Genomic DNA, 88,292 nt, shown 5'->3' with positions numbered 1-88,292 from the left:
CTGATGGAGCCCATCGGCAACATCCCGCCTGCCGAAGCCGAAGATCAATATTATGCTGCCGCGGACAACATCGATATGGCAGCGTGACTCACAACCCACGGCCTCCGGCAGACCCGGCGCGGTTCAACTTGCTAGATTTGCTTGGTTTGAGGGACGGTGTATTCCCTGGTGTGGTTTTGTTATCGCGGCGGCGCTGATCCGGTTTCCCTGTTGATTTCGCTATCGGCTTTGGCCCTGGTTTAAGTGCCATGATCGCTCTCCTTTTTCAGTTTAAAAAATTCGACCGTGCGCGCAACTTCTGCCTTGGCTTCAAAGCAAAGCGGTATTGCGTAATAGTCCGCACGAGTTCTGATTGAAGTCAAGGCCCAACGATATTCGTACAGTACCAATAACCCACGCAAATCAACAGGCGGGCCTGGAGGCACTTCGCTTTACGGTGCCTCTGAACGGCGGTGCGAGCGATCGGGTAGCTACGTCCGGGCGAAGATTCTGAGCGCCTGCTGTCGGCCTAAATTGGCCTCAGCTTCGGGCGCCCGGTAGTCATTCCGCCCGCCTGCACGGCGAGGCTCTTCTGTGGCCGACCAATGTCGGACAGTCGCAATTCTGCAGCGAACGGCGGCTGTTAGCAAAAGCGGGCCTTCGCGCTTCACGCATTTGATGGTCGGCATCTGCGGCTTTCTAGGCCGTCAATAACGGACCTTTGATTGTCCATCGGTGCCGCTTGTCCTTTTCTGGCGCCATTCGGCGCAACGCGTTCAGACCTGATTGAATTTCCGTAACGAGATGACGAACTGGGAAAGCTCTTCGTCGCTCCATCCCTCGATGCGCGCGAAATATGCATCGGACTTGACCAAATTGGCTACCCGAACCCTGTCCGCACCCTCATCCGTCAGGCTGTACAGAACGCCCCGGCCGTCTTCGGGATCGGGTGAGGCAGCGGCCAGTCCGGCCCCGCAGAGGGATTTCGCCAGACGACTGACGGCACTTTTATCCATCCCGAGTTTTTCGGCCAAAGTGCCTGCCTTTGACGCGCCGCGCGCGGCGAGCGTCACGGCGATCTGATAGGCCGCGGGCTGGAGATCGGCATGAAACTGTGCCGCAGAACCGGCCATGATGGCGCGAAAGGCTGCCAGCAGGGCATTCAACTCCCCGCCAAGCGCGGCAATGACGTCTGAGCGGTTGGGGTCCATGTTTCCTCCGACACCATTCTTCCAATTTTGTGGACATATAGCAACCAATATGGTTGATGGACATATATCCACTACATGGTGAGGCGCTCGTGGCCGACAGACCTACTATCCTCATTACGGGGGCAACCGATGGCATCGGCTATCTGGCGGCGCTGGAACTCGCCCGGCGCGGCGCCGATCTGATCCTAACCGCGCGCAATGAAGCCAAAGCCGACAGGACGCAAAAGGCGATCGCGGCTGCCGCCCCTTCCGCCTCGATCGCCATATATTATGTGGACTTCACCGACCTGTCGGCTGTGGCCGTGACCGGCCGGGCAATTGCCGCGCGGCATCCCCATATCGACGTGCTCATCAACAATGCCGGCCTTCACGCCTTTCGACAGCGCATCACTAAGGATGGCTTTGCCGAGATGATCGCAGTCAACTATCTCGCGCCCTGGCTGTTGACGGATATTCTGCGGGATACGCTGATACGCTCTGCTCCCTCGCGCATCGTCACTGTGGGCTCGGAAGCGTCCTGCCAGAGTCGCAGTCGCGACATCACCAGTGATCTGTTCGACATCGCACCTTTCGCCGCCCGAGGATCGTCGAAAATCTACGGCTTCTCCAAGCTGCTGGACATCATGTTCTCTCTCGAACTGGCGCGGCAACTTGAGGGCAGCGGCGTTGCCGTCAATTGCCTGTGTCCCGGGTTCAACGTCACAAGCCTTGGCCGCGAACTGGGCTTTGCTCGTCCGCTTGCCTGGGCACTGAAAAGGCTGGGCATCGGCAACCCCGAACATGGGGCGGGAATCATCGTCCGCCTTGCCACCGATCCCGTATTCGGCGAGCGAACCGGGGAGTATGTCTCGGTAAAGGGCGCCCATCGCCTGATGCCTGCCTCTCCCGCGAACAGCGATGAGGCACGACGGCAGTTGTGGAGCGCTACCAGCCAATCGGTTTGGCGATTCCGAGATGTCCCGTCGACGTATTCGTCCGCTTCCGCCGGATAACGGCCGTTCGCCGCTGCCGCTTTAAAGGGCAGGAATGTCCCACTTCTCGCCGTTCCGCCTAGCTGTCGTCGCCCGCATTGCGAGTCATCGGCCCATGTGAACAAGAGTCCGAAGTTGGGGAGCGAGCTGGGCGGCCCGGACGGCAGAAATTGGGTCGTTGCCGCCTGCGCAACGCGGACGTTCGCTTGGACCCTTGGGTCGGCAGCGATGCGCCCATGAGCGGCCATTCATTGAACTACGCGCCGTTCCCGAAAGCGGACTCGGTCAAGTGATGCGCACACGGGCGGCGACCTGTTGACGCTCGAGCTGCTTGCTGAACTCTTCCAGGATGGCGCTCGAAGCCAACTCACGGATCGACATTCCACCCTTGGCACTCAAGTAGCGCTCCAAGTCTCCAGGTTAGCGAACTACCCCGCGAACCGGGGATTGAAATCAGACAGCTGGGTGAAAAGGTAGCGGTACGGTGTATTGATCAGTGCACAATGGCCCGGCAGACCGATTGCGGGACAGGGGAGTGGGAGAAGTGAAGGCGAACGTCGTCATTGTCGAGGATGATCCGCTTGTCTCCGCTCATGTTGGACGCGGTGTGGTGGCGCACGCCGGCTTATCGCTAGTGGCCACGACAGACACGCTGGCAGGCGCGCGGGCCCTGCTCGATCGGAAGGTAGATCTTTTTATTCTTGATCTTGGCCTTCCCGATGGAAGCGGGATCGAACTGATCGAAGAAATCCGTGCACGAGGTGGCCTCGAACCGAAAATACTCGTCCTATCAGTGCTCGGAGATCAGGAAACCGTTCTGGCGGCTGTGCTGGCGGGGGCGGACGGCTATCTGCTGAAGGATCTCGACAGCCTCGACATCGGTCAGCAAGCCGCCGATGCATTGACTGGCGGCGCGCCGTTGTCGCCGAGTATCGCCGCTTATGTGTTGCGTCATCTGCGTCGGCAACGGGACAATTCGAAAACGGATGATGCCGATCCGCCATTGTCGCCGCGCGAAATCGAACTGCTTCAGCTTCTGGCGCGGGGCTACAGCAACCGGCAGGCGGCGGCGGCGCTTGAGATATCGCCGCACACAATTGGTGATCATGTGAAATCGATCTACCGGAAGCTTCGGGTGAGCAACCGGGGCGAGGCCATGGTGCGCGCCTTTCGCAGTGGGTTGCTGCGCCCGTGAACATCGTGTCCCGGCTGACGGGATGGCGTCGCGCGGTGGCGATCATCGTCGGCGCGCAATTGCTGTTCTGGGGCGCCTACGCGCTCATCGTCGCTGGCTTGCGACCGGTCGGCACGCTTGAAGAGTACCGGTTGCCGGTAGCGCGTGCGCTGCTCGCATCCGAACCGGGAAAGATAGGCGGCTATGCCCTCGGGCTTTCCGGGCCGGCCGTGCTGCGTATTCCGGGCTGGCAGCCCGTGGTCCTGTATCCGGCGCAGGCGAGTCTATTGTCGCGCGCAGAAACGACAGTAGGGAATGAGTGGTCGCTTACCTGCCTGACGTCTCCCTGCCCGAAGGCGGCGATAGCCTATGCAGGATCTTTCGACCGCCTGAGCGAGGCGGCCGCTCGGGAACGGTTCCAGCGTTTCGACATGGTATGGCTGGTCGTTGCGACGGAACTGATGATGGGAGCGGCTTTGCTCGTCCTGTTGCCGGTCAACCGGTTTTCGCGTCTCCAGTGCGTTACCGGCTTGCTGCTCATTTTGGTGGGCATCGACGCATGGCTCACCACCTTCGGGGTGGAAAACCTGCCCTATGCCTGGTTTCCGTTACTGCGCTACGGCACCGAATATCTAATGCTGACGGTGGCGGCGCTTGCCGTGAACGCTTTTGCCGACTGGCGGTCGCGCGAGGCGTGGGCGACCTGCGGCTGCTTTATCGTCACCTTCGCCATATTGCTTGTTATGATGATTGCAGGCGCCGATTTCGCGACGATTGTGCCCTGGTTCGATGCGATCGCGCTAACCCTGCTGCTCGGATATGGCGTTGTAACCTTGCTGCGAATGGGGCGGACAGCGCCGGGGCCGGCGATCCGGGTTCTGGCGATATTGCTTGTCGCTCTTGCCTCGATCGGTTTCGACCTGTTTCTCCTGCCGCCACCCACCGGTTTCGCATTGCAGGCATCGGTCCTCGCGCCGCCGCTGACGATGCTTGGCATCTTGTTCGAGATCGGGCTGCAAGGGCACCGGCTCAATCAGGAGGCGGAGGGGGAGCGCAGCGATCTGGAACGTCAGGTGCTGGAACAGGACGCGAGCCTGCTGCGCTCCTCGCAACTGCTGCGCCATCAGGAACGGGTGATCGCGATCGACGCCGAGCGCCAGCGTCTGCTGCGCGACATGCATGACGGGGTGGGCGGCGTATTGACGCACATGCTCCTCGACGTTCGCGGGAATCGGCTGAATTCGCTGGAAATCGAGCAGGGGCTGCAGTCGGCGGTCGATGACCTGCGCAACATGGCCAGTGCGATCGACGCGGGCAATGAACCGATCGATGAGGCGCTGGCGCTGTTTCGGGAGCGCATGGCGGGCCGTCTCGCCCGATCCGGCATCACTCTGGACTATCGTTGTACGCTTCCGATCCCCGCACCGAGCCTCGACGTGCGGCGGCTGCTCAGCCTCTATCGGCTGTTGCAGGAGGGTATCTCCAATAGTGTGCGGCATGCTGCCGCCACAACGATCGAACTCGCGGTGAAGCCGGGTGAAGATGGCACCATTCTCGTTATGCTGTCGGACGATGGCATGGGGTTTGAGCCGGAGAGCGCGTCAGGCGCAGCCGGCGAAGGGCGCGGCCTTGCAAACATGCGCCGCCGGGCGGATCAGATGGGCGGACGAATAGAAATCGAAAGTGTGCCTGGACGGGGCACGCAACTGATCCTGACCATCCCGATCATCGCTGCCACGACACGAAAAGCCTGAACCGACCACATTATCGTGCCCTCATCCCCTGAACGCGGGATTGTTGTGGCGGCCCCAAGGTGGGAAATTTCATCGCTCACGTATTAAGCGCTGGCCCTGGCGGGGCTGTCGCACGCGGCGTGGATTGCGAGGGGGAAGGTCGAGGTGCCGGACAAAGCATGGACAAACACCGCGATCATTGCGGACGCCCTGCTCCTGACAGGTTGCGGGAAGACGCCCGACAATGAACAGGGATCGAGCAACCCCTTCGTCCCCACCAAAGCCCAGCTCGAGAAGGTGCGGGACGAGGGCCCGTTGCAGACCGCGCGGGGCCGTCTCGAAGCTGGAATTCTGGCTGCACGACAAGATCATGCAAGCCAATGGCATGGAAGCGGCGCTGGGCGGCGAGGACAAGCACACCGAGCCATTGCACGACGGCACACGGCAGGTAATGGGTGCGATGGCCGAGTTGATGCTGAACGGCACGCTGGCAAGGCGATCGGCGGCGACGCGCCGTGGGGAATCGGGCCGCTGCGTGGATCTGCGCGTGCGCAGCGATCTCGCAAAACGCGTCGCTGCCAAACCGAACACTGCCTGTACGTTGTTCGCCGACCGGGCCCTTCTGCCGCTGAGATCGAGCAACCCAAAGCGATGGCCACCGAGTTCAGCCGCAGGCTCACGAATCCGAGCCTCCGATACTCGCGCGGCGATGGCAATGAGCCTGCGTATCGCTTCAATGGGCCTCACTGATCTTCGGTGGGAGCGCGGTTTGCGGACTTGAAAATCAGGGCAGTTGGACAATGGTATCTCGACGCATTGTATTGGGCACGGTGGTGGGTGCCGCCACGATCGCTTCGCTTCCATTGTTCGCTGCGCAGAATCCGGCCAGCGGTCCGGTTGCGCGTTACGACGTGAAAGCGGGGACGGTTTCCGGCACGGCCGCGATGGGCACCGGCTCGATGATGGGGATGATGTTCGGTGGACGAGCGGGAAATAATGTCCAGCACGAGTTGCTGCTTCGGCTGGGATCGACGGAAGCTGCGACGAAGGGCGATCCGAGGGCGGAGCATTTCATGCCCGCCGGCGCCAGGCTCGGCAAATCGGTGCTTCTGGGTACGGCTAGGGTCGAGCGCGCGGAGGGCGATCAACTGCCGCAAAAGCCCAAAGGCCGGCTGCTGATTTTCTGGGGGTGCGGAGCGAATGCGCCCAAAGGGCAACCCGTGATCATCGACTTCGCCAAGGTTGCCGGCGGCCAGATGCCGGCAGGCATCTGGTCGACCACGATCCCGCGCGACGGAGGCCCCAGCTTGCAGAACAGCCGGACATTCGGCCATTGGCCGTATGAGGACGGCAAGTCCGCAAAGCCGGACAGCTCGCTGATCGGCGCGCATCGTATCGTCAGCAATTATGCCCCGGAGATAAGCTTCACGGCCGCCAGGGATTTCATGCAGCCGCTGCAGGTTACCAACCGTCAGCAGGCCGCGGGTGCAACCATGCTGAGCTGGACCGGCATCCTTGACGCCACCGGATATCTGGCGTTCGTCACCGGCGGCAAGATGGGGCCGAACGGCGAGATGGGCGACATGGTTATCTGGACCAGCAGCGCCACCCGCCAGTTCGGCGGCGGGCTGTCGGACTGGCTTTCGCCGGCTCAGGTGACCAGGCTGGTGAAGGACAGGACCGTTCTGCCCCCGACGGTCACGAGTTGCGTGATACCGGTCGAAGTGCGGCAGGCGATGCCCGACTTCAGCACCGGCACGTTGACCGCTTTCGGGCCGGAAGAAGATTTCTCCTATCCGCCACGCCCGGTTTCGGATGCCATCCCCTGGCGGCTCGAATGGAACGCCCGCATCCGGCACCGTTCCGTGACAAGCTGGATGGAGGCGCAGGGCATGCCGATGGGGCGCATAAGGGCGCAGAGCGGCCAGGAGCAGCAGGGCCAGGACCAGCAGAACCAGGAACAGAAGAAGCGGTGCAAGCCCAAGGGCCTTGGTGGAATGCTGGGCGGTATCGTGCGCGGCGCCGGGGGGTGCTAATCTGCGGCTCACTGCGCCGCGCGGCGGCAAGCAACAACTGAGGACCGGGAGCGCGCGGACCCTTTCGGCGCCAGACCAATCCCCGACAAGGGGAAAACCCTGAATTTACCAACATTATCGCACCGACACCCCCTGAACGCGGGATTGATGTGCCGCTGTCGGCGCAGCAAAAGTGCGGCCGGATCTCTCCAGCGGGAATGGAGAGCAATCAAACGATTACGGTCCCGCCGATGGTGGCGTGGGGTGGATGCCCGTGCGCGCCGCCTTGCACACTCGCGCGGCCGGTCGTCGCAAGGGGACAGGAACGATGACTGCAAGAAATTCCGGCAACAGCAATCGTTCGGGAACTATCTCCCTCAAGACATTGTCTGTCACGACCTCGACACTCGCGCTCCTTGCGATCGCCATCTCGCCCCAGTCGGCGCATGCCCAGACCTATACCGGCAACGACACGACCAACGGCCCGTTCAACTCCCCGGGCCTCGCGCAATTCAGAGATTCCAGCACGCTAAACGCGGCGGCGGCCGATACGGTTACCGACGGGACGCAGATGTTCTACGACACCAGCATGCTGGACGCGTCGGTAGCGCATGCGGTGAACGGCGGGCTGCAATATTTCAAACAAACCAGCGTTCTCACTGCGCGGGCGATTAACAGCATCCACGGCGGACAGCAGGATTTCAGCGGCGATAGCACTTTGAACGTGAATGTTTCACGCGCGATCGGCGGTGGAACACAGTATTTCAGGGAGCGCAGCAGCCTCAACCTCAATGTCGCAAACGCGATCGGTGGCGGAACCCAGACATTTTTCGAATACGCCACCCTCAACATACGGGCCGCCAATGCCCTGGACAACGCCAATGCTCTGATTTTCAGCAATCAGGTCGGCGGCGGCATCGGGGGTTTCATGTACCTGAATGGTATCGATACCGTCATTGGCCGTATCACCAGCGCCGCCAATAACAGCGGCTGGATCGCGAACAACGCGGCTACGGCCGCGACCCTGACGATCGACAGTTCGCTGCTCGGCGATTCTTCTTTCTCGGGGGGCATTACTGATGGAGGTGCTCCGCTCGCCCTGGTCAAACGTGGGTCGGGTGCGCTCACCCTTTCCGGCTCGGATGGCTATTCGGGCGGGACGACGATTGAAGCGGGCACGTTGCTGCTTCGTGGTGGCGGTTCGCTGGGCGCGCAGACCGGTTCGCTCACGATCTACAGCGGGGCCGTGCTCGACCTTGGCGGTGCATCCGGGAGGGTGGGGGGGCTCTCCGGGGCAGGCACGATCACCACGACCCAGCCATCGTCCAATGGCCACCTGTTCACCGTTCTCGATCAACTGGCCGACACGAATTTTTCCGGCGTCATCAAGGACGGGGTCGATGGCACTTCCGGCGGCACCGCGATCCGCGTCGGCTTGCGCAAGACAGGCGCCGGCACGCTGATCCTCAGCGGCGTCAATACCTATACTGGCGGCACGATCATCGACGGCGGTGGCCGGCTGAACGTCGGGGGCGCCAATGGCGGATCGATCGCCGGCGACGTCAGCGTCAACGACCAGGGCACGCTCGGCGGTCGGGGCACGATCAGCGGTCAGGTGACGGTAAAGAGCGGCGGCACGCTGTCGGGCCTGCAGGGCCAGACGCTCACCATGTCCAGCCTGTCACTGGATACCGACTCGACCCTGGCAGTGACGCTCGGCGCTCCGGCATCGACAGGGTTGTTCAATGTCACCGGCAATCTGACACTCGACGGCACGCTCAATGTGAGCAATGCTGGTGGCTTCGGCAACGGTCTCTATCGCCTGTTCGACTATGGTGGGGCGCTGACCGACAACGGGATGACCATCGGCGCGACGCCGACCGGCTATTCTGCCGGCGATCTGAGCGTGCAGAATTCAGCGGCCAACCAGATCAATCTGCTGGTTGGGGCGGTCGTGCCCGGCTCCTATAGTTTCTGGGATGGCGCGAATAGCGCTGCCAACAATGTGGTCGATGGCGGTACAGGCATATGGAGCGCCGCCGGAACCAACTGGACGAACGCGAGCGGCGGCGAGAACGGCGTATACGGCCCCGCCTCAATGCTGATCTTTCAGGGAACGCCGGGCACCGTGACGGTCAGCGCGGGCGGCGGCGCACTCGATGTGACCGGCGGGATGCAATTCTTCGTCGGCGGCTATCAAATGTCCGGCGATGCGCTGAACCTCACCGAGTCGGCCACGCCGATCCGCGTGGGGGACGGCACCGCGGCCGGCGCGAGCATGACCGCGACCATTGCCTCCGCGCTTACCGGGACCGGCGGCCTCGACAAGACCGACCTCGGCACGCTGACGCTGACGGGGGCCAGCAACTTCAGTGGCGAAATCGCCGTCAACGGCGGCACACTCGCCATCCGCAACGGCGGCAGCGTTTCCAACAACAATGGCGTGATCGCCAAGGACGCCGGTACCACGGGCACAGTCGGGATCGATGGCTCGGGTTCGATATGGACGAGCGGCAGCGGCGTCTATGTCGGGGCCGGCGCGAACAGCAACGGTACGCTGAACATCACCAATGGCGGCAGCGTCCGCCAGACCGGCGGCGACGGCATTGTCGGCCGCGGCGCCACGGGTACAGCCACGGTCGATGGCGTGGGTTCGACGTGGATCAACAGCGGCACGACAAGCGCCATCCAGGTCGGTTGGGGCGGCGGCAGCGGTACGCTGAGCATCATTAACGGCGGCAGCGTTTCTGGCACCTTCGGCCAGATCGGCTATTCGGACGGCGATGGCACGGTCACGGTCGATGGCGCCGGTTCGACATGGACCAGCACCAGCAACCTCAACGTCGGCGCATTCGGTAACGGTACGCTGAACATCACCAATGGCGGCGGTGTTTCCAGCGCCACCGCCGTGGTCGGTAACGGCAGTGGTGCTGTTGGCACGGTGACGATCGATAGTGCCGGCTCATGGACCAACAGCGGTGTTCTTATCGTCGGTCAGGGCGGTTCCGGCACGCTGAACCTGAACGGCGTGGCGGGCGCGCGTGGCGTGTTGAAAACGCCAAGCATCACAAAGCGCCAGGGTGCCGGAGCCGTCAACTTCGATGGCGGCATCCTGCGTGCAGCGAATTTCAACGGCGATCTGCTGAGCGGCTTCGCTGATGGTGATGTGACGATCAAGGCAGGCGGCGCGTTCATCGACAGCAATGGGGGAGGCGTCATCATCTCCGCGCCGCTGGGTGGCGTCGGCGCATTGACCAAACAAGGTGGCGGCACGCTGGCCCTGACCGGCGCGAACAGCTATGCCGGCGGCACAATTGTTGAATCGGGCACCCTGCAAGTTCTGGGTGACGGCACATTGGGCGCAACGACCGGCTCGCTCGTCGTTGCCGGTGGCGCTACGCTCGATCTCGGTGACACCTCGCAGACGGTCGGCGCGCTGTCTGGCGCCGGCACGATCACCGGCACGATTCTCGGCAATCCCGTCTTGCTGAACGTTAATCAGGCCACCAACACCATTTTCTCCGGCGTCATCAGCGACGGGTTTGATCCCATCGTCGGCGGCACGGCTCAGGTCGGATTGACCATGCGCGGCGGGGGCATACTCACGCTGTCGGGGGCGAACAGCTATACCGGGCCGACGAGAATTTACGGCGGCGGCGAAATTCAGGTCGATGGTTCGATCACCAGCGCCATCACTGTGGATAGCGGCGGCGCGCTTTCCGGCGCCGGTACGGTCTTCAACGCGGTGACGCTGAACCAGAACGGCCTCCTGGCCGGGCAATCGGGTCAGACGCTGACCATGAACAGCCTGACTCTGAATAATGGGTCGGTTGTGGTCGCCGCTCTCGGGGCGCCGTCCACCTCGGAGCTGTTCAAGGTCCAGGGTGATCTGGTGATTGCCGGAACCTCGCTACTGGATGTTTCCCCCCAAACCGGCTTCGGCTCGGGCCTTTATCGCGTCATCAGCTTCGACGGAAACCTGACCGGCGGCGGCAGTCTGGCGGTCGATCCCGTTGCGAATCCTCAATGGAATCTTCAGGTTCAGACGGCTGCCCATCAGGTCAATCTCCTCGTCGGTGCGTCGACCAATCCCGGCTCGTTCGCCTTCTGGAATGGGGCGCAGACCGCGCCCAATAATTTGGTCAATGGCGGTGCGGGCATATGGACCGCGACCGGCACCAACTGGACGAATGTGAACGGCAGCGCGAGCGGTAGCTACGATCCGGCGGCGATGCTGATTTTCCAGGGGACGCCCGGTACGGTGACGGTCAGCGCGGGCGGTGGCGCACTCGATGTGAATGGCGGGATGCAATTCTTCGTCGGTGGCTATCAAGTATCCGGCGACGCATTGAACCTCACCGCGCCAGCCACGCCGATCCGCGTCGGCGACGGCACCGCAGCCGGCGCGAGCATGAACGCGACGATTTCCGCCGCGCTTACTGGCAGCGGCGGCATCGACAAGACCGACCTCGGCACGCTCATTCTCTCCGGGGCCAATACTTACACCGGTGGAACGACGATCTCGGCGGGCACACTGAAGTTCGACGTCGACTTGGGCGGCACGCTTGGCGCACAAACGGGTGCGCTTGCGATCGCCGGCGGCGCCACGTTTGATCTTACCGGTACCAACCAGACGGTCGGCGCGCTGTCCGGTGCCGGCAGCATTACCAGTTCGGTATATGGCGGCCGGATAAGCCCCCTCACGGTCAATCAGGCGACCAACACCAGTTTCAGCGGTGCGATCACAGACGGATATATGACGGGAGCCGGGGACGGTACCGTGTGGCTGATCAAAGGGGGCGCTGGCACGCTGACCCTGGCCGGCAACAGCGCGTTCTCCTTCACCAGTGTCGATGGCGGCACGCTGGCGATCGCAAATGGCGGTACGGTCGCGAACCTGACCAGCTATATCGGTGAAACGGCCGGCAGCAATGGCACGATGCTCGTCACCGGCATCGGGTCCGTGTGGACGACGGATTATCTGTTCCTCGGCTATCAGGGCGCGGGTACGCTCACGATCGCCGATGGCGGCAGGGTCAGCACCGGCGCCGGCACGGTCGATATGGTGCAAACAAACTCCAGCGCCGGCACGCTGAATCTGAACGGTACAGTCGGCTCCCGTGGCGTCCTCGAAACCAACGGAGTCCACAGAGGCCGGGGTGGCGCAACGGTCAATTTCGACGGCGGCATTCTTCGCGCCACGACCGCAGACGCCGATCTGCTCAGCCACTTCGCAGCCGGCGATGTGACGATCATGGCGGGTGGCGCCTTCATCGACAGCAACGGCTATCAAATGCAGATCTCCTCTCCGCTGGGCGGCATCGGCGCGCTGACCAAGCTGGGTGCGGGCGAACTGTACGTGATCGGGGCCAACACATACGCAGGCGGCACCAATATCGAGGCGGGAAGGCTGTTCATTGGTGATGGCGGCACGCTCGGTGCTCAGACCGGATCGCTTTTCATCGCGGGCGGCGCCACGCTCGATCTCGGCATCACGTCTCAGACGGTCGGTTCGCTCTCCGGCTCAGGCGATATCACCAGCACTGTCACGATGGGGGGCACCAGCGTGCTCACCGTCGATCAGGCTACCGACACCATTTTCAGCGGTGCCATCAAAAATGGCATCCAGATTCTCAGCCCCGGCAGCGCTACCCTTCCGCCGATCATCGCGCCAACGATCGTCGGGTTGACCAAATCGGGCACGGGCACGCTGACCCTGAGCGGCAGCAACGCCTATACCGGCAATACCAACCTGACTGGTGGAACGCTGCTGATCAATGGGGCTCTGGGCAATACTCAGGTCGCGGTCGCATCGGGTGCCGCCCTGGGCGGGACCGGCACGATCGCCGGCGACGTTTCCGTGGCGGATGGCGGTATCCTGTTGGGCCGGGCCGGCCAGACCCTGTCGATGGGATCGCTGGCGCTGAGCGGCGGCTCGGTCGTCAATGTCTCACTCGGTGCGCCGTCGACGACCCGATTGTTCAACGTCACGGGCGACCTGGCGCTGAACGGCACGCTGAACGTCGGCAATGCGGGCGGTTTTGGAGACGGCCTCTACCGCCTGTTCGATTATGGCGGGGCTCTTAGCGGCTCCGGCCTCGCTATCGGCGCGACGCCCGCAGGCTATGCCGCTGGCGACCTGACCGTGCAGACGTCGGTTGCCCATCAGGTCAACCTGATTGCCTCGTCGGGACCGTATATCTTCTGGGACGGCGCCAGCACCACGGCGAACGGAATGGTGGACGGTGGCTCGGGCGTGTGGAGCGCTGCCAGAACCAACTGGGCCAACACCAATGCCACTGCCAACGGCGCCTATGATCCCGCGACGATGCTGATCTTCGTCGGCACGCCCGGCACGGTGACCGTGGATGCGGCCGGGGCTGGCGCGCTCGACATCGGCACCGGTCTTCAGTTCGCGAACAACGGCTTTGTGGTGCAGGGCGATGGCCTGTCGCTGATCGGTGGCGCCACTGCCATACGTGTGGGCGACGGCACCGCTGCGGGTGCGGGCATAGCCGCGACCATCGGCTCCGCGCTCGGCGGCTCCGGCAGCCTCGACAAGACCGATCTCGGCACCCTGATCCTTACCGGCGCCAATAGCTATGCTGGCGGCACGACGATCTCCGGCGGCACGCTCCAACTCGGCAATGGCGGCATGACGGGCTCGATCCAGGGCAATGTGGTCAACAACGGCGTTCTGGCGTTCGACCGATCGGATACGACGACCTTCGCGGGTAAGATTTCCGGCTCCGGCACGCTCAACCAAATTGGCACGGGTACCACCATCCTCGCCGCCGCAAACACCTACGCCGGCAGCACGACCATTTCGAGCGGCACCCTGGAGATCGCTGCGACCGGCGGCATCACGTCCGACGTTATCAATAGTGCCGCGTTCCGGAATGCCGGCTCGGTCGCAGGCCGCGTGACCAACAATGCCGGGGCGACTTTCGTCCAGACGGGCGGCAGTGTCTCGAATGGTGTGGTCAACGCCGGCACTGTCAACGTCAGCGGCGGTGCGCTGAACGGCACCATCGCCAACAATGCGGGCGGCAGTTTTACGGTAAGCGGTACCGTGACGGGCAACGGCGGTTTCAGCAACGCCAATGGCGCGACGCTCGCGGTGACCACAACCGGCGCCTACGCCATCGCGGGGCTGCTGACCAACAGCGGCAGCGTCACCGTCGCTCAGGGCGGCTCGCTGACCGCCCCCACCGGCATCGTGAACAATGCCGGCGGCGTCATCACCAACAACGGCACCGTGACCGACGCTCTCGACAATGCCGGGACAGTCACCAACAACGGCACCTACAATGCCAATGTGACCTCCAATATCGGCACAATCAACAACAGCGCTGGCGCGACCTGGAACGGCAATTTCAACACAGCCGGGATCGTCAATAACGCCGGCACGATCAACGGCGGCCTGACGCAGAGCGTTGGGACGACGACGAACACCGGCGCGATCACTGGCGCCGTCACGATCGCGGGCGGGCTCTTTACCGGTACGGGGTCGGTCGGCGGCCTGAACGTCGCCGGCGGCGCGACGGTCAGACCGGGCGTTGGCGGCAGCATCGGGACGATGAGCGTGGCAGGTGGCATCACCTTCAATGCGGGCTCAACCTATCAGGTCGCCGCGAACGCGGCCGGACAAGCTTCCCGCATCAACGCGACCGGGCAGGCCATCATCAGTGGCGGGACGGTGAACGTGGTGGCTGGCTCGGGCAATTACAGGCCTCAGACCGACTACACGATCTTGTCGGCTATAGGCGGTGTCAGCGGCACCTTCGCAAGCGTGACCAGCAATCTTGCCTTCCTCGATCCATCACTCAGTTACGACGCCGGCAATGTCTATCTGCGGCTGCGCCGCAACGACATCAGCTTTGCCGGGATCGGACAGACGCCGAACCAGATTGCTGTCGGCGGCCCGACCGAAAAGCTTGGCTGGAACAGCCCGGTGTTCGATGCCGTGGTGAACCTCTCGGCCGATCAGGCGCGTGACGCCTTCGATCAGCTCTCAGGTGACATCCAGCCCTCGATGCGCACCACGATGCTGGAGGACAGCCGCTTCGTACGGGGGGCGGTGTTGGATCGCATCCGTGCCAGCGCAGACGGGGAAGGACGCGGAGTCTGGGGGCAGGCGATCGGAAGCTGGGGGCGCATGGGCAGCGACGGCAATGCCTCGCGGCTCAACCGCTCGACCGGCGGCCTGTTGATGGGGCTCGACGCCGGAAGCCGTAATGTGCGGCTCGGCGCGGTGTGGGGTTATAACCAGACCAACCTCGACAGCCGGGGATCGTCTGGCAAGATCGATAGCTATCACCTTGGCACCTATGCCGGTGCCCAATGGGGTGCGGCTTCGATACGCACCGGCATTGCTTATAGCTGGAGCGATCTGCACACGACCCGGAACATCGCTTTTCCTGGCTTCAGTGATACGACGCGGGCGAGCTACAATGGTGGTACGTTCCAGGCATTCGGCGAATTGGGCTATGGCTTCGATCTCGGCCGGATCAAGGTCGAACCCTATGCCAACGTCGCTTATGTTCGCGCCCGCACCAACGGGTTCAGCGAGACGGATGGCTACGCCAAGCTTTCGGGCGCTAAAGCCGGGACCGATGTGACCTTCACGACGCTGGGCTTGCGGACCACGACCAGCTTCGATCTCGGCGGCGCTCAAGCGATGCTACGGGTTGGAGCGGGGTGGCGTCATGCGTTCGGCGATACGACGCCGGTCACAGCGCTGCGCTATCAGGCGGGTGGCGGCGCATTCGCGATTGCGGGCCTGCCGCTAACTCGCGATGCCGCCACCATCGATGCCGGTCTCGATGTCGCTATTTCCGGCCGCACCAGCATTGGGATTTCCTATGGCGCCCAGGTTGGAAGCCGCCTCTTCGATCAGACGGCAAGGGTGAACCTGGCGTTCAAGTTCTGAGAAGCCCAACCTGAATCGATTTGCTAAACGCCCGGTCTGGCTGGCTGCCAAGTGGCGCGCGCCCTCGCCGCTCCGACAGAGCCTTTCCTTGCTAACCATGGAGCCATCGCGATTCGAGCTTGGGATACCGGTCTACATCGATTCGTGGAGGCGCAGGCCTGTCCCCGCCAGCATCGGGGGGCGTTGGGTCAGGCCGGCACGAAGCTGTAGACCCGACCTTCGGGGCCCACGATGTCGGAGAAGAGACGCGTCCAGTCGCCGTCGCCCGGGTAAACGTCGATGACTGTGAAGCCTGCATCGATGCGCGCGAACCGGATCAATTGGGATTGTGTGGATTGGTCGTACATCGGCACCGCCTTTGAGACAATTCGTGCGACGAGCGCACGGCGTGCGATATTATGAAGCGCGCAGATCACTCCGGTCTTCGGGCGGGTCCTTCACGGTCTGGATGTTCTTCTCGATGCCCATGGCCTTTCTCCAATTCACATGTGACTCTGCCGGCGGGGAGCGTCGCGCTCCTCAGTCGAACTTGATCAAGTCCTTGAAGATCAGATGCCCCCAGTTCTTTCCGCGCGCTTGCACCAGCAGTCCTCCTTCCGAAAGCCCACCAAGTTTGATCGGCGCGAAGCCTAGATTTTCCGCAAGCGCGCCGATCTCGTCCGTGGCGCCGTCATCGTCGCTCGCCAGGAACACGACTCTCCGGCCGCCATGGACAGCCGGATCCTGGTCGAGGACGGCGGCGACCAAATGGTTGAAGCCCTTGACCAGTTTCGCGCCGGTGAAGGCCTGCGCGACGAACCTGGCAGAAGGCTGCCCTCCCATTCCCTCAAGGGACACGCCGTAGGCATTGGTCACATCGACGATGGTCTTGCCCTGCCAGCTGGGGAGCGCCTTCGCGACATCGGGGTGCGACTCGAAACGGACCGCCAGAAAGATGATGTCCGCTTCGAGCGCATCCGCCAGCGTCTTTGGAAGGATCGTGGGTCCGATCGCCGCCGCGTCGGCTGCAAAGCTTTCCGGGTCGCGCGTGGTGGCGACCGATACTTTGATGCCCTTGCGGGCAAATGCCTTGGCCAGGGCCCGGCCGATGGAGCCGAAGCCGATGATTGCGTAGCTCATGATGTTTCTCCGATCTTGGGTAATGTCGGGGGTCAGACCTGCGCCATGCCGCCATCGACGGCGAGATCCACACCGGTGATGTACGAGCTTTCATCGGAGGCGAGGAAGGTGACGGCAGCCGCGATTTCCTCCGGCTTGCCCCTGCGGCCCATCGGGATCTGAGAAGCAAATTGGGCTGCCGCTTGCTCGGCCTGTTCAGGGGTGAGGCCGGTCGTCGTCTCCAGGGCGGGGGTTTCGATCGGCCCGGGGCTCATCGTGTTAACCCGAATCTTGCGGTCCTTCAGCTCCAGTGTCCAAGCGCGCGCGAAGTTGCGCACGGCTGCCTTGCTCGCGGCATAGGCACTGAAGCCGGGCACTCCCAACACGTTCGAGACCGACGAGTTCAGGATAATCGAACTTCCGTCCTTGAGCAGGGGAAGGGCCTTCTGAACGGTAAAGAACAGCCCCTTCACGTTCACGTCGAAGGTCTGGTCGAAATGGGCCTCCGTAGCCATTTCGAGCGGAGCGATTGTCCCGGCACCTGCGTTGGCAAAGACTATGTCGATGTGGCCGTGTTTCTCCTTCACGACGGCATAAAGCCGGTCCAGATCTTCCAGGCGAGACACGTCGCCCACGACCGTCGTAACGTTTTCCGCGATGAAGGTCGCGGCGTCCTTCAGCTCTTTTTCGCGTCGCCCGGTGATCACGACGTGTGCGCCTTCGTCCACGAAGCGCTTGGCCGTGGCCAACCCGATCCCGCTACTGCCGCCCGTGATGACGGCAACCTTACCTTCGAGCATTTTCATAGTTTTATCCTTCGTTATGTGTTGGCCAGGCTTGGGGCCGCGAGGTGGTCAGAGTTGCGCGAGGCCGCCGTCGACGGCGACTTCGCTGGCGGTCATGAAGCTGCTGTCCGACGATGCGAGAAACGCAGCCGCTGCCGCGATCTCCGACGGATCGGCCATGCGCAGGAGCGGAGTCAGTGCGGCGAAGGCCTTCTGGCCCTCCGCGCCCAGCGCCTGCTTTGCGAGTTCGGTCGCGGTCGCCCCGGGCGACAGCACGTTGACCCGAACCCCGGTGCCCTTGAGGTCCTCCGCCCAGCTCCGCGCGAGATTGCGCACCGCCGCCTTGCTCGCGCTATAGGCCGTGAATCCCGGGGCACCGGTGGTGCCGGCGCTCGACCCGGTCAGGATGATCGAACCGCCCGGGCCCATCAGCGGCAACGCCTTCTGAACGGTGAAGATCGTCCCCTTCACATTGGTGTCGAAGGTTTCGTCGATATGCTCGGCCGTGATCTGGCCGAGCGGCAGCGGACTTCCCGCACCGGCATTGGCGAAGACCACGTCCAGGCTTCCGCGCTCGGCCTTCACCGCCGCGTAGAGTCGGTCGAGGTCCACCCCATCCGAGACCGAACCCTTCACCGCGCGGGTATTGGGCCCAAGCTCGGCCACGGCGGCGTCGAGCGCATCCTGCCGGCGGCCGAAGAGGTAGACGAAGGCGCCCTCCTCGACGAACCGCTTGGCGGCGGCGAGGCCGATGCCGGTCGCGCCGCCCGTGATCACGGCGGTTTTTCCATTCAATCTGGTCATGTCGTGCAGTCCTTGTTTCGCCGTCTCGGGCCTTTGGCAGTACGGGGAAGTCCCCCAAGAACCTCAACATGGGTTCGCCGAAGTCAGGCGGTGAGTGTGGAATCGCGCACATCGGTGGTGCGAAAACGATCCGGGCAAGCGATTGAACATCGGGACGATCATGCGCACTGCAGCTCAACGTGGTAGAAAGGGCTTCGGAAAAGCGAGGCTTGCGGCGCGGGAATGCACCATGATCGACTGGGATGACGTTCGCTACTTTCTCGCCGCCGCGCGCGGTGGTTCGGTGCGGGCCGCCGCCAAGCGGCTCGGCGTGAATCACGCGACGGTGCTGCGCCGCATCGCCCAGCTTGAGGAACGCCTAGGGGCGCAGATGTTCGAAAAGCGGCCTTCGGGCTATCGCCTGACGGGCGCGGGCGAGGAGGTCCTCGAACTCGCAAACCAGATGGAAGCGTCATCGCACCAGTTGGAGACGCGCGTCTTCGGGCGCGACCAGAGCGTGCGTGGGCTTCTGCGAGTGACGTTGACGCCGATCCTCGCGACACATCTCCTCATCCCCGACTTCGCCGATTTCGCGCGGCTGCATCCGGACATCGAGATGGACATGTTGACGTCCGGCGAGCTGGCCAACTTGACCAACCGGGAGGCCGACGTGGCGATCCGCGTCGTCTATGATCGCAAAACCCTGCCGCTCAATCTCCATGGCATGAAGGGACCGGAACTGTTCGGCGCCGTCTACATGTCCCGCGATCGGCTAGATGCGTGGCGTGCGGGCGCGCCCGATCCCATGCGGTGGATCGTCATCAGCATGCATGGCATTCCGGACTGGGCCGGCGAGGGTGAAGTTCCCACCACGGGGGTTCCCTTCAGGACCACAGACGCCGCAGCGCAGATCGTTGCCGTGCGGCAGGGGCTGGGAATCGCGGCTCTGCCCTGCTTTGTCGGAGATGCCGACCCGCTGCTGGCGAGGGTGCCGGGCACCGACCTGCACCTGTACGGAACGCTCTGGATTCTCACCCAGGGGGAGACACGCAAGACGAAACGCGTGCGGCTCTTCAGCGAGTTCGTGTCTCGCAGGCTCGCCGCGCACGAGCGGCTTCTCGCAGGGCTGTCAGTATCGCGCGACTGACGCCCGGCAGGTCGTTGCTCGCAGCGGAAAGCCATGCCTGCTGCAGCTTCTCAACGAGCGGCCGCTTTCGGGATTGTCGATGTGGCGGCCGAACGACCGAGAATGGCGCGTATAACCGCCGTCCGGTTAAGCGAGGCGAGGTGAGACATTGCCGATCCAAACTCGGCACAAGAAGAACCGTTTTCAACTTCTTTCACATTTACGAGCTAATTCACCCCGGGAACCTGATTGGTTTTGGGGCTTCGTTATGAACATGGAACGCGCTTTTAATAGGATGTTCGGCCGTAAGATCGCAGGAGGGGAAACTCCCCGGGCCTCAAACAGCAGCACGCAATTGCATCCCGCAATGGCGATGGAACTTCAACGGATCGAACATTACCGCCCGGGCCTTGGCCGAGCAGCGCTCCACTATGTCGCGAGCGGCGAGCGCCCGGATGCGCTCGACGCGATCGCGACGCTGAGCCAGGCCAATCTTCTTTCAACCTCGCCCTACCAGAAGGCCGAACCGAAGCTTATCGAAATGCTCGGCAAGACCAGCCAGGCGCTGGTCAGCGGCGAAATCCAGCCAGGACCGGAGGTGCTGCGCCTGCTCCAGGTCCGCATCGCGACCAAATATGTCAGGACGCCGTGGAACAAGCCGCTGACCGACACGGAACTGGCGGTGACAGGCCTGAACGAAATGCTGTTCCATGGGCTGTCGCTCATGCAGGACAGGTACAAGGTTAAGTGGGAGGACGTGATTCCGCTCAAGGCCGCCTTTGCCCATTTCCGGCAAGTCGGCGGCACCATGGTGGACCTGTTCGCGCTGATCCTGCGTCGATCGGAAAGCGAGTTCGTTACGCACTCGGTCGGTAGCTGGTCCGCCAGCGATGAACTTGCCGGCTATCTCAACACCTATCCCGCCGCCTTTGCCGAAGCGCTGCGCCTTGCCGAACCGAAGCATCGCGCAATCGGCGTAAAGCTCGCCGAGCATCACAAGGCAACCTCTGCGCCGGAGATCGAGGCGATCCTGGTCGCCATGTTGACCCGGCCGTTCGACAAAAATGACCGCGAAATCACTACGTCCGCGCTTGCCCGGCTCGCCCCGGAACAACTCCTGAACTTGCTCCAACGCTTCCTTCCGCAAGCGGATATCGATACGCGTTACGGCCTGGTCCAGGCAGCCGGACGCAATGGCACGCCTGAAATCCTCGCTTTGCTGGCCGAGCGCGCGAAGATCGAAAAGGCGGCCAAGGTGCAGGCTGCGATTTTGGCGATCCTCGAGGCCGACGCGGTTGAGGAAGCGCCCTCCGTCGACGGCAAACCCGCCGCATCCGGTTATGCCGCGATCGACGGCAGCTTCGTTGCCCTGCCCGAGCGCAAGGAGCTTGGCGCGGACGAAATCCCGCCACCGACCGCGGAGGCCTGCGTCGAATATGTCAAGCTGGTTGAAAAGATCGAAGAGCGGCGGCTGGAAATGCACGCGGCGCATATCGAGAAGTATGCGGAGACCCTCACGACGCGCCCGCCGCCACCCCCGCCCTATACCCGCGATGTAGTTGAAGGGACCTTTGCCACGCTGACCGAGGGCGCGCCGCTCCCCGCGGGCAATAACCACCAATTGGCGCATATGATCCGTTTTCGGGGCGACGGCCAGGCGTGGCTTCGCGCCGTATTGGATCGGCTGAGCTTGCGCGGCGCGCTGGGCATCCTGAAAGCCTCGAATTTCGATGATGTCGGCGGACTGGTCGGCACGGAGCTCGCCTATCGGGAGGATCATCTATTTGGCGTGAATCTGCTACGGTCTTGGCTCGAACAGGAGCGGCTCGACCTGCGCGATTTGATTTCCGGCACTCATTTTCGAACGTTGCTCCATCAGCAAGTATATCGCCACACCAACCGCAGCCCCCTGTCGGTACTGCAAGATCTGCCGCGCGATGCCGTCTGGCCCTGGGTCGCTGAGAACATGGACGCGCTCGATGAGGCGCTGGGTTTGAAGCCTACGGAAAAGCCGATCCAGATCGATCGCGCCCTAGAGGCGGTCGGTCTGCTGCCGGTGACGCCGCAACGCTATTTCGCCAAGATACTCGACATCGCGGTGTCGGAAAAACGCCCATTGCGGCGGCAGGCCATGGCCCTGCTGCGCAACGGCAAGGAGCTTGTCGCGCGGATCGAGGCGCTGCTTGACGACAAGCGCCAGCAGGTCCGGATCAACGTCGCGGTCTGGTTGGCCGACCTTCGCTCCGTCACCAGTGAGGGCGCGCTGCGCAAACGGCTGAAGAAGGAGAAGAGCGATCCGGTTCGCGCCGCGCTAATCGAGAGCCTGCAGCGCATGGGCTTCGACCTTTCCGATGTGATCGGTCCTGCATCTTTGATCGCCGAGGCCGAAACCACCTGTGCCAAGGTCGCGCCGGACGTGCCGGCCTGGCTCGCCGCCCACGGCCTTCCCGCGCCGCACTTCCGCGACGGCTCTGCCGTTCCGTCGTTGCTGGTGCAGCACTGGCTGGCGCTGGCGATTCGGCTCAAGGATCCGGCCGCAAGCGGGCAGTTCGGAATCTATCTCGACCAGTTGCTGGAAGACGATGCACGCAGCTTTTCGAACTGGGTTCTGGATAGCTGGATCGGTTACGACACCGGCACAGCGACGCTTGAGGAGGCGACGGCATATGCGCTTGCCAACTACCAGCAGCATCTGGCGTGGCTCTACATTCCCTATCCGAAACCCGAGGACCGCGAGCGGGTGATCGCTCAGATTATCCGTGAGAAGACCAGCGAGCCGCTCAACTCCGGGTCCGAAGCGAAGGGAGTGCTCGCGCTTGCCTGCCGCGCCGATCCCGTATTTGCCGCCAACCGCGTCCGCTGGTTCCTGAAGAAGCATGGGCGACGCTCCAACCAGGCCATGGCGCTGCTCGAGGTGCTGGCGGGAATCGGTCAGCCGGCCGCTCTGCAGGTGGTGATCGCCGCCTCGGTCCGGCTCAAGCAGAAGAGCACCCAGGCCCGCGCCGCCGAGATCGCCGCCCGTTATGCCGAGGATCGCGGCTGGAGTTTCGATGAACTGGCCGACCGCACGGTTCCGACTGCGGGCTTCGACGACGAGGGCGTGCTCGATCTGCCCTGCGGCGAGGATGAGAAACCGTACGCCGCACGGCTCGATGCCATGCTGGCGATCCACCTGTTCAACCCCGACGGCAAGGCGGTGAAAAGCCTTCCTGCCGGCGACGACGACGCCACCAAAGAATCCAAGAAGGCCTTCGCTGCCGCCAAGAGGGAGCTGGCGCAGGTGATCGAACTGCAGGGTTCCCGTCTGTTCGAGGCAATGTGCGTCGAACGCGCTTGGCTCGTGGCCGACTGGCGGCTGGCCTTTCACGACCATCCGGTGATGCGCCGGCTGGTCGAGCGGCTGGTCTGGCAGGGGCTGGACGAGGACGGCAATCCCCTCGGGTTGTTTCGGCCAACCCAGGAGGGTGACTTCACCGACGCTGCCGACAATCCCGTCGATATCGACAGCTTCGCCACGATGCGATTGGCCCATGGCACGCTAGTCGACGAAGCGATCTGCGGAGTCTGGACAAACCACCTGAAGGATTATGAGGTCAAACCTTTCCTCGCCCAGTTCGACGCGCTCCGCGCGCCCCTCTCGGCCGAACAAGGCGACGCCGAGGTGATTCTCGATCGCCAGGGCTGGAAGGCCAATAGCCTGACTTTCCGGGGTGTGGCGGAAAAGCGCGGCTATCAACGGATCATGCGCGATAGCGGCGGCTGCCACGAATATGAGAAGAAGTTCCCGAGCCATGGCATCACCGCCACGATCTTCCACACCGGCTCCCATGCCGTGGACGAGAACAACCCGCTGGCCCTCAAGGAACTTCACTTCACGAAACAGGGGCATCGCGGCGCCTATCGTCTCAAGGACGTGCCGCCGGTGATGCTGGCCGAGTGCTGGGCCGACTATCACGCCGTCGCTGCCAAAGGCACCTTTGATCCGGAGTGGGAGAAGATCTCGCCCTGGTGATCTATCGCAACAAGGGCGCGCCGCAGCGCTGCTGCCGCGCCACCAGCAGGCCATAGGCCGCGACGAGAAGCGTTGATGCGTCCCGCACATGACGCATCAGGTCGGCCAGCGCCGGCAGGCCATGATTATCGAGCCGGTCGGCATGAGCGGCAAGCCCGCCGGTCGACCTGCCGTCGATCGATTGCGCCAGCGCGGGGCCAATCTCCGCCCGGTCCAGCAATTGCCGCCACGCTGCCGCCAAAGCCGCCTCAGTGCCCCCGCGCGGGCGTCGGATGAAGCGTCGCGCGCCGCTTTTTCGCAACCGCTCCAGCCAATTGCGCACGGCGTCGCCTGGTTGTTGCCGGCCATAGGTATAGGGTCGCCGCCACAGAGAAAGGTCGACCGGGTCGCCGGCGCCGAACAATGTGATTGGCCGCGCTTCCAGCGCCTCGCCGGCACGGACCAGCCGTACCAGCACCATGCCTTCCCATCCGCTGCGCACATGTGCTTCCAGCGCTTCGATGGCGGTCGCCACCGGTTCTTCGTGATCCAGCGTCAGCGCCAGCCATTCGCCCACCGTATCGCGCACCGGCCAGACGAGTTGCTGCGCGAGATCGTCGAAATAGGGCAAGCCAACCGTACTGGGCGACACGAGACAGGCGACCGCCCCGTCACTGGCGTCGAGGCCCAGGCCAGTCTGCCGAAGCCAGGCTTCCCGAAGGTCCTTCCAGTCGCGAACGACACCTGGCCAGGCAGGATCCGGACGCACGTCGCGGGTGACGATCACGGCACGCGCGCTGGCCGGCGCGGAAAGGCGGTCGTCGGCGGACAGCCGCGATTGTTCAAGTACGACCCGGGCATGCGCCAGCACGGCCAGGGGTTCGGACTGCCACATCGACTGCGCACGCCATGCCTCGGCTGGTGCGAATGCTGGGTCCTGGCCCGCCCCGCGCGCCAAGGTGGTCGAGAGCCAGCGCCCGGTCTCCGGCTCGACGAACCAGGCGGTCACGCCCCGTGCGCCGGTATCGGTGCGCCAGCGCTCGCCACCGCAGCCGACCAGCGTGAGCGGGGCGGCGGGCGCGAAGTCTCGCCGCACCTTGCCGGTGAGACCCGCCCGCCGCTGGGGCTCGATGCTGGCCAGTGCCCGCGTTAAAACAAAGGCGGTAGCGGTGAGCTCAAGCATGCGATCGGAATCGAACGCAAGCGCGCGCTGCCGTCGCAACCGCAACTGTGCAGCAATCGCGCGCAGCATCGTCGAGAGGCGCGGCAGGCTGTCCGCGCGCGAGGACACAGACAGCTCGAACAGCGATTCCTCAAGCGGCAGCGGCGCGAGATTGAAGCCGAGCGTGGCAACTTCGCCAAGGCTCGCCGCAACACGGTGAAGGAAGGCGATGTCGATGTCGACCTCGGCCGGCAGAGCCTCATCCTCGACCGGTTCGGGCAGGACCACGCCGAAATGGTGATGCGCGGCCAGGACGGCAGCGGCATGATAGGCCTTTACGCGTGCCTTGACTGCCTTTGAGACGATGCCGTCAAAACCCTGACCGCGCAGGATACGAACGGGGTCGTCGAGGTCGGCGAAGACGACCGAAATGGCGTTTGCGGACGGTTCCACCTGTCGCACTGTCGCGACAAGTTCCAATGCCGCGCGCCAGCTGGCCTTGCCTGACCAGCGTTCAAGCGCGGTGAGGTCCAGCGCGGCGAGGATGTCCTCCGATCCGGACAGTGCCGGCGCGGCCCCCTCTGCCACGGTCGCAATTTCCTCGAGTCCCTGGAGGAACAGCACGGCGGCGATGCGATGGCGGCAGATGGCGACCGACTTGCACGCGCAGTCGGCCGCGCGCGGGCCACGCACGTCGAGCGTCACCAACTGGCCATCAGCCTCGACCGCTGCCGTGCCAGCGCCGGCGGAGACGAGCCGCAGCTTGCCGTCCTCGACATCGCGATGCGCACGTCGGACGAGCCCGGGATTTGCCAGCGTCGCCAGCGCGGCATCGTCGAATGCCGCCAGGCCAGCGCGCAAAGCAGCATCGATCACGCGATCACGCTCCCGATCCACTCGGCGAACCGATCCGGCGTGAGCGCTGCTATCTGCATTCCGCGTTCCGCCAGCCGCTCGGCCATGCGCCGGTCATAGACCGGGGCGGCATCGTCGCTGAGCGCGCCGAGCCCCAGCAACGTGACCCGGGCCGACGCCATGCGCTGCGCTGCGGCGAGCATGCGCGGCACTGATCCGCCCTCTTCGAAGTCGCTGATGAGCACGAAGATGGTGCGGGTCGGCTGAGTGACCAATGTCTCGCAATATTCCATTGCAGCCGCGATGTTGGTGCCGCCGCCCAGCTGCACCGACATCAGCACCTCGACCGGATCATGCGCCTCGCTGGACAGGTCGACGATCGCAGTGTCGAAGACAATCAGCTTCACATCGACCGCGGGCAGGGCCGTGAGGATCGAGGCCATGACCGCGGCGTAGATTGTGGAAGCCAGCATCGACCCCGACTGGTCGACGCACAGGATGATCGTCCAGGGCAATCGCCGCCGGCTGCGGCCGTAGAAGCGCAGGCGATCAGCGACGATCACGCCGCGTGTCGCATCCCAATTCTTGAGATTGTCGCGGATCGTGGCGCGCCAGTCGAAATTCTGCATCGACTTGAGCTGACTTCGACGGAAGCGATTGGGACGCCCCGCCAGCGCCGCCTCGACGCGCGGACGCAGGCGGCGGACGATGTCCTCGACGATCTTGCGTGTCACGTCGCGGATCTTCTCGCGCATCGCCGGATCGGCGAGCCCCTTGTATGCGATCAGCGACTTGAGCAGGTCCTTGTTCGGCTCGAGCGCGTCAAGCACCGCAGGGTCCTTGAGCAGTTCCGCCATGCCGAGATTATCGATTGCATGCGCCTGTACCGTTTCACAAACAGATTGGGGGAAGAGATCGCGCAACTCGCCGAGCCAACCAAGCGGCGTGAGTTGGCTGGGGTCGAGCGAGCCGCCGCCTCCCTTGCCATTCTTGTCTCGTCGCAGGCCGCGCTTCTCCATCTCTCGGGCATAGAGATAGTCGAGTGCGCGATCAGCGCGGCGTTCTGCCCCGGTCATTCCGTCGGCGGGGAGCGATCGATCGGCATAACGCCCCAGCGCCAGCCGCCAGCGCCGCAAGAGGACCGGGTCGCTCATCCTCCCACTCTGTCGCGCGCCAGCACGAGCGCCAGTTCGCGATCGAGCGCGAGATTGGCGGCGAGTTCTGCCTCGGAGATATCGACGGTTGTGGCCAACTGCCCCGGCTGCGCGCCGATGCGAATCGCCACTTCCTCGGCCAGCCGGTCGATCTCGCGCGGGTCGAGCGGCATCAATGCCAGACGGAGATGCGGTAGCAGCGCCAGGAACCGCTCCTCGTCGAGCCCCGCGATCAGCGCGTCGAGCGTCGTGATGATCTCCGGCAAGGTCCAGAGGAGTTCGCGCGCGATGGCGATGATGCCGCCCAGGAACGCCAGCCGTTCGGCAGGATCGACATAGCCGCTCGCCAGCTCGCCGCTAAGCCGGGCCGCCAGCCCTTCGGCATCGGTCTTGCCGTCAATCACGGCGAAAGCCATCACTGCGCCCGCGAGCATCGGCGCCAGCGGCTGACCCTGCAGGCGGGCGAGCGCTTCATCGAATAAGGCGATCTCGATCGGCGCTTCCGACGAACGCGCCAGTTCGATCAGCCCGCGCAGATCGGCCAGCGCGCTCACCGCGTCTCGCACCTGATCCGGCCCGAAATCGGTCAATTCGGGCAGGAGCGCCAGCACGCGCCGCCACGCGGCGCCGATCAGATGGTCGAGCGGCGCCGTGTCGGCGATCCCCAGCGTCTCGCGACCGCGACGCAGCAGCACGAGATCGGTCAGTGCCGCAACGACCGAGCTCAATTGCGGGTCCTCGATCACCTGCTGTTCGACCAGTGCGAGGATCGCATAGGTTTCGGTGCCCAGCCCGGCGCGGCAGGCGGCGGAGAACAGGTCGATCGCGGCAAGCGCGCTGCGCCCCTTGCCATGCTCGGAAAGCTCGGCGAGCTTTTGGGCCAGGACGAACGCCAGCGCCTCGCCCAGCGTGTCCGCCGCTTCGGACAATTCGATCAGCCTGGCTTCGACCAGCGGCGACCAGGCGACCGACCAGACCTCATGCAGCCGATCGAGCGCCACATCGTTGCGGAAATCGGGTCCCGCGGTGCGCTGGCTGAAATCCGCCTTGATCAGCGCCATGGCATGGCAGAAGCGGCTTGCCGCGCGGTGGCGAGGCTTGCGGTAGATGTCGAGCTCGCGAGTCCGCCGCTCGCCATCGTTGACGGCGAAGCCCAGCGACCGCGCCTGCACGCGCACTGCCTCGACGAGCGGGGGCGATCCCGCCGAAGGGGGCACCTCGCCGATCGCTGTGCCGGTGAGCCACGCGTTGAGTTCGTTGAGCAATGGCACACGCTCGGCTGGGATCTCACCCTTGATGAAGCTCGAGCGGATCGCGTCGATAATGTCGTCGCGCGCGGGAAAGGGGCGTCCGCGCAGCGCCGCGAGGCGTTCTGCCTGTTCGACCGCGTTGGCGACCACCGGGAAGGACGGCGCCTCGGCACCGTCGCTCGCCCGCAGATGCGCAGCAAAGCCGCCGACCAGCGCGAGCGCGAGACCTTGTCCGCCACTGTCGCGAACCTGCCAGAGCCGGTCGTAGAAGCCGGGGAGAGGAAGTCCCGCCCCATAGCCACCCAGCGAATCGAGCTGCCGCATGCCATAGCGAATCAGATAGGATCGCCCGGCATCAGCGCGCGCTGCCACCGGCTTATCCGTCGCGGGCTCGAACAATGCCGTGGCATGGAAGCCGCCGACCAAAGCGACGATCGGACCCGAGACGACGGCGCGCGTCTCGGCGAGGATCGCGCGCATCTGCGCCTCGCGCGCCAGCGTGCCATCGTGTTCCAGCTGCGCAGGGTCGGTCGCGGCCCGGATGCAGGCGCAATAGCGCGCGACATCGGCGAAGAAACGCTGCCAATCGGGATCGGCGATGCGGGCCTCGAACAATTGGTCCCACACTTCATTGCCGTCGCGGCACCCCAGCTCGCGCGCCAGCGCGGTGACATAGTCGCCGACGTCGAATGGCCGCTCGTCGCTGAGCAACGAGCGCGCCGGCTCACCCGCTTCGTCGAACACCATCTCGCGCGCGGTCGAGGGCAGGTCGATGAAGCGGGCCTGCAGCCCCAGCGCCGCGGCGGCCTGCAACGCGACCAGCTCCGGGCTGTGCGCGCAAAAGGGAAAATAGCTCGCGACGCGGCGCGTCGCCTGGCCCGCCACGGCCTCACGCAGCGAGACGATCGCAACTGGAGCGCGGGTACGCGGATCACACAATTGCTCGATCAGCGGATCGAAGTCGCATGGTCCCTCGACCAGGATGGCCGCAGGCTGCACCGCCGCGATCAGCCGCTCGAGCTGCGCCGCGCACGCCGGGCTATGATGCCGGATCGGCACCACCCACAGCGCACGCGCCGGATCCTGGAGAGGTACAGTCTCCACGCCGCTCAGCCGAGCTTGAGCGACCGTGCCGCCTGGTAGAATTCCTTCCACGGCCCCGACCGCCCGGCACGCTCCTTGACGATATGGTCGATATAGGCGCGCAGGCGCTTGCCGTCCTCAGGCGAGTCCTTGAGCACCACGCCCTGCAGCTGCCGCGCGACATGCGCGCCCGAGAGCCGGCCATCGTCGAGATAGGCGGCCTCCAGCGCGGCGGCGTGGAGGACATTGACCGCCTCGGCGGTGGACATCACGGCGTCGGGACGGTTGAGGCTTGCGCCCTCCGCCGTGCGGCCGGTGCGCAGGTCCTGGAAGACGCGCACCAGTATTTCGGCGACATCGCGTTCGCCGTGTACCGTGACGCCGGCAGGGCCCAGCCGCTCCGCGAGCTGACGCAGTACCAATTCCTGCTCGAACGCCGGATCGGCGATGGGATGGACGGTCTCGAAATTGAAGCGGCGTTTCAATGCGCTCGACATTTCGTGGACGCCGCGGTCGCGCAGATTGGCGGTGGCGATCACGTTGAATCCAGGCGCGGCGCTGGCGACCGCATCAGGTCCAAGCTCGGGCAACGCGAGCGCCTTTTCCGACAGGATCGAGATCAGCGCATCTTGTACTTCGGGAGGGCAGCGCGTGATCTCCTCGAAGCGCACGATCCGCCCGCTGCGCATCGCGTTGAGCACCGGCGAAGGCACCAGCGCCCGCTCGCTCGGCCCCTCGGCAAGGAGCAAGGCGTAGTTCCAGCCATAGCGGATATGGTCCTCGGTGGTCCCGGCCGATCCTTGCACCACCAGCCCGGACGTGCCGCAGATGGCGGCGGCGAGGAGTTCGGAGAGCAGCGACTTGGCCGTCCCCGGCTCACCCACCAGCATCAGCCCTTGCTGACTCATCAGGCTGACGATCGCGCGATCGACCAACGGATCGTCGCCATAGAATTTGCGCGAGATACCCTGTTTGGGATCCCCGAGCAGAAAGCGGCGCACCGCGCGCGGCGAGAGTCGCCAGCCTTGCGGACGCGGGCTGGTGTCGCCGGCCGCCAATGTGGCGAGTTCGGCGGCGTACCGCGCCTCGGCAGCTGGCCGGAGGATCTGTTGCTCGGCCATCAATGGACTTTCTTCTGCCAGTCTGGATCAAAGCCGCTGCCTTTGGCGGCGATGTCGTGCAGGTCCTGCCACGTCTCGGCGAGCAGCACCGGCGGCACTTCCTTCAGGGTGAGCTGACGGCCGTGATAGCCATTGTCGCGCAGCACGCGAAAGCTGAGCGTGTGGAGCGCCGCCAGCGTGTTTTCCTCGGGCAGCGGGCTGCCGCTGAACTCGATTTCCGCGACGATTGCGGCGCTCCGATAGGGGCGCTCATAGCCGGTGAACCAGCCGCCATCGCCCGCGGCGCCGCGAACAAAGCCCAGCTTGGTGGCGATGCCGCGCAGTTTGAAGGTTTCGATCATCCAGCCCTCGCGGTCGCGGATTTCCTGCTTGCCGCCCATCGTCTCGGTCACTTCGGGCAGCGCGCGGCCGACCTGGTCGAACGGCGGCACGACCTCATAGTCCGCAAGGTGCCGTTGCCAGGCGCCGATCGCATCGGCATCGAGCAACGAGCGGTGCGCCAGCTGCACGTCGGCGAAACCGGCAAGCGCCACATCCTCATCCGCAGCATCGGTATAGGATCCGTCGCCGAGCGGACGGAAGGCGCCGGCGACCCGACCTTCGCCGTCCACGCCCAGCCAGATCAGCCGGCGTGCCAGCCGTCCCACCAGCGGATGCGCGGCGAGAAAGCTTTCCCAATCTTCGCGCCGCCAGCGGCGTCCGAGATACATGGCCTCGCGCATCCGCTCGGTCTGGCTGGCGAAGACTTGCTTGCTCTCCTTGCGTGCGGTCGAGACGAGCTTCTTCGCGGCCTCGATCAGCGGTTTCTCCTCGTCGATCCGGGGCGCGGGAAGCGCCTTCACTTCCTTGCCATCGGCATTGACCAGGACGAGTCCATCCGCGCCGTCGAGCCGCAGCGCATAAATGCGGTCACGGCCGCAATCGAGATCGACGGTGCCGTCGGCATCGAGCCCGGCGGTGGGTACGGTACGGTCGGCCAGCTCCTCTGCGCTCCAGCCGCGCCGATCCGCCACCGCTTCCACCAGCGTGCCGGCATGCGCTTGGACCGAACGCTGCTTCGAGCGATTGGCAGCTGCGAGCACCAGCTGCAGCGCGGCACCGGCGGGATTACTCGCCAGCATCTCCAGCAACGCCTTGGCTTGCGAGGTGCGTGCGCCATGGTCCTTCAGGAAGGGACGCACCTTTTGCGCCGCATCGGCACCGTCAACGCGCGTTGCGAGCGCCAATATGCCCTTGCTGTCCACAGCGCTGCCCAGATAGGTGCCGAGCTTCACCCGCCGCAGCTGGGCGAAGACCGTGTCGTGATCGGTCGCATAATAATCGGCGGCCTGGGGATAGCGTTTCACCGTATCGATATTCTGCCGCAGCGTCGCTGCGACATGGGCCGCGGCATATTGATTGGCTTCTTCCTCGGTGCAGGTGCGGGTGTCCTGCTCGATCCAGCTTGTCAGCACCGCCCAGCCCAGACGATGCGCGTCGCCGGGCGCCAGCCGGTCGAGCCACAGGTCGATCAACGCATTGCCGCCCGGTTGCTTCAGCTTGGCCGCCAGCGTCACCCACCATTGCGGGATGCGCGGATCGATCGCCTCGCCGTTGCGCCAGTGCAATGCTGGCAACTGAGCGAAGGGAAACCATGTGAGCGCCTTGTCCGTCGCCTTGGCGAGCGCGGCATCGGCTTCCTTGATCATCGCCGCGCTGTCGAAAAAATCGCTGACATTGTCGCCCAGCCGTTCGAGCGCCGTGATCATCGCCGCGCGCGCCAGCTCGCTTCTTTCCTTCTTCAGCACGCGACGCAGCGCCGCGACCTTGTCGCGCGCATCGCGCTGGGCGAGCCATTCGGCGGCGCCCGCGCGGACGTCCTGGCGTCCATCGTCGAGCAGTCCGGCGATCGCGTCGTCGATCCCCGGTGCTGCCCGCAGCAACTGGCGGGCGGGCGCGCGCAACGTCGCGCTGCTCCCACTCGCCAAGAGCATCAGCGGCTGCTGGTAGCGGCGCGGCACCTTGGGGAAAAAGGCGAGCAGGTCGAGCGCGGCACGGACGGCGAAGGCGCGGGTCTCGGAGCGCGGCTTGAGGCCGAACGCCTCATCGAGCAGGTCGAACCGGTCGCACAGCGCGATCCAGAACGGCAAATCCTGCTCGAGGAACGGTTGATACCATGAGGCGCCGAGATGCTCGGCGATCGGGTCGCGCCCACCGAAGCGCGTCCACAGATCCAGCACCACGCGGATATCGGCGTCCCCGGCGATTCGCCGCACGAGCGCATTCCCTGGGGGGCCGGCCCAGTCGCTGAAGAGCGTCGCGAAATAGCCGTTGGTGCTGGCCAGGGCGAAGCGCACGCTGTGCCAGAGGGTAAGCCTTGGATCGTCGAAAAAGGCATCCACGCCCGTGCCGCGGCCTTCATGCGAGCGGATCCAGCCGAGTGCCGTGTTCTGTTGGTTGCCGATCTGGTACGCACTCTCACCAAGCTTGCGGATCATGTCGAACTGCGCCTGGCCCACCTTGCTGAACTGGCGGCTCCAATGCCAACGCTCGCGCGACGCCTCCGCCTGCGCCGCGGCAAGCTTCACATTGAAAGTCGCCGCCGCCGGGCGGAGAAGCGCCAGCACCTCATCGGGAATCGGCGCTGCCTCCGCAATCATCGGACGCGCCGGCGTTGCCACCCAGCTTCCATCGACCGCGGTATAGCCTTCGGGGCCGTCGCCCGGCCCGGCGGTACTGGCTTCGGTGGCGGTGGGCGCGAAACTTCCCATTGCCCGTTCGATCGCCGCGAGGACGCGAGGCGCCGTCTCGTCGGCCTTCCATTCCGCCAGCAATCCGGCCGCCTGGTCGCCCAGGCTTGCAGCAGTCAGCTCGATCATCTCGGCCCGCATAGCGGGCGTTGCCTGCGGATACCGCGCCACCAGATGGGTGCGGAGCAGATCGGCATCGGCGCCGGTCAGCGCCTGCCTGGCGCTTTCACGCGCCTTTTTCGACGACCCGGTCGCAAGCTCGGCCAGCGGCTCCAGGAACGTGTCGGCAAGCTTGAGGCGTCCCATCGCCGCGGCAAATTCTGCGCGCTGGTCAGCACCCAGTGCCGGTAGCGCCGCGACGACGGCGTCGCGCCGCGCCTCGAGCCAGGGCATCACGCCGATGAAACGTTCGGCGCAATTCTCGGCGCGATAATTCCCCACATCGTTGCCGAATAGGATGTCGAGTACTGGCAGCAGCCCTAGATCAGCCAGCGCCGCCAGCGCAGCGAGTTGGTCGAGCGACTGGTCCTTGCGGCCATGACCAAGCCATTGCGTAACGACTTGGCGCAGCCATTCAGGCGATTTCTTCGAACCGAAATACCAGCCTTCATACTGAATGGCCTCCAGCGCGCTCAGCGCTTCGCCGAGCCGCCGCATCTGTGCAGCGTCCCACTCAATGCCGGGCGCGAACAGCCCGCTCTCGTCTCGCGGCGGAAAGCTGCGTATTCGCTGCGCCCAAATGGCTTGCACCTTGGCCGTGGCGAACGTCGACAGCACCGAACTGGCGCCTCCAGATGCAACATAAGCGCCAACCTGCCGGTCGATTCCCGGAGCCGCCTTGCCCAGCCGATCGAAATGCTTCGCGACACGGCGCGCGATATTGGATCCATTGCGCGGCGCCGGATCGCCCACGCCGCGGACGTCCACGGAGACCGTGGTTCCCGTCAGCGCTCCGATTCCACGGCGCAACTTGTCGAACAACGTTTCGACCATTGATGGCTCCCCCCGCTAGGCCATCTTCTTGGTAGACCGACACGGCAGTTCCTAGCCATCCCTTTCGTTGATTAATCCGCCCGCTAGAGAAGGTCATGCAGGCAGCGGCACCCGCAAAGGTGATCGCGCGGGGGAAGGCTACGTTCGGAACGCTTGCCCATGTCGTGGTCGCCAAGTTCGACCATCATTTGCCGCTCTACCGCCAGGGTGGAAATGATGGCCGCAAATGGTTCTTCGCCGGATCGAAGGCAGGCGGCGAACGCGCCGCCGCGATCTACACTGTCATCGAGACCTGCAAGCTCAACGGTGTCGAGCCGCAGGCTTATATCGCCGACGTCATCGCCAAAATCGCCGGCAACTGGCCTGCCGCGTGCTGGGACGAGCTCATGCCGTGGAACTGGCGCCCAGACTTCCAGACGATCGCCGAAGCCGCATAGGCAATGTCGCAATTCGCCCAATTGCGGCTACCGCTTTGGCCGGCGCAGAGCCGGAATCAGATCACTGGTACGATCTGAAGGAGTTGGTTGATGCCCTGCAGCCGAGAGTCGATTTCTATTCGCAAGTTATGCGGGAACATGGCTTGGAATTGCCGTTTTATGACAGGCCAGAATGACTGCTCCACCAGTTATCACCGTTCCGCGGTCTTCAGATCACGTTTACAGCCTCTCTCTCTGGCGTCGTGAACTGATCCCGCCGCTTGCCTCTCCTATTGGTTCGCTCCTGGCTGGAAGGCGTGTAATTGCCTTGGCCGCAGTGCCAGATTCAGTGGGGCCTCAATCCAAGCAGCAGGTTGCGGCGAGCAGGATGGTGTGCAGTCGGAACGTGATGTCGCTACTTCGGAACGGCAATTACATTTTCGAAGTGTCGGCGAACCTCCGTTTGGGCAATATATGGCTTCCGTCATTGACGACATAGCGCAACCGCGCTGCCAACCATGCTTCCGCTTTCGGCCAATCCTTGAGACTTACCGGTAGGCGAGCGACGTGCGACAGTTGGGGATCATAGAAATCCACGTGCTGGAAGGGGAAGGCCATAACGATTACGGTAGTTTGCCCAAAACCTGCCAATGTCGAGAGGGGAATTGTTTTCTTCTTGAAGACCCCGTGGCAGACAATGTTTTCGCCTTTGATGCTCCAGCGTGCGTTTTGAATGGCAATTCCAGCCCATATGAGACCAATCAGGAAAACACCAATGGCAGCGCCGGACGAAAGCTCGGAGGGTGTCTGCGCTTCGGGATGCGTGAATATACCATAGATAATGGCCATCAATGCGGCCACAGCACCTAGACAAACAAGCCATCCCAGCGTTCGTTTTGCGAACCCAGTCTTAAAAACGAGATCATTCTGCATAGGATTTCACCTATAGAATTCATTGTTACAGAAGACAGTGTTGATTGATGTCTGGGGACCTGAGCTGCCCGCGATCGTTATCACCGCAGATGCACGTGCATCGGGCCCGCTCATGGTGGCTTTCCATCCTTCCCGATGACGTCGATCCAATAGGTACAGCCGTAGAGGGTATTGCCTGAATGGGTAGAGACATTCGAGGTGTTGCGGCTGACGATCGTGTGCGTGCCGAAGCTGCTTCCGCGTTCTGGAGGTTTGGTTCGATCGGTGAGAACCTTCTCGTCGAGAAATTTCTGAAACTGGTTGGTCACGACTTCCTCGCGCGTCGCCTTTCCAGCTGTAATCAGGGCGTCGATCAACCGACATGAATGGCGCGACGCGCGCTCAATCAAAGTTTCGCCATTCATGTCAGCAATTATGACCAGAGCTTGCCCTCTGCGAGCAGTTCACGGGTGCGCTTCAGTGTGGACAGGAGGGCGGCTTTGTACCCCTCATCGCCGTCGAACAGCGCTTGCTCGGCCCGTTCTTCCGGGCCGTTCGGATGCTTGCCGCGCAGGCCGAGATAGCAATAGAAGCGCAACTGGAGTGCGCCAGTCCGGTCCTCATGGAGCTCGTTGATGATCGCTCCCTCACGCGGGCCGGAGGCCTGGAAGAAGGTCACCTTGCTCTCGGACTCCAGGATGATGATCTCACGGAGATCGGCACCCGCGATCGTCGCCTCGCGTACGAAATGCGTCGCGCTTTCTTCAACGACGTCGCATCGCGTACAAAGACCCGGCGGCAGGAACAGGCGAGCGTCACGGGCTTTGAGTCTCAGGCCCGCCCATATCTGCGCACGGGTCAACGGGATCTCGCCCTCGGGATTTACGGGGACGGTAGCGGTCGAATAGATCATGATAAGTCTCCTCCTGGGGTTGCGGCGCGCGCGTTTACGCCGCGATCTCGGCGGCGAAGTCGCGGTACGAGCGCAAAGGGCGGCCCAGCAGCGCAGTGAGGCGCTCAACCTCGCCCGTTGCCGGGATCATACCCTCGCTCTGGAAGCGCTCGGCCATCAGGCGCATGTCGAACGCCATCCAGCTCGGCGAGAACTGGCGCAAAGTCTGCTCGAACCCTGCGGTGTTGTCGCCACCATAAGCGATCGGGCGACCAAGCACCTCAGTCCAGAGGCCGGCGATGTCCGTGCCGGTTAGCGTATCGGGACCGACGAGCGTGATGTGGTCGAGCGGAAGTGGGGTGCTGGACTGCTCGCGGCGCAGCAGCTCAATTGCCGCGATCTCGCCGATGTCGCGGGCATCGATCATCGCCAGTCCCTTGCCGCCGATCGGCATCGGGTACACCCCGTGGCCGGTCACCACGTCCTTGATGCTGATGTCATTGTCGATGAAGTAGGCGGGGCGCAGAATCGTGGCCGACACGCCCATCTGCTCGATCATACGCTCCACCGCGAATTTGACCGCGAAGTGCGGCACGTTGACGTAGAGGTCGCTGTGGATCACCGAAAGGTACACGACCCGCTCGATGCCGGCCTCGCGGGCCACGTTGAGCGCGATCAGCGCCTGGGTGAATTCGTCTGCGGTCACCGCGTTCAACAGGAACAGCGTCGAGACGTCCGCGAACGCGCTACGGAGCGAGTCGATGTCGAACAGATCGCCCTCGACAATGCTGACCCCCGCCGGGAGGTTCGCGGTTGCGGGATTGCGGACGAGCGCGCGGACATCGGCGTCACGCGCGATGAGCTGATCGATCACTTGGCGACCGATACGGCCGGTAGCGCCGGTAACAAGAATGGTCATGTGGTGTCTCCTGGTTGGTGCCTGACTGGCAGTCCAGAAATAGAGATCCACATGTGATCCAATAGCTGCTATATCTGGATGCATCGTCTCACTGGTGGAACACATGGATCTCATTGCCCTCGCCGATTTTAATCTCGTCGCTCGCCACGGAGGATTTGGTCGCGCCGCCCGAGCCGCTCGACGACCAAAGGCGACGCTCTCGCGGCGGGTCTCGGAGCTCGAGGCAAGTCTGGATCTTCGGTTGTTCGAGCGCGGCGCGCGCATGCTCAAGCTGACTGAAGAGGGACGCGCGCTCTATCAGCGAACGGGCGCGCTACTCACCGAGCTCGACGAGACCGTGGCTGCAATCGCTTCGGGTGGGAACACGCCGCAGGGCCGATTGCGGATCAGCGCGCCGCTGCTGTTCTCGCAGATCGCAATGGGGAAGCTCGCCACAGGGTTCATCGCCAGATTCCCTGAAGTCCGGCTCGAGGTGACCACCGAAGATCGCCCGGTCGACATGGTCGACGAAGGCTATGACTTGGTGATCCGCGTCAATCCAGATCCAGACGACAGCCTCGTGGGGCGCGCTTTCCTGCGCGATCGGCTCGTGGTCGTCGCGAGCCCAGCGCTCGCTCGGCCGACGGACGGAACTGCGGTGCCTGTGGTTGTCGCGAGATCCGTCGATCAGCCCGGCGAGTGGAGGATGCAAACCTTGAATGGAGAGGCGAGCATCGCGGTCGACCCTGTCCTCAGTCTCTCCTCAATGATTATGGTCCGTGATGCGGTCCGAGCGGGCGCCGGCGCCGGACGCCTTCCGATATCGCTCGTTAGCCATGACCTTGCGGCGGGCACCCTTGTACACTGGGGCGATATCGATGGGCCGGACATCACATTGTGGGCGCTTTATCCATCGCGTCGCTTGTTGAGCGCGCGAGTGTCGGCGTTCCTCGACTACCTTAAATCGGCGTTTCCAACTGGAGCGCCGGACGAACTGGCGGTCTTTATCGCAAAATAAACGGAGGCCTGCTTTCGGGCGTTGCAGATGCTGCGCTGCACGGCCGCAATGGGTGCGTAGCACCCCGCGGTGTCGGAGAGAGTTATCACTGTTAGTTCTGGAATGGGTTAACAGATAAACTTCGCCAATAAGTTGCCGTGAAGTTGAACTGAAAGAGGCGCATTGTAGGCGGGAGATGGCCTATGCTTTGCGCCGTCCGCCCTGCGGATGGTGTTGGAAGAGCGGTCAGCCGAACCACCGCTCTCGGAATCCATAGTGACTTGGCGGTGCCCTCGAACATTTGGCGCAATTCTGCCATAGCAGTAAACCGACCGTCACCCGAAGCGTAGCGTCGGTCACCAGCCACGCCCTCCCGAAAACACGATGACCAGACCAGTTTGGCTGTCATGCCCGTGCTCTGATTCCATCGGGCGGAGACCCGTATGACTCCGACTAAATTGCTTATCGGCCAGATTTTGGTCGTGTTCGCGATAGTATTTGTTGGCCTCTGGTTCGCAACCCAATGGGCTGCTGATGCACTCGCCTATCAGCCGGAGCTGGGGGCGCCTTGGTTTTATGCCTTCGGTCGCCCGATCTACCGCCCTTGGGTGCTGTTCGGCTGGTGGTTCCACTACGATGCCTATGCGCCGAAGGTATTCGACGAAGCCGGATCGATCGCGGCTGCGAGCGGCTTCGTCGGCTGCGGCGCGGCGGTGTTCGGGTCGCTGTGGCGCGCGCGCCAACGTCGCAACGTCACAACCTATGGTTCCGCGCGCTGGGCAAGCGCGTCTGAAATCCAACGCGCCGGGCTGTTCGACGAGCGCGGTGTGTTTCTTGGGGCCACCGACCGGCGCTATCTGCGCCATGACGGCCCTGAACACGTTATGGCGTTCGCGCCGACCCGTTCGGGCAAGGGCGTGGGTCTGGTCGTGCCGACCTTGCTCGGCTGGTCGGGATCGGCCGTCGTCCACGACATCAAGGGCGAGAACTGGCAGCTGACCGCCGGCTGGCGTTCGCGCTTTTCACATTGCCTGCTTTTCAACCCGACCGACGCGCGGTCGGCCAAATACAACCCGCTGCTCGAAGTCCGCCGCGGCGAGCATGAGGTCCGCGACGTCCAGAACATCGCCGACATCCTGGTCGACCCCGAAGGCGCGCTCGAACGACGCAATCATTGGGAAAAGACCAGCTATTCCTTGCTCGTAGGGGCGATCCTTCACGTCCTATATGCGGAAGAGCAGAAGACGCTCGCGCGCGTCGCAACCTTCCTGTCCGATCCGCAGCGGCCGTTCACCGCGACGCTCCGGCGGATGATGACCACCAACCATCTCGGCACGGCCGACGCGCCGATGGTTCATCCGGTCGTCGCCTCCGCTGCGCGCGAAGTTCTCAACAAATCCGACAATGAGCGGTCGGGCGTGCTGTCGACCGCCATGTCGTTCCTTGGTCTCTATCGCGATCCGACCGTCGCGGCCGTGACGTCATGCTGCGACTGGCGCATCGCCGATCTGGTCGAAGCCAAATCGCCGGTGTCGCTTTACCTGGTCGTGCCGCCATCGGACATCAGCCGGACCAAGCCGTTGATCCGTCTCGTGCTCAACCAGATCGGCCGCCGGCTCACCGAGCATTTGCATGCGGAAGGGGAAGGGCGCCGGCACAAATTGCTCATGATGCTCGACGAATTTCCGGCACTCGGTCGGCTCGATTTCTTCGAGACCAGTCTCGCGTTCCTCGCCGGCTACGGCGTCCGCGCTTTCCTGATCGCGCAATCCTTGAACCAGATCGAGAAGGCATATGGCGAGCACAACGCGATCCTCGACAATTGCCATGTCCGCGTGGCGTTCGCGAGCAATGACGAGCGCACCGCCAAGCGTATCTCGGACGCGCTTGGGACCGCGACCGAACAACGCTCGATGCGCAACTATGCCGGGCACCGGCTCGCGCCCTGGCTCGCGCATGTCATGGTCAGCCGGCAGGAGACCGCCCGTGCGCTGCTGACGCCGGGCGAGGTGATGCAGCTGGCGCCGACCGATGAACTGGTCCTGGTCGCGGGGACGCCCCCCATCCGCGCGAAGAAGCTGCGCTATTACGAGGACGCCAACTTCAAGGCGCGCGTGCTGCCCGCCCCGGCACTGGCGAGCGATGGATATAAGGATCGCCCCGCACCCCGCGATCATGACTGGCACGCGGTCGTTCTCGATACCGACGCACGACTGACCGGCGATGACGGGGAAGGGGACGGTTCCGGCGGGCTCGAACAAGCGCGGCATCCCGGCCATGAGATCGACAAGCCTGTGACCGAGGAGGTGATCGTCGCCGATCCGCTCGGGCTCGGCGACGACGATTCCGATGCCGCTGCTGACAAGCGGGCGATGGATCAGGCGCGTGCGCTGGGCACGGCCCGGACGGTCTATGCGATCGACGTCGGGAGCGGCCGGCCCGGCGATCTCCAGCTGGATTTGTGACGATGGTCGACAAGGTTCGTCACCAATTGTTCCTGCCGAAGCCGCTCAGCGACCGGCTCGAAGCGCTGGCCGCCAAGCCCGGTGCTTCCAAGTCGGCGATCCTCGCCGATGCCGTGACCGCCTGGCTCAATCGTCGCGGCGCGTCGGAGCTCGAGGATCGCTTTGGCCTCAGGCTCGACCGGATGACGACCGCGCTGGGCCGGATCGAACGCGACGGGCATATCCTGCTTGAGACGCTTGCGCTGTTCGTGCGCTACGAACTCGCGATCCACGCTCCCCTCGCCGAGAACGACCAGGCCGGCCGCGCCATTGCGCGCGAGCGGTTCGAAGCGTTCGTCGCTCAGGTGGGGAGGCAGATCGCCGCCGGTCGCCGTAGCATCGCCGCCGATCCGGAGACGGCGCGATGACCGGCACGGTCTCCGCCGAGCGGCGCCGTGCGATGTTGCGCACCGCGATGGGCCCAGCGATCGCCGCCGCGATGTCCGACAACCGGGTCGTCGAAATCATGGTCAATCCAGACGGTGCGCTGCGCGTCGATATTCTCGGTGAGGGCAGGGTCGACACCGAGGTTCGGCTTGAGGCGGTACAAGTCGAGCGGATCATTCGCCTTGTCGCCAGCCATGCCCGCGCCGAGGTTCATGGCGAGGCGCCGATCGTCTCGGCCGAACTGCCGCCGCACATTGAGGGCCGTGCCGGCGAACGGTTCGAAGGCGTGCTGCCGCCGGTTTCGACCGGCCCGTGCTTCTCGATCCGCAAACCCGCCGAGCGGCTCTACAGTCTCGATGACTATGTGACCGACGGCATTATGAGCGAGGCCGCGGCCGATCTGCTGAGGACGGCGGTGACGCAACGGTTCAACATCCTCGTCGCCGGCGGCACCAGCTCGGGCAAGACCACACTCGCCAATGCACTGCTCGCCGAGATGGCCTGGGTCGATGAACGCGTGGTCCTGATCGAGGACACGCGCGAGCTGCAAAGCCCGGCGCCCGACACGGTGGCGCTGCGTACGCGCGCCGGCGTCGTCAGCATGGTCGACCTGGTCCGCTCGACGCTCAGGCTGCGTCCTGACCGTATCATCGTCGGCGAGGTACGCGGGCCGGAGGCGCTCGACATGCTCAAGGCGTGGAACACGGGCCATCCGGGCGGCATCGCCACGGTCCATGCCAACAGCGCGATCGCCGCGCTCTATCGGGTCGAGCAACTCGTTCAGGAAGCCGTGGTCACGGTTCCGCGCGGGCTGATCGCCGAAGCAATCGGCCTCATCGTCTTCGTTTCCGGCCGTGGCGTGCATCGGCGTGTCTCAAGCATCGCGCGCGTCACCGGTGTCGGTTCCGACGGCAACTACGGTCTTCTCGACCTTCTCAATCCTTCCGTTTCCCAAGGAGAATGATCATGCGTTCTTATCGTCTTCCCAATCATTGGTTCGTCCGCTCCGCGCGGATGCGGCTCGCAGTTACTCTCGCGCGCGCCTCCGTCCTGCTCATCACGCTGGCGGTCGCCCTGGTGCAGAAGGCCCAGGCGGCGGGTTCGGGCATGCCTTGGGAACAACCTCTCCAGCAGGTACTGGAATCTGTGCAGGGACCGGTCGCCAAGATCATCGCGGTGATGATCATCATCGTGACCGGGCTGACGCTTGCGTTCGGCGAGACTGCGGGCGGCTTCCGCCGCCTCATCCAGATCGTCTTCGGCCTGTCGATCGCCTTTGCCGCGTCGAGCTTCTTCCTGTCGTTCTTCAGCTTCGGCGGTGGGGCGCTGATCTCGTGATCGGCACCGGCGGCCATATCGACGGGTTCGAGGTGTCGATTCATGCCAGCCTCGGCTCGCCGATCCTGCTGGGCGGTGCGCCGCGCGGGATCGCGATCGTCAACGGCACCATTGCCGCGGCGGTCGGTCTGGGCTTGCAACAATGGCTGGTCGGGATCGCGCTCTGGGTGATCGGCCATAGCGTCGCCGTGTTTGCCGCGCGTCGCGACCCGGACTTCGCGCCGATTCTGATCCGCCATCTTCGCCAGAAAGGGTATTTCGCGTGCTGAATCTCGCTGAGTATCGCAGCCGCGCCGATCGGCTGGTCGACCATCTGCCCTGGGCGGCGCTGGTCGCGCCCGGTGTGGTCCTCAACAAGGACGGAAGCTTCCAGCGGACCTGCCTCTTCCGTGGACCCGACCTCGAGTCCGCGACCGAAGGCGAACTGGTGTCTGCCTGCGCGCGCGCGAACAATGTCCTTCGGCGCTTCGGGAGCGGCTGGGCGCTGTTCTTCGACGCCGAGCGGCGTGAGGCGGCGTCCTATCCTGACAGCGCGTTTCCTGACCCGGCGAGTTGGCTGGTCGACGAGGAGCGAAAGGGGGCGTTCCTGGCCGGAGGTGCGCACTTCGAGAGCCGGTATCGACTGACCTTTGTCTGGTTGCCGCCTGTGGACAAGGTCGACGCGGCTGGGCGCTCGCTCGTCGAGCGGCCGGAGGCTGAACAGGGGCGCGACTGGCATTCGGCGCTGGCCGCCTTTGTCGCGCAGACCGATCGCGCGCTCGACCTGTTGTCTGGGTTCATGCCCGAGGTACGTGCCTTCGATGATGCCGAGACCCTGACCTACCTGCACGCGACGATCTCGGGGCGGCATCATCCGGTCGCCGTGCCCGAGACGCCGATGTATCTTGACGGGCTGCTGGCGGACACACTGCTCGTTGGCGGCCTCGAGCCGATGCTCGGCGGCAAACACATACGCACGCTGACCCTGAGGGGATTCCCCAATGTCAGCCGTCCGGGCATCCTCGACGCACTCAATCACCAGGATTTCGACTACCGCTGGGTGACCAGGTTCCTGCCGCTCGACAAGAGCGACGCGGTTCGGGAATTGACCAGGCTGAGGCGGCAATGGTTCAACAAGCGCAAATCGATCACCGCTTTGCTCCGGGAGGTCCTGTACAACCAGCCCGTCCAGCTGATGGACAGCGACGCCGACAACAAGGTGGCGGACGCCGATCTGGCCTTGCAGGAACTCGGCGGCGACCATGTTGGGTTCGGCTATCTCACGACGACGATCACGGTGGCGGATGACGATCGTCAGCGCGTCGAGGACAAGGTCCGCGCGGTCGAGCGCATCGTCAATGGTCTCGGCTTCACCACCATGCGCGAGAGCGTGAACGCGGTCGAGGCGTGGCTGTCGTCACTGCCGGGCCACCTTTATGCCAATGTACGGCATCCGCTCGTCCACACCTTGAACCTTGCGCATCTCATGCCGCTGTCGAGCGTCTGGGCCGGACCGATAAGCAACCCCCATCTCGATGGTCCTCCGCTGCTTCATGCCCGCACCACCGGCTCCACGCCGTTCCGCCTCTCGACCCATGTCGGCGATGTCGGCCATATGCTCGTGGTCGGGCCGACCGGTGCCGGCAAGTCGGTGCTGCTCGCGCTCATTGCGCTGCAGTTCCGGCGTTATCCGCGCTCGCAGGTCTATATCTTCGACAAGGGCTTTTCGGCGCGCGCCGCGGTGCTGGCGATGGGTGGCGCCCATCACGCGCTCGGGCTTGGCGCAGATGCCGGCGAGACGCTCGCGTTTCAGCCGCTCCGGCGGATCGACGATCCCACGGAGCGGAGCTGGGCGGCGGAATGGATTGCGGCGTTGCTCGCGCACGAGAAAGTTGTTGTTACTCCGGAGGTCAAGGATGCCGTGTGGTCGGCGCTCAATAGCCTCGCTTCCGCGCCTGCCGAGGAACGAACGCTGACAGGGCTTGCCTTGCTGCTCCAGTCGAATGCGTTGCGGGTCGCGCTCGGCGCCTACACGCTCGATGGTCCCTATGGGCGCTTGCTCGATGCCGCCGAACAAAACCTTGCCTTCGCCGACGTGCAATGTTTTGAAACCGAGGCATTGATGGGGCAGGCGGGGGTGGTGGCGCCGGTGCTCACCTATCTGTTCCACCGGCTGGAAGAACGGTTCGACGGCCGGCCGACATTGCTCATTCTCGACGAGGCCTGGATCTTTCTCGACCATCCGCTCTTCGCCGCGCGCATCCGCGAATGGTTGAAGGTGCTCAGGAAGAAGAACGTGGCGGTCGTGTTCGCGACCCAGAGCCTCGCGGACATCTCGTCGAGCAGCATCGCGCCGGCGATCATCGAAAGCTGTCCGCAGCGCATTTTGCTACCGAACGACCGCGCGATCGAACCGCAGAGCCGCCAGGCCTATGAGCGATTTGGCCTGAACGATCGGCAAATCGAGCTGGTCAGCAGGGCGACGCCCAAGCGCCATTATTATCTGCAGTCCGCGCGCGGCAATCGCCTGTTCGAGCTGGGACTGGGGCCCGTTGCGCTGGCATTGTGCGGCGCGTCCGATCCTGCTTCACAGGTAATGATCGACGGGTTGCTGAACGAGGGTGCAGAAGGCTTTGCCGGCCGGTTCCTCGATCGTCTCGAACTGCCATGGGCTGCTCAATTGCTCGACCGCCATGGACCAATTGGACCACGCTCCGACAAAAAGGGGGAGCCAGAGTAAAGCCCTGTGCGAAAGCGCGGCGCCGTTGGACATATCGCCAGCGATCGTCGCTATGGGCACTGCGATGCGATCCGCTGCTATCGGCGAGCGATACCGGCATTCGATCACGTCGTCGATCGAACCTTGAGCCAACGCTGCTAGCCGCCGCGTGCCAACAGCGCAGGCATTAGGTCATCGCATGGCACCTGTCGGGTCACGCGCGAAGCGCCACGCCCAGGCCAGCTCGTCATGAAATAACGGTGTCGCCCTTGTGACACGACGGTGAGCAGGCACGCATCCTCCAGCCGCCGCAAATGCCCGCTCGCCGTTTGCGCCGCGACGCCAGCCTCGTTCGCAAGCTCGCCAGCGGTCATGGCCGGAATTTGCAGCAGCGCCAGCAGCATCCGCGCCCTCGTCGGGTCGCCGCTCGCGGCGGCGACATGGCTGATGTCGGGTCCTTCCTTCACCGCGCGGTGTTACTCCGAACTTTGGTCGAATGCTTCGGCCGCCACCGTAACATCTGTCCTCACCCCTACGCCATAGCGGGGCCACGGAGACCCACATGGCAAGGATAATGATTATGGCGCTGGCGGCATTGTTCGGCATGTTAGCGAGCGGTCACGCCGCCGCTTCGGCAGCGGAGCACCGCTTGCGCGGTAGCGCGCCTGGAGCAACGGCCTGGACGCCGGATCTGCTCGTCAGGGAGCAGCGTCCCGCAAACGGTTCACGCGCGCGTGCCGTCCTGTACGTGCACGGCTCCACTTTTCCGTCCGCTCTTTCCATCATGTTCAAGTTCGAGGGTAAGTCCTGGGCCGACGATCTGAACGACGCCGGCTTCGACGTGTTCGGCCTCGACTTCGCAGGCTATGGCGGCTCAAGCCGTTACCCCGACACCCCCGATACAGGCGCGAGGGGACGCGCTGACGAGGCTGCGGAGCAGATCGAGCGCGCGGTGCGCTTCATCATGAAGGAAACCGGCGCACGGCGGGTATCGATCATCGCGCACTCATGGGGAACGGTCGCGGCGGGACGTTTCGCAGGCTCGCATCCGGAGATGGTTGACAGGCTCGTCTTCTTCGGCCCGATCGCGCAACGCGAAGGACCCACGTCGCAGGAGCCGATCCCAGCCTACAACTTCGTTACGACCGATGCGCAGCATGCCCGGTTTCTCGGCGGCGTTCCCGCCAGCGAGGCGCCGGTGCTGGTGGAACGAGACTTTCCCGCTTGGGCGCAAGCGTATCTCGACAGCGATCCGGAGAGTAGGACCCGCAATCCCGTTTCGGTCAAAGTGCCGGCGGGGCCTGACGCAGATCTCGCCCAGGCCTGGTCAGGGCGGCTTCCCTACGACCCCGCCCTTATCCGAGCGCCGACGCTGATCGTCCGCGGCGCTTGGGACCCGGTCACCAACAACGCCGACGCGTCCTGGCTTAAGCAGGCGCTGAGCCGCTCGCCCAAGGTCGACGATGTCAGCATAGCGCGGGCGACCCACTTGATGCATCTGGAGGAGGGCCGCGTCGCGCTGTACGCGGCAACTCGCGCCTTTTTGCAAGCCGGGCGACGCGGCCGAGGCCGCGTAGCTCGCTCCCCCTGATAAACGACGTTCGAAATCGTTTTTGAGAAAATTCTAAAGAAATCAATGTGATGGTTGCCGGGTTTCGACGCGCTAGGCTGCTGGGTCCGATTTTGGTACCAAGACGGTCTGACTCTCGAACTCGCGCAACGCCAGGACTGGCTCAACGCCAAGATTCTCGGCAATGCGGGCTCAGGACGGCGGTTCGATCATCAGCGCAGATACAACCCGCCATTGATATCGAACGTGGCACCCGTTGCTGACGCGGCGCTCGGCAGAGCGAGCATTTCCACCAGGCGGGCGATATAGTTCGGATCACCCAGGGTGCGCACGGGAATCGAGTCGATCACCGCCGCCAGCCTCTCCTTTGGCAGCAGGTCGCGAACGGAAGGTAGATCAAGCGGGCCGGGCGAGATCGCGTTGACGGTAACGCCGCGCGCGGCGAGATCGCGTGCGAATACCTTCGTCATGGTGAGGATGCCGCCCTTCGCCGCAGCATAATGTGCGCCCGTCGCCGCGCCGCCATTTTGCCCGGCGAGCGAGGCGATGTTGACGATGCGACCGTAGCCGTGACCCAGCATATGCCGGCCGGCCGCCTGGCACCCCAGAAACGTGCCCTTGAGGGTGACCGCCACGACGTCGTCAAATTCGTCGGGCGTGATTTCGAACAGCGGAGTTGCGCGCATCAAGGCTGCGTTGTTGACGAGCACACCGACTCCGCCCCAGCGCGCCGCAACCTGCTCGATCACGCGAGCGAAATCCGCAGCATTGCGGACATCGAGCGCGTGTACGCTGACCCCCGGCGACTGCGATGCGATCGCCTCAAGCGGCGCCACATCGATATCGGCCATGGCCACCCGGAAGCCGCTGGCCTGGAGATGAGTGCAGATGATTCTTCCCAGGCTGCCCGCGGCGCCTGTGACGATCGCCACGTCATGATGGGCCGGGACGTTCATGGCAGGAAGGTGATCCCGGCGAGCGCGTCGGTCGAATTGACGAGCAAGACGACTTTTTCGAGGAGCTTGAAGTCGCTGCCCGCCGGCAACAGCGAATAACTCACGTCTGCCGCGTAGAGCCGCTGATTGCCATTGCGGAATTCGAACAGATGCTGGGCGCAACGCATCCGGATTTCGCCTTGCGGGCCATCTTCGAGGCGCCGGAAGCGCGATACGGTCCGCACGGTCACTCCGGCGGCCGCGGCGGAAACCGATTCCCCGCTCGTCAGCCGCGCGACGCGCATGCGGCGCATTGCCGCATCGTCATAGGCATAGTTCAGGCAGTTTGCGTAATCGGTCTGTCCCCGATCGATCGGCACGATATAGAGACCCGCATCGTCCCACAGTGACAGCCATGCAGCGAAGTCCATTTGGTCGAGCAAATCGGCTTCCCGCCAGATGAACTCGACGATCCGGTCGATATCGGCACTCATGCGGTCATCATCCTTTTCCACATCTGATAGGCAGCGCGCATGCCTGTCTCGGACGTCACATCGCCCGCGTTGTCCGAGATCTTGTCTTCACCGCGATTGACCATGATCCATGAGGTGCTGGGACCAGACGCTCCACGCTGAACCCGCTCCCATGCCTCGGCATCGTCGGGCGTTCCGAACCCCATCGGCCCTTGGAAATGCTCGTGCAGCCGCATGCGCGCCTGGTTGGCGATGTCGGGCGCGCCATCCATCCCGATCGCCACATGGCGGATTTCGGTCCTGTCCACCGCCAGCGGGCGCAGCACGCGGAAAAAAGCCATCGAGCAGGCGATGTTCGGAAACATGTTGAGATTGAACCCGGTGCCGCCGATCGCGCGGACTACCCGGCGAACCGACTGCTCGTCGAGCGTCTTGCGCAACTCCTCGGCGATCGCCGCGAAACGATCGGGGATCTCGGCGTCGAGGCCCTCTTCGAGATCGACCAGCTCGGGGATCATCACCATCACCGAATGGCCGTTGCCGAGATCCTCGACATAGCCGCCCGCGTCCATGAACGAGAACAATTCTTCCGTCGCGCCGTCAAGTGAGGTCAGGAAGCTCTTGTGGACGATCGGGAAATGATAGGCGTCGGTCGTATTCTCGAGCTGGATCTTCCAATTGCCCGGGAAGGTGAATTTGTGCTCGCCAAGGACTTTTACCGGGAAGCCGCCGCCCTGTTTCATGAACAGGTCGATCCATGGTTTCGCGGCGCCGAGAAAGTCGTCGAGCGAGGGCGCGTCGGGATTGAACGTCGCGAAGATCAGGCCGTTATATTGCTCGACCCGCAACTGGACGAGGCCGAACTCCCTCTTGTCGAAATCCTTATAGCCCTTGGGCATCGGCACGCCTCTGAGGCTGCCGTCGGTCGCATAGGTCCAGGCATGATAGGGGCAGACAAACCCTGGCGAATTGCCGCGGCGCTTCTCGCAAACGGTGGCGGCCCGGTGACGGCAGCGATTGACCATCACCCGCACCGTTCCGGCGCGGTCGCGGTTCACAATAACCGGTTGCGGTCCGATATGGGTGGTGATGAAGTCGTTCGGGTTGGGGATTTCGCTGCTATGTGCCACCCACACCCAGCTCCTGTAGAAAATGCGCTCGATCTCCTCGTCGTAGATTGCCGCGTCTTTGTAGAGCGAACTGTGAACCCGGTCGGGTTTCACCAGCGCGCCATAGTCGATATCGGTCATCGGGCTGCTCCGGCATGGCTGTCGATAGGGACGGGGATCGTCGCGGCATCGTTCCAATGATCGACGCGGCGCGAAAAGATGTTCTCGGTTGTGAAGCGTCGGATGCGCCACACTCTGCGTTCGCGTGCGAACTCGATCTGCAATCGAGCACTACGGAGATCGGCGCGGCCATCGGCATAGGTCGTCGCTTGAAGCATCATCCAACTGCCGCTGGCCTGGTCGCCGTCAACGGCGATGTCCTCGCTCGTGCAGAAATGGGCAGTCATCGCGAAATGGGGCTCGGGACCACAATAGCCGCGGATCATCTCGACGATCGCCGCGCGGCCCTTCATGGTCCCGAATGCCTCGGCGTAGCGCCCTTTACCTTCCCAGATGGCGTCAGGGTCGAAGAGTTCCCCGAGTTCCCCAAGCTCACTGGGGAGTGTGTCAGGGCCCAACTGATCGCAAATCCGGAAATAGCGCGCGACGATCTTCCGTATGGTGTTTTCCGCCTCGAGCCGATCGATCCTTGCGAGGGTGGCGAAGTCGTTCATTCGGGCATGACCAGTTCGCGGCCGAGCCGCGCTTCGACCCGCATGTAGCGCCACAGCCGGTGTTCGCCGATCTCGGTGCTGCGGAACAAATCGCAGATCGCGACCGCGCTCGCCCGGTCGGGCACGTCGGCCAGGATGTAAAAGGTCCAGGGCCAGCCGTTGGGCGAGGTCCCCACCATGGTTTCGTCGTCGTCGAACGTCCCGAGCACCTGGACGCCGGGCATGTCGCGGATCTTCCGCAAGATGCCCCCGGTCGCTCGGAGGATTGACGGAATATCTGCGCTCGGCAGGTCGAAGAAGTTCTGCAGCACAGCGCAACAAAACAGGGCGCGGATTGCGGATTGGGTATCGGTCATCGGTCTGCTCTCATCATGGTGTCAGGGGTAGCCGGGCGGCGGGGTCCGTCCGAGCAGCACCGCGCCGCCCGCTTGCCAGGTCCCGTCGTTGAGGAAGGCGTGTTGCGCGACCACGAGCGCGTCCATCAGCAGACGCGACAATGGGTGGCTGTTGAAGATCCCGGTCGTGCCCGACAATTCGAATGCGCGCCGCGTCACGTCGGCACCGGTCTTCGCGATGTGCGTCGCCGCGATGCGCAAGCTGGCCGCCTGACGCTGGCAAATCTCCTCGCCGGCTTTCGCCGCTTCCCAGGCACGCTCGGTTTCCTCGTAGAACCAGGACCGCGCGGCGTTGAGCTGCGCCTCCATCTGCGCCAGTGCGGTTTGCACGGCGGGGCGATCGGCCATCGTCGGTGCGCCCGTGATCGACTGTTTGGTCCCTAGCCGGATCACTTCGTCCATAGCTTCGCGGGCAATCCCGGCGGCGACGATCGCGAGTACCTGGGCAGCCATGGCCATGGTCGGATAGCGATAGGCGGGCGTGTCGATCGATGGTGCGGCCCCACGGATCAGCGTATAGTGTTCGGGGACCAGGACATCCTCGACCACCAGGTCGTGGCTCCCGGTGGCGAACATCCCCATGACGTCCCAATTCTCGTCGATCCGCACTTTGTCGCGTGGCATCACGGCCATTCGCGGCAGACCGCCTTGCTCGCCTTCGATCTTGATGCCGACGCCGATCAGTGACGCACCGAGCGATCCCGACCCGAACCCCCAACGGCCGTTGATGCGATAGCCACCCTCGGCGGGTGCTGTGGCCTGGGGAGGAAAGACCGCGCCGGCAAACACGACATCGGGTCCGTCGGCATAGATTTCCGCGAGCGTGGCCGCCGGCAGCGACGAGAGGTATTTGCTCGCAAAGCCGAAGCTTGCGACCCATCCCGCCGAGCCGTCCGCCGCCGAGATCATTTCGATCAACCGCAGGAAATCCGCCGGCGACATGCCGCTTCCGCCGAATTTCTCCGGCACGAACGCGCGGTAGATGCCGATCTGCTGAAAGCGTTCGACAATGTCCTGGGGAATGTGGCCGAGCCGGTGCAGTTCGCGCCGGCGCGTCCGAAGATCGCCCAACAGCGATTGCAACATATTATCGGTCATTGATGGTCTCCGGGAGAAACAGGTCGATGTCGCGTGCGAGCGCGCAAAGGCGCTCATCTTCACCGCGCCGGCCGACAAGCTGCAGCGCGATCGGACGCCCTTGATGCTCTCCCATGGGGAGCACGAGGGCGGGATGTCCTGAAAGGTTGAACGGGCGACAGTTCGCCGTGAGTTGCACGACCTGCGCGGGATCTGCGGCTTCGTGCAGCGTTGGCGGGATGCGGGGCAGGGCGGGCATGGCCAGCGCCTCGACATGTTCGAGCGCGGCATCCACCTGGGCCGTGAAGCGCGCACGAACCCCTTCCGCCTGCGCGATATCCTCATCGGTGATCTCGGCCGCACGCGACAGGCGTTGATGGACGTCCAGTCCGAGGAGGTTCGACTGCAACAATTTGCCAAATGCCGCGAAGGTTTCCCGGCCGATGATCGTCAGCCCGGCGTCCATGGCGTCGGCAAGCCCGGTCAGCGGCAGCGGCACCGCCTCGAAATACCGCCCGACAACCTGCCTCAGGCGACGGGACAGCGCCGGATCGGATTGCGCATCGACCCAGCCCACCCGGGCGGAAGGTGGTGCGAAGGTGAACCAGTCTGGCGCGATGATCGCCATGGCTTGCTCGATCATGGCCACGCTCCGGGCAAATGGTCCGACGCAATCGAGCGAGCTTTGCGCCGGGACTGCCCCGACGCGGCTGACGCGCCCGAAGGTTGGCTTGAGGCCGACGACGCCGCAGCATGCGGCCGGCAGCCGGATCGAGCCGCCCGTGTCCGTGCCGATGGCAAAATCGACCAGCCCGGCCGCAACGGCTGCGGCAGACCCGCTCGACGAGCCGCCCGGGATGAGCTGCGGATAGTAAGGGTTGATCGGCGTGCCGCTCCAGGCATTCACGCCGGTGACCCCATAAGCCAGCTCGTGAAGGCTGGTGCGCCCGACCAGGGCGCATCCCGCCGTCCTGAGGCGTCTCACCACCTCGGCGTCATCCTTTGCGGGCGCGGTCGCGGCCAACGCGCGCGATCCGCAGGTGGTCACCTCGCCCCGCATATCGAGGACATCCTTCACGGCGACGCGTAGCCCTTCGCTTGTCGTCGGCGGACAGGGCGTGACGAAAATCGACCGGTGGCGGGCGGCGGGCGTCACGGGGCAGCCGGTTTGCGCAGGAGCGGTGGCACGCCCGTGTCGTTGCGATAGACAACGCCTTCCTTCATCACGAAGCGCACCAGGCGAAGCGCGGTGATGTCGCTGACGGGATTGGCGCGCACAGCGATAATATCGGCGATCTTGCCCGGCTCGATCGTACCCAGATCCTTGGTGCGATTGAGCAAGGCGGCGGCGTTGACTGTCGCGGCCTTGATCGTGTCGATCGACGGCATCCCTGCCTGGACGTAGAGCTCGAGCTCGCGGGCGTTATTGCCGTGGATCGCGATACCCGCATCGGAGCCCGCGGCGATTTTCACGCCGGCGCGATAGGCCGCCATAATACGTGGCCCGTGATTGGCGAGGAAGTTCGCCATCACATCGCGCATATCGCCCTTGGCGGTCTTGATGTCGCGGCGGATATTGTCCTGCACCGATAGCGTCGGCACGAGGAACGCGCCGCGCGCGAGGAGCAGCGGGATCGCGTCGGCGGGCGTATAGGATCCGTGCTCGATCGAGTCGACGCCAGCGAGCAATGCTTCGCGGATCGCCGCTTCGCTGTGCGCGTGCGCCGCGACCCGCAAGCCGCGCGTGTGCGCGGTATCGACGATCGCCTTCAATTCTTCCGGAAGGAAAGTGCCGGGTGCGTCCTGCCGCCCGCACGGCTTGCTGCCGCTGCACGAGGCATAGACCTTGATGACATCCGCTCCCATGTCGATTTGCCGGCGCGTCGCGCGAATACAGTTCTCCACGCCGCTGCAAGCGCCGGGATCGTCGTCGGATCCCGGATGGATGATGTTCATCGCGGCGAAAATGCGGGGGCCTTGCAGTCGACCCGAGTTGATCGCGTCACGCAACGCCGCAATGTGCCAGCCCGTACTCCCGAGGTCGCGCACGGTGGTATAGCCCGCCATCAGCGTCTTGCGGGCATTGGTGATCGAGTCGACCAGCGCGGTGACGTCGTCGCGGTTGGCTCCGGTGCTGCCCGCCAGTTCATCGGACACGTTGCGCAGGCGCAGCGCCTTGTCATCGCCGGTCGCGACGGACAGATGAACGTGCATGTCCATCAGGCCGGGCAGGATGAAGCCGTCGCGCAGTTCGATCGTTTCGACGGCCTCGCCCGCACCCGCGGCCGGCGTCAGGAATCCTGATTCGATGCTGGCGATCCGTCCATCGCGCACGACGATGGTAGCGTCCTTGAGCGGGGGCTTTCCCGGAACGGTCAGAATCCAGCCGGCATGGATCACGGTGACTTCGCTGGCGGCGGGCGCCGCTGGAGCCCCGACCGTCTGGGCGGCCGCGAGATGCTGCCCGATCGGAACCAGAAGGGCAGCGGCCGCAAGCAGCGGCATCATCAGGCGCTTCTTCATCACTTCTTCTCCCGCTTGGCCGGGTTCCAGTCCCCGGGTTTCTGGAAAGGTGGCGGCGTGATCGGGCGGAGCGGCTTGATCGCACCCACCATCATCCGGATTGCGGTATCGAGCTGAGTATCGACACCGCGGGCGAGCTCGCCGGGGTTGTTGTCGACCTCGACCGTCGGGTGGACGCCCTCATTGCCCTCGGCCCATTGGCCGTCGATGCGATAGACCCGCTGCGGGGCGGCCGAGATAAAGCCGCCATTGATCAGCGGCAGCGACAGTGCTGGACCAATCAATCCGCCCCATGTCCGCGTTCCGATGAGCGGCCCGAGCTTCGCTGTCTTGAACAGCAACGGGAAACCATCGCCGCCCGAATAGCTCCAGCCGTTCGACAGCATCGCTTTGGGTCCGCGATGCGCGAGCTCGGGGAGCGGATAGTCGCTGCTGTTGCGGGCGCGGAACATGACGAGGGGCGGGCGGTTGAGCAGCTCGATCATCCGGTCGCCCAACGCGCCGCCGGTATTGAACCGTTCATCGACGATCAGCGCATCCTTGGCGAACTGCGACCGATACTGGATCATCAGTTCGTTCTGGCCTTCGGCGCCGGTATTCGGGACGTAGATATAGCCCACGCGACCCCCGCTCGCCGCGTCCACTTTCTTGCGGTTTTCTTCCACCCAGGCGAGCTCGCGCAGCTTGCGCTCGCTGGTCAGGGTCTTCACGGTGATCTCGCGTTTCTGTCCGTCGGCCGATCCAGCCGCGAACTCGAGCTTCACGTCTTTGCCGGCCAGCCCGATGAACGCCGCCCAGGGGTCGGTACCGGTGTCGAGTTGCTTGCCGTTGACCGACAGCAGGACGTCACCCTCATGAACCCCGAGCGAGGGATCGTCGAGCGGCGAGCGCACGTCATAGGCGCGCGATCCGGTTCGATAGATCTTGGCGATCCGGTACCGCCCGCCTGCCGCTTCGAAATCGACCCCCAGCATGCCGACGGTCTGCGCATCGCTGCGGGGTCGGGGGGCGGTTGCCGATGCATAGACATGGCCGCCGTTGAGCTCGCCCATCAGTTCGCGCACGATGAACGTCTCGTCGTCGTCGATCACCGCATAAGGCACCAGTGCGCCGAGCTTCTTGCGCGCGGCGACCCAGTCGGCGCCATTCATCCCTGGATCGTAATAGAAGTCGCGGCCGTAGCGCCACGCGTCGTTGAACATCTGCTGATATTCGGCCCGCCGGTCGACGGTGGCGACGAGCTTGTTATCGTCCAGCTTGCGCGGCGTATCGTCGCTCAGGTCGATCACGCTCAATTTGGTGTCGACCCTGGTCAGCAGGCGTACGCCGTCACCATCGGCGAGCGCGAGACCGGTCTCGGTCTGGAGCGGCTTGCCGTCGGATTTGCCGAGACGATAGCGTTCCAGCACGTTCTTGGCGTCAGGGCCCGACCCCTGGCGCAGCACTACGAACCCGCCGGGGACTGCCTGTAGCCTGTTGAGATCGCCGGGACGCGCCTCGAGAAGCGCAAGGCGGCTCTCAAGACCGTCGAAATCGATGTCGACGGCCTGGCGGGTCGCCGGCATCGACCAGTCGGGCCGGCCCGGCGCGCGTCCTGTGGTCATCAAGGGCAGAACGCTGACGACGGTATTCGGCGCATAGGTCCAGGTATTGTCGATATTGCCGTCGCCGAAGGTCGGATCGAATTTGCGGCTGGAGAGCGCGAGCAGGTAATTGCCGCTGCTATCGAACACCGGGCCGAAGTCGTTGAACGCGCCCGACGTCACCTGATGTCGCTGGTGCGCGCGAACATCGTAGAGGAAGATGGCGTTGTTGCGGTTTTCGAGCCCGCGCGAATAGGCGATCCAGCGACCATCGGGCGACCAGGCGACGCGTTGGTCGAGAAGCTCGGTATGATACCACCATTTCCCCTGGTCGATGCGGGTCTTTTCGCCGGTCGAGACGTCGACCAGCCACAGGACTTCCTCATAATCGTAGAGCGCGATGAGGCGGCCGTCGGGCGACCAGAAAGGGCTGTAGCGCAGCCCCGGGCCGAAGTCGGCGATCTTGCGGACGCTGCCGTCCTTTTTTGCGCGCACATACAGCGCATATTCGCCGCCCCGGTCGCTCAGAAAGGCGATATCGCCGTTGGCGTTTGGCCGCGGAAACCGCTCCGCGCTGCCCGAGGTGTCGGGGGTCAGATCAACCACCGCGGTGCCTGCGGCGTCATAGGCGAAGACATCGCCGCGCGCTTCGAGCACGACGCCGCCGTCGTTGCTCAGCGCGGCGTTGACCATGCGATCCCCGACCGGGATCGGCTTCGCCGGCGGCGCGACCTTCGCGCGGTCGATCGTGATGTGGACAGGCAATGTCTTGCCGGATGCGGGATCGAGAATTTCGAGGCGGCCGTCGACTTCGTAAATGATACGCTTGCCGTCGGTCGCCGGGCGACGCACGTCGGTGTCGACAAAATGGGTCAGCTCGACCGGGGCGCCCGCCCGCGCGTCAAGCGCCCAGATATTTGATCGTCCGGCATCATCGCGCTCGGACAGAAAATAAGTCCGGCCATTGACCCGCATCGGCATTGAATCCGACGCTTGGCTGTTGGTCAGCTGCGTCGTTTGGCCAGTCTTGAGGTCGAACGACCAGATATCGGGCGCCCGCCCACCATAATAGCGCTTCCAGGCCTCCTCCTGAAAATCGCGCTTGTAGGTGAAGAGCAGCTTGCCGCCGTCTTCGGTGTAGGTTGCGGTTTCGCCATAAGGTAGCGGCACGCGGACGGGAAGACCGCCGTCTGCGGGAACGAGTTGCAACTGGTCGTACGTCGCGCGGGGGCTCGTCATGGTTGAGGCAAACAGCACATTCCTGCCGCTCGGATCCCAATCCACGACCAGGTCGGTGGCGGGGTGATGGGTCAGTCGACGCGGTGCTGCCGTCTCCCCAATGCTGACGACATAGACGTCGACATTGCCGTCGATGTTTGCCGAGAAGGCGATGCGCTTGCCATCCGGCGAGAAGTGCGGGCGGCTGAGCTGCGTGCCGGTGCTCGGCACCTCACGCGCGTTGGCACCCGTTGCATCGGCGACCCAGAGCTTGTCGCCATAAACGAACGTGATCCGGTCACCGGCAATATCGGGATAGCGCATCAGTCGCGCTTCGTCGGCATAGGCCGCAGTGCTCGCTACAAGCGCGACGATACTCGTTGCTGCTGCCCAAAGCGTTTTGACGCGCATGACCCGCTCCCCTCATGTTCATGAACCCCTCGGTCTTCGGATCGAACCGGGTGGAGCGACAGAACCTAGAAGCGAGGTCGGGGCCGACAATCAAATGCTGCTAAGTCAAAAGATAAGCCTAGCTAATAGGCCCGCCGGGGCAGAACTTGCCGCACGGGAGTGGTCATTAGGTCAGATAATCCTCTGAATGAATTTTACTCGATTGTGGGTGACGGGGCGGTGCTTGAGTTTCCGGGCCTCCTTAACCCGGAGCCCAGTTCGGAAATATCCATCCTGCTCGCGCCAGTTGCGCTGAGTACGGGGCGATGCCGAGACGGAAAGGGGGTGAGGACTGAGACAATATCAGCCCAGGGAGGGGTGTCATGGAAAGTAAGTCATTCGAGGGACGTGATGGCGCGCGCCTAGGTAAAGCAGGCGCGACGGCTGCTTTATGGGCATTGGCGATCGGTATTGCCTCGCCGGCCCTTGCTCAACAGCAGCCGGGCGCATCCGACCAGCCCAACCCACAAGCGCAGACCGCGCCGCAGACACAGGACAAGCCACAGGCTTTGACGGCGCCGGACCAGGACAATCTTGGCAGCGACATCGTGATCACTGCGCAGCGTCGCCCCCAGACCATTCTCGATGTCCCTGTCAGCGCGACGGTGTTCGATTCCAAGGCGATCGAGGCCGCGCAATATAATGATGCCAAGGACTATCTGCTCCAGACACCGAACGTCTCGTTTCAGCAGGGCGGGCGCAACGGCGCGCGCGAAGTGGTTATCGCCATTCGCGGGATATCGGACCTGAAGAGCAGCGAAAAGGTCCTGACCCAAAGCGCGTTCACGACTTATGTCGACGAGTTCGCCGCCGGCACGCTCGCGTCCGGCCAGGCCAACCCCGATATCTATGACGTCGAGGCGGTGGAGATCCTGCGCGGTCCGCAGGGCGTGTTCTTCGGGCGCAATTCCGAAGGCGGCGCGATCAACATCCGCACCAAGAAGCCGAGCGAAGAATTCTACGGTCGAGTGGATGCCGGGATCGGACGGTTCGATACCTATGAGCTCGGCGGCGTCGTCAACGGAAAGATCGCCAACGGGTTGGCTGCGCGCGTCTCGATCAATGGATCGACGACTCAGGGACCGATCCGCAATTTGGGTCCGGCCGGCGGCGGCTCGGACGCGCAATATCTCAATGCGCGCGGCCAGCTGCGCTGGCGCCCCGATGCGCGCACGACGATCGATCTCGAGGCCAATTACACGCTCGACAATTCGGGCATCCAGCCCAAGCTTTCGAGCTGCATCAACCAAGGCGCGTTCGGCTTGCCGTACAATCTGGCGACGCCGCAATTGCTCGGCGGCATCGGCTGCTACAATCCTAATGGCGTGTTCACCGACTGGGTCGCATCCGGCCCGGGCGGAACGCAGCCGCAGCTTGGTGGGAAGCCGGTGTCGGCTTTCCCCAACAACGAACGCTATGTCTACCAGGACACGCCGGATCATACCGATAACCGCACCACGCTGGTCATCGGTAAGGTCTATCGCGAACTCAGCGACGCGATCGCGCTCACCGCGATCGCTGGCTATTCGCAGTCGAGCCAGGACCAGTTTCTCGATCTCGACCGGTCGGGAATCAACGCGATCAACCGGCTCGGTAAGTTCAAGACCAATTCCTGGAGTTTCGAGGGGCGCCTGTCCTCGATCGGCAAGGACAGCCCGATCGACTGGACGATCGGTGGGATTGTCTATCGCGAGCATTTTGACGCGATCAACCAAATCCTCATCGAGCAGGTTCTCGGGCCATGGGCACCCGGTGACAAGGCCAACGAGAACCGGATCCAGAACACCGTCAACGGATGGGCCGCCTTTGCCAACGTCGAATGGCATGTCACCTCGCAGGTCTCGCTGATCCTTGGCGGCCGCTACTCCTATGACAAAGGCGTGAATCGCTGGAGCGACGTGTATGCGGCGTGCGCACGCCGGCTGCCTGGCGATCCGCTCGATACTTCGCAGGTGGCGGCAGGCAATGGGCCGTGCGTGCTTACGCCGGCACAGCAACTCCTCGCCAATCGCGGCGGCCTGCCGCAATATTGGGATGCGGGCCGCGGCGCCTATGTCGTGACCGGTGGGCGATACGAACAGCTGACCGGCCGTTATGCCGAGGGAAGTGGCCGCGATTTCTCGCCGCGCGTCGCACTCAACTGGAAGCCCAATAGCGATACGTCGCTCTATGCCAGCGTCTCGAAGGGCTACAAGCCAGCGGGTGGTCAGGCGAATCCGGACAGCGGCATTGGCGGCTCGTCCACCTTCGGCACTGAAAAACTGTGGAACTTCGAGGTCGGCGGCAATGCCTATATGTTGGACCGTCGCTTGCTCGTCCAGGCGGCCGTCTTCGACATGGAGTGGAAGGATTATCAATTCCTCGTACGGCAGGGGCTATGCCAATTGCCTTCGGGTGAGCTTGTCCCGGTAACCGCCTCGCTCGATCTGTCGACCTGCAAGCAGCAGTTCCAGGTCGATTCAGTCACCAATCTGCCAAAGGCGCGGTCTCGCGGGTTCGAACTTTCCGCCAGCGCCCGGCCGGTCGGCGGGCTGACGATCGGAGGGTCGGTCGGCTATCTCGACGCAAAATATGTGCGCGGATCCGGCCTCATCAACGGTACCCAGACCAACCTTGCCGGTATCCGGATCGGCAACGCACCGCCCTGGACGGCATCCGCCAATATCGACGAGACGTTCCGTCTGCTTGGCGGCGAAGGCTCAATCGGACTCAACTGGAGCTATCGCAGTGGGACCTCGTTGGGTGTGGTCGAACAGGCGACGCAAAGCTTTCCGGGAAGCGTCGCGCCAATCAGCCTGTTCAACCTGCGCCTGTCGCAAACCTGGGGCAAGAACCGTCTGATCTTCACGGTCAACAACCTGCTCAACCGCAAATATTACACTGCGGTCGAAGGGTTCAGTTTCGTCGGTCCGCAGCTCACCTACAATCCGCGGACTTGGGCGATTCACTGGACGTCCGAATTCTAATCCCTGGAGTCCGCAATCCTTAGGCGCGCTCCTCCCCTGAGGCCCGCCCCCTTCCTGGGGCGGGCCTCTTTTTCGTCGTGACGGATTGTGTCGGCAACGTTGGGCGGCTCTTGGTCACTGGCGTGGGGGACGGTCGGCTAACGGAAAGTCTGCTCTTCTCAATAGCCAGGCGGATACGTGACTCTCGGCCGTTGGAGACTCGGCGAGATGTTCCTAAAAGCGCTCACTTGTCCAAATCCGTGGTGATCGGCCACTATTGATGGTGTTCAGTCCGTCGGCTTCCAGGCGCTCGCCCGAAAAGGGGGCGGGCACCGAGAATCGTCAGAGTTTTACCGCTGCGTTACCGCCATCGGCCCACAAGGCAGAGCCCGTGATGAAGCTCGCCATATCGCTGGCGAGGAACAACGCCGCCTTGGCTATTTCTTCAGGTTCAGCGATCCGCTTCATCGCGTGCAGGCCAGCAGCCCATTCGCGCTGGGCGGCATCGCCCGCCATATCGGTTGCGGTGCCGCCAGGGAGGAGAGCGTTTGCGCGGATACCCGCTGCACCATAGTCCGCCGCTATGCCGCGCACCAACCCCATAAGGCCCGCCTTGGCTGCCGCATAGGCGCTCATGCCCGGCAGGCCTACGCTGTTCCCAACGAAGCTACCGGTAAATACCAGTACTCCCGATCCCTGCTCAAGCATGGCGGGAATCTGTACGCGGGCTCCAAGAAATGCTGCGGTCAGATTTACCGCCAGCACCTCCGACCATTGCCTGGGCTCCATCTCGGCCAGCGGTTTCATGGCTCCCACCAAGCCCGCATTATTGAAGGTGATGTCCAAGGCGCCGAACGTCGATTGCGCGGCCGCTACGGCCTCTTGGTGGGTGCGTTCTTGTGTCACATCTCCGGCAACGGCGAGTGCTCGGCCGCCGCGTTCCTCGATGTCGCGAACCAACTCGTCCAGAGCATCTTGCCGGCGGGCAACCAGCACGACAGCCGCACCGTTTGCGGCAAACAATGTTGCGGCCGCTTTCCCGATCCCCGAACTCGCACCTGTGATGATGGCCACCTTGCCGTCGATCAGTTTCATTCCATAGCTCCACCTTGGGGAGTTAGGGCAGGTAGAGCGCTCTGCGGGCGAGGGCGTCCCGTTTCATGTCTTTAAACTGGGCTGCTGCGTCCATCCGGACAGGCCGACCAGAAGTCGCGATGGCCGGACTGATTTGACGCCCAGAATTGACATGGGCGTCGCCGTGCCAGCCTCGCGTTGACGGGCGGCATGCCGAGCAACGCGCATGGGCGCGCGATCCGCATGGCGATGTCGGTCACGACAGGAGGTGGAACACCGCGACCCCGAAGAAATTAGCGATCGCCTTACCCAGCATGCCGGTCGCGATCGCAGGCGTCACCAGCGATTTCCAGCCCTTCGACGTGGCGATGCCCGCCGCTGCGGCCGCGCCCACGATGTTGGCGCCCGATCCGATGATTGCCTCGGCAAGATCGGCACGCAGTAACCGCGCGGCAACCAGCACCACGAGGATGTGGACGAGGATCACGACCAGGCCGAGCACGAAGTAGATCGGTGCCGCGGTGAGGAACGCCGTCATGTCGGTACTCGCGCCGATCATCGCGAAGAACAGATACATGATGAACATGCCCAGCTCGAAGTCGCCCTTGAGCGCGCGCATGGGGCCGGGGACGATGTTGGCGAGGACAACGGTGATCAGCGTGACGACGAACAGGCTGTAATTCTCGTGCCCGGTGATCCGGGTGAGGGCCAGCGCTGCCCAGCAGATCGCTGCGCTCAGCGCCAGGCCACCGGCCATATGCGCGATGTTGAGTTCGGCTGCAGCTGGCTCGTCGCGGGACTCGTGCCCTCCCGATTGACCGTCCGCGATGGGCGAAGGGATCAGCCGGCGGACGAATGGGATATTGGGCAGTGATACGAGGATCATCAGTCCGATGATGCTCACCGGCGCGCTCGCGCTCACCGCGACGGCGAATTCGTCCTTGGGCAGGCCGGTGATCTCGGCCATCGCCACCATGTCGGTCATGCCGCCGATCCAGGCGGCGGCATAAGTGGCCGCTACCTGCGGACCATGGCCCCCCAAGCCTGGAAGCTGCGCGGCGATCAGCGCACCGAGGCAGACGCCGATCGCCCCGATGAAGAAGAGCGGCAGCACGCGTCCGCTTTCGCCCAGGATCTTGGCGAAGGTCGCCTTGTAGAGCAGCAAGGGGATGGCGATCGGCATGACATAGCCGCCAATCGCCCCGTAAAGCGGCGAGGCGTGCGGGATGAGCCCGAAGTTGGAAAGTAACGTTCCGCCGCCGAGGATCCAGACGACACCTGGAATCCGGCACGCGATCGGATGCCGCTCGCTCCAGAAGCCCAGCCAGGCAAGGCCCAGCAATATGGCGAGAAGTGCAGGGTAGTTGTCAGGTGCGATAGCCATCTTGATCCCCCGTATTGGCCGGTCGTTGCCGGCCACCCCGTTAGTCTTGGTGCCCGACTGTCCCGCGTCGCGCCACACCCTGCGCGATAATGGCCGCGCGCGAGCCATCGTCGGCACCCAACGCTGCGGTGACGTCGCGGGCTGTGCTCCCGATCGGGTTGCGAAACGGCGTGTCGCGACGGTCGATCAACGCTGCGATATCCTCGGCGATCGTCTCGGGCGCCTCACCCCCGCTCGCGCCGGGAAACTCCTGGTCGATCCGGCCGGCTTCGAACACGAGTACGCGGAGGCCGAGCGGCGCGAGTTCCGCGGCAAGGCTTTGGCTCATGCCTTCGAGCGCGAACTTGCTGGCGGCGTATGCGCCGTCCTCCGGCAGCCCGACCAGCGCCGATAGCGAGGAAATCATGGCAATCGTGCTGCCGGCACGCAGATGCGGCAACGCCGCTTTGGTCAGCCGCCAGGCGCCGAGCAGGTTGACGTCGAGCGTTTCCTTGAACGCATCCTGGTCCAAGGTCGCGAGCGAACCGTGCAAATGCATGCTGGCATTGTTGATGAGAATATCGATGCCCCCGGCGGTTCGGGCGACCTCGTCGACCGCCTTCTCCACGCTGTCGGGCCAGCGCACGTTGAGGGGCACGTCGTCGGGCATCCCCTCGCGCCGCGTATCGACCCCGCTGAAGACGCGGTCGCCGCGTCGTGTAAATGCGCCTGCCAATGCCGCGCCGAGCCCCTGCGAGGCACCGCTGATGAGGATGGATCGCATGCTCTCTCCCTTGCCGCAGCGACCATGCAAGCGTTTGCGGCTTTATACTTCATGGTCTCCGGGGATAGGCCCGAACGCCTCCGATCCGCAGATGACTTTTCCTAATCGGTCACCCCATTTTCGCTAATTTTCCAGGCCGGCACCGTCGCGATACGGTCTCTTCCGAACAGGGCGAAACAAGGTTCATCGGTATGTCTGAGTTTGATGTCGTTGTGGCCGGCGGGGGCGTGAACGGCCTGGCTTGCGCGGCGACACTCGCACGCAAGGGGTTGAGCGTGTGCGTTGTCGAGCGCAATCCATGGGTCGGCGGCGGCGCGGTCACGCGCGAAGTCACCCTGCCGGGCTTCAAACACGATCTCTACGGCTCGTCGCACGTCTGGATTCAGTGCAATCCCGACTTCCAGGAAATGCGTCCTGAGCTCGAGGCGCTGGGGCTCACCTATATCGAGCCAGCCGATCATATCACCGGGCATCCCGACAAGAATGGCGGGCCGGGCATCGTCATCTACAAGTCGATCGACAAGACCTGCGCATCGATCGCCGCCTATTCGCCGAAGGACGCCGAGCGCTACCGCGCGGTCTATGCCGATTTCGAGCAAGTGCGCGAAGGCTTTATCAAGGCGTTCTTCTCGCCGCCATCGGCGCCATCGGCGCTGGCCAGCGCGCTCGAGACGAGCGAGGCGGGGCTTCGTCGCCTGCGCGAGTTCTCGATGTCGGCGCGCGCATGGGTCGAGGCGAACTTCGAAAACGATTTCGTCAAGGCGGTGATGCTCAACTGGGCACTCGCGCCGCAGATCCTTCCCGACCAGGAAGGTGCCGGACAATCCTTCTACATCATGATCCCGGCGATCCACTATTACGGGCAAGCCATCCCGCAGGGGGGCAGCATGGAATTGCCTAAGGCGATGGCGCGCTATGTCGAAGCGAAAGGCGGCGTCGTGCGCTGCGAGGCGCCGGTCGCGAAGTTCGTCATTTCGGATGGCCGCGCCACCGGCGTCGAGCTCGAGAACGGCGAACGGATCGTCGCGAGGCGTGCCGTGGTGTCGGCGCTCGAACCCAAGCAGACCTTCCTGCGCTTTGTCGGCGAGGATCATCTCGAGCCCGGCTTCGCGGCGATGGTCAGGAGTTTCTCGTTCGGCAAGATCAGCATCTGCCGGGCGCAGCTCGCGCTGAGCGAGGCGCCCGAGTTCCTCAACGGCGCCGACATGAGCGCGTGCCCGTTCCACCGCATCGTCGATTCGATGGATCAGATGATCAATTTCTACGCGGAACTCGCCACCGGCAAGCCGCCGAGCGATCCTTTCCTCTGGTCGGCGTGCTGGACCAAGCTCGATCCGACGCGCGCGCCTGCCGGCCAGCACACCCTGATCGTCGACACCTATGTCTCCAACTGGCTCGCCGACGGTCGCACCTGGGCCGAGATCGGCGAGGATTATGCGCGCAAGGTCATCCTGCCCAAGCTGCGGCAATACGCGCCCAACATTACCGACGAGACCATTTTGGGCATGTACGTCCAGCATCGTCAAACCCTGGAAGACGCCAATCCGAGCTTCGTCGACGGCACGACCAACGGCGGCGAACGCATCGCTGCCCAGCTGGGCGCGTTCCGGCCATTCCCAGGCTTTGCGCATTACCGCTCGCCGATCCGCGATCTCTACATGGCCGGCCCGCATTGCCACCCGGGCGGGGGCATTTCCGCCGCCGGCACGATCACCGCTCGGGTGATGCTCGACGACATGGGAATCGAGCCTGCCGACTTCTGGTAACAGACTAAATTGAGGACTGAATTATGACCGCTGCCAACAAGATCGACAAATATACCGCGCTGGTGATCCAGCCGCACGTCCACGTCGCCGAGGACCGCGACGACATCACCAGGAATCTCGACCGGGCGCTCAACATGATCGATTTCGGGGTGGGGTATTTCTGGGAGCTGCCGGCAAAGCTTGCCGTGTTTCCCGAATATTTCATGCAAGGCGTCACCACGCCCGGCAAGGGCGAGCACGGCATCGACAGCTTCATGAAGAAGGCGATCACGCTCGATGGTCCCGAAATGCAGCGGCTCGGCGACAAGGCGCGCGAATATGGCATCTATATTGCCGGCGGCGGTGTTATCGAGAAGGTCCCCGAATTCCCCGACCGCTGGTTCAACACCGCCTTCATCATCGGGCCGAGCGGCGAGGTCGTCCTCAAATATCATAAATGGCACATTCCTGCCTCGATCGGCCTTGGCACCAGCCCGCACGACATATTCGACGAATATCGCGCGGTGTTCGGTGGCGATATCAGCCAGTTGTTCCCGGTGATCGACACCGAGATCGGCAAGCTCGGCACGATGACGTGCCACGATGGCTGCACGCCCGAAGTCTCGCGCGCCTTGGGCTATAACGGCGCCGAGGTGATCTGCCACCCAGTCGCGCTCCAGGAAGTGGAGGGCGTGTCTGAGCCCTGGGACTTCTGGATGTTCACCCGCCGCACGCGCGCGCATGACAACATGGCCTATGTCCTGGGATCGAACTGGGGCACCGTTGACTATGCCTATTATCCGCGGGCCTTCTGTCCCGGCGGCAGCTTCGGCATCGACTATACCGGCATGGTGCTGCGCCACGCACCCTATCCGCAGGAGCAGGTGCTCGGCGTGACGATCGATATCGAGAGCCTGCGCGAGCATCGCTCGCGCTGCAATCACAATACCTGGGTGGACGTCCGCACCGAGGGCTTCCGTCAAATCTACGAAAAGCCGATCTATCCGGCCAATCAGTTCCCGAGCGGCCGGCCGCCGCGGACCCTTGCCGACAAGATGGGGCCCGTGAAGGAAGTGTTCCGCGACCTCTATGGCCGCGGCCAGTTCACACCGCCTGCCGGGATGACGGTCGACGATATGGCCGACCAGCATGAGCGGCGCGTCAGGGCCGCCCAGGCAATCGGCACGCTCAAGCGCGACGACTGATCGGAGCAGAACGAATGCGTGTCGTCAGTTCGCTTGCCGATATCGATTTCGGCGTGGGCCGGATCGGCCGGTCGGGGCGCAATCTCGTGATCGAGAGCAGCGCCGATAGCACCATCGCCACCAAAGTGACGGTGACCCCGCGCGACGCCTTGCGGTCGCTCGGCGCATTGCTCCGCAGTCCGTCCGCCTGGTGGTTTGTCCTCTTGTTGCCGGTCGCCGTCCTGGGTGGGCCGAACCGGAAAACCGGCGACGCGTGGGTGCAGCGGCGCGCAGGCGTCGGCCTCAACAAGCCGTGGTGACACGGCCCGCAAACCCATGCCGCCGCCGCTGAAGCCCGTCGTCAGTTTCGGCGAGATATTGCTGCGCTATTCGCCCGGCGGCGGCGGCGGCGGCGGCGGCGGCGGCTTGCGCGCCAGCGACGCCTTCGCGATCCATGTCGCTGGCGCCGAGGCCAATGTCGCGATCGGACTGGCGTCGCTCGGCTGCCCGGCACGGATGGCGAGTGTGTTGCCCGACAATGTGTTGGGCGATCGAGCGGCCGATACCCTCGCGGCGCACGGCGTCTGTGCTGCCGGGTGCGTTCGCGCGCCGGGTCGGATGGGAACCTTCTATCTCGAATCGCCCCGGAACGGACGCGAAGGCGGGTTCTTTTATGATCGTACCCATTCCGCCTTCGCGACGGCCGGCGCGGCATCGATCGACTGGGATCGCGTCCTGGTCGACGCGGCATGGCTGCACGTTTCGGGCATTACGGTTGCGCTGGGACCAGGTCCGATCGGGCAGCTACGGGGTGCTGTTGCCGCGGCGCAGCGGCGGGGCGTGCCCATCTCGTTTGACTGCAACTATCGTCCGGTACTTTGGCAGGGGCGCGAGCATGAAGCGCCGGGGCTGCTGCGCGAATTCGCGTCGGCCGCGCCCCTGGTCTTTGCAAGCGAAATGGATGAGCGCCTGTTGATCGGCGACAGCGAGACGGCCGGCGGGCTGTTCGCGTGTTTCGACGCTGTTGAAATCGTGGCGTCGACCCGGCGATGCGATACCGGCGGCTCTCCCTGCCTCGGTGCACGAATCCAGACGCGGCGTCAGGATTACCTGGTCGATCCCGTCCCGATCGAGCCCTTTGTCGACCGCATTGGTGCCGGCGACGCTTTCGCCGCCGGCGTGCTGTTCGGCCTCGGTAACGGCTGGGACACGGCGCGCGTCGCGCGCTTCGTGCATCGCACCTGCCTCATGAAGCATGGCGTGGCCGGCGATTTCGCGTCGTTCCGCGCCGCCGAGGTGATTGCTGCTCTCGGCTAAACGGAGCACGGTCACCCGGTCTAGGGCGTGACCGCCGCCGGCTTCGCCGTTCTTGACGGGATGAGCGCGAACAGCGCCACGCCGGCAAGCGCCGTACAGCACAGCATGACGGTCACCGCCGGTACCCCGCCCAGCGCCATCAAGGGACCGAGCAGCCGGGCGCCGGCCGCCATCGTGAGGTTCCCGCACACCATGGTGAACGAGAATTGCGTGGCGGCGATCGCACGGCTGCATTGCTGCATGGTGGCGGCAAAGAAGGTGATGAAAGCGAAGACGAGCAAGCACTCGAAAACGATCAGATAGGCCGTGGCGACCGCGGGCGTAAAGGCGAGCGCGAGCGCGAGATTGGCGGCGGCAATCCCGCCGAGCGACAGCAACAGCATCGTGCGATGGCCGACCTGGTCGATCAGCCACCCGCCGATCGCCATGCCGGCAAGACCCGATACCAGCTTGAGCGTGCCGCGGAGCTGCGCATAGTCGCCTGGCGACCAGGAAAATTTCTGCACCATCATGACGGGCGCCATCGCGCCGGCGAGACCCAGCAGCATGCCGATCACGAGCGACAGGCCGATCAGCCGCATGGCACCTTTCTCGCGCAACGCACCGAACAATTGGCGCGCGATCTCCCGAACACTTTCCGGGCGAATATTGTTGGCATGCTGCGCAGCATTTCCCCGGGTCCAGGGCAGCAGCCGCTCGCCCGGACGCTCGCGTACCAGCGCCACGACGAAGAAAACGGCCAACAGGATCGCCAGTGCCGCCGCGACCATGGCGGAAAACCCGCCGTACGTGAGGATCAGGGCGCCGAGCGTCGCGAATGCCGCCGTCCCAACCGTCTTCGATCCCCACATCACGCCGTTGGCGCGGCCCTGCTCGTGCGGCGGGATCAGGTCCATCGCGGTCGCGTCGGTCGCGACATCCTGGACGGCGGTTGCGAGCGTGATGCAGAATGCGCCGGCAGTGAACAGCGGCAGCTGTGCCACGGGGTCGGGGAGCAGGGCGAGCGCGCCAAAGCTTGTCGCGATGCCCAGCTCGCCCGCCATGATCCACGGCTTGCGCCGGCCCATCATCAAATAGGCCCAGCGGTCGACGGTCGGCCCGATGATCAGCTTGGCGGCATTGGGCAGCATGGCAATCGCGAGAAAGGTGCCGATGCCGGCCGGCGCAACACCGCGCGCCGCGAGAAACGCGGGGAACACGATCAACACCATCGCGTCGGGAATCCCTTGCGCGGCGTAAAGCATGGCGAGGACCGCGAAACGCAACCGGCGATCCTCGCTCAGGGCGCGTCTGGTCATGGCTCGCCGCCCCCCGGCCGGCGGCTCACCAATGCCAGAGCGTACCATCTTCGAGGCGGTTCACCGGCAGATAGGCCGGTGCGTAGGGGTATCGTGCCGCCAGCTCTTCGTCGATGTCGACGCCGTGGCCGGGCTGCTCGCCGGGATAGAGCATCCCGTCGCCGAAGCTGTAGGCGTGCGGGAACACCGCATCGGTTTCCTCGGTGTGGCGCATATATTCCTGGATTCCGAAGTTCGGAATCGACAGATCGAAATGCAGTGCCGCACCCATGCAGACAGGGGAGAGGTCGGTTGCGCCATGGCTCCCCGTGCGCACCTGGTAGAGACTGGCCAGGTCGGCGATGCGGCGCAAATGGGTGATGCCGCCGGCATGGACGACGGTGGTCCGGATATAATCGATCAACTGGTTCTCGATGAGATTCTTGCAATCCCAGATCGTGTTGAAAACCTCGCCGACCGCAAGCGGAGTCACGGTATGCTGGCGGATTAGGCGGAACGCCTCCTGGTTCTCGGCGGGCGTGGCGTCTTCCATCCAGAACAATCGATAAGGCTCGAGCGATTTGCCCAGCCGGGCCGCCTCGATCGGCGTCAATCGATGGTGGACATCATGCAGCAGATGGACGTCGAACCCGAAGCGCGACCGCGCCATTTCGAACAGCTTGGGGGTATGATCGAGATATTTCTCGGTCGACCACACATTCTCGGTCGGCATCGTCGCATCGGCGGGCTCGTAATACATCTTGTCGTTGGAGACCCCGTAGGTCGAGGCAAGGCCTGGAATGCCCGACTGGACGCGGATCGCCTTGTAGCCGAGCTCGAGATATCGGGCGACTTCATCGCAGGCTTCGACCATATCGCGCCCGTTGGCATGGCCATAAACCATGACGCCTTCGCGGCTTTTACCGCCCAGCAACTGGTAGAGCGGCAGGCCCGCCGCCTTTGCCTTGATATCCCAAAGCGCGGTATCGACCGCGGCGATGGCGGACATCGTGACCGGCCCGCGCCGCCAATAAGCGCCCCGATAGAGATACTGCCAGACGTCCTCGATGCGATGCGCGTCGCGGCCGATCAGGCAGGGAATGACATGGTTTTCGAGATAGGATGCCACGGCAAGTTCGCGACCGTTGAGCGTCGCGTCGCCGATCCCGTAGATGCCCTGATCGGTCTCGATCTTCAGTGTGACGAAATTGCGCCCTGGGCAGGTGATTATGACGCGTGCACCGATAATTTTCATGGCGGATTGAGCTCGTGTGTGTAAGGACCGGATCGAGCCTATGGGGAGGCCGGTGCGCTGACAAACGGGCCTTGGTTATGACCCCGATAAGCGGCTCTCATCCGGTGCAAGATCGATGTCGCGTAAACTTCCCCCATTACTCGCTCTTCGTGTTTTCGAATGTGCCGCCAGGCATTTGAGCTTCACCCGCGCGGCCGACGAACTATGCGTGACACAGGCTGCGGTGAGCCATCAGATCCGCGCGCTCGAGGACTGGTTCGGCAAGCCGCTGTTCCGGCGGCTTAGCCGCTCGCTCAAGCTGACCGAGGCCGGCGAACGCCTGCTCCAGCCGCTGACCGATGCGTTCGATATCATGGCCGACGTGACCACCGATGTCTCTGCCGACGAGGGGCGGCAGGTACTCAACGTCTCGATGCTTGATTCTTTCGCCAGCGTCTGGGTGATCCCGCGCTTGGCAAGCTTCCACCAGCGCTTTCCCGATATCGATCTGCGTTTCCTGTCGCGTCCGCTTGAGGAAGACGTCCTGGGTAGCGGCGATGCCGATGTCGAAATCCGCTACGGCGACGGCAACTGGCCGGGCATGCATGTCTATGAATTCCTCAAGGAGGAGCTCTTTCCCGTATGCAGCCCGTCACTGCTCGATGGCGTGCCGCCGGCCGAGGGGCTCGAGGACCTACAGCGGTTCAACCTGCTCCACGACGTCCTGTCGATCGGCTGGGAGGATTTCCTTGCGCATCACGGCGTCAAGTCGGTGAGCACGCGTCGCGGTTTCGGGTTCAACCATTCGCATCTGGTGATGCAGGCGTGCACGGAGGGCAACGGCATGGCGTTGGGCAGAAGCGCGTTGGTCATGCCGGCGCTGCGGAGCGGTGCGCTCGTTCGTCCGTTTAGCGAGACGATGCCGGCAGACCAAGCCTACTACATCGTCTGCCGCACCGCCGATGCCGACGCCGCGCCGGTCAAGGCCTTTGCCTATTGGTTGATGGACGAACTGGAATCGTCGGGGCTGGGGGTCATCAAAGCCGCAGCATGACCGATCGCGTCTCGGTGAACGCCTTGAGACCTTCCAGCCCGTGCTCGCGCCCGATACCGGATTTCTTGACGCCGCCGATCGGCATCGCCAGCTCCGGAATGCCGTGTTCGTTGATCCAGATGATGCCAGCCTCAAGATCCTCTGCGAGCCGCAACGCACGCCCGGCATCGCGCGTCCAGATGCTGGCGGCGAGGCCGTAGCGGCTGTCGTTAGCGAGCCGCAACGCCGTGCCCTCATCGTCGAACGCCGTTACAGTCACAACGGGTCCGAACACTTCCTCCTGCACGATGGTCGAGTCCTGGGTGGCGCCTGCGATCACCGTAGGCGCGTAGAAATAGCCCTTGTCCCCAACCGTGACGCCGCCGGTGACGATGTCGGCGCCAGCGGACCGTGCGGTCTCGACCATCGCCGCGACGCGCTGGCGATGCGCCGCACTGATCAGGGGCCCCATCGTGCTTGCCGGATCGACGCCGGGTCCCAATCGGTGCGCGCGCGCGTGGTCGGCAAGTCCTGCGACGACGCGATCATATACCGCGCGTTGCGCATAGACGCGTGAGCCGGCGACGCAGACCTGGCCGGCATTGGAGAATATCGCTTCCGCCGCGGCCGGGATCGCACGATCGAGGTCGGCATCGTCGAAGATGATAACCGGGGACTTGCCGCCAAGCTCGAGCGAAAGGCGGGTGAAGTTGGCGGCACTCTCGCGGACCAGTTGCTCGCCGACCGCGGTGGATCCGGTAAAGGAAATCTTGGCGACCAGCGGGTGGCGCACCAGCGCGGCCCCGATATCGCGACCTGCGCCGGGCAGGACATGGACGACGCCGTCGGGGACGCCAGCCTCGGTCAGGAGGCGCGCGAGATAGAGCGACGACAACGGCGTGAGCTCGGCCGGTTTCAGGATACAGCTGCAGCCGGCCGCCAGCGCCGGGGCGAGTTTCCACGAGGCCGCGACCAAAGCACCGTTCCAGGGCGTGATCAAACCGGCGACGCCGATCGCATCCTCGCGCACGAACGCGTGATAGCGGGCGCCGGGAACCGAGGGCTCGAAGGTGCCGCCGCCCAATTTGGTCACCCAGCCGGCATAATAGCGGAAGGTCTCGGCGCAGTGCGGAACCTCTCCATGCAACGCCGCGCCATAGAGCTTGCCGCCGTTGAGCGTTTCCAGCCCGGCGAGCAGCGCCGCGTCGCGTTCGATGAGATCGGCAACGCGCAACAGGATGCGCTGGCGCTCGGCCGGGGTCTTGCCGCGCCACCTTTTGTCCTGGAAGGCCTGATGCGCGGCGCGAGCGGCGCAATCGACATCGCCCGGTGTGGCCAGCGCGACTTCGCCGATCTCCTCGCCGGTCGCCGGATCGAAGCAGGGCAAGGCTTCCCGGTCGGTTACTTCCTTGCCATCGAGCGACAGGCCTCGCCGGCGCGCGAGATAGAGGGCGACGCCGGGATAGAGATCGATCATCGCGCTCAGCTCCGGGCGAACGTCGTGAGCGCGGCGATGACCTGGTCGTTGTGCTCGGGGAGGCCGACCGAGATGCGCAGGCACTGTTCCGGCCCTCCGGCGTTGACTGGGCGCGGGATGATCCCGTTGGCTTCCAGCCAGGCTCCCGCCGCGGCCGCGGTGCGGCCGCTCGGCGCGAACCTGATCAGATAGAAGTTCGCGAATGACGGAATGAATTCGAAACCCAGAGCCGTCACCGCCGCGGCAATCCGCGCGCGTTCGCTATTGTTGGAGGCGCGCACCTGCGCCGCATACGCGTGATCGCGTACCGCGGCTTCCGCCGCAGCGAGCGCCGCCGCATTCGCATTGAAGGGCGTGCGAATGCGCTGCACGGCATCGATCATCGTGAACGGCGCGTACATCCACCCGATGCGCAAGCCCGCCAGGCCGTAAAGCTTCGAGAAGGTGCGCGTCATGACGCAATTGTCACCTCCCTCGACCAGCGACGAACCGGGCTCATAGTCGGCTTCCGTGACATAATCGGCATAAGCCGAGTCGATCAGGAGGATGACGTCCCTGGGCAGTTCGGCCCGCAGCCGCCTGAGTTCGGTCCGCGGAATATATTGGCCGACCGGATTGTTCGGCGATGCCAGCACCACCATGCGCGTGCGGTCGGTAATGCGCGCCAGGATGATGTCGGCATCCGGCCTGAGCCGGGGTTCCTCGGCGATGATCGGGTTCGCCCCGATCGATGTCGCGTGGACGATCGCCATGCCGAAACTATATTGCGACAGAACCACGTCGTCGCCCGGCGCAAGATAGGCGCGCATCAGCAATTGGATGAGTTCGTCCGATCCATTGCCGCACAGGATGCGGTCGGCGTCGAGATCGAATTCGTCGGCAATCGCCTGGCGCAAGGCGCGCTGGCTTCCGTCGGGATAGAGTTGCAGTCCGGCATCGGCAAGCGCGCGATAGGCAGCGATGGCACGCGGGCTGGGGCCGTTCATCGACTCGTTGGACGACAGTTTGAGGGGCTGGTCGACGCCGTCCAGCGCCATCTTGCCCTGTTTGTAGGGCGCGAGCTTGAGGACGCCGGGCACCGGCTGGGGTGCATCGATCAGGACCGGCGCATTTGCGAGATCGAGTGTCATCGTCCTCTCCTCACTTGCAGCCTTCGGGGAACACCGGCGGCCGGATGATGAACGGCCAGGGCGAAGCCATGTCGGGGGTCGGTACTTCGATCAGCGTGGGCGCCCGGCGCTCCAGCGCCGCCTTGACGGCCGCCTCGAGCGCTGCGGGGGAGGAAACCCTTTCGGCGCGGATGCCAAAGCTTTCGGCAAATTTGACGAAGTCAGGGTTGGTGAGGTCAGAGGCGATCAACCGGCCGCCGAACCATTCCTTCTGCTGGCGCTGGACGTTCTGAAACTTGTTGTTGTTGAACAGCACGGTGACGAGCGGCAGCTGATATTGCGCGGCAGTCGCCATCTCGTTGGCGGTGAACATGAAGCCGCCGTCACCGACGATGTTGACGACCGCCTTGTCGGGATGCGCGGCCTGCACGCCGAGCGCGGTCGCATAACCATAGCCCAGCGTGCCCTGATAGCCGCAGTTGATCAGCTGGCGCGGCGCATAGACCGGGAAGGTGTACCAGGAAGCGTAGCCGCATTGCGTGATTTCATCGACGAACAGGCCGTCGTCGGGCAGCGCCCGGCGGATCGCGTCGAGATAATCGAATTGCGGCTGGACCTGGTCGGCGATCTGCCGGCGCACGCGATGTTTGAGTTCGACAAGCTCTTCCTCGCGCGAGCGCGGGGAGACTCCCCGGCGTTCCAGCGCGGCGATAAGCGCCGGGACGGCATCGCCGGCATCAGCGTGGAGCGCGACGTCGGGCGCGGCAATACGATCGAATTCACGCTCGTCGATATCGATGCGGACGATCTTCATGGCGGGACCGATGCCCCAATAGAGATATTGCTGTTCCATCCGCGAGCCGATCGCGATCACGACGTCGGAATCTTTCCAAAGGTCGTTGCCGGCCGGGAAGACCTGGGCATAGGGGCTGCGGTCGGATACCACGCCGCGGCCGCTGCGGAACGACACGACCGGTGCCTGGATCAGCCTGGCGAGGCGCTCGACGTCGCTCCCCGCCGACAGCGCGCCGCCACCGGCGATGATGATCGGCCGGCCACCGGCGGCGATGATCTCTGCCGCGCGGTCGACCGCGTCGGTGTCGAGCGCGGGCGGCGCGGGGATTTGCGCTGCGGCGAGCAACGCGACCTCGGCGCCATTGGCCATGATGTCCATCGGCATTTCGAGGCTGACCGGCCGCTGGCGTCCGCCGAGCATCTGCCGGAACGCTTCGTTGACCAGGCCCGGCGCGGCCTCGGGGGTCATGGCGCGGTCGGCCCATTTGGTCAGCGTACGCATGGTGGCGAGCTGATCCGGCAGTTCATGGAGATAGCCGATCCCCTTGCCGATCCCCTTGCTTGGGATCTGACCGGTCAGGCAAAGCACCGGTGCATTGGTCGCATAGGCGGAGCACAAGGCCGCCGTGCTGTTGAGCACGCCGGGCCCGGGGACGACGGTGTACGTACCGACGCGACCGGTCGACCGGGCATAGCCGAACGCCATGTAGGCGGCGCCCTGCTCATGGCGACTGCAAAAGAAGCGTAGCTTGTCCTGCTGCTTGTGCATGGCGTCGAAGAAATAGTCGAGCTGACCTCCGGGCAGGCCGAATATTGTATCGACGCCATTGGCCATGATCTGGCCTAGAAGCGCCTCGGCTCCCGTCATTTGTGTCATTATCTCGATCGATCCTGAATCTGGCTGAAGAAGTTTTCTCTGCAGCAACGATCCGGACGATGTTCGCTCGCAGAGATAGTATTTGCTCTGGATGGCGGATCGGACTCAATTGAAACAAACTGCCGCTAGCGATTAGTTTGGCTTATCTATCTGCCGGTTGAGGCGAGAACGGCCAGGTGCTCGGCGCGCGCATAGCCGCGATCGACATAGATCAGTGGCGCCCGGCTCTGGCCGAGCCGGACATCGTCAACCGCGCCGAACAGGACATGGTGCTTGCCGATGGTCAGCTCGCGTTCCAGTCGGCAATCGAACGACACCAAGGCATCGTCGAGCAGCGGCGCACCCGAGGCGCCGCGCAGCCAGCGTCCGTTAGCGAATTTGCCCTGGCCGCCAGCCTGGGCAGTGCGGCCAGCGAAGACGTCGGCGAGCCCCGCCTGGTCGCCGCGAAGGATGTTCACACCAAAAACGCGGTTGGCGAGAATCGGTGCGGCGCCGCTGCAATTCTGGTTGATGCAGACCAGCAGGACGGGGTGTTCGGTGTCGGCGGAGACCGACGACATCGCTGATACCGTCATGCCGAACGGCCCGGAGGGGCCGTCGGTCGTCACGATCGTCACTGTCGCGGCGATGCGGCTCATCGCGTCGAGAAACGACTGGCGCAGCGCGGTCATCGACCGGCGCTCAGGAAATCGAGCACTGCCGCGTTGAACGCGCTCGGCGCCTCGATATTGGCGAGATGGGCGGTCGGCAGCATCAACAGCGTTGCTCCTTGCAGGTGCCGGGCCAGCGCCTCGGCGTGGTCGGGCGGTGTTGCGGGGTCTTCGCTTCCGCCGATGACAAGCGCCGGCGTGGTGATGCGGTCGGCTGCCGGGCGCAGGTCCATGTCGCGGATTGCCGCGCAGCACCCGGCATAACCTTGCGGATCGGTCGCTTGCAGGGTCGCGAGGAGTGCAGCGGCGAGGTCGGGTCGCGCGGCGGCGAACCGTTCGGTCAACCAGCGCGACAGGACCGCTTCGGCGATCGCCTCCATGCCAGCGCGGCGCACGGCATCGATCCGCGTCTGCCAGCTCGCCGGCGGCCCCATGAAGGCGGACGTGTTGCTCAAGACGAGCCGGGTAAGCCGCTCGGGCACGCGATGGGCCAGCCATTGGCCGATCATGCCGCCCAGCGACACACCGCAATAATATGTGCGCTCGATGTCGAGCGCGTCGAGCAGGGCGACGGCATCGCGGCCCAGCCGGTCCAGACCGTAATCGCCCGGCGTGACGCTCGACGCGCCATGGCCGCGCGTGTCGTAGCGCAGCACGCGATACCGCGCGGCAAAGGTCTCGACCTGCTGCGACCACATCTGCATGTCGGTGCCGAGCGAATTGGACAGCAGCAGGACCGCCGCGCCGCGCGGACCGTCAAGCCGCCAGGCAAGGCGGCACCCATCCTCGGTCGTGACGATGCCGGTTTGGGTCATGTCCGCTCCAGCGCGAGCGCAACGCCTTGCCCGACACCCGCGCACAGTGTCACGATTGCCCGCCGGCCGCCGCCGGCCTCGAGCGCGCGCGTCGCGGTCAACACCAGGCGCGCCCCCGACATGCCAAGCGGATGGCCGAGCGCGATGGCGCCGCCATGCGGGTTGACGTGGTCGGCATCGTCGGGAAAGCCGAGGGCACGCAGGACGGCCAATGCCTGGGCGGCGAATGCTTCGTTCAGCTCGACGATATCGACATCGCCGAGCGTCCAGCCGAGCCGATCGAGCAGCTTGCGTGTGGCGGGGACGGGACCGATTCCCATCACGCGTGGCGCGACCCCGGCGCTCGCCATGCCGAGAATGCGCGCGCGCGGGCGCAGGCCAAAACGCTCGATCATGCGGTGATCGGTCAGGAGCAGTGCTGCCGCCCCGTCATTCACGCCCGAACTGTTGCCGGCAGTCACTGTGCCGCCCGGCCGCACGATCGGCGCAAGTCGTGCCAGCGCTTCGAGCGACGTCGCGCGAGGATGCTCGTCGGCGGCGAATTCTACGGGCTGCCGCGCGATCTCGACGCGAAGCGCAGCGATCTCGCCGGCGTGGAAGTCGCGGGCGGATGCCGCGCGGGACTGGCTGCGCTGCGCGAACGTATCCTGATCGTTGCGGCTGATGCCAAATTCGGTCGCGACGTTCTCTGCGGTTTCCGGCATGGTATCGACGCCGAAGTCCGCGGCCATCGCCGGATTGACCATCCGCCAGCCGATCGTCGTATCTTCCAGGCGCTGCGCTCGGCCGAAGGGTATGTCGGATTTGTTCAAGACGTACGGCGCGCGGCTCATGCTTTCGACGCCGCCGGCAATCATCATCCCGGCATCACCGGCCATGATCGCGCGCGCGGCCGCGGCGACCGCGTCGAGGCCCGACGCGCACAGCCGATTGACCGTGATGCCGCCGGTCGCCACCGGCAGACCGGCCAGCAGCCCAGCCATGCGAGCGACGTTGCGGTTGTCCTCGCCGGCCTGGTTGGCGCAGCCGAGAATGACGTCGTCGATCGCCTCGCGCGCGCCCTCGGGCAGACCCTTGCACAGAGCGCTGAGGCAGTGCGCCGCAAGATCGTCGGGACGGACGCCCGATAAGGCGCCGCCATAGCGGCCAATCGGGGTGCGCAGGCCATCGCAGATGAATGCCGCGCTCATCGCGCCGCGCCCGTCAGGTCGATCGCCGCCGCGGTTCGCGCCGCGATCTCGGCGGCACTGACTCCGGGCGCGCATTCGACGAGGCGCAAGCCGCCCCGGTTCCTGTCGCAGGCAATGACGCCGAGGTCGGTGACGATCAGATCGACGACGCTCCGGCCGGTCAGTGGAAGCGTGCAATGGGGTACGATCTTGGGCCTGCCGTCCTTGGTGCAATGGTCCATCACCACCACCACGCGTCTCACGCCGGCGACGAGATCCATCGCGCCGCCCATGCCTTTGACCATCGCGCCCGGAATCGTCCAGTTGGCGAGATCGCCGCGCTCGGACACTTGCATCGCACCGAGCACAGCGAGATCGATATGGCCGCCGCGGATCATCGCGAAGCTGTCGGCCGAAGAGAAGAAGCTCGCCGAGGGAAGGGCGGTGACCGTCTGCTTGCCGGCATTGATGAGGTCGGGATCGATCTCGACCTCATCAGGAAACGGCCCCATGCCGAGCATGCCGTTTTCCGATTGCAGCACGACCTGGATCTGATCGGGAATGTGGTTGGAGACGAGCGTCGGGATGCCGATCCCGAGATTGACGTAAAAGCCGTCTTCGAGTTCGCGGGCGACGCGTGCCGCCATGTCATCGCGCGACCAGGCCATGTCAGGTCACCTCGCGCGGTCGCGTGGTCCGCTTTTCGATGAGACGGCTGTAATGGGCCCCGACCACCAGGCGATCGACATAGATGCCCGGCGTGTGAATCTGGTCGGGATCGAGTTCGCCGACCTCGACCAATTGCTCGACCTCCGCCACGGTGACGCGCCCGGCGGTCGCCATCGGCGGATTGAAGTTCCGCGCGGTCTTGCGGTAGACGAGGTTACCGGCGCGGTCGCCTTTCCAGGCGCGGACGATCGCAAGATCCGCCTTGAGCCAGCTCTCCCGGACATAGTCCCGCCCATCGAATGTCTCGACCGGTTTGCCCTCGGCAACGACGGTACCGACCCCCGTTGCGGTGTAGAAAGCGGGGATACCGGCACCGCCGGCGCGGATCCGTTCCGCGAGCGTGCCTTGGGGGTTGAGTTCGAGCTCGAGCTTGCCGTCGAGGTAGAGCTGCTCGAAGAGCTTGTTGTCGCCGACATAGGAGGAGATCATCTTGCGGATCTGGCCGTTCGCCAGCAACTGATAGAGCCCGAAGCCCTCAGCGCCGCAATTGTTCGAGATCACCGTGAGGTCGCGTACGCCCGACGCGCGTAGCGCCGGGATGAGGTTCTCCGGATTGCCGACAAGGCCGAAGCCGCCCGACATGATTGTCATGCCGTCGAACAACAGGCCGTCGAGCGCTGTGTCGGCGGAAGCGAAAAGTTTGTCCATCGCGGCGGTCAGACAGTGGCGCGGGGCCGGGCCGAGAAGCCCTGGTCATCGGCACCCTGGGCGCGCTGGAGCTCGAAATCGAAGCTGATGGTAGCACCGATGCCGCTCCGGTCGGGCACCGGCAACAGCCCTTCGCGCGTGCCGAACGCGAAGTCGTCGCGCGCCCGCGGGTCGTCGCCGAAATTGATCTGGGTGGTGAGCGTGCGGTAGCCGGGTGCCTCGATGAAGAAATGGACATGCGCCGGCCGGTCGCCGTGCCGGCCCAGGGCTTTCATCAGCCGGTCGGCTGCGCCGCCCGGCGGCACGCTGTAGCCGTGCGGCATCTTCGATTGGAAGGCGTAGCGCCCGTCCGGCCCGAGCCGGATCCGCCGGCGGTTGTTGAAGGCACTTTGCGTGCCCGTGGGATCGAAGTGCGAGTAGAAACCCTTCGAATTGGCGTGCCAGACGTGGAGAATGGCATCTGGCACCGGCTCACCACCGGGCCCGCGGACGGTGCCGGACATGACGAGGGTCGCCGTATCGTCGGGATCGGTGGTCAGGTTGACGTCGTTGGTCCTGGCGAGATCGCCTTCGACGAGGGGCGCGCCGGCGACATAGAGCGGACCCTCGATTGTTCGCGGCGTGCCGCCGGCGCGACCGGCCGCCTCATCCTTGGCGTCCATATGGAGGTCGAGGAAATGCTCGATCCCGAGCCCTGGCGCGATCAGCCCGAATTCGCCGACGCCATCCTGCAGGAAGGCCAGTGCCGTCCAGAATTCGCTTTCGGCGATGTCGTGCCTTTCGATCGTTGTCGCGAGCGCCTCGACGAGATCGCGGACGATCGCTTTGAGACGCGGATCGCCGCCGTTTTCGGTCAGCCCCGCCGCCCGGTCGAGCAATTGCTGCACTTCGGATGTTTTCACTATGCTCGTCATGGCATCCTCTCTGGACGTGATGGTTCAGTCGTCGATCGCCGACGGATGCCGGCACAAGGCGGTCACTTCGATCGACATGAAGGGGAACAGGGGCAGGCCGAGCAGGATCTCGTGGAGCTGCCCTGCGTCGGCGACGTCGAAGATGCTGACGTTCGCGTACCGGCCGGCGATGCGCCAAAGATGGCGCCATGTCCCGGCGCGCTGCAACGCCTGCGCCTGTGTTTTTTCCGCGGCCTTGAGCGCATCGAGCGCGGCCTGGTCGACATCGTGCGGCACGGCCACGTCCATCCGAACCATGAACAACATCGGCAGTCCCCTCAGTCCTTGCCGCGTGCGAAATAGCGCAGCTTGTCCTCGTCGAGCCGCACGCCGAGCCCGGCCCCCGACGGCACCTCGAGCGCGAAGTCGCGATAGACGAGCGGTTCGGTGAGGATTTCTTCGGTGAGCAGCAGGGGGCCGAACAGTTCGGACCCCCATTCCAGCGCCGGCAGCGCGGCAAAGAGATGCGCGGATGCAGCCGTGCCGATCGCGGCCTCGAGCATCGTGCCCCCGTATAGGGCGACATGCCCGGCCCGCGCGATCGTCGCGACGTCACGCGCCGCATTGAGGCCGCCGGACTGGGTGATCTTGAGCGACAGGACATCAGCTGCCTGCTCGCGGACGAACCGCCAGGCGCTCGCCGGTCCGCTCAGCGCCTCGTCGGCCATGACCGCCATATCGAAGCGCCGGCACAGCGCCTGCATTCCCTCGATGTCGCCGGCGGCGATGGGCTGCTCCACGAGCACGACACCGGCGTTCTGCAAGCGCGCCATGCCGTCGGTGGCGTTCGCGCGCGACCAATGCTGGTTGACGTCGACGCGAATGCTGGCGCGGCCTTCGAAGGCGCGGGCGATCGCGGCGACGTGCGCGCAATCATCGGTGACCGGCCGTTTTCCGATCTTCAGCTTGAAGATATTGTGCCGCCTGGCATCGATCATCGCTTCGCCTTCGGCGATGTCGCGCTCGGTTTCGCCGCTCGCCAGCGTCCACGCGACTGGCAGCCGGTCCCGTCGTCGACCGCCGAGCAGTTCGGATAGCGGCAGGCCGCGCGCTTGTCCGAGCGCATCGAGGAGCGCCGTTTCGATGGCGCATTTGGCGAAGCGATTGCCAATGATCGCTGCCTCGATCCGGGCCATGATCGCGGCGGGGCGATCACCGTCTTCGCCGACCACGAGTGGCGCGAAATAGGTATTGATGGCGGCGCGGATGCCTTCAGGACTCTCCTCGCCATAGGCTAGCCCGCCAATAGTCGTCGCCTCGCCGATCCCGCACAGCCCATCGTCGCGCCGGATGAAGACCAGAACGACAGCCTGGGTATGCATCGTCGTCATCGCCAGAACGTGCGGGCGCACGGTGGGGATGTCCGCGATCAGGACGTCGATTGCCGAAATACGGGTGCCGGTAGCCATGGACGAACCATGCTGGCGCGCGCCGCTCGCGCGCTACTTATAAGAATTAATGCGGGCGATGAGGTCGCCTAATCCCACCGGCCCGCGCTGCTCTACCGCGGGCTGATTTTTCGCCGCAAGATTCTCCCCGGGGGCGTTCGGGTTCATCCCGTTCCGGCTCGGCGCCCGGCGTTAGCGGCGCGCCGGGGAGGGGGCTCGATTCGCACGACTTGGCTAGCTGGTGTGATTGGAGAATAAGGGCTTGCCGCCCCTTCTAGGGGCGAGCCCGGCTCGGGCTGTCCATTAGCAAATCTCAACTGCGGCCGACCGCGATCGCCGATACAGACCCGGCGTGTCGCGTGCGTAACAAAGCGCGGAAGCGATGGTCGACGGGAAGGAATGCCGGCATGTCTGTGGTTCTTGTCAGCGGGGCCTCGCGCGGTTTGGGCAATGCACTGGCGGCGGAATATGCGGCGCGCGGCGACCAGGTCTTTTGCGGCGTCCGCTCGCTTGACGCCCGGGTCGCAGGGATTCCCGTCGAACTCGATGTAACCGACAATGACAGTGTGGCGCGGGCCGTTGATTTCGTTGTCGCGACCGCTGGCCGGATCGACCTTCTGATCAACAACGCCGGCGTTCACCTTGCCGGGCCGTTGCTTTCGCTCGAGATCAACGCGTTCAAGAACATACTCGACGTGAACGTGCTGGGCGCCTGGCGCCTCACCCGCGCGGCACGACCCTATCTGACGGACGGATCGACGGTGGCGATGATTTCGTCGCTCTCGGGCCTTGTCGGTCCCGCCAATGATGGCGCTTATGCAACGAGCAAATTTGCGCTCGAGGGGATGAGTCAGAGTTTGGCGAGCGAACTCGGGCCCGAGGGAGTCCGCGTCCTTGTGTTTGAGCCGAGCGCGGTGGCCACAGGGTTCGCAGGGGCAACCCATGGAGATCCGCCGGCGACGGTCGCTAGCGACATCGCGAATGTGATTGCGTCGAACGACGCGCCGTTCCGCAATCCGCTCGGAGATGTCGGCCGGCGGGTCGCCGAGACATTGCGGATCGACGACGGTTCGCGTGCGTCGGCGTTGTTCGCGTCCTTTTCCAAATAACGCGTGATGCTCATTTCCCGATTGGATAGCCCGATGATCAAGCTCGCCCATGTCTGCATTGAAGCTTCCGATCTCGACGCGACCGAGCGCTTCTATTCGCTTCTCGGAATGTCGCGGCAGTTCGACTTCCGGAACTTTCAGGGTGAGCCGATCGGCTACTATCTGCACTTCGGTGATCGGAGTTTTCTCGAAGTCGTTCGCGTCGCCAGCGTAAAGCCCGAAGGGCGGGTGATGCACTTTGCCATCGAGACGACCGAGATCGATGCCTTGCGCGGACGTCTCGCTCACGCAGGCTATAATCCAACCGAAAAAGAACTGGGGGCTGACCAGACGTGGGTGGTCACCTGCCGTGATCCCAGCGGAATCTTCATCGAGCTGCAGCAATATGCGGAAAACAGCATGCAGCTTCGCGGCGGGATCTGCCTGATCGACTATACACCCTGACCTCGCTGCGCGAATCGCAGTAAAATACTGTAACAGAGGCCATATAATCTATCACGATCCAACCGCCCGCGTGCTGTTGCTCAACGACATTTCCGCTTTCATCCAACAGGAACTGGCTGTTCGCCACGCCATGTCTTGAAGGTCCTGGGTATCCCGGCGGCTGTTCTCATCAGAGCTATTGATGTTATGACCAGCCGATTTGCGGCAGTGATGACATTGATTGGGTGCTTCCGTTTGAAAGCTACAACGGAAATTACTTTGATTTGGTGTTATCGCCCGCTGCAAATATTACGCGAGATCGGTGGTTCGCACCGATCTCGCGAAGGTTATCGTTAGCTCAATACCATTGCGCAACACCGCCATGCCGCGAGCATGTGCCCGAGCGGTGAGCGGAGGTGCTGAATGTACCGTCCTTGCACTTGGCGGTCGCGCCATTAGGGCCGCCCGGATTGGTGTTCTGCCCATTTGCGGTGCGGGTGGTGGTTGTAGGCCGTGATGCGTTGGCGGGAGCGGGGCGGGGGGGCGCAACCGAAGGAGTTGGGGCTGCCGCTGCGCCCTTGCAGACCGCTTTGTTGGCGTTGCCGGCCTTGGAGCAATCATAGTTGCGTGTCGTGGTCGCTGTCGGACGAGCCGGCGCTGCTGCCGCGCCCTTGCAGGCCGCCTTGTTGGCGTTGCCAGCCTTGGAGCAATCATAATTGCGCGTTGCGATTGTTGTCGAAGGAGCCGGCGCCGCCGCGGCACCCTTACAGGCTGCCTTGTTCGCATTGCCCGCCTTCGAGCAATCATAGTTGCGGGCTGCCGGTGCAGGCTTGGGCGCTGGTTTCGCGGCTGCCGCCTTGCACGCCGCCTTGTTCGCGTTGCCTGCTTTTGTGCAGTCATAGTTCCGTGCGGCCTGAGCGCTGGCGGGCGATGCCGTGAGCGCGAGCGAGCTCAACAAAAAGGTGGCTGCGCCAAGAATGAAGCGGTTCATATCGTGTCTCCCGTGAACGATGATCAAGTCTGCAACCTTTTCCCAAGCGTCGCAATTGGCGCCACGGATCTTATAACCAGCGTGCCACACCGCCATGATGTGAGCAGGTGCCCCGCCGGTTCTCGCTGAAACTCCAGGATCCGTCGCGACACTGAGCGCTCGCGCCCGCCGGGGCGCGCGCGGCCCGGATGGGACGGTGCACCCGATTGCCGCTGCGGGCGGTATAATATTCGTCCGAACTGGAGCCATAAGTTCGCGACTGAGGTGCGTGACGTGTATCGCGGCGGGCATCAGCGGCGCTGCCCGCTGTGAGCGCCAGGCATGCGCCAGCAAGCGCGATCATGCGGAACCTGTTCAGCATTCCCTCACTCCCCCCTATTCTGTCTGTTTGGCTTTCATGTCGGGCAGCCTTTTGACTACCTCGCGCCACACCACCATTTGCCCCCGGTCGTCACGCTCGGTCGCGGCCTCTAGGCGCCGTGCGGCCTCTGTTTCGGCGTCAGTTCCGTGGGTCTCGATGAGCATTATCGCCAAGGCGTTAAATTCCCACGAAGCAACCGTCATCTCTGACTCCTGATTACATCTTATAGTTGTCTATAGTTCGATCGCAATTGGCCGCCATCCTCTAGAAATATTCGAGATTATTCACGATCGTTTCGACGATTGATGCGAACTGATTTCCGGTGCTGGCCGCAGCGGTCGAGCGGCCGTTTGTCTTGTGGTTCTCGTTTTTCGCCGGGGCCGCCCAAAGTCGGGTGCCAAGCTGCTGAATATAGACGGGTTCAATTGCGCGCTGTACGAATGTTGCGCGAGACGGGTATGCCGTGCCGTTCAACGTCCGCGGTGCAGAAGTGTCGTTAAGGGGGAATTGAGCATGTCCGACAACAAGCCAACAGCAGAGCCCGACGTCACAAAGGCATGGCGTGCGTCGCAAGACCAGCAGTCTGCGGCCAAACGCCTTCGTATCTTCGCCTCGCTCGCGTGGGTCGTTGCTATCGGCGGCGAGGTCGCCGGGATCGTCCTGCTCTACAGGCACATGTTCGACCATGGAAACCTCGCGCTGTTGATCGGCATATTGGTCGGGATTGCCATCTTCGCGATTGCCGGCAGCCTGATGTGGAAGGCGGCCAACAAGCGCGATCCGGCCAGCAGATCCGAACCGTTCAAGTTCTTCGTCCAGAACCAGCTCGGTGCGATCATCACGCTGATCGCTTTTCTTCCACTGATTGTCCTGATCTTCACGGACAAGAATATGGATCCAAAGAACAAGAAGATTGCCGGCGGCATCGGTGTAGTCCTGGCGGTGGTCGCCACGCTGATCGGGGTCAGCTTCAAGCCGCCATCGGTCGAGCAATACACTCAGGACATGAACAAATGCGCGGCCCAGATTAGAACCAGTGAGCCCACCACGGCATGTTCACCGGAAGTCGCCGCTCAGGCGCAGGACATCGCCCGTGACTCCAGCGCGGTGGCGGACGCAACGAAGACCGCCGAAAATCCGGCCGGCCAGGATGTCGTGTATTGGATCGCGCCTGAGAACGGAGCCAAGACGTCCTCGACGCCGCATGTCTTCCACCTATGCGAGGGTGTCAGCCCGCTCCGCGGCAAGACCGTGAATCACGGCTCCGTGACGGAGGCCTATTCGGAGAACGCCAGCCGCATCACCAAGCAGATTCCGATGGAACAGAAGCAGTGCGGGTTTGCCGGCTCGTAGTAAGTAAGCCGCAATCAATGATTGTCGGGCTGCGGCACGAGGATCCAGGGGGCGGATATGTCATTGCGGGTGATGGTGGACGCCTAGCGCGCTCGGTTACCTGGCCTTATTGAGCTTGTACCCGCCTTCCTCCTTTTCACGCGCTACCTTTACCGGCTTTTCCACCCGCTCGTCAGAGCTGGCTTCGTTGACGTCGATTCCGAGGTTCGGCGAAGCTTCCTTGGGCTTGTCGAGTTGACTCTGGCCCGAGCCCGTCAATGTATCAGGCATGCTTCCTTGCTCCCATGGCATAGATGTATTCTATATCGACGAGTCGAACGATAAACACTTTTCGGGCCACAGCGATAGCGATCCCGTTTTTGCGGATGAACGACGGAATCTGGCAAATTGTCTGGCGGATATGCTGCAAGCCGCCAAAGGCGGGATGACTTGATCGCTATCGCAGCGGTGACCTTGTGTGGGCGCTTGACGCGGCGTTTGCCGGACTCGATGTGCCCGCCGCGCCGGCGCAGCCTGAGAAACCAAGAGGCGCTGTTTCGGTTCGTGCATCCGTCATGCCGCAGCACACCTTGAGCATGATAGACGGCAAGCCTTACAAGATGCTCAAACGAAACTTGGCGCTGAACGGGTTTACGCCAGAGAGCTACCGCGAGGCGTACGGGTTGCCGGAGGATTACCCAGTGGTTGCAGCGGAATATGCCGAAAAACGCAGGGCGCTAGCGCATAAGATCGGCCTTGGTCGCAAGCCATTGATCGCCGAACCCGCAAAGCCTTCGACGCCGGCGAACATAGCACGCAAGTCCAGAGCATCGAGGGAAGCCGATCTAAGTTCAGGAAAATAACTAAGGGCGCGGACGCAACTCGGATCGTGCAGGCACAAGTGCTGTTTGACAGATCGAAATGAGGGTATCAAACTGAACGTGAGAGCAAGAATAACTGAGGCGAGTCATGGCCAGAGAGCGCATATCGATCGATGAGCTGCTGGCGAGGCAGATCGAGCCTCCCGCTCTCTTGGTTACGATCGAACCTATCGATGGGGACGATACAAAACTCGCCGTAACACCTTATAGCGCAGAAGCGGGCTGTTCATGTGGCTCGACGCTGAAGATCAATAAAGATCTGGTAGATTGGGTTGTCCCAACCGATCAGTCACACAATTGCTGCGGCAAGCGCTTCGTTGTTGTAGAGATTGGTTTCAAGGATGCCATCTTGACCGACGTTTTCGCACAATTGGCTGATAATGGTCGCATGCATGCAGTTGCTACGAAAATGCACTCCGGTACGGCGCCCGTAAATAGATTTGCACCAATTGGTGGCCCACCTGTCTTTTATGGTGCGATAGGCGCAGGAGGCATTCGAGACCCTGATCAACTAGCCGGTAGCTGGTACGATAAGCTTGTCTGCAATATTAGAAGGGCAATCTCGATCAAGGCTTGCGCACCCTATGCACTCACTGATCAAGATCTGTATCAAAGGTGTCTTTGCGAAGCGGACTACGATTACAACGTTTGTGTGTATGGCCCTCAAGCTGTTGGTCCATCGCCTTGTTGACCAGAAAATTGCCGATAACGTTAGGTAAGGTTCTGCCCTAGCATCTTCGCAATTTCGCTTACGTATCCGCCCTATCTCGCGGGATTGGCCGTGCAAATTGCAGTCGCCACGGTATCCAAGCCAACAATTGGCCGTCGTAACCTGCCCCATCCAATTACGAGTTCTCTGCCTAGTTCACCATCGATTGAAGGGCGATGCGCCGACGGATGGTTTCTTCGAGAATGCAGCTTGGAACGTCGACCAAGTCGATCGTCCCGCCGACGGCCCCCTCGTTGCACTGCGCGTCCCGTTGTTTAATCCAGGCGCGTTGTTCAGTGCGTAGAGCAGACCGGCGGTTTGGTGTCCGCTTATTCATCGCCACCCGGTAGGCGGCATTGAGCTGTGCATCCTGAGCCTTCAACTCTGCATTGAAACACCCGCCCATTGCGACGGAAACACCGTTGGCCGCGTCGCCAGTGCCCAAGCAAGCCTTTAGATCAGGCGAGTGTTGCGCCTCGATCTGCTCAGACGAAAGCTTTGCAGCCTCAGGGGCAGTCTCAGAGATGGTCTCGGTATTTGCGGGAATCGGAGCACCTGCAGCGGCCAGGCTTGCTGGCGTCGATCCCTTACGGGCAGACTGAACCGCGCCGGGTCTGCCGGAGGCCGTGGGTTGTGAGTCACGCTGCCATATCGATGTTGTCCGCGGCAGCATAATATTGATCTTCGGCTTCGGCAGGCGGGATGTTGCCGATGGGCTCCATCAGC

General features: G+C 63.9%; 73 protein-coding genes and 1 pseudogene. 28 read left to right on the top strand and 46 right to left on the bottom strand.

Annotated features, from left to right (window positions below; all coding sequences use genetic code 11):
- Positions 1-755: 755 nt before the first annotated feature.
- Complete coding sequence (locus OO12_RS22455) at positions 756-1,190, bottom strand: MarR family winged helix-turn-helix transcriptional regulator (RefSeq protein WP_034160992.1); 435 nt, start codon at positions 1,188-1,190, stop codon at positions 756-758.
- A gap of 56 nt (positions 1,191-1,246) precedes the next feature.
- Between OO12_RS22455 and OO12_RS22450 the strand changes: the two genes are divergently transcribed.
- A complete protein-coding gene (locus OO12_RS22450) occupies positions 1,247-2,182 on the top strand; it encodes an SDR family NAD(P)-dependent oxidoreductase (RefSeq protein WP_052216185.1) in 936 nt (311 codons plus the stop codon).
- 264 nt (positions 2,183-2,446) lie between these two features.
- Here the strand turns inward: OO12_RS22450 and OO12_RS29335 are convergent, their stop codons facing one another.
- Positions 2,447-2,572, bottom strand: coding sequence for a hypothetical protein (locus OO12_RS29335; protein ID WP_268747934.1), 126 nt, complete (start codon positions 2,570-2,572; stop codon positions 2,447-2,449).
- Positions 2,573-2,705: 133 nt separating this feature from the next.
- On the opposite strand from OO12_RS29335, the gene OO12_RS22445 reads away from it, so the two are divergent.
- The 5 genes from OO12_RS22445 to OO12_RS28260 all read left to right on the top strand — a co-directional run bounded on the left by OO12_RS22445 (position 2,706) and on the right by OO12_RS28260 (position 16,015).
- Positions 2,706-3,356 carry a response regulator gene (locus OO12_RS22445; RefSeq protein ID WP_034160991.1) on the top strand — a complete coding sequence of 217 codons (651 nt, stop codon included), beginning with the start codon at positions 2,706-2,708 and terminating at the stop codon, positions 3,354-3,356.
- Positions 3,357-3,391: 35 nt separating this feature from the next.
- Positions 3,392-5,089: a sensor histidine kinase gene (locus tag OO12_RS22440; RefSeq protein ID WP_152616602.1), complete on the top strand. Its 1,698-nt coding sequence runs from the start codon at positions 3,392-3,394 to the stop codon at positions 5,087-5,089.
- A 349-nt stretch (positions 5,090-5,438) separates the two neighbouring features.
- Positions 5,439-5,849, top strand: a complete 411-nt coding sequence (locus tag OO12_RS22435; protein ID WP_034160989.1) for a hypothetical protein — start codon at positions 5,439-5,441, stop codon at positions 5,847-5,849.
- Positions 5,850-5,868: 19 nt separating this feature from the next.
- Entirely contained in the window at positions 5,869-7,104 is a 1,236-nt protein-coding gene (locus tag OO12_RS22430; RefSeq protein WP_034160988.1) for a hypothetical protein, read from the top strand.
- Positions 7,105-7,468: 364 nt separating this feature from the next.
- Positions 7,469-16,015 carry an autotransporter-associated beta strand repeat-containing protein gene (locus OO12_RS28260; RefSeq protein ID WP_034160987.1) on the top strand — a complete coding sequence of 2,849 codons (8,547 nt, stop codon included), beginning with the start codon at positions 7,469-7,471 and terminating at the stop codon, positions 16,013-16,015.
- Positions 16,016-16,203: 188 nt separating this feature from the next.
- Here the strand turns inward: OO12_RS28260 and OO12_RS22420 are convergent, their stop codons facing one another.
- The 4 genes from OO12_RS22420 to OO12_RS22405 form a co-directional block, all read right to left on the bottom strand.
- Entirely contained in the window at positions 16,204-16,362 is a 159-nt protein-coding gene (locus OO12_RS22420; RefSeq protein ID WP_235364968.1) for a hypothetical protein, read from the bottom strand.
- A gap of 172 nt (positions 16,363-16,534) precedes the next feature.
- Positions 16,535-17,134 carry an NADPH-dependent F420 reductase gene (locus OO12_RS22415; protein WP_034160985.1) on the bottom strand — a complete coding sequence of 200 codons (600 nt, stop codon included), beginning with the start codon at positions 17,132-17,134 and terminating at the stop codon, positions 16,535-16,537.
- Positions 17,135-17,166: 32 nt separating this feature from the next.
- Positions 17,167-17,919 (bottom strand): SDR family NAD(P)-dependent oxidoreductase, encoded by a 753-nt coding sequence (locus OO12_RS22410; protein WP_034160984.1) that lies wholly within the window; start codon positions 17,917-17,919, stop codon positions 17,167-17,169.
- Between the two features lie 48 nt (positions 17,920-17,967).
- Positions 17,968-18,702 carry an SDR family NAD(P)-dependent oxidoreductase gene (locus OO12_RS22405; protein WP_034160983.1) on the bottom strand — a complete coding sequence of 245 codons (735 nt, stop codon included), beginning with the start codon at positions 18,700-18,702 and terminating at the stop codon, positions 17,968-17,970.
- A 229-nt stretch (positions 18,703-18,931) separates the two neighbouring features.
- Here OO12_RS22405 and OO12_RS22400 point away from each other — a divergent pair, with 229 nt between their 5' ends.
- Both OO12_RS22400 and OO12_RS22395 read left to right on the top strand, forming a co-directional pair.
- Positions 18,932-19,828 (top strand): LysR family transcriptional regulator, encoded by an 897-nt coding sequence (locus OO12_RS22400; RefSeq protein ID WP_034160982.1) that lies wholly within the window; start codon positions 18,932-18,934, stop codon positions 19,826-19,828.
- A gap of 346 nt (positions 19,829-20,174) precedes the next feature.
- Positions 20,175-23,819, top strand: a complete 3,645-nt coding sequence (locus OO12_RS22395; protein WP_034160981.1) for a DUF4132 domain-containing protein — start codon at positions 20,175-20,177, stop codon at positions 23,817-23,819.
- Position 23,820: 1 nt separating this feature from the next.
- Here OO12_RS22395 and OO12_RS22390 read toward each other — a convergent pair whose 3' ends face one another.
- Genes OO12_RS22390 through OO12_RS22370 form a run of 5 tightly spaced genes read right to left on the bottom strand, consistent with a single transcriptional unit; the run spans position 23,821 to position 34,145 of the window.
- On the bottom strand, positions 23,821-25,836 hold the full coding sequence (locus tag OO12_RS22390) for a hypothetical protein (RefSeq protein WP_152616600.1): 2,016 nt from the start codon (positions 25,834-25,836) through the stop codon (positions 23,821-23,823).
- Positions 25,833-26,969, bottom strand: coding sequence for a VWA domain-containing protein (locus OO12_RS22385; protein ID WP_034160979.1), 1,137 nt, complete (start codon positions 26,967-26,969; stop codon positions 25,833-25,835). The genes OO12_RS22390 and OO12_RS22385 overlap by 4 nt, the downstream gene beginning before the upstream one ends.
- A complete protein-coding gene (locus OO12_RS22380; protein WP_152616599.1) occupies positions 26,966-29,323 on the bottom strand; it encodes a DUF5682 family protein in 2,358 nt (785 codons plus the stop codon). Before OO12_RS22380 ends, OO12_RS22385 begins: the two co-directional genes overlap by 4 nt.
- A gap of 5 nt (positions 29,324-29,328) precedes the next feature.
- The gene (locus OO12_RS22375) at positions 29,329-30,423 is read right to left on the bottom strand and encodes an ATP-binding protein (RefSeq protein WP_082006728.1); all 1,095 of its coding nucleotides are present in this window, start codon (positions 30,421-30,423) and stop codon (positions 29,329-29,331) included.
- Positions 30,423-34,145, bottom strand: coding sequence for a DUF4132 domain-containing protein (locus tag OO12_RS22370; RefSeq protein WP_052216183.1), 3,723 nt, complete (start codon positions 34,143-34,145; stop codon positions 30,423-30,425). The genes OO12_RS22375 and OO12_RS22370 overlap by 1 nt, the downstream gene beginning before the upstream one ends.
- 218 nt (positions 34,146-34,363) lie before the next feature.
- On the opposite strand from OO12_RS22370, the pseudogene OO12_RS27665 reads away from it, so the two are divergent.
- A pseudogene (locus OO12_RS27665) lies at positions 34,364-34,582 on the top strand (transposase domain-containing protein); the annotation flags it as partial.
- Positions 34,583-34,993: 411 nt separating this feature from the next.
- Here OO12_RS27665 and OO12_RS22360 read toward each other — a convergent pair.
- The 4 genes from OO12_RS22360 to OO12_RS22345 form a co-directional block, all read right to left on the bottom strand.
- Positions 34,994-35,494 (bottom strand): hypothetical protein, encoded by a 501-nt coding sequence (locus OO12_RS22360; protein WP_034160976.1) that lies wholly within the window; start codon positions 35,492-35,494, stop codon positions 34,994-34,996.
- A 110-nt stretch (positions 35,495-35,604) separates the two neighbouring features.
- On the bottom strand, positions 35,605-35,850 hold the full coding sequence (locus OO12_RS22355) for a hypothetical protein (protein ID WP_160296880.1): 246 nt from the start codon (positions 35,848-35,850) through the stop codon (positions 35,605-35,607).
- Positions 35,851-35,906: 56 nt separating this feature from the next.
- Positions 35,907-36,386 (bottom strand): SRPBCC family protein, encoded by a 480-nt coding sequence (locus tag OO12_RS22350; RefSeq protein ID WP_034160974.1) that lies wholly within the window; start codon positions 36,384-36,386, stop codon positions 35,907-35,909.
- Positions 36,387-36,420: 34 nt separating this feature from the next.
- Positions 36,421-37,335: an SDR family oxidoreductase gene (locus OO12_RS22345; protein WP_235364967.1), complete on the bottom strand. Its 915-nt coding sequence runs from the start codon at positions 37,333-37,335 to the stop codon at positions 36,421-36,423.
- Between the two features lie 52 nt (positions 37,336-37,387).
- On the opposite strand from OO12_RS22345, the gene OO12_RS22340 reads away from it, so the two are divergent.
- The 7 genes from OO12_RS22340 (at position 37,388) to trbE (ending at position 45,208) form a co-directional block, all read left to right on the top strand.
- On the top strand, positions 37,388-38,281 hold the full coding sequence (locus OO12_RS22340) for a LysR family transcriptional regulator (protein WP_034160972.1): 894 nt from the start codon (positions 37,388-37,390) through the stop codon (positions 38,279-38,281).
- Positions 38,282-38,703: 422 nt separating this feature from the next.
- Positions 38,704-40,725 carry a conjugal transfer protein TraG gene (locus OO12_RS22335; protein ID WP_034160971.1) on the top strand — a complete coding sequence of 674 codons (2,022 nt, stop codon included), beginning with the start codon at positions 38,704-38,706 and terminating at the stop codon, positions 40,723-40,725.
- Between the two features lie 2 nt (positions 40,726-40,727).
- Entirely contained in the window at positions 40,728-41,132 is a 405-nt protein-coding gene (locus OO12_RS22330) for a hypothetical protein (protein ID WP_034160970.1), read from the top strand.
- Positions 41,129-42,115 carry a P-type conjugative transfer ATPase TrbB gene (gene trbB, locus OO12_RS22325; protein ID WP_034160969.1) on the top strand — a complete coding sequence of 329 codons (987 nt, stop codon included), beginning with the start codon at positions 41,129-41,131 and terminating at the stop codon, positions 42,113-42,115. The genes OO12_RS22330 and trbB overlap by 4 nt, the downstream gene beginning before the upstream one ends.
- Positions 42,116-42,165: 50 nt before the next feature.
- Complete coding sequence (locus OO12_RS22320; protein ID WP_034161000.1) at positions 42,166-42,489, top strand: TrbC/VirB2 family protein; 324 nt, start codon at positions 42,166-42,168, stop codon at positions 42,487-42,489.
- Entirely contained in the window at positions 42,486-42,758 is a 273-nt protein-coding gene (locus OO12_RS22315; protein ID WP_034160968.1) for a VirB3 family type IV secretion system protein, read from the top strand. The genes OO12_RS22320 and OO12_RS22315 overlap by 4 nt, the downstream gene beginning before the upstream one ends.
- The gene (gene trbE / locus OO12_RS22310) at positions 42,752-45,208 is read left to right on the top strand and encodes a conjugal transfer protein TrbE (protein ID WP_034160967.1); all 2,457 of its coding nucleotides are present in this window, start codon (positions 42,752-42,754) and stop codon (positions 45,206-45,208) included. Before OO12_RS22315 ends, trbE begins: the two co-directional genes overlap by 7 nt.
- 137 nt (positions 45,209-45,345) lie before the next feature.
- Here trbE and OO12_RS22305 read toward each other — a convergent pair whose 3' ends face one another.
- Positions 45,346-45,654, bottom strand: coding sequence for an ArsR/SmtB family transcription factor (locus tag OO12_RS22305; RefSeq protein WP_052216182.1), 309 nt, complete (start codon positions 45,652-45,654; stop codon positions 45,346-45,348).
- A 95-nt stretch (positions 45,655-45,749) separates the two neighbouring features.
- On the opposite strand from OO12_RS22305, the gene OO12_RS22300 reads away from it, so the two are divergent.
- On the top strand, positions 45,750-46,778 hold the full coding sequence (locus OO12_RS22300; RefSeq protein ID WP_034160966.1) for an alpha/beta hydrolase: 1,029 nt from the start codon (positions 45,750-45,752) through the stop codon (positions 46,776-46,778).
- Between the two features lie 191 nt (positions 46,779-46,969).
- Here the strand turns inward: OO12_RS22300 and OO12_RS22295 are convergent, their stop codons facing one another.
- Genes OO12_RS22295 through OO12_RS22255 form a run of 9 tightly spaced genes read right to left on the bottom strand, consistent with a single transcriptional unit; the run spans position 46,970 to position 57,155 of the window.
- Positions 46,970-47,713 (bottom strand): SDR family NAD(P)-dependent oxidoreductase, encoded by a 744-nt coding sequence (locus OO12_RS22295; RefSeq protein WP_034160965.1) that lies wholly within the window; start codon positions 47,711-47,713, stop codon positions 46,970-46,972.
- Positions 47,710-48,186, bottom strand: a complete 477-nt coding sequence (locus OO12_RS22290; protein ID WP_034160964.1) for an aromatic-ring-hydroxylating dioxygenase subunit beta — start codon at positions 48,184-48,186, stop codon at positions 47,710-47,712. Before OO12_RS22290 ends, OO12_RS22295 begins: the two co-directional genes overlap by 4 nt.
- Entirely contained in the window at positions 48,183-49,415 is a 1,233-nt protein-coding gene (locus OO12_RS22285) for an aromatic ring-hydroxylating oxygenase subunit alpha (protein ID WP_034160963.1), read from the bottom strand. The genes OO12_RS22290 and OO12_RS22285 overlap by 4 nt, the downstream gene beginning before the upstream one ends.
- Positions 49,412-49,948: a nuclear transport factor 2 family protein gene (locus OO12_RS22280; RefSeq protein ID WP_034160962.1), complete on the bottom strand. Its 537-nt coding sequence runs from the start codon at positions 49,946-49,948 to the stop codon at positions 49,412-49,414. The genes OO12_RS22285 and OO12_RS22280 overlap by 4 nt, the downstream gene beginning before the upstream one ends.
- Positions 49,945-50,304, bottom strand: coding sequence for a hypothetical protein (locus tag OO12_RS22275; RefSeq protein ID WP_034160961.1), 360 nt, complete (start codon positions 50,302-50,304; stop codon positions 49,945-49,947). The genes OO12_RS22280 and OO12_RS22275 overlap by 4 nt, the downstream gene beginning before the upstream one ends.
- 21 nt (positions 50,305-50,325) lie before the next feature.
- Positions 50,326-51,441, bottom strand: coding sequence for an acyl-CoA dehydrogenase family protein (locus OO12_RS22270; protein WP_034160960.1), 1,116 nt, complete (start codon positions 51,439-51,441; stop codon positions 50,326-50,328).
- A complete protein-coding gene (locus tag OO12_RS22265; RefSeq protein ID WP_034160998.1) occupies positions 51,431-52,549 on the bottom strand; it encodes an amidase in 1,119 nt (372 codons plus the stop codon). The genes OO12_RS22270 and OO12_RS22265 overlap by 11 nt, the downstream gene beginning before the upstream one ends.
- 23 nt (positions 52,550-52,572) lie before the next feature.
- Positions 52,573-53,943, bottom strand: coding sequence for an amidohydrolase family protein (locus OO12_RS22260; RefSeq protein ID WP_052216181.1), 1,371 nt, complete (start codon positions 53,941-53,943; stop codon positions 52,573-52,575).
- Entirely contained in the window at positions 53,943-57,155 is a 3,213-nt protein-coding gene (locus OO12_RS22255; protein ID WP_052216180.1) for a S41 family peptidase, read from the bottom strand. The genes OO12_RS22260 and OO12_RS22255 overlap by 1 nt, the downstream gene beginning before the upstream one ends.
- A 362-nt stretch (positions 57,156-57,517) precedes the next feature.
- Here OO12_RS22255 and OO12_RS22250 point away from each other — a divergent pair, with 362 nt between their 5' ends.
- Positions 57,518-60,160 (top strand): TonB-dependent receptor, encoded by a 2,643-nt coding sequence (locus OO12_RS22250; protein WP_082006726.1) that lies wholly within the window; start codon positions 57,518-57,520, stop codon positions 60,158-60,160.
- 321 nt (positions 60,161-60,481) lie between these two features.
- Here OO12_RS22250 and OO12_RS22245 read toward each other — a convergent pair whose 3' ends face one another.
- The 3 genes from OO12_RS22245 to OO12_RS22235 all read right to left on the bottom strand — a co-directional run bounded on the left by OO12_RS22245 (position 60,482) and on the right by OO12_RS22235 (position 63,360).
- Positions 60,482-61,234, bottom strand: coding sequence for an SDR family oxidoreductase (locus OO12_RS22245; RefSeq protein ID WP_034160957.1), 753 nt, complete (start codon positions 61,232-61,234; stop codon positions 60,482-60,484).
- A 235-nt stretch (positions 61,235-61,469) separates the two neighbouring features.
- Entirely contained in the window at positions 61,470-62,597 is a 1,128-nt protein-coding gene (locus OO12_RS22240; protein ID WP_160296878.1) for a DUF819 family protein, read from the bottom strand.
- A 40-nt stretch (positions 62,598-62,637) separates the two neighbouring features.
- A complete protein-coding gene (locus tag OO12_RS22235; protein ID WP_052216179.1) occupies positions 62,638-63,360 on the bottom strand; it encodes an SDR family NAD(P)-dependent oxidoreductase in 723 nt (240 codons plus the stop codon).
- A 191-nt stretch (positions 63,361-63,551) separates the two neighbouring features.
- Here OO12_RS22235 and OO12_RS22230 point away from each other — a divergent pair, with 191 nt between their 5' ends.
- From OO12_RS22230 to OO12_RS22215, 4 genes are read left to right on the top strand one after another with little or no spacing between them, the layout of a single operon-like run.
- A complete protein-coding gene (locus OO12_RS22230; RefSeq protein ID WP_034160955.1) occupies positions 63,552-65,126 on the top strand; it encodes a phytoene desaturase family protein in 1,575 nt (524 codons plus the stop codon).
- A gap of 23 nt (positions 65,127-65,149) precedes the next feature.
- Entirely contained in the window at positions 65,150-66,310 is a 1,161-nt protein-coding gene (locus tag OO12_RS22225) for a nitrilase-related carbon-nitrogen hydrolase (RefSeq protein ID WP_034160954.1), read from the top strand.
- Positions 66,311-66,324: 14 nt separating this feature from the next.
- Positions 66,325-66,609 carry a hypothetical protein gene (locus OO12_RS22220; RefSeq protein ID WP_034160953.1) on the top strand — a complete coding sequence of 95 codons (285 nt, stop codon included), beginning with the start codon at positions 66,325-66,327 and terminating at the stop codon, positions 66,607-66,609.
- Positions 66,610-66,625: 16 nt separating this feature from the next.
- Positions 66,626-67,606, top strand: a complete 981-nt coding sequence (locus tag OO12_RS22215; RefSeq protein ID WP_034160952.1) for a sugar kinase — start codon at positions 66,626-66,628, stop codon at positions 67,604-67,606.
- Positions 67,607-67,626: 20 nt separating this feature from the next.
- Here the strand turns inward: OO12_RS22215 and OO12_RS22210 are convergent, their stop codons facing one another.
- A complete protein-coding gene (locus OO12_RS22210; RefSeq protein ID WP_034160951.1) occupies positions 67,627-68,904 on the bottom strand; it encodes an MFS transporter in 1,278 nt (425 codons plus the stop codon).
- A gap of 25 nt (positions 68,905-68,929) precedes the next feature.
- Complete coding sequence (gene manD / locus OO12_RS22205; RefSeq protein ID WP_034160950.1) at positions 68,930-70,138, bottom strand: D-mannonate dehydratase ManD; 1,209 nt, start codon at positions 70,136-70,138, stop codon at positions 68,930-68,932.
- 115 nt (positions 70,139-70,253) lie between these two features.
- Between manD and gcvA the strand changes: the two genes are divergently transcribed.
- Complete coding sequence (gcvA, locus tag OO12_RS22200) at positions 70,254-71,171, top strand: transcriptional regulator GcvA (RefSeq protein WP_034160949.1); 918 nt, start codon at positions 70,254-70,256, stop codon at positions 71,169-71,171.
- Here gcvA and OO12_RS22195 read toward each other — a convergent pair.
- The 11 genes from OO12_RS22195 to OO12_RS22145 form a co-directional block, all read right to left on the bottom strand.
- Complete coding sequence (locus tag OO12_RS22195) at positions 71,155-72,627, bottom strand: aldehyde dehydrogenase family protein (RefSeq protein ID WP_034160948.1); 1,473 nt, start codon at positions 72,625-72,627, stop codon at positions 71,155-71,157. The genes gcvA and OO12_RS22195 overlap by 17 nt on opposite strands.
- 5 nt (positions 72,628-72,632) lie before the next feature.
- Positions 72,633-73,757 (bottom strand): pyridoxal phosphate-dependent aminotransferase, encoded by a 1,125-nt coding sequence (locus OO12_RS22190; protein WP_052216178.1) that lies wholly within the window; start codon positions 73,755-73,757, stop codon positions 72,633-72,635.
- A 10-nt stretch (positions 73,758-73,767) separates the two neighbouring features.
- Positions 73,768-75,399 carry a thiamine pyrophosphate-dependent enzyme gene (locus OO12_RS22185; protein ID WP_235364965.1) on the bottom strand — a complete coding sequence of 544 codons (1,632 nt, stop codon included), beginning with the start codon at positions 75,397-75,399 and terminating at the stop codon, positions 73,768-73,770.
- A gap of 155 nt (positions 75,400-75,554) precedes the next feature.
- Positions 75,555-76,079 carry a flavin reductase family protein gene (locus OO12_RS22180; RefSeq protein ID WP_034160946.1) on the bottom strand — a complete coding sequence of 175 codons (525 nt, stop codon included), beginning with the start codon at positions 76,077-76,079 and terminating at the stop codon, positions 75,555-75,557.
- Positions 76,076-76,873: a 3-oxoadipate enol-lactonase gene (pcaD, locus tag OO12_RS22175; RefSeq protein WP_034160945.1), complete on the bottom strand. Its 798-nt coding sequence runs from the start codon at positions 76,871-76,873 to the stop codon at positions 76,076-76,078. The genes OO12_RS22180 and pcaD overlap by 4 nt, the downstream gene beginning before the upstream one ends.
- Positions 76,870-78,063, bottom strand: a complete 1,194-nt coding sequence (pcaF, locus tag OO12_RS22170) for a 3-oxoadipyl-CoA thiolase (protein ID WP_034160944.1) — start codon at positions 78,061-78,063, stop codon at positions 76,870-76,872. The genes pcaD and pcaF overlap by 4 nt, the downstream gene beginning before the upstream one ends.
- Positions 78,060-78,710 carry a 3-oxoacid CoA-transferase subunit B gene (locus tag OO12_RS22165; protein ID WP_034160943.1) on the bottom strand — a complete coding sequence of 217 codons (651 nt, stop codon included), beginning with the start codon at positions 78,708-78,710 and terminating at the stop codon, positions 78,060-78,062. Before OO12_RS22165 ends, pcaF begins: the two co-directional genes overlap by 4 nt.
- 1 nt (position 78,711) lies before the next feature.
- Positions 78,712-79,419, bottom strand: a complete 708-nt coding sequence (locus OO12_RS22160) for a CoA transferase subunit A (RefSeq protein WP_034160942.1) — start codon at positions 79,417-79,419, stop codon at positions 78,712-78,714.
- Positions 79,420-79,427: 8 nt separating this feature from the next.
- Entirely contained in the window at positions 79,428-80,333 is a 906-nt protein-coding gene (locus OO12_RS22155; RefSeq protein WP_034160941.1) for a dioxygenase family protein, read from the bottom strand.
- A 24-nt stretch (positions 80,334-80,357) separates the two neighbouring features.
- Positions 80,358-80,639 carry a muconolactone Delta-isomerase gene (catC, locus tag OO12_RS22150; RefSeq protein WP_034160940.1) on the bottom strand — a complete coding sequence of 94 codons (282 nt, stop codon included), beginning with the start codon at positions 80,637-80,639 and terminating at the stop codon, positions 80,358-80,360.
- Between the two features lie 11 nt (positions 80,640-80,650).
- Positions 80,651-81,781 (bottom strand): muconate/chloromuconate family cycloisomerase, encoded by a 1,131-nt coding sequence (locus tag OO12_RS22145; RefSeq protein ID WP_034160939.1) that lies wholly within the window; start codon positions 81,779-81,781, stop codon positions 80,651-80,653.
- A 386-nt stretch (positions 81,782-82,167) separates the two neighbouring features.
- On the opposite strand from OO12_RS22145, the gene OO12_RS22140 reads away from it, so the two are divergent.
- Together OO12_RS22140 and OO12_RS22135 are read left to right on the top strand one after the other, a co-directional pair.
- Positions 82,168-82,869, top strand: coding sequence for an SDR family NAD(P)-dependent oxidoreductase (locus OO12_RS22140; RefSeq protein WP_052216177.1), 702 nt, complete (start codon positions 82,168-82,170; stop codon positions 82,867-82,869).
- A gap of 33 nt (positions 82,870-82,902) precedes the next feature.
- Positions 82,903-83,313: a VOC family protein gene (locus OO12_RS22135; RefSeq protein ID WP_034160938.1), complete on the top strand. Its 411-nt coding sequence runs from the start codon at positions 82,903-82,905 to the stop codon at positions 83,311-83,313.
- Between the two features lie 337 nt (positions 83,314-83,650).
- Here OO12_RS22135 and OO12_RS22130 read toward each other — a convergent pair whose 3' ends face one another.
- From OO12_RS22130 to OO12_RS22125, 3 genes are all read right to left on the bottom strand, one after another.
- Positions 83,651-84,283 carry a DUF3761 domain-containing protein gene (locus OO12_RS22130; protein WP_034160937.1) on the bottom strand — a complete coding sequence of 211 codons (633 nt, stop codon included), beginning with the start codon at positions 84,281-84,283 and terminating at the stop codon, positions 83,651-83,653.
- Between the two features lie 70 nt (positions 84,284-84,353).
- Complete coding sequence (locus OO12_RS29445) at positions 84,354-84,626, bottom strand: DUF3761 domain-containing protein (RefSeq protein ID WP_443024595.1); 273 nt, start codon at positions 84,624-84,626, stop codon at positions 84,354-84,356.
- 32 nt (positions 84,627-84,658) lie between these two features.
- The gene (locus tag OO12_RS22125; protein ID WP_034160936.1) at positions 84,659-84,847 is read right to left on the bottom strand and encodes a hypothetical protein; all 189 of its coding nucleotides are present in this window, start codon (positions 84,845-84,847) and stop codon (positions 84,659-84,661) included.
- 310 nt (positions 84,848-85,157) lie between these two features.
- Here OO12_RS22125 and OO12_RS22115 point away from each other — a divergent pair, with 310 nt between their 5' ends.
- Positions 85,158-85,997 carry a hypothetical protein gene (locus tag OO12_RS22115; protein WP_034160934.1) on the top strand — a complete coding sequence of 280 codons (840 nt, stop codon included), beginning with the start codon at positions 85,158-85,160 and terminating at the stop codon, positions 85,995-85,997.
- 96 nt (positions 85,998-86,093) lie between these two features.
- Here OO12_RS22115 and OO12_RS28735 read toward each other — a convergent pair whose 3' ends face one another.
- Positions 86,094-86,267 carry a hypothetical protein gene (locus tag OO12_RS28735; RefSeq protein ID WP_160296877.1) on the bottom strand — a complete coding sequence of 58 codons (174 nt, stop codon included), beginning with the start codon at positions 86,265-86,267 and terminating at the stop codon, positions 86,094-86,096.
- A 185-nt stretch (positions 86,268-86,452) separates the two neighbouring features.
- On the opposite strand from OO12_RS28735, the gene OO12_RS22105 reads away from it, so the two are divergent.
- Both OO12_RS22105 and OO12_RS28255 read left to right on the top strand, forming a co-directional pair.
- Positions 86,453-86,839: a MucR family transcriptional regulator gene (locus OO12_RS22105; RefSeq protein WP_082006722.1), complete on the top strand. Its 387-nt coding sequence runs from the start codon at positions 86,453-86,455 to the stop codon at positions 86,837-86,839.
- 106 nt (positions 86,840-86,945) lie between these two features.
- Positions 86,946-87,548, top strand: a complete 603-nt coding sequence (locus tag OO12_RS28255; protein ID WP_152616596.1) for a hypothetical protein — start codon at positions 86,946-86,948, stop codon at positions 87,546-87,548.
- 169 nt (positions 87,549-87,717) lie between these two features.
- On the opposite strand, the gene OO12_RS28730 is transcribed toward OO12_RS28255, so the two are convergent.
- Entirely contained in the window at positions 87,718-88,011 is a 294-nt protein-coding gene (locus OO12_RS28730) for a lysozyme inhibitor LprI family protein (protein WP_034160932.1), read from the bottom strand.
- Positions 88,012-88,292: the final 281 nt, after the last annotated feature.

This window comes from Sphingomonas sp. ERG5, assembly GCF_000803065.1.
Taxonomy (GTDB): Bacteria; Pseudomonadota; Alphaproteobacteria; order Sphingomonadales; family Sphingomonadaceae; genus Sphingomonas.
This window is presented reverse-complemented; position numbering and strand designations above follow the sequence as displayed.

Bases quoted from the DNA above. Each gene is read 5' to 3' on its own strand.
- OO12_RS22455 (WP_034160992.1), bottom strand. From the start codon at position 1,190: ATGGACCCCAACCGCTCAGACGTCATTGCCGCGCTTGGCGGGGAGTTG.
- OO12_RS22450 (WP_052216185.1), top strand. From the start codon at position 1,247: ATGGACATATATCCACTACATGGTGAGGCGCTCGTGGCCGACAGACCT.
- OO12_RS22435 (WP_034160989.1), top strand. From the start codon at position 5,439: ATGCAAGCCAATGGCATGGAAGCGGCGCTGGGCGGCGAGGACAAGCAC.
- OO12_RS22430 (WP_034160988.1), top strand. From the start codon at position 5,869: ATGGTATCTCGACGCATTGTATTGGGCACGGTGGTGGGTGCCGCCACG.
- OO12_RS22420 (WP_235364968.1), bottom strand. From the start codon at position 16,362: ATGTACGACCAATCCACACAATCCCAATTGATCCGGTTCGCGCGCATC.
- OO12_RS22415 (WP_034160985.1), bottom strand. From the start codon at position 17,134: ATGAGCTACGCAATCATCGGCTTCGGCTCCATCGGCCGGGCCCTGGCC.
- OO12_RS22410 (WP_034160984.1), bottom strand. From the start codon at position 17,919: ATGAAAATGCTCGAAGGTAAGGTTGCCGTCATCACGGGCGGCAGTAGC.
- OO12_RS22405 (WP_034160983.1), bottom strand. From the start codon at position 18,702: ATGACCAGATTGAATGGAAAAACCGCCGTGATCACGGGCGGCGCGACC.
- OO12_RS22400 (WP_034160982.1), top strand. From the start codon at position 18,932: ATGATCGACTGGGATGACGTTCGCTACTTTCTCGCCGCCGCGCGCGGT.
- OO12_RS22395 (WP_034160981.1), top strand. From the start codon at position 20,175: ATGGCGATGGAACTTCAACGGATCGAACATTACCGCCCGGGCCTTGGC.
- OO12_RS22385 (WP_034160979.1), bottom strand. From the start codon at position 26,969: ATGAGCGACCCGGTCCTCTTGCGGCGCTGGCGGCTGGCGCTGGGGCGT.
- OO12_RS22375 (WP_082006728.1), bottom strand. From the start codon at position 30,423: ATGGCCGAGCAACAGATCCTCCGGCCAGCTGCCGAGGCGCGGTACGCC.
- OO12_RS22370 (WP_052216183.1), bottom strand. From the start codon at position 34,145: ATGGTCGAAACGTTGTTCGACAAGTTGCGCCGTGGAATCGGAGCGCTG.
- OO12_RS22360 (WP_034160976.1), bottom strand. From the start codon at position 35,494: ATGCAGAATGATCTCGTTTTTAAGACTGGGTTCGCAAAACGAACGCTG.
- OO12_RS22350 (WP_034160974.1), bottom strand. From the start codon at position 36,386: ATGATCTATTCGACCGCTACCGTCCCCGTAAATCCCGAGGGCGAGATC.
- OO12_RS22340 (WP_034160972.1), top strand. From the start codon at position 37,388: ATGGATCTCATTGCCCTCGCCGATTTTAATCTCGTCGCTCGCCACGGA.
- OO12_RS22335 (WP_034160971.1), top strand. From the start codon at position 38,704: ATGACTCCGACTAAATTGCTTATCGGCCAGATTTTGGTCGTGTTCGCG.
- OO12_RS22330 (WP_034160970.1), top strand. From the start codon at position 40,728: ATGGTCGACAAGGTTCGTCACCAATTGTTCCTGCCGAAGCCGCTCAGC.
- trbB (WP_034160969.1), top strand. From the start codon at position 41,129: ATGACCGGCACGGTCTCCGCCGAGCGGCGCCGTGCGATGTTGCGCACC.
- OO12_RS22320 (WP_034161000.1), top strand. From the start codon at position 42,166: ATGCGGCTCGCAGTTACTCTCGCGCGCGCCTCCGTCCTGCTCATCACG.
- OO12_RS22300 (WP_034160966.1), top strand. From the start codon at position 45,750: ATGGCAAGGATAATGATTATGGCGCTGGCGGCATTGTTCGGCATGTTA.
- OO12_RS22295 (WP_034160965.1), bottom strand. From the start codon at position 47,713: ATGAACGTCCCGGCCCATCATGACGTGGCGATCGTCACAGGCGCCGCG.
- OO12_RS22290 (WP_034160964.1), bottom strand. From the start codon at position 48,186: ATGAGTGCCGATATCGACCGGATCGTCGAGTTCATCTGGCGGGAAGCC.
- OO12_RS22285 (WP_034160963.1), bottom strand. From the start codon at position 49,415: ATGACCGATATCGACTATGGCGCGCTGGTGAAACCCGACCGGGTTCAC.
- OO12_RS22280 (WP_034160962.1), bottom strand. From the start codon at position 49,948: ATGAACGACTTCGCCACCCTCGCAAGGATCGATCGGCTCGAGGCGGAA.
- OO12_RS22275 (WP_034160961.1), bottom strand. From the start codon at position 50,304: ATGACCGATACCCAATCCGCAATCCGCGCCCTGTTTTGTTGCGCTGTG.
- OO12_RS22270 (WP_034160960.1), bottom strand. From the start codon at position 51,441: ATGACCGATAATATGTTGCAATCGCTGTTGGGCGATCTTCGGACGCGC.
- OO12_RS22260 (WP_052216181.1), bottom strand. From the start codon at position 53,943: ATGAAGAAGCGCCTGATGATGCCGCTGCTTGCGGCCGCTGCCCTTCTG.
- OO12_RS22255 (WP_052216180.1), bottom strand. From the start codon at position 57,155: ATGCGCGTCAAAACGCTTTGGGCAGCAGCAACGAGTATCGTCGCGCTT.
- OO12_RS22250 (WP_082006726.1), top strand. From the start codon at position 57,518: ATGGAAAGTAAGTCATTCGAGGGACGTGATGGCGCGCGCCTAGGTAAA.
- OO12_RS22245 (WP_034160957.1), bottom strand. From the start codon at position 61,234: ATGAAACTGATCGACGGCAAGGTGGCCATCATCACAGGTGCGAGTTCG.
- OO12_RS22240 (WP_160296878.1), bottom strand. From the start codon at position 62,597: ATGGCTATCGCACCTGACAACTACCCTGCACTTCTCGCCATATTGCTG.
- OO12_RS22235 (WP_052216179.1), bottom strand. From the start codon at position 63,360: ATGCGATCCATCCTCATCAGCGGTGCCTCGCAGGGGCTCGGCGCGGCA.
- OO12_RS22230 (WP_034160955.1), top strand. From the start codon at position 63,552: ATGTCTGAGTTTGATGTCGTTGTGGCCGGCGGGGGCGTGAACGGCCTG.
- OO12_RS22225 (WP_034160954.1), top strand. From the start codon at position 65,150: ATGACCGCTGCCAACAAGATCGACAAATATACCGCGCTGGTGATCCAG.
- OO12_RS22220 (WP_034160953.1), top strand. From the start codon at position 66,325: ATGCGTGTCGTCAGTTCGCTTGCCGATATCGATTTCGGCGTGGGCCGG.
- OO12_RS22215 (WP_034160952.1), top strand. From the start codon at position 66,626: ATGCCGCCGCCGCTGAAGCCCGTCGTCAGTTTCGGCGAGATATTGCTG.
- OO12_RS22210 (WP_034160951.1), bottom strand. From the start codon at position 68,904: ATGACCAGACGCGCCCTGAGCGAGGATCGCCGGTTGCGTTTCGCGGTC.
- manD (WP_034160950.1), bottom strand. From the start codon at position 70,138: ATGAAAATTATCGGTGCACGCGTCATAATCACCTGCCCAGGGCGCAAT.
- gcvA (WP_034160949.1), top strand. From the start codon at position 70,254: ATGTCGCGTAAACTTCCCCCATTACTCGCTCTTCGTGTTTTCGAATGT.
- OO12_RS22195 (WP_034160948.1), bottom strand. From the start codon at position 72,627: ATGATCGATCTCTATCCCGGCGTCGCCCTCTATCTCGCGCGCCGGCGA.
- OO12_RS22190 (WP_052216178.1), bottom strand. From the start codon at position 73,757: ATGACACTCGATCTCGCAAATGCGCCGGTCCTGATCGATGCACCCCAG.
- OO12_RS22185 (WP_235364965.1), bottom strand. From the start codon at position 75,399: ATGACGGGAGCCGAGGCGCTTCTAGGCCAGATCATGGCCAATGGCGTC.
- OO12_RS22180 (WP_034160946.1), bottom strand. From the start codon at position 76,079: ATGACCGCGCTGCGCCAGTCGTTTCTCGACGCGATGAGCCGCATCGCC.
- pcaD (WP_034160945.1), bottom strand. From the start codon at position 76,873: ATGACCCAAACCGGCATCGTCACGACCGAGGATGGGTGCCGCCTTGCC.
- pcaF (WP_034160944.1), bottom strand. From the start codon at position 78,063: ATGAGCGCGGCATTCATCTGCGATGGCCTGCGCACCCCGATTGGCCGC.
- OO12_RS22165 (WP_034160943.1), bottom strand. From the start codon at position 78,710: ATGGCCTGGTCGCGCGATGACATGGCGGCACGCGTCGCCCGCGAACTC.
- OO12_RS22160 (WP_034160942.1), bottom strand. From the start codon at position 79,419: ATGGACAAACTTTTCGCTTCCGCCGACACAGCGCTCGACGGCCTGTTG.
- OO12_RS22155 (WP_034160941.1), bottom strand. From the start codon at position 80,333: ATGACGAGCATAGTGAAAACATCCGAAGTGCAGCAATTGCTCGACCGG.
- catC (WP_034160940.1), bottom strand. From the start codon at position 80,639: ATGTTGTTCATGGTTCGGATGGACGTGGCCGTGCCGCACGATGTCGAC.
- OO12_RS22145 (WP_034160939.1), bottom strand. From the start codon at position 81,781: ATGGCTACCGGCACCCGTATTTCGGCAATCGACGTCCTGATCGCGGAC.
- OO12_RS22140 (WP_052216177.1), top strand. From the start codon at position 82,168: ATGTCTGTGGTTCTTGTCAGCGGGGCCTCGCGCGGTTTGGGCAATGCA.
- OO12_RS22135 (WP_034160938.1), top strand. From the start codon at position 82,903: ATGATCAAGCTCGCCCATGTCTGCATTGAAGCTTCCGATCTCGACGCG.
- OO12_RS22130 (WP_034160937.1), bottom strand. From the start codon at position 84,283: ATGAACCGCTTCATTCTTGGCGCAGCCACCTTTTTGTTGAGCTCGCTC.
- OO12_RS29445 (WP_443024595.1), bottom strand. From the start codon at position 84,626: ATGATCGCGCTTGCTGGCGCATGCCTGGCGCTCACAGCGGGCAGCGCC.
- OO12_RS22125 (WP_034160936.1), bottom strand. From the start codon at position 84,847: ATGACGGTTGCTTCGTGGGAATTTAACGCCTTGGCGATAATGCTCATC.
- OO12_RS22115 (WP_034160934.1), top strand. From the start codon at position 85,158: ATGTCCGACAACAAGCCAACAGCAGAGCCCGACGTCACAAAGGCATGG.
- OO12_RS28735 (WP_160296877.1), bottom strand. From the start codon at position 86,267: ATGCCTGATACATTGACGGGCTCGGGCCAGAGTCAACTCGACAAGCCC.
- OO12_RS28255 (WP_152616596.1), top strand. From the start codon at position 86,946: ATGGCCAGAGAGCGCATATCGATCGATGAGCTGCTGGCGAGGCAGATC.